Origin of the sequence: Nocardia sp. NPDC127579 (assembly GCF_042672005.1) — a bacterium.
GTDB lineage: Bacteria > Actinomycetota > Actinomycetes > Mycobacteriales > Mycobacteriaceae > Nocardia.
On record NZ_JBHXVZ010000004.1, the window covers coordinates 314,013 to 426,790 of the forward strand.

The 112,778-nt window shown below is 68.1% G+C and carries 108 protein-coding genes, 1 tRNA gene, 1 other RNA gene and 2 pseudogenes; 64 read left to right on the top strand and 48 right to left on the bottom strand.

Annotation, left to right across the window (positions count from 1 at the left end; genetic code table 11):
• Positions 1 to 101, top strand: a pseudogene (locus ACFVMC_RS16810) (hypothetical protein); the annotation flags it as partial.
• Between the two features lie 17 nt (positions 102 to 118).
• Here the strand turns inward: ACFVMC_RS16810 and ACFVMC_RS16815 are convergent.
• Positions 119 to 1,312, bottom strand: coding sequence for a serine hydrolase domain-containing protein (locus ACFVMC_RS16815; RefSeq protein WP_379211141.1), 1,194 nt, complete (start codon positions 1,310 to 1,312; stop codon positions 119 to 121).
• Between the two features lie 94 nt (positions 1,313 to 1,406).
• Here ACFVMC_RS16815 and ACFVMC_RS16820 point away from each other — a divergent pair, with 94 nt between their 5' ends.
• Complete coding sequence (locus tag ACFVMC_RS16820; protein ID WP_379211143.1) at positions 1,407 to 2,231, top strand: serine hydrolase domain-containing protein; 825 nt, start codon at positions 1,407 to 1,409, stop codon at positions 2,229 to 2,231.
• 154 nt (positions 2,232 to 2,385) lie between these two features.
• Positions 2,386 to 2,922 carry a DUF3145 domain-containing protein gene (locus ACFVMC_RS16825; protein WP_379211144.1) on the top strand — a complete coding sequence of 179 codons (537 nt, stop codon included), beginning with the start codon at positions 2,386 to 2,388 and terminating at the stop codon, positions 2,920 to 2,922.
• On the opposite strand, the gene ACFVMC_RS16830 is transcribed toward ACFVMC_RS16825, so the two are convergent.
• Complete coding sequence (locus ACFVMC_RS16830; protein ID WP_379211146.1) at positions 2,894 to 3,544, bottom strand: TetR family transcriptional regulator; 651 nt, start codon at positions 3,542 to 3,544, stop codon at positions 2,894 to 2,896. The two genes, ACFVMC_RS16825 and ACFVMC_RS16830, sit on opposite strands and share 29 nt — an antisense overlap.
• 111 nt (positions 3,545 to 3,655) lie before the next feature.
• On the opposite strand from ACFVMC_RS16830, the gene ACFVMC_RS16835 reads away from it, so the two are divergent.
• From ACFVMC_RS16835 to ACFVMC_RS16855, 5 genes are all read left to right on the top strand, one after another.
• Entirely contained in the window at positions 3,656 to 4,807 is a 1,152-nt protein-coding gene (locus ACFVMC_RS16835; RefSeq protein WP_379211148.1) for an acyl-CoA dehydrogenase family protein, read from the top strand.
• Positions 4,808 to 4,820: 13 nt separating this feature from the next.
• Positions 4,821 to 5,570, top strand: coding sequence for a 3-oxoacyl-ACP reductase FabG (gene fabG / locus ACFVMC_RS16840; protein ID WP_379211149.1), 750 nt, complete (start codon positions 4,821 to 4,823; stop codon positions 5,568 to 5,570).
• Positions 5,571 to 5,631: 61 nt separating this feature from the next.
• Positions 5,632 to 6,789, top strand: a complete 1,158-nt coding sequence (locus tag ACFVMC_RS16845; protein ID WP_379211151.1) for an acyl-CoA dehydrogenase family protein — start codon at positions 5,632 to 5,634, stop codon at positions 6,787 to 6,789.
• Complete coding sequence (gene pcaF, locus ACFVMC_RS16850) at positions 6,789 to 7,985, top strand: 3-oxoadipyl-CoA thiolase (protein WP_379211153.1); 1,197 nt, start codon at positions 6,789 to 6,791, stop codon at positions 7,983 to 7,985. Before ACFVMC_RS16845 ends, pcaF begins: the two co-directional genes overlap by 1 nt.
• Before the next feature lie 8 nt (positions 7,986 to 7,993).
• Positions 7,994 to 9,478 (top strand): long-chain fatty acid--CoA ligase, encoded by a 1,485-nt coding sequence (locus ACFVMC_RS16855; RefSeq protein ID WP_379211154.1) that lies wholly within the window; start codon positions 7,994 to 7,996, stop codon positions 9,476 to 9,478.
• A 16-nt stretch (positions 9,479 to 9,494) separates the two neighbouring features.
• Here ACFVMC_RS16855 and ACFVMC_RS16860 read toward each other — a convergent pair whose 3' ends face one another.
• The gene (locus tag ACFVMC_RS16860; RefSeq protein ID WP_379211156.1) at positions 9,495 to 10,727 is read right to left on the bottom strand and encodes a PucR family transcriptional regulator; all 1,233 of its coding nucleotides are present in this window, start codon (positions 10,725 to 10,727) and stop codon (positions 9,495 to 9,497) included.
• A 251-nt stretch (positions 10,728 to 10,978) separates the two neighbouring features.
• On the opposite strand from ACFVMC_RS16860, the gene ACFVMC_RS16865 reads away from it, so the two are divergent.
• The 10 genes from ACFVMC_RS16865 (at position 10,979) to ACFVMC_RS16910 (ending at position 20,857) form a co-directional block, all read left to right on the top strand.
• A complete protein-coding gene (locus ACFVMC_RS16865) occupies positions 10,979 to 11,737 on the top strand; it encodes an ABC transporter ATP-binding protein (protein ID WP_379211158.1) in 759 nt (252 codons plus the stop codon).
• Positions 11,734 to 12,456 (top strand): ABC transporter ATP-binding protein, encoded by a 723-nt coding sequence (locus tag ACFVMC_RS16870; protein WP_379211160.1) that lies wholly within the window; start codon positions 11,734 to 11,736, stop codon positions 12,454 to 12,456. Before ACFVMC_RS16865 ends, ACFVMC_RS16870 begins: the two co-directional genes overlap by 4 nt.
• A gap of 2 nt (positions 12,457 to 12,458) precedes the next feature.
• Positions 12,459 to 13,340: a branched-chain amino acid ABC transporter permease gene (locus tag ACFVMC_RS16875; RefSeq protein WP_379211162.1), complete on the top strand. Its 882-nt coding sequence runs from the start codon at positions 12,459 to 12,461 to the stop codon at positions 13,338 to 13,340.
• Positions 13,337 to 14,356, top strand: a complete 1,020-nt coding sequence (locus ACFVMC_RS16880; RefSeq protein WP_379211164.1) for a branched-chain amino acid ABC transporter permease — start codon at positions 13,337 to 13,339, stop codon at positions 14,354 to 14,356. The genes ACFVMC_RS16875 and ACFVMC_RS16880 overlap by 4 nt, the downstream gene beginning before the upstream one ends.
• A complete protein-coding gene (locus tag ACFVMC_RS16885; protein WP_379211166.1) occupies positions 14,349 to 15,599 on the top strand; it encodes an ABC transporter substrate-binding protein in 1,251 nt (416 codons plus the stop codon). Before ACFVMC_RS16880 ends, ACFVMC_RS16885 begins: the two co-directional genes overlap by 8 nt.
• Positions 15,600 to 15,748: 149 nt before the next feature.
• On the top strand, positions 15,749 to 16,855 hold the full coding sequence (locus tag ACFVMC_RS16890) for an ABC transporter ATP-binding protein (protein WP_379211167.1): 1,107 nt from the start codon (positions 15,749 to 15,751) through the stop codon (positions 16,853 to 16,855).
• The gene (locus tag ACFVMC_RS16895) at positions 16,852 to 18,219 is read left to right on the top strand and encodes an ABC transporter substrate-binding protein (protein ID WP_379211169.1); all 1,368 of its coding nucleotides are present in this window, start codon (positions 16,852 to 16,854) and stop codon (positions 18,217 to 18,219) included. Before ACFVMC_RS16890 ends, ACFVMC_RS16895 begins: the two co-directional genes overlap by 4 nt.
• Positions 18,216 to 19,127: a metallophosphoesterase family protein gene (locus tag ACFVMC_RS16900; RefSeq protein ID WP_379211170.1), complete on the top strand. Its 912-nt coding sequence runs from the start codon at positions 18,216 to 18,218 to the stop codon at positions 19,125 to 19,127. The genes ACFVMC_RS16895 and ACFVMC_RS16900 overlap by 4 nt, the downstream gene beginning before the upstream one ends.
• A complete protein-coding gene (locus tag ACFVMC_RS16905) occupies positions 19,111 to 20,055 on the top strand; it encodes a carbohydrate ABC transporter permease (RefSeq protein ID WP_379211172.1) in 945 nt (314 codons plus the stop codon). Before ACFVMC_RS16900 ends, ACFVMC_RS16905 begins: the two co-directional genes overlap by 17 nt.
• The gene (locus ACFVMC_RS16910; protein ID WP_379211174.1) at positions 20,045 to 20,857 is read left to right on the top strand and encodes a carbohydrate ABC transporter permease; all 813 of its coding nucleotides are present in this window, start codon (positions 20,045 to 20,047) and stop codon (positions 20,855 to 20,857) included. Before ACFVMC_RS16905 ends, ACFVMC_RS16910 begins: the two co-directional genes overlap by 11 nt.
• Here the strand turns inward: ACFVMC_RS16910 and ACFVMC_RS16915 are convergent.
• From ACFVMC_RS16915 to ACFVMC_RS16960, 10 genes are all read right to left on the bottom strand, one after another.
• Positions 20,810 to 21,742, bottom strand: a complete 933-nt coding sequence (locus ACFVMC_RS16915; protein WP_379211175.1) for a LysR substrate-binding domain-containing protein — start codon at positions 21,740 to 21,742, stop codon at positions 20,810 to 20,812. The two genes, ACFVMC_RS16910 and ACFVMC_RS16915, sit on opposite strands and share 48 nt — an antisense overlap.
• A gap of 114 nt (positions 21,743 to 21,856) precedes the next feature.
• Positions 21,857 to 23,299 (bottom strand): NADP-dependent phosphogluconate dehydrogenase, encoded by a 1,443-nt coding sequence (gene gndA, locus ACFVMC_RS16920; RefSeq protein ID WP_379211177.1) that lies wholly within the window; start codon positions 23,297 to 23,299, stop codon positions 21,857 to 21,859.
• 59 nt (positions 23,300 to 23,358) lie between these two features.
• On the bottom strand, positions 23,359 to 24,408 hold the full coding sequence (locus tag ACFVMC_RS16925) for a CBS domain-containing protein (RefSeq protein WP_379211179.1): 1,050 nt from the start codon (positions 24,406 to 24,408) through the stop codon (positions 23,359 to 23,361).
• Complete coding sequence (locus tag ACFVMC_RS16930; RefSeq protein ID WP_379211180.1) at positions 24,405 to 26,207, bottom strand: DUF262 domain-containing protein; 1,803 nt, start codon at positions 26,205 to 26,207, stop codon at positions 24,405 to 24,407. Before ACFVMC_RS16930 ends, ACFVMC_RS16925 begins: the two co-directional genes overlap by 4 nt.
• Before the next feature lie 81 nt (positions 26,208 to 26,288).
• A complete protein-coding gene (locus tag ACFVMC_RS16935; RefSeq protein WP_379211182.1) occupies positions 26,289 to 28,247 on the bottom strand; it encodes a UvrD-helicase domain-containing protein in 1,959 nt (652 codons plus the stop codon).
• 129 nt (positions 28,248 to 28,376) lie between these two features.
• Positions 28,377 to 29,858 (bottom strand): RNA-guided endonuclease TnpB family protein, encoded by a 1,482-nt coding sequence (locus tag ACFVMC_RS16940; RefSeq protein WP_379211184.1) that lies wholly within the window; start codon positions 29,856 to 29,858, stop codon positions 28,377 to 28,379.
• Positions 29,850 to 29,921: transfer RNA gene (locus ACFVMC_RS16945), tRNA-Val, on the bottom strand. Before ACFVMC_RS16945 ends, ACFVMC_RS16940 begins: the two co-directional genes overlap by 9 nt.
• Positions 29,922 to 29,953: 32 nt before the next feature.
• Positions 29,954 to 30,430, bottom strand: coding sequence for a peroxiredoxin (locus ACFVMC_RS16950; RefSeq protein ID WP_379211545.1), 477 nt, complete (start codon positions 30,428 to 30,430; stop codon positions 29,954 to 29,956).
• Between the two features lie 87 nt (positions 30,431 to 30,517).
• Positions 30,518 to 30,940, bottom strand: coding sequence for a DUF3052 domain-containing protein (locus ACFVMC_RS16955; RefSeq protein WP_379211185.1), 423 nt, complete (start codon positions 30,938 to 30,940; stop codon positions 30,518 to 30,520).
• 129 nt (positions 30,941 to 31,069) lie between these two features.
• Entirely contained in the window at positions 31,070 to 31,627 is a 558-nt protein-coding gene (locus tag ACFVMC_RS16960; RefSeq protein WP_379211187.1) for a hypothetical protein, read from the bottom strand.
• A 366-nt stretch (positions 31,628 to 31,993) separates the two neighbouring features.
• Here ACFVMC_RS16960 and aceE point away from each other — a divergent pair, with 366 nt between their 5' ends.
• The 10 genes from aceE to ACFVMC_RS17010 all read left to right on the top strand — a co-directional run bounded on the left by aceE (position 31,994) and on the right by ACFVMC_RS17010 (position 46,997).
• Complete coding sequence (gene aceE, locus ACFVMC_RS16965; protein WP_379211547.1) at positions 31,994 to 34,792, top strand: pyruvate dehydrogenase (acetyl-transferring), homodimeric type; 2,799 nt, start codon at positions 31,994 to 31,996, stop codon at positions 34,790 to 34,792.
• A 45-nt stretch (positions 34,793 to 34,837) separates the two neighbouring features.
• Entirely contained in the window at positions 34,838 to 36,139 is a 1,302-nt protein-coding gene (locus ACFVMC_RS16970; RefSeq protein ID WP_379211549.1) for a PucR family transcriptional regulator, read from the top strand.
• A gap of 128 nt (positions 36,140 to 36,267) precedes the next feature.
• Complete coding sequence (locus ACFVMC_RS16975; protein ID WP_379211189.1) at positions 36,268 to 37,182, top strand: ACP S-malonyltransferase; 915 nt, start codon at positions 36,268 to 36,270, stop codon at positions 37,180 to 37,182.
• Positions 37,183 to 37,299: 117 nt separating this feature from the next.
• Positions 37,300 to 37,599: a meromycolate extension acyl carrier protein AcpM gene (gene acpM / locus ACFVMC_RS16980; RefSeq protein ID WP_069166942.1), complete on the top strand. Its 300-nt coding sequence runs from the start codon at positions 37,300 to 37,302 to the stop codon at positions 37,597 to 37,599.
• 10 nt (positions 37,600 to 37,609) lie between these two features.
• Complete coding sequence (locus ACFVMC_RS16985; protein ID WP_379211191.1) at positions 37,610 to 38,860, top strand: KasA/KasB family beta-ketoacyl-ACP synthase; 1,251 nt, start codon at positions 37,610 to 37,612, stop codon at positions 38,858 to 38,860.
• 126 nt (positions 38,861 to 38,986) lie between these two features.
• Complete coding sequence (locus tag ACFVMC_RS16990; protein WP_379211193.1) at positions 38,987 to 40,420, top strand: acyl-CoA carboxylase subunit beta; 1,434 nt, start codon at positions 38,987 to 38,989, stop codon at positions 40,418 to 40,420.
• A gap of 215 nt (positions 40,421 to 40,635) precedes the next feature.
• A complete protein-coding gene (locus ACFVMC_RS16995) occupies positions 40,636 to 43,437 on the top strand; it encodes a hypothetical protein (protein ID WP_379211195.1) in 2,802 nt (933 codons plus the stop codon).
• A gap of 107 nt (positions 43,438 to 43,544) precedes the next feature.
• The gene (locus ACFVMC_RS17000) at positions 43,545 to 44,816 is read left to right on the top strand and encodes an LGFP repeat-containing protein (protein WP_379211197.1); all 1,272 of its coding nucleotides are present in this window, start codon (positions 43,545 to 43,547) and stop codon (positions 44,814 to 44,816) included.
• A gap of 32 nt (positions 44,817 to 44,848) precedes the next feature.
• Positions 44,849 to 45,109, top strand: a complete 261-nt coding sequence (locus ACFVMC_RS17005; RefSeq protein ID WP_379211199.1) for a hypothetical protein — start codon at positions 44,849 to 44,851, stop codon at positions 45,107 to 45,109.
• Positions 45,110 to 45,236: 127 nt separating this feature from the next.
• Complete coding sequence (locus tag ACFVMC_RS17010; RefSeq protein WP_379211201.1) at positions 45,237 to 46,997, top strand: Eco57I restriction-modification methylase domain-containing protein; 1,761 nt, start codon at positions 45,237 to 45,239, stop codon at positions 46,995 to 46,997.
• 34 nt (positions 46,998 to 47,031) lie between these two features.
• On the opposite strand, the gene ACFVMC_RS17015 is transcribed toward ACFVMC_RS17010, so the two are convergent.
• The 4 genes from ACFVMC_RS17015 to ACFVMC_RS17030 all read right to left on the bottom strand — a co-directional run bounded on the left by ACFVMC_RS17015 (position 47,032) and on the right by ACFVMC_RS17030 (position 49,583).
• Complete coding sequence (locus tag ACFVMC_RS17015; RefSeq protein ID WP_379211203.1) at positions 47,032 to 47,652, bottom strand: TetR/AcrR family transcriptional regulator; 621 nt, start codon at positions 47,650 to 47,652, stop codon at positions 47,032 to 47,034.
• Between the two features lie 88 nt (positions 47,653 to 47,740).
• A complete protein-coding gene (locus ACFVMC_RS17020; protein WP_379211205.1) occupies positions 47,741 to 47,923 on the bottom strand; it encodes a hypothetical protein in 183 nt (60 codons plus the stop codon).
• A gap of 158 nt (positions 47,924 to 48,081) precedes the next feature.
• On the bottom strand, positions 48,082 to 48,597 hold the full coding sequence (locus ACFVMC_RS17025) for a gamma carbonic anhydrase family protein (RefSeq protein WP_379211206.1): 516 nt from the start codon (positions 48,595 to 48,597) through the stop codon (positions 48,082 to 48,084).
• A gap of 26 nt (positions 48,598 to 48,623) precedes the next feature.
• Positions 48,624 to 49,583 carry a GlxA family transcriptional regulator gene (locus ACFVMC_RS17030; RefSeq protein WP_379211208.1) on the bottom strand — a complete coding sequence of 320 codons (960 nt, stop codon included), beginning with the start codon at positions 49,581 to 49,583 and terminating at the stop codon, positions 48,624 to 48,626.
• Between the two features lie 71 nt (positions 49,584 to 49,654).
• Here ACFVMC_RS17030 and ACFVMC_RS17035 point away from each other — a divergent pair, with 71 nt between their 5' ends.
• Both ACFVMC_RS17035 and ald read left to right on the top strand, forming a co-directional pair.
• A complete protein-coding gene (locus ACFVMC_RS17035; protein ID WP_379211210.1) occupies positions 49,655 to 50,422 on the top strand; it encodes an MBL fold metallo-hydrolase in 768 nt (255 codons plus the stop codon).
• A 58-nt stretch (positions 50,423 to 50,480) separates the two neighbouring features.
• A complete protein-coding gene (gene ald, locus ACFVMC_RS17040) occupies positions 50,481 to 51,593 on the top strand; it encodes an alanine dehydrogenase (protein WP_379211212.1) in 1,113 nt (370 codons plus the stop codon).
• 110 nt (positions 51,594 to 51,703) lie between these two features.
• On the opposite strand, the gene ACFVMC_RS17045 is transcribed toward ald, so the two are convergent.
• Positions 51,704 to 52,321 carry a TetR/AcrR family transcriptional regulator gene (locus ACFVMC_RS17045; protein WP_379211214.1) on the bottom strand — a complete coding sequence of 206 codons (618 nt, stop codon included), beginning with the start codon at positions 52,319 to 52,321 and terminating at the stop codon, positions 51,704 to 51,706.
• A gap of 76 nt (positions 52,322 to 52,397) precedes the next feature.
• Between ACFVMC_RS17045 and ACFVMC_RS17050 the strand changes: the two genes are divergently transcribed.
• Entirely contained in the window at positions 52,398 to 53,783 is a 1,386-nt protein-coding gene (locus tag ACFVMC_RS17050; RefSeq protein ID WP_379211215.1) for an MFS transporter, read from the top strand.
• Positions 53,784 to 53,918: 135 nt separating this feature from the next.
• Positions 53,919 to 54,827: an NAD-dependent epimerase/dehydratase family protein gene (locus ACFVMC_RS17055; protein ID WP_379211216.1), complete on the top strand. Its 909-nt coding sequence runs from the start codon at positions 53,919 to 53,921 to the stop codon at positions 54,825 to 54,827.
• Position 54,828: 1 nt separating this feature from the next.
• On the opposite strand, the gene ACFVMC_RS17060 is transcribed toward ACFVMC_RS17055, so the two are convergent.
• A complete protein-coding gene (locus ACFVMC_RS17060) occupies positions 54,829 to 55,431 on the bottom strand; it encodes a hypothetical protein (RefSeq protein WP_379211217.1) in 603 nt (200 codons plus the stop codon).
• A gap of 143 nt (positions 55,432 to 55,574) precedes the next feature.
• Positions 55,575 to 56,519 (bottom strand): RNA polymerase sigma factor SigJ, encoded by a 945-nt coding sequence (gene sigJ / locus ACFVMC_RS17065; RefSeq protein WP_379211218.1) that lies wholly within the window; start codon positions 56,517 to 56,519, stop codon positions 55,575 to 55,577.
• A gap of 335 nt (positions 56,520 to 56,854) precedes the next feature.
• Here sigJ and ACFVMC_RS17070 point away from each other — a divergent pair, with 335 nt between their 5' ends.
• Positions 56,855 to 57,772, top strand: a complete 918-nt coding sequence (locus tag ACFVMC_RS17070; protein ID WP_379211220.1) for a cobalamin biosynthesis protein — start codon at positions 56,855 to 56,857, stop codon at positions 57,770 to 57,772.
• A gap of 8 nt (positions 57,773 to 57,780) precedes the next feature.
• Here ACFVMC_RS17070 and ACFVMC_RS17075 read toward each other — a convergent pair whose 3' ends face one another.
• Together ACFVMC_RS17075 and ACFVMC_RS17080 are read right to left on the bottom strand one after the other, a co-directional pair.
• Complete coding sequence (locus tag ACFVMC_RS17075; protein ID WP_379211222.1) at positions 57,781 to 58,620, bottom strand: SURF1 family protein; 840 nt, start codon at positions 58,618 to 58,620, stop codon at positions 57,781 to 57,783.
• Entirely contained in the window at positions 58,620 to 59,108 is a 489-nt protein-coding gene (locus ACFVMC_RS17080) for a low molecular weight protein-tyrosine-phosphatase (RefSeq protein WP_379211224.1), read from the bottom strand. The genes ACFVMC_RS17075 and ACFVMC_RS17080 overlap by 1 nt, the downstream gene beginning before the upstream one ends.
• A gap of 153 nt (positions 59,109 to 59,261) precedes the next feature.
• Here ACFVMC_RS17080 and ACFVMC_RS17085 point away from each other — a divergent pair, with 153 nt between their 5' ends.
• The 6 genes and pseudogenes from ACFVMC_RS17085 (at position 59,262) to ACFVMC_RS17110 (ending at position 64,205) form a co-directional block, all read left to right on the top strand.
• A complete protein-coding gene (locus ACFVMC_RS17085) occupies positions 59,262 to 59,414 on the top strand; it encodes a hypothetical protein (RefSeq protein ID WP_379211225.1) in 153 nt (50 codons plus the stop codon).
• A 17-nt stretch (positions 59,415 to 59,431) separates the two neighbouring features.
• The gene (cobC, locus tag ACFVMC_RS17090; protein WP_379211227.1) at positions 59,432 to 60,457 is read left to right on the top strand and encodes an Rv2231c family pyridoxal phosphate-dependent protein CobC; all 1,026 of its coding nucleotides are present in this window, start codon (positions 59,432 to 59,434) and stop codon (positions 60,455 to 60,457) included.
• A 115-nt stretch (positions 60,458 to 60,572) separates the two neighbouring features.
• Entirely contained in the window at positions 60,573 to 61,694 is a 1,122-nt protein-coding gene (locus ACFVMC_RS17095) for a Nif3-like dinuclear metal center hexameric protein (RefSeq protein ID WP_379211228.1), read from the top strand.
• A 269-nt stretch (positions 61,695 to 61,963) separates the two neighbouring features.
• Positions 61,964 to 62,035: pseudogene (locus tag ACFVMC_RS17100) on the top strand (IS607 family transposase); the annotation flags it as partial.
• 13 nt (positions 62,036 to 62,048) lie between these two features.
• Positions 62,049 to 63,506, top strand: coding sequence for an IS607 family element RNA-guided endonuclease TnpB (gene tnpB / locus ACFVMC_RS17105; RefSeq protein WP_379211230.1), 1,458 nt, complete (start codon positions 62,049 to 62,051; stop codon positions 63,504 to 63,506).
• A gap of 54 nt (positions 63,507 to 63,560) precedes the next feature.
• Complete coding sequence (locus tag ACFVMC_RS17110; protein ID WP_379211231.1) at positions 63,561 to 64,205, top strand: hypothetical protein; 645 nt, start codon at positions 63,561 to 63,563, stop codon at positions 64,203 to 64,205.
• Position 64,206: 1 nt separating this feature from the next.
• Here ACFVMC_RS17110 and ACFVMC_RS17115 read toward each other — a convergent pair whose 3' ends face one another.
• From ACFVMC_RS17115 to ACFVMC_RS17130, 4 genes are read right to left on the bottom strand one after another with little or no spacing between them, the layout of a single operon-like run.
• Positions 64,207 to 64,959, bottom strand: coding sequence for an ESX secretion-associated protein EspG (locus tag ACFVMC_RS17115; protein ID WP_379211232.1), 753 nt, complete (start codon positions 64,957 to 64,959; stop codon positions 64,207 to 64,209).
• A 34-nt stretch (positions 64,960 to 64,993) separates the two neighbouring features.
• On the bottom strand, positions 64,994 to 66,370 hold the full coding sequence (locus ACFVMC_RS17120; RefSeq protein ID WP_379211234.1) for a hypothetical protein: 1,377 nt from the start codon (positions 66,368 to 66,370) through the stop codon (positions 64,994 to 64,996).
• Complete coding sequence (locus ACFVMC_RS17125) at positions 66,370 to 66,765, bottom strand: hypothetical protein (RefSeq protein ID WP_379211236.1); 396 nt, start codon at positions 66,763 to 66,765, stop codon at positions 66,370 to 66,372. Before ACFVMC_RS17125 ends, ACFVMC_RS17120 begins: the two co-directional genes overlap by 1 nt.
• Positions 66,766 to 66,795: 30 nt before the next feature.
• Positions 66,796 to 67,320: a DUF3558 domain-containing protein gene (locus ACFVMC_RS17130; RefSeq protein WP_379211238.1), complete on the bottom strand. Its 525-nt coding sequence runs from the start codon at positions 67,318 to 67,320 to the stop codon at positions 66,796 to 66,798.
• A gap of 244 nt (positions 67,321 to 67,564) precedes the next feature.
• On the opposite strand from ACFVMC_RS17130, the gene ACFVMC_RS17135 reads away from it, so the two are divergent.
• The 3 genes from ACFVMC_RS17135 to ACFVMC_RS17145 all read left to right on the top strand — a co-directional run bounded on the left by ACFVMC_RS17135 (position 67,565) and on the right by ACFVMC_RS17145 (position 70,320).
• Positions 67,565 to 68,302: a zinc ribbon domain-containing protein gene (locus ACFVMC_RS17135; protein ID WP_379211240.1), complete on the top strand. Its 738-nt coding sequence runs from the start codon at positions 67,565 to 67,567 to the stop codon at positions 68,300 to 68,302.
• A 13-nt stretch (positions 68,303 to 68,315) separates the two neighbouring features.
• The gene (locus ACFVMC_RS17140; protein WP_379211242.1) at positions 68,316 to 69,443 is read left to right on the top strand and encodes a bifunctional RNase H/acid phosphatase; all 1,128 of its coding nucleotides are present in this window, start codon (positions 68,316 to 68,318) and stop codon (positions 69,441 to 69,443) included.
• A gap of 169 nt (positions 69,444 to 69,612) precedes the next feature.
• Positions 69,613 to 70,320, top strand: a complete 708-nt coding sequence (locus ACFVMC_RS17145) for a hypothetical protein (protein ID WP_379211243.1) — start codon at positions 69,613 to 69,615, stop codon at positions 70,318 to 70,320.
• Here the strand turns inward: ACFVMC_RS17145 and ACFVMC_RS17150 are convergent.
• Together ACFVMC_RS17150 and ACFVMC_RS17155 are read right to left on the bottom strand one after the other, a co-directional pair.
• Positions 70,317 to 70,835 (bottom strand): TrmH family RNA methyltransferase, encoded by a 519-nt coding sequence (locus ACFVMC_RS17150; protein WP_379211245.1) that lies wholly within the window; start codon positions 70,833 to 70,835, stop codon positions 70,317 to 70,319. The two genes, ACFVMC_RS17145 and ACFVMC_RS17150, sit on opposite strands and share 4 nt — an antisense overlap.
• A gap of 129 nt (positions 70,836 to 70,964) precedes the next feature.
• Entirely contained in the window at positions 70,965 to 71,852 is an 888-nt protein-coding gene (locus ACFVMC_RS17155; protein WP_379211246.1) for an alpha/beta hydrolase, read from the bottom strand.
• An 84-nt stretch (positions 71,853 to 71,936) separates the two neighbouring features.
• Between ACFVMC_RS17155 and rnpB the strand changes: the two genes are divergently transcribed.
• An RNA gene (gene rnpB / locus ACFVMC_RS17160) (RNase P RNA component class A) lies at positions 71,937 to 72,341 on the top strand.
• Positions 72,342 to 72,640: 299 nt separating this feature from the next.
• Here rnpB and ACFVMC_RS17165 read toward each other — a convergent pair.
• A complete protein-coding gene (locus ACFVMC_RS17165; RefSeq protein WP_379211247.1) occupies positions 72,641 to 73,021 on the bottom strand; it encodes a hypothetical protein in 381 nt (126 codons plus the stop codon).
• Positions 73,022 to 73,451: 430 nt separating this feature from the next.
• On the opposite strand from ACFVMC_RS17165, the gene ACFVMC_RS17170 reads away from it, so the two are divergent.
• Together ACFVMC_RS17170 and ACFVMC_RS17175 are read left to right on the top strand one after the other, a co-directional pair.
• Complete coding sequence (locus tag ACFVMC_RS17170; RefSeq protein WP_379211249.1) at positions 73,452 to 73,784, top strand: hypothetical protein; 333 nt, start codon at positions 73,452 to 73,454, stop codon at positions 73,782 to 73,784.
• A 20-nt stretch (positions 73,785 to 73,804) separates the two neighbouring features.
• On the top strand, positions 73,805 to 75,274 hold the full coding sequence (locus tag ACFVMC_RS17175) for an RNB domain-containing ribonuclease (RefSeq protein ID WP_379211250.1): 1,470 nt from the start codon (positions 73,805 to 73,807) through the stop codon (positions 75,272 to 75,274).
• 42 nt (positions 75,275 to 75,316) lie between these two features.
• Here the strand turns inward: ACFVMC_RS17175 and ACFVMC_RS17180 are convergent, their stop codons facing one another.
• The 4 genes from ACFVMC_RS17180 to panB all read right to left on the bottom strand — a co-directional run bounded on the left by ACFVMC_RS17180 (position 75,317) and on the right by panB (position 78,723).
• Positions 75,317 to 76,363, bottom strand: coding sequence for a CHAD domain-containing protein (locus tag ACFVMC_RS17180; protein WP_379211252.1), 1,047 nt, complete (start codon positions 76,361 to 76,363; stop codon positions 75,317 to 75,319).
• A gap of 4 nt (positions 76,364 to 76,367) precedes the next feature.
• The gene (gene pip / locus ACFVMC_RS17185; protein ID WP_379211254.1) at positions 76,368 to 77,336 is read right to left on the bottom strand and encodes a prolyl aminopeptidase; all 969 of its coding nucleotides are present in this window, start codon (positions 77,334 to 77,336) and stop codon (positions 76,368 to 76,370) included.
• Positions 77,336 to 77,764, bottom strand: coding sequence for a hypothetical protein (locus tag ACFVMC_RS17190; protein ID WP_379211256.1), 429 nt, complete (start codon positions 77,762 to 77,764; stop codon positions 77,336 to 77,338). The genes pip and ACFVMC_RS17190 overlap by 1 nt, the downstream gene beginning before the upstream one ends.
• 104 nt (positions 77,765 to 77,868) lie before the next feature.
• Positions 77,869 to 78,723, bottom strand: a complete 855-nt coding sequence (panB, locus tag ACFVMC_RS17195) for a 3-methyl-2-oxobutanoate hydroxymethyltransferase (RefSeq protein ID WP_379211550.1) — start codon at positions 78,721 to 78,723, stop codon at positions 77,869 to 77,871.
• 466 nt (positions 78,724 to 79,189) lie between these two features.
• On the opposite strand from panB, the gene ACFVMC_RS17200 reads away from it, so the two are divergent.
• The 8 genes from ACFVMC_RS17200 to ACFVMC_RS17235 all read left to right on the top strand — a co-directional run bounded on the left by ACFVMC_RS17200 (position 79,190) and on the right by ACFVMC_RS17235 (position 88,879).
• Positions 79,190 to 79,615 (top strand): hypothetical protein, encoded by a 426-nt coding sequence (locus ACFVMC_RS17200; protein ID WP_379211257.1) that lies wholly within the window; start codon positions 79,190 to 79,192, stop codon positions 79,613 to 79,615.
• Between the two features lie 17 nt (positions 79,616 to 79,632).
• The gene (locus tag ACFVMC_RS17205; protein WP_379211259.1) at positions 79,633 to 79,908 is read left to right on the top strand and encodes a hypothetical protein; all 276 of its coding nucleotides are present in this window, start codon (positions 79,633 to 79,635) and stop codon (positions 79,906 to 79,908) included.
• Between the two features lie 107 nt (positions 79,909 to 80,015).
• Complete coding sequence (locus ACFVMC_RS17210; protein WP_379211261.1) at positions 80,016 to 81,545, top strand: alpha/beta hydrolase; 1,530 nt, start codon at positions 80,016 to 80,018, stop codon at positions 81,543 to 81,545.
• Between the two features lie 202 nt (positions 81,546 to 81,747).
• Positions 81,748 to 82,632, top strand: coding sequence for an alpha/beta hydrolase family esterase (locus ACFVMC_RS17215; protein WP_379211262.1), 885 nt, complete (start codon positions 81,748 to 81,750; stop codon positions 82,630 to 82,632).
• An 80-nt stretch (positions 82,633 to 82,712) separates the two neighbouring features.
• A complete protein-coding gene (gene glnA / locus ACFVMC_RS17220) occupies positions 82,713 to 84,053 on the top strand; it encodes a type I glutamate--ammonia ligase (protein WP_379211263.1) in 1,341 nt (446 codons plus the stop codon).
• Positions 84,054 to 84,137: 84 nt separating this feature from the next.
• Positions 84,138 to 87,203 carry a bifunctional [glutamine synthetase] adenylyltransferase/[glutamine synthetase]-adenylyl-L-tyrosine phosphorylase gene (locus ACFVMC_RS17225; protein ID WP_379211265.1) on the top strand — a complete coding sequence of 1,022 codons (3,066 nt, stop codon included), beginning with the start codon at positions 84,138 to 84,140 and terminating at the stop codon, positions 87,201 to 87,203.
• A 57-nt stretch (positions 87,204 to 87,260) separates the two neighbouring features.
• Positions 87,261 to 87,869, top strand: coding sequence for a uridine kinase (locus ACFVMC_RS17230; protein ID WP_379211267.1), 609 nt, complete (start codon positions 87,261 to 87,263; stop codon positions 87,867 to 87,869).
• A 68-nt stretch (positions 87,870 to 87,937) separates the two neighbouring features.
• A complete protein-coding gene (locus ACFVMC_RS17235; RefSeq protein ID WP_379211269.1) occupies positions 87,938 to 88,879 on the top strand; it encodes an endonuclease/exonuclease/phosphatase family protein in 942 nt (313 codons plus the stop codon).
• Positions 88,880 to 88,883: 4 nt separating this feature from the next.
• On the opposite strand, the gene ACFVMC_RS17240 is transcribed toward ACFVMC_RS17235, so the two are convergent.
• From ACFVMC_RS17240 to ACFVMC_RS17255, 4 genes are all read right to left on the bottom strand, one after another.
• Positions 88,884 to 89,273: a hypothetical protein gene (locus ACFVMC_RS17240; protein ID WP_379211270.1), complete on the bottom strand. Its 390-nt coding sequence runs from the start codon at positions 89,271 to 89,273 to the stop codon at positions 88,884 to 88,886.
• Positions 89,266 to 89,715, bottom strand: a complete 450-nt coding sequence (locus ACFVMC_RS17245; RefSeq protein WP_379211272.1) for a 6,7-dimethyl-8-ribityllumazine synthase — start codon at positions 89,713 to 89,715, stop codon at positions 89,266 to 89,268. Before ACFVMC_RS17245 ends, ACFVMC_RS17240 begins: the two co-directional genes overlap by 8 nt.
• 9 nt (positions 89,716 to 89,724) lie before the next feature.
• A complete protein-coding gene (locus ACFVMC_RS17250; RefSeq protein ID WP_379211274.1) occupies positions 89,725 to 90,564 on the bottom strand; it encodes an alpha/beta hydrolase in 840 nt (279 codons plus the stop codon).
• A gap of 76 nt (positions 90,565 to 90,640) precedes the next feature.
• The gene (locus ACFVMC_RS17255) at positions 90,641 to 91,012 is read right to left on the bottom strand and encodes a MerR family transcriptional regulator (RefSeq protein WP_379211276.1); all 372 of its coding nucleotides are present in this window, start codon (positions 91,010 to 91,012) and stop codon (positions 90,641 to 90,643) included.
• A 59-nt stretch (positions 91,013 to 91,071) separates the two neighbouring features.
• Here ACFVMC_RS17255 and ACFVMC_RS17260 point away from each other — a divergent pair, with 59 nt between their 5' ends.
• Positions 91,072 to 92,232 carry an MFS transporter gene (locus tag ACFVMC_RS17260; protein WP_379211278.1) on the top strand — a complete coding sequence of 387 codons (1,161 nt, stop codon included), beginning with the start codon at positions 91,072 to 91,074 and terminating at the stop codon, positions 92,230 to 92,232.
• Here the strand turns inward: ACFVMC_RS17260 and ACFVMC_RS17265 are convergent.
• Both ACFVMC_RS17265 and ACFVMC_RS17270 read right to left on the bottom strand, forming a co-directional pair.
• Positions 92,212 to 93,402, bottom strand: a complete 1,191-nt coding sequence (locus tag ACFVMC_RS17265) for a Cmx/CmrA family chloramphenicol efflux MFS transporter (protein ID WP_379211279.1) — start codon at positions 93,400 to 93,402, stop codon at positions 92,212 to 92,214. The genes ACFVMC_RS17260 and ACFVMC_RS17265 overlap by 21 nt on opposite strands.
• Positions 93,403 to 93,634: 232 nt before the next feature.
• Positions 93,635 to 95,062 carry a M20/M25/M40 family metallo-hydrolase gene (locus ACFVMC_RS17270; RefSeq protein WP_379211281.1) on the bottom strand — a complete coding sequence of 476 codons (1,428 nt, stop codon included), beginning with the start codon at positions 95,060 to 95,062 and terminating at the stop codon, positions 93,635 to 93,637.
• Between the two features lie 152 nt (positions 95,063 to 95,214).
• On the opposite strand from ACFVMC_RS17270, the gene ACFVMC_RS17275 reads away from it, so the two are divergent.
• On the top strand, positions 95,215 to 96,309 hold the full coding sequence (locus tag ACFVMC_RS17275) for a serine/threonine-protein kinase (RefSeq protein ID WP_379211283.1): 1,095 nt from the start codon (positions 95,215 to 95,217) through the stop codon (positions 96,307 to 96,309).
• 43 nt (positions 96,310 to 96,352) lie between these two features.
• On the opposite strand, the gene ACFVMC_RS17280 is transcribed toward ACFVMC_RS17275, so the two are convergent.
• Positions 96,353 to 97,231 carry a tyrosine-protein phosphatase gene (locus ACFVMC_RS17280; RefSeq protein WP_379211284.1) on the bottom strand — a complete coding sequence of 293 codons (879 nt, stop codon included), beginning with the start codon at positions 97,229 to 97,231 and terminating at the stop codon, positions 96,353 to 96,355.
• Positions 97,232 to 97,511: 280 nt separating this feature from the next.
• Positions 97,512 to 98,948: a type I glutamate--ammonia ligase gene (gene glnA, locus ACFVMC_RS17285; protein ID WP_379211286.1), complete on the bottom strand. Its 1,437-nt coding sequence runs from the start codon at positions 98,946 to 98,948 to the stop codon at positions 97,512 to 97,514.
• 253 nt (positions 98,949 to 99,201) lie between these two features.
• Between glnA (ACFVMC_RS17285) and ACFVMC_RS17290 the strand changes: the two genes are divergently transcribed.
• Entirely contained in the window at positions 99,202 to 99,726 is a 525-nt protein-coding gene (locus tag ACFVMC_RS17290; protein WP_379211287.1) for an RDD family protein, read from the top strand.
• A gap of 50 nt (positions 99,727 to 99,776) precedes the next feature.
• Here ACFVMC_RS17290 and ACFVMC_RS17295 read toward each other — a convergent pair whose 3' ends face one another.
• The 3 genes from ACFVMC_RS17295 to ACFVMC_RS17305 all read right to left on the bottom strand — a co-directional run bounded on the left by ACFVMC_RS17295 (position 99,777) and on the right by ACFVMC_RS17305 (position 103,788).
• Entirely contained in the window at positions 99,777 to 100,643 is an 867-nt protein-coding gene (locus ACFVMC_RS17295) for an alpha/beta fold hydrolase (RefSeq protein WP_379211289.1), read from the bottom strand.
• Between the two features lie 150 nt (positions 100,644 to 100,793).
• A complete protein-coding gene (locus tag ACFVMC_RS17300) occupies positions 100,794 to 101,537 on the bottom strand; it encodes a DUF4191 domain-containing protein (protein WP_379211290.1) in 744 nt (247 codons plus the stop codon).
• A gap of 43 nt (positions 101,538 to 101,580) precedes the next feature.
• Positions 101,581 to 103,788, bottom strand: a complete 2,208-nt coding sequence (locus ACFVMC_RS17305) for an elongation factor G-like protein EF-G2 (RefSeq protein WP_379211552.1) — start codon at positions 103,786 to 103,788, stop codon at positions 101,581 to 101,583.
• Positions 103,789 to 104,025: 237 nt separating this feature from the next.
• On the opposite strand from ACFVMC_RS17305, the gene ACFVMC_RS17310 reads away from it, so the two are divergent.
• The 8 genes from ACFVMC_RS17310 to ACFVMC_RS17345 all read left to right on the top strand — a co-directional run bounded on the left by ACFVMC_RS17310 (position 104,026) and on the right by ACFVMC_RS17345 (position 109,664).
• Positions 104,026 to 104,601 (top strand): YbaB/EbfC family nucleoid-associated protein, encoded by a 576-nt coding sequence (locus tag ACFVMC_RS17310; RefSeq protein ID WP_379211292.1) that lies wholly within the window; start codon positions 104,026 to 104,028, stop codon positions 104,599 to 104,601.
• Positions 104,602 to 104,604: 3 nt separating this feature from the next.
• A complete protein-coding gene (locus ACFVMC_RS17315) occupies positions 104,605 to 104,949 on the top strand; it encodes a type VII secretion target (RefSeq protein WP_379211293.1) in 345 nt (114 codons plus the stop codon).
• On the top strand, positions 104,946 to 105,857 hold the full coding sequence (locus ACFVMC_RS17320; protein ID WP_379211295.1) for a hypothetical protein: 912 nt from the start codon (positions 104,946 to 104,948) through the stop codon (positions 105,855 to 105,857). Before ACFVMC_RS17315 ends, ACFVMC_RS17320 begins: the two co-directional genes overlap by 4 nt.
• Before the next feature lie 102 nt (positions 105,858 to 105,959).
• Entirely contained in the window at positions 105,960 to 106,187 is a 228-nt protein-coding gene (locus ACFVMC_RS17325) for a hypothetical protein (RefSeq protein ID WP_379211297.1), read from the top strand.
• A 99-nt stretch (positions 106,188 to 106,286) separates the two neighbouring features.
• Positions 106,287 to 107,255 (top strand): GlxA family transcriptional regulator, encoded by a 969-nt coding sequence (locus tag ACFVMC_RS17330; RefSeq protein WP_379211299.1) that lies wholly within the window; start codon positions 106,287 to 106,289, stop codon positions 107,253 to 107,255.
• Positions 107,252 to 107,980 (top strand): DJ-1/PfpI family protein, encoded by a 729-nt coding sequence (locus ACFVMC_RS17335; protein WP_379211301.1) that lies wholly within the window; start codon positions 107,252 to 107,254, stop codon positions 107,978 to 107,980. Before ACFVMC_RS17330 ends, ACFVMC_RS17335 begins: the two co-directional genes overlap by 4 nt.
• A gap of 400 nt (positions 107,981 to 108,380) precedes the next feature.
• On the top strand, positions 108,381 to 108,746 hold the full coding sequence (locus ACFVMC_RS17340) for an Rv3235 family protein (protein ID WP_379211303.1): 366 nt from the start codon (positions 108,381 to 108,383) through the stop codon (positions 108,744 to 108,746).
• 543 nt (positions 108,747 to 109,289) lie between these two features.
• Positions 109,290 to 109,664 carry an iron chaperone gene (locus ACFVMC_RS17345; RefSeq protein WP_379211305.1) on the top strand — a complete coding sequence of 125 codons (375 nt, stop codon included), beginning with the start codon at positions 109,290 to 109,292 and terminating at the stop codon, positions 109,662 to 109,664.
• Here ACFVMC_RS17345 and ACFVMC_RS17350 read toward each other — a convergent pair.
• The 4 genes from ACFVMC_RS17350 to ACFVMC_RS17365 all read right to left on the bottom strand — a co-directional run bounded on the left by ACFVMC_RS17350 (position 109,661) and on the right by ACFVMC_RS17365 (position 112,520).
• The gene (locus tag ACFVMC_RS17350; RefSeq protein WP_379211307.1) at positions 109,661 to 109,993 is read right to left on the bottom strand and encodes a hypothetical protein; all 333 of its coding nucleotides are present in this window, start codon (positions 109,991 to 109,993) and stop codon (positions 109,661 to 109,663) included. The two genes, ACFVMC_RS17345 and ACFVMC_RS17350, sit on opposite strands and share 4 nt — an antisense overlap.
• 46 nt (positions 109,994 to 110,039) lie before the next feature.
• A complete protein-coding gene (gene lipA / locus ACFVMC_RS17355) occupies positions 110,040 to 111,056 on the bottom strand; it encodes a lipoyl synthase (RefSeq protein ID WP_379211308.1) in 1,017 nt (338 codons plus the stop codon).
• A gap of 10 nt (positions 111,057 to 111,066) precedes the next feature.
• A complete protein-coding gene (lipB, locus tag ACFVMC_RS17360) occupies positions 111,067 to 111,819 on the bottom strand; it encodes a lipoyl(octanoyl) transferase LipB (RefSeq protein WP_379211309.1) in 753 nt (250 codons plus the stop codon).
• 167 nt (positions 111,820 to 111,986) lie between these two features.
• A complete protein-coding gene (locus tag ACFVMC_RS17365; RefSeq protein WP_379211310.1) occupies positions 111,987 to 112,520 on the bottom strand; it encodes a GNAT family N-acetyltransferase in 534 nt (177 codons plus the stop codon).
• Between the last annotated feature and the right edge of the window lie 258 nt (positions 112,521 to 112,778).

The window sequence follows — 112,778 nt, forward strand, 5'->3', positions numbered from 1 at the left end:
CCAAGGAGGATGCCGGTGACGCCCGCCGCGCCGCCGATGTGCTCGGAATCCCGTTCTACGTCTGGGATTTCGCCGAACGCTTCAAGGAAGACGTTCGCGACCCGGCCCGCCCGCGTTCTCAGTGCTTGCAGCGCAGCAGCGCCTCGCGCAGATTGCGGCTGCGCACGTCGTCCAGCACGGCCATGCCGAGCCGGTTCATGGTGTACCCGAAGCCCAGCCCCGTCGCCGGGTCGGCGAAGCCGAAGGAGCCGCCGAGACCCGTTGTGCCGTAGGCGCGTTTGTCCGTGCCGAACCGGAAGGTGCCGCGCGACTTGCGGAATCCGAGGTGGTAGCGGCTCTTGGTGTGCAGCACCAGATCGTCGGCGGGCACGTCGTCGGCGGTGTCGGCGGACGAAAGGTATTCCAGGACAGCGTCTTCGATCGGCAGTGCGCCGGTTCCGGCGGCTGCCGCGCCGTAGACCCGGGCCAGCGAGCGGGCATTGCCGACACCGTTGGAAGCCGGGAGCTCGACCTCCAGGAATTCCCGGCGCGCGGCGCGCACCGGTGCGCCGCAGCGCGGATTGGTCAGGGCCGCGTAGGCGTGCCCGCGCTTGGCCGCGATCTCCGCGCCGATCCGCAGTGGCAGATCGCGCTCGTAGCGCAGGATGTCGAGGCCCTCGGTGGCGGCCAGCTGCGCGACGCGTTCGATCGGCTCGGCGGCGGGCAGCCCGATGAAGAAGTCCAGGCCGAGCGGTTTCGCGAAGTCCTCGGCGAAGATTCGGCCCAGGGTGCGGCGTTGCGGGTCGACCCGCCGGACCAACTCGCCCTGGTACAGCCCGAGGGTGATCGCGTGATAACCGTGCCGGGTGCCGGGTTTCCAGGCCGGCCGCTGCGCCGCGAGAATCTCCGCCAGCCCGTCCAGGTCGGCGATCTGGTCGAGCCGGACCACGCGGTCCAATCCGGACAGCCCGCCCTGGTGGTCGATCAGCTGACGCACGGTGATCGAGCCCTTGCCCTGTGCGGCGAACTGCGGCCAGTACTTCGACACCGGCGCTTCGTAGTCGAGCAGCCCGCGCGAGACGGCCGCCGCGACCACGAACGCCGCCATCCCCTTGGTGGAGGAGAACACCGGCACGATGGTGTCGCGCTCCCACGGCCGGGTGCGGCGGCGGTCGCGATGCCCAGCCCACAGATCGACCACCGGGCGATCGCCCGCGTAGACGGCGATGGCCGCGCCGATCTCGCCGTGCCGTTCGAAATTGCGGCGGAAAGCGTCGGCGACGGGGCCGAATCCGGCCGCCACCTCGCCGTGGATCGTGGGGAGCGCACTCATAGTTCGTCGATGGTACCGGCGGTACCGCGTGGCGGTGAGCCGGAATTCGGCCTTGGTGTGCTGCGGCCGGTCAGCGGTCTCGTACGCTCGCGGAGTGCGATCACTCGAGCAGATCAAGGACTGGCCGGTTCGACATGCGGGCGCGGGCGTCGTCACGCCCGCCGGCACGGTGACGGCGGGGGCCACCGACCGGGTGTTCCCGCTGGCCTCGGTGACCAAGCCGCTGGTGGCCTACGCGGTGCTGGTCGCCGTGGAGGAGGGGGCGATCGAGCTGGATCAGCCGGTCGACCTGCCCGCCGCGCCGCCCGGCGCGACCGTGCGTCATCTGCTCGCGCACACCTCGGGCATCGCGTTCGACACCACCGCCGTCCTGGCGCAGCCGGGTGCGAAACGGATCTACTCCAGCGCCGGATTCGATGTGCTCGCGGAATTCGTCACCGAACAGACCGGAATCGCGTTCGACGAATACCTGCGCGACGCGGTCTTCGAACCGCTGGGCATGCGGAATTCGACGCTCGCCGGTTCCGCCGGGCACGGCGCGCGCTCGACCGTGGACGATCTGCTGCTCTTCGCCGCCGAGTTGCTGAATCCGCGGTTGCTGTCCGCGCCGACGCACCGCGAGGCGAGCACCGTGCAATTCCCGGGTTGTGGTGGTGTCCTGCCCGGTTACGGCTCGCAGCGCCCCAATGACTGGGGACTGGGTTTCGAGATTCGCGACGCGAAATCCCCGCATTGGACCGGAAGCGCCAATTCGCCTCGGACGTATGGACATTTCGGCCAATCCGGCACATTCTTGTGGGTTGATCCGGAGATCGAGGTGGCGTGTGTAGCACTGGCCGATGAGAATTTCGGGGACTGGGCGCGGGCCGCGTGGCCGGTATTCAGCGACGGGGTGATCGAAGAAGTGACGCGGGGGTAGTCCACGCTGCACTGTCCAGTGCCGCCACGCGAGAATCGGCAACTTCGCCGCGAAGTAACACCCGTAACATCGGACACTCCAGTACACTCAGGCCACGCCAGCCGGAACGGGTCGTTGGGGAAGACGGTCCTCGTCGACGCTGGAGGTTTACGTGGTGCGTGCATCAAGTCCGTTCGCGGATGTGACGGCGGGTGTGGTCTGGGTCCACTCGTCGCCCGCCGCGTTGTGCCCGCACATCGAGTGGGCACTGACCTCGGCCCTCGGCAGTCCGGCGAAACTGCGCTGGACCGCGCAGCCGGCCGATGGGCAACTGCGGGCGACCTGCGAGTGGATCGGCCCCGCCGGCACGGCCGCGCGCATCGCGCAGTCGCTGCGAGCCTGGCCGGTGCTGCGTTTCGAGGTCACCGAGGAGCCGAGCGAGGGCGTGGACGGCGAGCGCTACAGTTTCGTGCCCAACCTCGGCCTGTGGCACGGATCCACCAGCGCCAACGGCGATGTGGCGCTGGGAGAGATGCGTTTGAGAGCCATGCTGCAAGCCGCCCGGGAGCTCGGCAAGTACAACAGCTACGACCTGGCCGCCGAAATCGATCGCGCCCTCGGTACCGCCTGGGATGACGACCTCGAGGTCTATCGCAGCGGTGAGGACGGCATCGGCGCCGAGATCACCTGGCTGCGTCGCGACGTGGGCTGAGTTCGGCGAATTTCGCCTCGAGGCCGTCCAGGAACGCCTCGAGCGCCAATTCGAAGCTGTCGGAGTCGATTTCCTCGGCCTTGTCGCGCAGCCGGTGGGCCTGATCCAGGTGCGGATAGCGGTCGCGGTAGACCTGGGTGTCGTCGACGAAGCCGCGTGAGAACGAGCCGACCGTGGAACCCAGCACCAGATAGCGGGTCGCGGCGCCGATCATGGTGGCCTGACGGGGTGGCCAGCCCGCCGCGACCAGTCCGCCGTGTACCGCGTTGGCCGCGCGCAATGCCTCGTCGCGCCGGCCGGGGCCGGAAATGGCCAGGTACGGTACGAAATTGGGGTGCCTGGCCAGGGCGGCGCGGAACGAGCGAGCCCAGGAAACCAATGCGGCGCGCCAGTTCTCGCGCTCGAACGCGGAGGCGTCGACATGGCTCATGACGCTGTGCGCGATGTCGTCGAGCAGGTCGTCCTTGGTGGGGTAGTGGCCGTAGAGCGATGCGGCCTGCACGCCGAGTTCGGCGGCCAGCTTGCGCATGGACAGCTCGGCCAGGCCGTCGCGGTCGATCAGCGTCAGCGCGGTGTCGCGGATGCGCTCGCGGCTGAGCAGCGGTACCCGGGGTCGTGCCATGTCCTCGCCTCCTCGACAGCTCGTCGAACTTACCATCGGGCCTTGCCTGACTAACGCCGTTAGGATAACGTCCCGGCGGTAAACCTAACGCTGTTTGGTTCAGGACTGAGAATGCAACTCGATTTGAGCGACACCCATCGTGACCTGCGCGAGCTGGCACGCGCCTGGGTGGACAAGGAAGTCGTCCCGCACGCCACGGCCTGGGACCGGGCCGAGGCGGTCGACCCCGCCATCGTCGGTAAGCTCGGGGAACTGGGGTTCCTCGGCCTCGGGATTCCCGAGGAGTACGGCGGCACCGACGGCGACGCGCTCGCCTACTGCCTGCTGCTCGAGGAACTCGGCCGCGGCGACAGCGCGGTGCGCGGCATCGTCTCGGTATCGCTGGGCCTGGTGGCCAAGAGCATCGCGGGCTACGGCACCGAGGCGCAGCGGCGGCGGTGGCTGCCCGAGCTGTGCGCGGGCCGTGCGCTGGGCTGTTTCGCGCTGACCGAACCGGGCACCGGCTCCGATGCCGCGAGCCTGCGCACCAGAGCCGAACGCGTGGACGGTGACTGGGTGCTGTCGGGTTCGAAGATATTCATCACCAATGGAACTCACGCCGATGTCGCCCTCGTGTTCGCCCGCACGGGCGGGCCGGGGCCGAAAGGCATTACCGCGTTCCTGGTTCCGACGGACGCGCCCGGGTTCACCCGGACCGAGATCAAGGGCAAGCTCGGCCTGCGCGGCCAGGCCACCGCCGAACTGCGGTTCGATCAGGTTCGGGTGCCCGACACCGCGCGCCTCGGCGAATCGGGCGCGGGCTTCCGGATCGCCATGTCCGCCTTGGACAAAGGGCGCATGGGCGTCGCCGCGGGCTGCGTCGGCCTCGCCCGGGCCTGTCTGGAGGCAGCCGTGCGCTACGCGGGGGAGCGCGAGCAGTTCGGCAAGCCGATCGCGCACTACCAACTGGTCCAGCAGATGCTCGCCGATATCGCCGTGGAGACCGACGCGGCTCGCCTGCTGACCTGGCGGGTGGCCGACCTCGTCGACCGCGGGCAGCCGTTCGGCACCGAGGCCTCCATGGCCAAGCTCTACGCCAGCGAGACCGCGGTGCGCGCCGCGAACAACGCGATCCAGGTGTTCGGCGGTTACGGCTACATCGATGAGTACCCGGTCTCGAAATACCTGCGCGACGCCCGCGTGCTCACCCTCTACGAGGGCACCAGCCAGATCCAGCAGCTACTCATCGGGCGCGCCCTGACCGGGGTGAACGCCATTGTCTGACCGGGAGAACCAGATGAAGCAGGTAGCGGTCGTGACCGGGGCGGCCCGCGGGATCGGCGCCGCCTCCGCGGCCCGGCTGGCCGCGGAGGGCGCCGCGGTAGCGATCCTCGACCTGGACGAAACCGCTTGCGCGGCAACGGCCGCCGAAATCGCCGAGGCCGGCGGCAAGGCGATCGGCGTCGGCTGCGATGTCACCGACGAGCGGCAGGTGCTCGACGCGTTCACTCGGATCGCCGCCGAACTCGGGGCACCGGCGATCCTGGTCAACAACGCGGGGGTTCTGCGCGACAACCTGCTGTTCAAGATGTCCGCCGAGGACTGGGACACGGTCATGGGCGTGCATCTACGCGGAACGTTCCTGTGCTGCAAGGCCGCCCAGAAGTACATGGTGGAGCAGCGCTACGGGCGCATCGTCAATACCTCCAGTGTGTCCGCCCTCGGCAATCGCGGGCAGGCGAACTACGCCGCGGCCAAGGCGGGCATCCAGGGCCTCACCCGCACCCTCGCCATGGAACTCGGCCCGTTCGGCATCACGGTCAATGCGGTCGCCCCCGGGTTCGTCGCCACCGAGATGACCGCGCGGACCGCCGAACGCATGGGCGTCACCGCGGCCGAACTACAGGCCAAGACGGCCGCGATCACCCCGCTGCGCCGGGTCGGCCGGCCCGCCGACATCGCCGGGGTAGTCGCCTTCCTCGCCGGTCCGGACAGCGCGTTCGTTACCGGGCAGACCTTGTACGTCGACGGCGGACGCCGTCTCTGAACCCCGATCGGAGGTCCGAGGCGCGCCGTCGCCGCGGCATCCGGCGGAAAGTGAAACAATCATGCGCAGAACAGTTTTCGATACCGACCACGAGGCGTTCCGGGAGACCGTGCGAGCCTTCATCGAGGCGGAGGTCGGGCCCGTCTACGACAAGTGGTACGAGTCCGGCATCGTGCCGCGCGACTTCTACTACAAGCTGGGCGAACTCGGCATCTTCGGCATCGAGGTGCCCACCGAGTACGGCGGCGCGGGCGTCGAGTCGTTCAAATTCCAGGCGGTCCTGACCGAGGAACTCGCCCGGGCCGCCGTGTCCTTCGGTGGATCGAGTGTGCATGTGGCGCTGTGTCTTCCGTACCTGCTCGCCTATGCGACCACCGAGCAGAAGCAGCGCTGGCTGCCCGGATTCGTCAGCGGCGCGACCATGTTCGCGATCGCCATGACCGAACCCGGCACCGGTTCGGACCTGGCCGGAATGCGGACCACCGCGGTGCGTTCCGCGGACGGCGGCCACTACGTGCTCAACGGCGCCAAGACCTTCATCACCGGCGGGGTGCACGCCGACCGGGTCATCGTGTGCGCGCGCACCGCGCCACCGCGCGCGGACGACCGCCGCCACGGCATCTCGCTGTTCGTCGTGGATACGACCTCGCCGGGGTATCAGGTGGGTCGCAAACTGGACAAGCTCGGCCTGAAGGTGTCCGACACCGCCGAACTGTCCTTCACCGATGTCGTTGTGCCCGTGTCGGATCGGCTCGGCGACGAGCACGAGGGCTTCAACTACCTCGGTCAGAACCTGCCGCAGGAACGGCTCAGCATCGCGGTCGGCGGCTATGCGCAGGCCAAGGCGGCGGTGCGATTCGCCCAGCAGTACACCTCGCAGCGAACGGTGTTCGGGCAGGCTGTCGCCGGCTTCCAGAACACGAAGTTCGAACTCGCGGCCTGCCAGGCCGAAGTCGATGCCGCCGAGGCGGTGGTCGACCGGGCGCTGGAGGCGCACGATCGCGGGGAACTCACCGCTGCCAACGCCGCCTCGGCCAAGCTGTTCTGCACCGAGACCGCATCCCGGGTGATCGACCGCTGTCTGCAACTGCACGGCGGCTACGGCTACATCACCGAGTACCCGGTGGCCCGGCTCTACGCCGACAGCCGGGTCAACCGGATCTACGGCGGCACCAGCGAAGTCATGAAGCTGATCATCGCCAAGAACATGGGGCTGTAGTGGGCGCGGCCTATCTCGTCGACGGCGTGCGCACACCGTTCGGGCGCTACGGCGGTGCGCTGGCTCCGGTGCGGCCGGACGATCTGGCGGCGCATGTCCTCGCCGAACTCGTCGCGCGGCACCGCGACGTCGACTGGGCCGCGCTCGACGACGTGGTGCTCGGGTGCGCGAACCAGGCCGGTGAGGACAACCGCAATATCGCGCGAATGGCCGCCCTGCTGGCCGGGCTACCGGTGGACGTGCCGGGTGTGACAGTGAACCGGCTGTGCGGTTCCGGGCTGGACGCGATCGCCTCCGCCGCTCGGGCGGTACGCGCCGGTGACGCGGACCTGATCCTCGCCGGTGGGGTGGAGAGCATGAGCCGCGCGCCGTTCGTGCTGCCGAAAGCCGGTGCGGCGTGGTCGCGTTCGGCCGAGATATACGACACCACGCTCGGCTGGCGGTTCGTGAACCCGCGACTGCGCGACCGCTACGGTGTGGACACGATGCCGGAGACGGCCCAGCACGTGGCGGCGGAGTTCGGCATCGGGCGCATCCAACAGGACGGCTTCGCGTTGCGCTCGCAGCAGCGGACGGCCGCCGCTCAGGAGCACGGCCGGTTCGACCGCGAGATCGTAGCTGTACCGGTCCCGCAGCGGCGCGGCGACCCGATTCCGGTTGCGGTGGACGAACATCCGCGCTCGACCACTCTGGACGCGCTGGCCGCACTGCCCGCGGTGGTGCCCGGCGACTGTGTCACCGCGGGCAATTCCTCCGGCATCAACGACGGCGCGGCCGCCGTGCTGATTGCCTCGGAGCGCGCGGTGTCGCGCTACGGTCTGACACCGCTGGCGCGGGTGCGCGCGGGTGTCTCGGTCGGTGTCGCGCCCCGCGTGATGGGCATCGGGCCCGCACCCGCTACCGAAAAGCTCTTGGCCCGAACCGGTTCGGCGCTGGGCGAAATCGACGTGCTGGAAGTCAACGAGGCCTTCGCCGCCCAATCCCTGGCCGTGCTGCGTCTGCTCGGCCTGCCCGGCGACGCCGAGCACGTCAACCCGAACGGCGGTGCGATCGCCCTCGGCCACCCGCTCGGCGCGAGCGGTGCGCGCCTGGCACTTACCGCCGCACACGAACTCGCCGACCGTGACGCCCGCCGGGCGGTGGTCACCATGTGTGTCGGCGTCGGCCAGGGCATCGCCGTCCTGCTCGAACGATAGGAGTCCTCATGAACGCCACCCTCTCGCTGGCCGGTATTCTCGCTGAACAGGCTTGGCGCAGACCGGATCACATCGCCCTGGTCGAGGGCGATCAGCGGATCGGCTTCGCCGAGCTGTGGCGGCAGGCCCGATCCCAGGCTGCGGCGCTGATCGACCTCGGTGTCCGGCCGGGGGAACGGGTGGCGCTGCTGTGCCCCAATACCGCCGAGTTCCCGCGCGCCTACTACGCGATTCTCGCGGCGGGCGCGGTGGTGGTGCCGGTGCATCTGCTGCTCACCGCGCCCGAAGCGGAATACGTCCTGCGCGATACCGGGGCCCGGCTACTGCTGTGTCACGAGCGGTTCGCCGAGGTGGGCCGTGCGGCCGCCGCGGGCGCGGGCATCGACTGCCTGGACCCGAACGACCTGGCCACCGAGCCGATTCCGACGTTCGTGAGCCGGAGCCCGCTGGATCCGGCGGTCGTGTTCTACACCAGCGGCACCACCGGCAGCCCGAAGGGCGCCGAGCTCAGTCACCTGAATCTGGTCATGAGCGCGACGGTGAACGCCTTCGACGCCAACGAGGTCGGCCCGTCGGATATCGCGCTCGGCGCGCTGCCGCTCTTCCACGTCTTCGGGCAGACGGTGTCGATGAACTCGACCTGGCGGGCCGGGGCGCGACTGGTGCTGCAACCGAGATTCGATGCGGCAGAGGCGATCCGGCTCATGGTCGCCGAAGGCGTGAACACCTTCCACGGCGTGCCCACCATGTACCTAGGGCTGATCGAGGCAGCGGGGCGGGCGGCGGAGCTGCCGGTACTGCGGCTCTGCGTCTCCGGCGCGGCCTCGCTGCCGCAACCGGTGCTCGAACGGTTCGAGCGGCTGTTCGGCGCGTCGATCCTGGAGGGTTACGGCCTGTCGGAGACCTCACCGACCGCGACGGTGAACCAGCCGCGACTGGGCACGAAACCCGGCACCGTGGGCCACCCGGTGTGGGGTGTCGAGGCCGAGATCGCGGATCCCTTCGTGCGGGACCGAATCACCTTGCTGCCCACCGGGGAATCCGGTGAGGTGGTCGTGCGCGGGCACAATCTGTTCAACGGATACCTGGATCGCCCGGACGATACCGCGGCGGTCGTCGTCGACGGCTGGTTCCGCACCGGCGATCTCGGCGTCAAGGACGCCGAGGGCTTCCTCACCCTCGTGGACCGGATCAAGGACGTGATCATCCGCGGCGGCTTCAACGTGTATCCGAGCGAGGTCGAATCGGTGCTGCTTGCGCACCCCGGGATCGCCCGGGTCGCGGTGATCGGGGTTCCGGACGACACCTACGGCGAGGAGATCTGCGCGGTCGTCGTGCCGTCCGGGCCGGTGAGCGCCGCCGAGGTGATCGACTACGGCCGGGCGCATCTGGCCAGGCACAAATACCCGCGCCGGGTCGAATTCCGGACCGAATTGCCGCTCGGGCCGAGTCACAAGGTGCTCAAACGCGAACTGCGCCGCCAGCTGTCCTGAGCGCCGGCGGGGCGCGTCAGTCGTGGCGGGCCTCGTGTAGTTCGATGGCCACCAGCAGGTCGGTCAGGTCACTCAGGTGGCGGAGGTTGCGGCCGGTTAGCTCCTGGATGCGACGGACGCGGTACTTGGCCGTGTTGTGGTGCACGCGCAGTGCTTCGGCGGCTTCGCGGAGATTCATGTCGGCGGCGGCGAAGGCGCGGATCGTGGCGGTCAGCACGCCGCCGCGGGCGCGATCCTCGGCGAGCGCCGCGCGCACGCGGGGATCGATCAGACCGTGTGCGATGTCGTCCGCGCGCAGCATGAGGTAGCGGAACGGGGTCAGCCGGCTCAGGGCCTGGACGCCGCCGGTGTCGGGCGCCAACTCGAGTGCGGCGCGGGCCTGCTGGTAGGCGGCGGGCAGTTGGGCGAGATCGGTGACCACGGTGCTCGCCCCGAACGCGACCGCCAGGCCCTCCGCGCGCAGCGAACGCTCGGTCGCGTCGAGCCGGTCGCAGAACTCCGCGCCGGTAGCGCGCCCCAGCGCGGGGATCGCGACGATCTCCGTACCCCGTACCGCCGCGAGCGTGCGCAGCCCGTTGACCGTGGTGCGGGCGAGGGCGGCGGCCACCACACGCCGCGCGTCGGCCTCCTGCGCGCCGCTGCCGTGCAGCACCATCCCGGTCACCACCACGGTGCTCGCGGCCGCCTCGATGCCGTGTGCCGCCGCGAGCGAGAGCAGCGGGCCGCGCGCGGGCGCGACACCGTCGAGCAGGCCGTCGATCAGCTCGCGGCCGTCCTCGGCCGAAAGATACTGCTGGAACTCCAGATACGCGGTCGCCGCCTGGGTGCTGATCAGATCGCAGTACCGGCTCAGCGGGACCACCATCGACAGCGCCGCCTCGCGGCCCGCCTCCGAATCGCCCGCCTGGGTGATCAGGAGCTTCCAGATCGCCTGCTGTCCGAGGCGGAAGGCATTGATGTAGTCGACCAGGGTGAGCCCGGCATGGGCGCGGCGGGCGGCCGCGCGGCGCGCGTAGGCGATGTCCTCGGCGGTCACCCGGCGCTGATCGAGCAGCGCGCCGAGGCCGGTGCGGCACAGCCGGGTCAGCTGGTCGTGCACGTCGGCCCGGAACGCGGCGTCGCGGGCGGCGTAGCCGGGGATCTGGGTCATGATTGCGGTGGTCCCGGCCTCGGCCATCAGGTGCGCGCGATCGAAGACCCGGCTGACGATCCGGGTGCGTTCGGCCAGCATCGTGGACGAACCGGGCAATTGTGATCCGCCTGACATATCGGGCGATTAATCCACGTCCGGTGGTCGGTGTCAACGTGAGGATGCTCCGCGATAGCTGACGCCGGACTGTCCGCATCGGACAAAGCCGCGGCCCGAAGTTGGTCCTCCGCGTCCGATGTGCGCCTCCACCAGCGGTTTTAGTCTTTCCAAGACCATCAGACCGCGTCGCAACGCCGCCGGTTTCACAGCTCGCCCGCAGTCCACTCCCTGAGACGCGGGCTGGAGGACACATGCTCGACATTTCCCGGTTGACGCTGCGTTTCGGCGGCATCACCGCACTCACCGACGTCGGATTCCAGGTCGCGCCAGGGGAACTGGTGGGCCTGATCGGCCCGAACGGGGCGGGCAAGACCAGCCTGTTCAACTGCCTCACCAGGCGCTACACCCCCGAGGACGGCACGATCACCTTCCGCGGCGCCGATCTGCTGACCGCCCGCCCGCACACGCTGGCCGAACTCGGCATCGGACGCACCTTCCAGAATCTGGGCCTGTTCCCGCGTATGTCGGTGCGGGACAACGTGCTCGTCGGCGCCCACCATCGCGGCCGCACCGGTTTCGGCGCCGCCGGTCTGCATCTGCCGCGGGTGCGGTCGGAGGAGCGGACCCTGCGCGCCGAGGCCGACGCGCTGCTGGCCCGGCTCGATCTCGCCGACGTCGCCGACCGGCCCGCCAGCGGCCTGCCGTTCGGCACCCTGAAACGGATCGAACTGGCCCGGGCGCTGGCCGTGCGTCCGCGCCTGCTGCTGCTCGATGAACCGGTGAACGGCCTCAGCCACGGTGAGGTCGGCGAATTCGCCGCGTTGGTGCGCGCGTTGCGTGCCGAGCTGGATCTCACGGTCATCGTCGTCGAACACCACATGGGTTTCGTCATGGGGCTGTGCGACCGCGTCGTCTGCCTGGACTTCGGGCGCGTCATCGCCGCGGGCACACCGCAGCAGGTACGCGAGCACCCGGAGGTCATCGCCGCCTACCTGGGCACCGCGGCATGAGCGGGCCGTTTCTCGATCTCACCGATCTGCACGCCGGATACGGTGCGGCGCGGGTACTTCAGGGCGTGAGCCTGGCGGTCCGGCGCGGAGACGTATGCGCCATCCTCGGCCCCAACGGGGCGGGTAAGACCACGCTGCTGCGCGCACTGAGCGGCATGGTGCGCACCACCGGCGCGATCCGGCTCGACGGCGCCGATATCGCGGGCCGCAGCCCCGAGGCCATCGCACGCCGAGGCGTCGCCCACGTGCCCGAAGGGCGCGGGACCTTCGGCCCGCTGACCGTCGAGGAGAACCTGCGCCTCGGCGCGTTCACCCGGCGGGACCGGCGGGCCGTGAACGCCGACCTCGAGCGGGTCTACGGCTTCTTCCCCGCCCTGCGGGACAAGCGCCGGGAACCGGCGGGCGGGCTGTCCGGCGGCCAGCAGCAGATGCTGGCGATCGGCCGTGCCCTCATGCTGCGCCCGCGCCTGCTGCTGCTGGACGAGCCGTCGCTCGGACTCTCGCCCCTGGTCACCCAGGAGCTCTTCCGGCTCATCGCCACCATCAACGAACAGGAGCGGATCACCGTGCTCGTCGTCGAACAGAACGCGCACCTGGCACTGGAGATATCCAGTCATGCCCACGTGCTGGAAACCGGGCGGATCGTGGTGTCGGGCACGGCCGCCGAAGTCCGCCGCGACGAGCAGGTCGTGCGGTCCTATCTCGGATACCGGGTGTGATCGTGAGCGGATTCCTGCAGCAACTCGTCGAAGGACTCAGTGCCGGAGCCATTTACGCGGGTCTCGCGCTGGCCCTGGTGCTGATCTACCGGTTCACCGGGATCGTGAACTTCGCCCAGGGCGAGCTCGCCATGTTCTCGGCATTCCTGGCCTGGCAGTGCGTCGAGAGCGGCCTGCCGTTCTGGCTGGCGCTGCCGGTCACGCTGGCGGTGTCCTTCGCCGGCGGCATGCTGATCGAACGCGTGGTGATCCGGCCGGTGGAGGGCGGGGCCGAACTGACGCTGGTGATCGTCACGGTCGGCCTGTTCTTCTTCGTCAACGCGGCGGCCGGATGGATCTGGTCGTATCAGGTCAAGGCGTTCCCGAACCCGTTCCCGGACGGCGCGTTACGCGCCGGCGGCGTGAGCGCGGGCTACGGCAGCCTCGGTGTGATCGCCGTCGTCGCGGTCGTCATGGGCCTGCTGTATCTGATGTTCCGCTACACCCGGATCGGACTGGCCATGCGCGCGGTGGCGTGTAATCCGGCCTCGGCCCGGCTGGTCGGGATCCGGGTCGGCGCGGTGCTCGCGCTGGGCTGGGGCCTGGCCGCGCTGGTCGGCGCGGTGTCGGGGGTGCTGTCCGCGCCCCTGCTGTTCCTGGAGCCGAACATGATGGGCGGCGTCCTGATCTACGCCTTCGCCGCGGCCACCCTCGGCGGATTCGACAGTCCCGGCGGCGCTCTCGCCGGCGGTCTGATCGTCGGAGTCGCGGAGACCCTGGCCGGCGCCTACGTCGATTTCATCGGCACCGAGCTGAAAATCGGTGTGCCACTGGCAATCATCCTCGGTGTGCTGCTGCTGCGGCCACAGGGTCTCTTCGGCACGGCGGCGGTGGAACGGGTATGAGCATCGGAGAACTCGCTGTGGCACAGTCGAAATCGCTATTCGGCCGGATCCTGGCACATCGCCGCGCGCTCGCGCTCATGATCTTGGCGGCGGCGGCCTGCTACGCGCCCATGCAGCTGTCACCATTCCACACCTTCCAGCTCAGCATGGCCATGGTCTACGCCATCGCCCTGCTCGGACTGAATCTTCTGGTGGGACAGGCCGGTCAGATCTCGCTCGGGCACGGCGCCTTCCTGGCGATCGGGGCCTACACCGCGGCGGTGCTGCTCGACCGCTGGGAGATGCCACACCTGCTGACCCTGCCGGCGGCGGCGGCCGTGTGCTTCGCCCTCGGGCTGGCGCTCGGCGTGCCCGCGCTCCGCCTGCGCGGGCTGTACCTGGCGCTGGTCACCCTGGCCATTGCGATCTTCCTGGTGCCGTTGCTGAAACGGTTCGAATCGGTCACCGGCGGTTCGATGGGCCTGACCCTCGACAAGCCGGTGCCGCCGCTGTGGACCGGGCTCGCCGAAGACCAGTGGCTGTACTACCTGTGTCTCGCTGTCGCCGGGCTCTGCCTGCTGGTGGTGGCGGGCCTGCGGCGTTCCCGAGTCGGCCGGGCGCTCAACTCGATCCGGGACAACGAGACTGCCGCCGAGATCATGGGCGTGCGCCCGGCCCACTACAAGACCCTCGCCTTCGCCTGGAGCGCCATGCTGGCCGGCGTCGCGGGCTGTGTCTACACCTGGGTGATCGCCTACGTCTCACCGGATTCCTTCGCGGTGGGCCTGTCGATCACACTGCTCGCCGGGCTGGTGGTCGGCGGCCTCGGATCGGCGTGGGGACCGCTGCTCGGCGGTCTGTTCGTGCTGTTCGTGCCGAGCGTCGCCCAGGACCTGAATCAAGCCGCGCCGGGCGCGGTGTTCGGGCTGCTCATCATCGCGGTCATGTACCTCGCGCCCGCCGGGCTCGCCGGGCTCGGCGCCCGCGGCGCGCAGTGGATCGACATCCTGGTTCGGAAGGGGAAAAGCAATGCGTAACAAGGCGATTCGCATCGTCGGCGCCACGGCGGCGGTCCTGCTGGCCGTCACCGCGTGCGGTGGCCGGGGCGATACCGGCGGTTCGGTCGGCAGCGGCGAATGCCGGGGTCAGCAGACCACGGGGATCACCGACACCTCCCTCACCCTGGGTGGCGTCTACCCGCTGTCCGGTGCGGCGTCGGCCTACGGCGAGATGCCCAAGGGCGTCAAGGCCTACTTCGACTTCGTCAATGCCGAGCAGCATGGCATCGGCGGCCGCACCGTGGAGTACCTGGTGCGCGACGACGCCTACCAGCCACCCAAGACCGTCGAGGAGACCCGCCGCCTGGTCGAGCAGGACCGGGTGTTCGCGCTCTTCCAGACCCTGGGCACGCCCACTTCGTCGGCGGTGTGGGACTACACGAACCAGCGCAAGGTGCCGCAGGTGTTCGTCGCGGGCGGGGCCACCAAATGGGGTGCGGACACCGAACATCCGTGGACCATCGGCTGGCAGCCGAGCTACCAGGCCGAGGGCCGCGCCTTCGCAGAGTACGTGAAACAGCAGCGGCCCACCGCAACTGTCGCGGTGCTCTATCAGAACGACGACTTCGGCAAGGATCTGCTCGGCAGCTTCGAGCAGGCGCTCGCCGGCAGCGGCGTCCGCGTCGTGGCCGAACAGAGTTACGAGGTCACCGACCCGACCGTCGACCCGCAGCTGCGCAATCTGGCCAACTCGAAAGCCGATGTACTGCTGAGCATCTCGACGCCCAAATTCGCCTCCCAGGCGCTGGCCGGGGATGCGCGGAACCCGGAGTGGAATCCGCTGCACATCCTGTCCATGGTGTCGAACTCGCGCACGGTGCTGAAGCCGGTCGGCTTCGAGAACGTGCAGGGCGTGGTGAGCGCTGCCTACAGCAAGGATCCGGCCGATCCGCAGTGGGAGAACGATGCCGCCATGCGGTTCTACAAGGAGAAGCTGGCGAAATACGCGCCTGGTGCGGACCCGACCAACCAGTACACCGCCGTCGGCTGGGCCGCCGCCCAGAGCTTCCACAAGGCCATGGACGCGGCGAAATGTCCCACCCGGGAAGGGCTCCGGGACGCGGTGCGGTCACTGTCCGGAATCGAGATCGATCTGCTGCTGCCCGGTGTGACGCTGAAAACCGGTCCGGGCGACGCGTTCCCGATGGAGGCGCTGCGCATCCAGCGCTTCGACGGCCAGCACTGGACCATGGCCGGTGACCTGATCGAGACCGGCAAGTAGTTCCGCTCCCGACCCGCCGCGGCGCCGATCCGGTGCCGCGGCGGTGTCGTCTTATCGGGCGATCGGAATCGCCTATCGCCCCCGCATCCACGGAGCGCAAGGGCCCAGACTTCGGTGTGTACCAGCCGTTCCCGACCCGAGGAGCCCCGGTGGCCCGGCTACACATCGACGCGGTCTCGAAGACCTACGGCACCGAGTTCGCGGTGCGTGAGGTGAGTCTCGATATCGCCGACGGGGAATTCCTGGTGCTGCTCGGGCCGAGCGGGTGCGGCAAATCCACGCTGTTGCGCATGATCGCGGGCCTGGAGCAGCCGAGCGCAGGACGGATCCGGCTGGACGGCACCGACATCACCGACAGTGCACCGCAGAGCCGGAACCTGGCCATGGTGTTCCAGAGCTACGCGCTGTACCCGCATCTGACGGTGGCCGAGAACATCGGCTTCCCGCTGCGGGCCCGGCGGCAGCCGCGCGCCCGCATCGCCGCACGCGTCACCGAGGTGGCGCGCACCCTGGAACTCTCGGCACTGCTGGGCCGGCGGCCCGCGGCGCTGTCGGGCGGGCAGCGGCAGCGAGTCGCGCTGGCGCGGGCCATGGTTCGCGATCCCGGCGCGTTCCTGATGGACGAGCCGCTGTCGAACCTCGACGCCAAACTGCGCAGCGCCACCCGCGCCGAACTCGTCGCACTGCACCGCCGCCTGGGCGCCACCTTCCTGTACGTGACCCACGATCAGGTGGAGGCCATGACCATGGCCACCCGGATCGCGCTGCTGGACGCGGGGCGGGTGCAACAGGTCGGCACCCCCGAGGAGCTCTACGACCGGCCCCGCACCGCGTTCGTCGCGGGCTTTCTCGGCGCGCCGCCGATGAACCTGTTCCCCGCGGTCGTGTCCTCGCGCGACGGCGGGTTGCGGGTGCTGTCCGAGGGCGTCGACCTCGCCCTGGACATCACCGCGGATTCCGGCGAGGACACCGCCGTCCTCGCCGGAATCCGCCCGGAGCACCTGCGGCCGGATCGTACAGCCGGCGCGGTGCGCGGGCTGGTGCGCATGGTGGAGAACCTCGGCAGCGAGGAACTGGTGCACCTGGACTGCGGTTCGAACACACTGTGCGCCCGGCTGCCCCGGCCCGCGGGCCTGCGCGTCGGCGACACCGCCGCGTTCGGGGTCGACCCCGACCACCTACATCTCTTCCACCCCGAATCCGGCCTGCGCCTGACCTGGCGCGAGCAGAGCACACCCCTGAGGAGAATCTCGTGACACGCACAGCGCCCCTGCTGGGCCTGGTGCTCGCCACCGTCGTAGCGGTCAGCGGCTGCGGATTGAGCGGCAGCACGGCCACCGATACCGGGTCCACCGGACAGGTTCCCGAACTGCAACCCGGACAGCGGGTTTCGATCGTCTTCGAGTCCTACAACTACGGCCTGGCAGGTGCCTGGACCGACACCTTCAACGCGCTGATCGCCGACTTCGGCGCGAAGTTCCCGAATATCCAGGTCACCGCGCAGAAGCCGCAGGGCAACAGCCCCAACCCGGCCACCGACACCATCTCCAGCATTCAGAACCAGTTGGTCGCGGGCGCGCCGCCGGATGTCGCCCAATTGGGTTTCAGCGATCTGGATTTCACGATCGGGCAGTTACGCGCGAAACCGCTGGACAGCCTGTTCGGCGCGTCGGAGGTACAGCGGACCTTCGACGGCCGCCTGCCCTATCACGAGCGCGCCGCAACCCTCGACGACCGGGACGGCCACACCTACGGTGTTCCGTTCGTCTTCTCCACGCCCGTCCTGTATTTCAACGCCGACCTGTTCACTGCGGCCGGGCTCGACCCGAACCGCCCGCCCGCCACCTGGCAGCAGGTCGCCGAAGCCGCCCAGGCCATCACGGCCAAGACCGGCAAGGGCGGGGTCTACATCGACTGCCTGACCAAGACCGCCAAGGACTGGTGCTTCCAATCGCTGGTGCGTTCCAACGGCGGACGGGTGATCTCCGAGGATCGGCGCACACTCACCTATGCGGACGCACCCGCGGTCGAAGTCGTGCGCATGGCACAGGATCTCGTCACCAGCGGCGGCATGCCGAAGCTCGCGCAGAAGCAAGGCTACGAATCGTTCGTCCGCGGCGAGATCGGCATGATCCTCGAAACCAGCGCGGTGCAGGGCACTTTCGTCGCCGGAGCCAAGGACAAGTGGGATCTGCGCTCGACCGTCATGCCGCGGTTCGGCGACAAGCCCGCCGTACCCACCAATTCCGGTGCGGGCCTGCACATTCTGTCCGCAGATCCGGCCGAGCAGCGCGCCGCTTGGGAACTGATCAAGTTCCTGACCAGCGCGGAGGCGTATGAGCGGATCGCGAAGAACATCGGATACCTGCCATTGCGCACCGGGCTGCTGGCCCCCTCCGAATCGCTCGGCGCCTGGGCGGCTGCGAATCCGTTGCTGGGCCCCAACGTCGCGCAATTGGACGGCATGGAGCCGTGGGTCGCCATGCCCGGCAACAACTATCTCCAGATCCGCGACGGCATGATGGACGCGGTCGAAGCCGCGGTGTTCCAGGGCCGCGATCCGCAGGCGACTCTGGCCGACGCCCGCGCCGAAGGCGCGAAACTCCTTCCGGTCCGATGAGCTACGCCGACATGCGGGATCTGCGGGTCGTCCAGCTCACCGACACCCACGTCCGCGTCGCCGGTGAGCTGCTCTACGACACCGTGGACACCCACGCGAATCTCACTCACATCCTGGACCGCCTGCGCGGCAGCGGCCCGATCGACGCCCTGGTGCTTTCCGGCGACCTCACCGACAACGGCTCCGCGGCGGGATACCGGCGACTGAAGACCGCGGTGGAACCGGTGGCCGCCGAACTCGGCGCGGCGGTGCTGTACGTGATGGGCAATCACGACGAGCGGATCGCGTTCGGCGTCGAATTACTCGGGTACGCACCGGGATCGGTGTCGGCGGAGCAACCGCACGATCAGGTCGTCGAGGTCGAAGGGCTGCGCATCATCGCGCTGGACAGCACCGCGCCCGGCCGGCACGTGGGTCTGCTCGACGACGCGCAACTGGTCTGGCTGCGTGAACAACTACGGCGACCCGCGCCGCGCGGCACGCTGCTGGTGCTGCACCATCCGCCGCTGCCCTCCGCACTGGCGGCCGCCGAACTGCTCAACCTGGATCAGCCGGTCCGCTTGGCCGCCGCGGTGGCGAACACCGACGTGCGCCTGATCCTCTGCGGACACAACCACATGACGGCCGCCGGCCTGCTGGGCGGTGTCCCGGTATGGGTCGGCCCGGCCGCCGCCTACCGCTTCGACGCCATGCCGCTGACGGGCCGAATGCGCGCCGTGCAGGGCTTCGGTTACAGCCGCATCGATGTACTCGGCCTGGACGTCGTGGTGAGCGCGGTGGAAGCCACACCCGCGCCGCTGATCTACGAGCGATCCGAGGCGGACATGCTCGCTCACCTCCAGGCGATCGACACGGTGGATCCCAGCCGAGCGCACGCCGGGAGGATGGGTGATGTTCGTCGTCGATGAGAACGTCGCGGTGGCAATGGTTCCCGAGGCGCCGCCACCGCGGCGGCCGTGGGCGCGCAGGGTGATGCGCGGCGGTGTGCCGTATCTGTATCTCGCGCCGGCTCTGATCCTGCTGGTGGTGTGGACCTATCAGCCGCTGGTTCAGGCGTTCCAGTTGTCCACCTATTCGTGGAACCTGCTGCCCAGTTCGCCGATGACCCCGGTCGGAGCGGCGAATTATGAACGGCTGCTGGAGCTTCCGGCGTTCCGCGGGTCGCTGGTGCGGACCGGTGTGCTCATCGCGGGTCTGCTCCCGTTCACGGTGTTGCTGCCGGTGCTGGTCGCGCTGGCCAGTCGTCGAGTTTCCGGTCGCGCCCGAACCGTCTATCACGCCGTGGTTTTCGCACCGTTCCTGGTCGCGCCGGTCGCGGCGGCGGCGGTGTGGCGCTGGTTGCTGCACCCCGGCACCGGGTTCGTCGGTCGAGTGCTCGGATCTCAGCGCAACTGGGTGTTCGAGTCAGGAAGCGCGCACGGGGTGATCATCGGGATCTCCGGCTGGCAGCTGCTGGGGTTCGCGGTGCTGGTGGTGTGGGCCGGATTGGCGGGGATCAGTGCCGATTACGACGAGGCGGCCCGCGTCGATGGGGCGAGTCCGCGGCAGATCCGGCGCTGGATCACCCTGCCGCTGCTCCGCCCGACGCTGATGTTCCTGGTACTGACCACCGTATTGCTCACGCCCACACTGACGTTCCCGCTGATCGATGCGATGACGCAGGGCGGCCCGGCCCAGGCCACCACGAATATCTACTACCTGCTCTGGGACTACGCCTTCCACAGTTTCGACGCCGGAATCAGCGCCGCTGCGGGCGTACTGCTGTTCCTGGGCTTCGCGGTGATCGCCGGAATCCTGGTCTGGATCTCGGAAAAGGTGTCCTTCCATGACGATTGACCGGCTTCGGACGGCTGCGAGTCACCTGCTGCTCACGATCACGGCGTTGGTGTGCGCATTCCCGATCTACTGGCTGTTCGCCACCTCGCTGCGCCGCCCCGAGGACGTCACCTCGCTGGCGCCGATCCCGTGGCCGCTGTCGGTCGAGAACTACGCCGACGCCGCGCACAAGGTCGACATCGCCGGACTGATCGCGAATACCTTTGTCGTGGCGGTGCTCTCGGGGAGCGGGCAGTTGCTGATCGCGCTGCTGGCGTCCTACGCCTTCGCGATGTACACCTTTCCGTTGCAACGGCTGCTGTACCTGGCGTTCATCGGCACCTGGCTGGTTCCGTTCCAGGTGACCATGCTGCCCAACTACATCGTGCTCACCCGGCTCGGGCTCATCGATTCTCTGCTCGGCGTGGTCGTTCCGACTCTGTGCTCGGCGCTGGGCGTGCTGCTGCTGCGCCAGCATATGGCGGCGTTCCCCAAGGAACTGATCGCCGCAGCCAGGATCGACGGACGCTCCTCCTGGTCGATCCTGTGGACCGTGGTGGTGCCGAATCTGCGGCCCGCCCTCGCCGCGCTCGGCATCCTGCTCTTCATCAACGCCTGGAACGAATACTTCTGGCCCGCAGTGGTTTTGCGCCGCTCCAACAGCGTGCTCCAGCTGGGGCTGCGCAGCTTCATGGGCACCGAGGGCGACCAGTGGGGTCCGCTGATGGCAGTGGCGAGCCTGGCCTGTCTGCCGGTGCTGGTGCTCTACCTACTGCTACAGCGTCAGATCGTGAACGCCTTCGTCCGTTCGGGGCTGAAATGATTCCAGGCAGTCCAGGAACAGCGTGGTCGCCGGATTCGTGGTTTCGGCCCGCCACACCGCGTACAAGTCCAGTGTCGGAACCGGATTCGAGAGCTTGACCGCGACCGGGCCGTCACCGTGCCCGCCCAGACCCATCGACACCGCCCGCGTCACTGACGCGAACCCGACCAGCGGGCGTACCGACACCATATGCGCGGTCGCGCCCGGGTCGTCTGCGTGCCGGGACACCGTCAGCGAGATCCGATTGTGCGCCGCTGCCCGGAAGATCGAGTCGTACATGGCCGGGCACTGTTCCCGTGCGAACAGCACGCACTCCTGATCCCGCAGCTCCGCGAACGGCACACTCGCCCGTTCGGCCCAGCGGTGCCGCCGCCCCACCACCGCCACCAGCGGCATCCGCTCGAGCAGCCGCCGATAGCGGAACTCCGACGTGCTGGGATGCCCGTAGACCAGGGCGATATCGAGCGCGCCCTCGGCCAGCGCCGTCAACTGCGGTCCGGTGCGCTTCTCCCACAGCGATACCGCGATATCGGGATGCCGGACGGTCATCCGCGCCAGCGCTTCCGGCAGCACATGCCGGCTGGCGGGCAGGTTGTAGCCGACGTCGAGGGTGCCCGTGCGTCCCGCCGCCGTGGCCTTCGCGGCGAGCGCGGCCCGCTCCAGCTGCGCGACGATCTGACGGGCCTGAAGTTCGAACTCCCGGCCCGCCGCCGTCAACCGCACCTCGTGCGAATTACGTTCCACCAGCAGCACATCCAGCGCCGACTCCAGCTTGCGCAGTTGCGCGCTCAGACTCGGCTGGGTGATGTGCAGGCGCTGCGCGGCGCGGCCGAAATGCAGTTCCTCGGCGATCGCCAGGAACGAAACGAGATGCCGGAATTCCATGCCGCCTCCTACCGGGTACCCGTGAGGGTAGCCACGACAGATAACACCGGGTGAATCGGCGACACACGGCGGCCGGCGCGACGGTGGCGGGTCGGCCCGCCACCGTCGGCTCGGTCAGGCCCGGACTTCGGAGCGGTCACCGCTCCACAGCGTGTGGAACTTACCCTCCGCGTCGATCCGCTCGTAGGTGTGCGCGCCGAAGAAGTCACGCTGGCCCTGGGTCAGCGCGGCGGGCAGGCGCTCCGCGCGCAACGCGTCGTAATAGGACAGCGACGACGCGAACGCGGGCACCGGAATACCCAGCAGCGTCGCCGTGGACACCACGCGCCGCCAGCTGTCGATCGCGGTCTCGATCGCCTCGCGGAAGTACGGCGCCAGGATCAGGCTCGGCAGCTCCGGATTCGCCGCGTACGCCTCCTTGATGCGGTTGAGGAACCGGGCCCGGATGATGCAGCCGCCACGCCAGATCGTCGCCAGATCGCCCGGCTTCAGATCCCAGTCGTACTCGGCGCTGCCCGCCGCGATCTGATCGAAACCCTGTGCGTAGGCGACGATCTTGGAGGCGTAGAGCGCCTGGCGGATGTCCTCGGTGAACTGGCCGACATCGGTGGGCTTGGCGGCCAGGGTACCCGAGGCCAGTCCGGCCGCGGCCTTGCGCTGCGCCCGCGAACCCGACAGGGCGCGCGCGAACACGGCCTCGGCGATGCCGGTCACCGGCACACCGAGATCGAGCGCCGACTTCACCGTCCAGCGGCCCGTGCCCTTCTGCTCGGCCGCGTCCACGATCACATCGACCAGCGGCTTGCCGGTCTTCGCGTCGACCTGGTTGAGCACCTCGGCGGTGATCTCGATCAGATAGGACTCCAGCTCACCGGCGTTCCAGTCGGTGAACACGTCCGCGATCTGCTTGGCGTCGAAGCCGAGCGCGTCCCGGAACAGGTTGTAGGCCTCGCCGATCAGCTGCATGTCGGCGTACTCGATGCCGTTGTGCACCATCTTCACGAAGTGACCCGAACCGTCCGGTCCGATGTGGGTGCAGCACGGGACGCCGTCGACCTTGGCGGCCACCGATTCCAGCAGCGGGCCCAGCGACTCGTAGGACTCCTTCGGGCCACCCGGCATGATCGCGGGCCCGTTCAGCGCGCCCTCCTCGCCGCCGGAGATCCCCGCGCCGACGAAGTTCAGTCCACGCGCGGCCATCGCCGCCTCGCGGCGGATGGTGTCGGTGTAGAGCGCGTTACCGCCGTCGATGATGATGTCGCCCGGCTCCATCGCCGCCGCCAGCTCCTCGATCACCGCGTCGGTGGCCTCGCCCGCCTTCACCATGATCAGCACGCGGCGCGGCTTCTCCAGCGCTCCCACGAACTCCTCGATGCTCTCCGTCCGCACGAAATCCCCGTCACCCCCGTGCTCGGCCAGCAACGCATCCGTCTTCCCGACACTGCGATTGTGCAGCGCCACGGTGTACCCGTTCCGCGCGAAATTCCGCGCGATATTGCTGCCCATCACCGCCAGCCCGGTAACACCGATCTGCGCGCGCGCCTGCGAGGTCCCCATGAAGTGCCTCTCTCCTTCAGGTGTCATGGCGTGGCCGTGCGAACCGCGCCCACCCTTTTCTACCCGGTCGCGCCCGCACCCTGGACATCGGGCACGTGATGGTTCGGGATGCTGTGGATCAGGTCGGCGAAGCGGTTCAACTGCTCCAACCGTGCCGGCTCGAGCGTGCGGTCGAAATGCATGACCTCGTTGCGGACATGTCCGGTGTGTCGCAGGTCGTCCAGGAAGTCCGCCTGCGGAACACCGTGCCAGTTCAGTGCTTTCCAATTCACCTCGGGTGTCAGCAGTTTGACGTACCCGCCGAACATCAGGTGATCGATGCGGTCCGAGGGTTTTCCCTTGTACTTGGCCCCGGCCTTCGCGATCTGCGTTCCCGAGAACACCGGTCGCAACCGATCCCGCAACCCGCGCTCGATGGTCCCGATCAGAAAGAACGGCCGGCTGATCTGTTCGAATCGCGCCGCTACGTCGGAAGCTGTCACGATTCCGGTCAGTTGTCCGTACTCGTCACGGACGATGCAGAATCCGTGTTCCTGGATCCACGGCATCACCGACTCCAATGTCGTCCCGACTTCGGTGACCGGACTGTTGGGATCCGTCGCGCAGAGCAAATCGTGTTTCGAGCCGGTGGCGTACATACGGCCGATGGATCCCCAGCTGACGATGCCGTGCAATCTGTACAGCTCGTCGATCACCGGGATCTGTGAGTACTTGTATTTCATCATCGTCAGAACCACGGATTGCAGGCTGTCGCCGGGTTTGGCGGACACGAGCCCGCTGCGCGCAGATTCGAACGCGCTGAGCCGCATCCGGTCCATCGGCAGCGTCGAGGGCTGTTCCTCGGCGGGAACGGGTTTACCGGGACCGCTGGCCGCCGCGACCGCGGTGTCGGCTGGGGCCGCCACGACGAATCGCAGCGGGACCTCCGATGCCGCGTCGTGATAGACCGGCTCGGTGCTCAACCCGGCCGCCGCGAGCGCCGTGTCGATTCGTGAGATGTCGGCCGGTCGACGCACCCGGACGCCGAACATCTCGAGCAGCTGCCCAACCGTCAGCTCGGTGTCCTGCAATGCCGTGATTTCCGCCGCGGAAGGGGTTTTCGCGGTCACGCGCCCGCCTCGTCGTCACCGCGGACAACTCGCTTGCCCAGCACCGATTCGATCAACGTCAGCAGGCGCGCGGAGCGATCCGCATAGAACCCGGCCCAGTCGTCGGAATGCAGGGTTTTCGGTTCGATCAGATGGGTGGCGACCACATCGTCGAACCAGGCGTTCGGAGAACCCGCGGTGGCGGCCAGCACCGGGAGCGAGTCCGACGGCGCGTTGGCCGTGAGCAACGCGGCGCGATAGGACATCGGGGTCTTGTTGACGATCGAGTTCATCCGGACATCTGCCCGACCGGGCTGGGCAAACCATGACTTGGGGAAGATCGGACGAATATCGACGTTCCCGCCGATGACTGTTTCCCGCCCGATCGTGCCTTCGGTATGGAACCAATCCACCGCGCCCTGGCGCATGAGCAGGGCATGAATTCCCTTGTACGCCGCACTGTTGCGTGTTCGCAGGGTGTCCAGGCGCTGTTCTCGGAAGGTGGCCTCGGTGAGCGTATCCGGCATCGCGGCGCCCGGCTGCTGTACCCAGGCGAGTACCTGCTCGACATCCCGGGAAAATCTGGTTTCCGTCGCACCGCCGTACATTTCGCCGAGCACGCCGGACCAGTACCAGTCCACGATGCGCTGTTCGGTGTGCTCGGTCCAGGCGTCGGCCGACAAGAGCAGCGCGCGGATGGCTGCCAGCGGAACCAGCTGTGACCGGTACGGCACATCCTCGGCCGTGAAGATACATTGACGCGCAAGGAAAGTCCCCACCCAGGCGAACGCCTCCTGCAGCTTCGGCGCCAATTCGACATAGGCTGTCAAGGGCAGGTTCAACAGATCGCGGCGTTTGCACGCGACCGCGGCCGAGCGCCCGGCCTGCTTGCTCGCATAGGTGTGCACCAGTGCGATCGACTGGAGGAAATCATTACTGGTCAGGCCAGGGCCGCCGGGGCTACCGAGAACCGGATGTTCTTGGCAGAGTGTCGAACTCGTCTCCGCCCAGCTGCGCGCCAGATCGAAATCCGCGCCGGTGGCCGCACGGAAATCGCGATCGCCCGCATAGGTCGCGGTGAGCAGTTCGAATACGGTGAGTACGACGCCGCCGGTATTGACGCGTTCGAAGACCGAGCACACCGCTTCCTTGACGGTCGCCGCGGGCAGATTGATGGTGGGCACCAGAAACTGATCCACCGACTTCAGGATGCTCTCTTCGAAGTCGTGCCACAGATCCCAGTTGTCGGTGGCGATCAGATAACGCTTGCGCCACTCCGCGCGGCCGACTGTGTCGAAGACCAGATTCAGCGGGAAGTAGCCGCTCGCGCGTTCGGCATCGCCGGTCTGGAGGTCGAGCCGAAGGCGTTTGACCGAACGATCGAACAGTTGCCGGTTCTCCGGCACGGATATGATCGCGTCCTCGCGATCGGCGCCGTCCGCGACAGCATTGGCGATGTCGATGTAGTACCAGAGACGTTGGGGCCGCCCGCGGCTGTCGGTGGTGTCGACCGGGCGAGTCCGGCGATAGAGCGCTTGATAGAGCGAGGTCATTCGCTGCTGACCGTCGAGCAGTAGATAGTCCGGAACGCCGGCGTTGTCGGTGTCGACGCCGGCGATCGCCCGGGGCTGGAACTGGGGATGCCCGCCGGTTTCCAGCTTCATCACCACGCCCAGCGGGTAATTCTGGGTCACCGTCGCGATCAGTCCCTTGATCCGCTCATCGTCCCACTTCCATTCGCGTTGGAAGTTGGGCAGTTGGATGCGGCCTGTCCCGACATCCTCGAGCAGTGTCCCGAGGAACGGATTGTCCAGTTTCACCCGGACCCCTTTCTAATACGATGTCATCCAGCCGTGCGGCCGACCCCGCCGCATGCCATTGTGCGCGGAATGCGCCCGCCCTCAGTCGGTTACGTAGGCAACCCAGAGAAAATCCCGGGCGCGGCTCAATGCCACCAGTGTCTGCCTGGCGATCAGTTCGGCCTGGTCCCGCACACCGCCACTGAGCGTGTGCAACGGCACCGGCTTCTCGGTGATGTGGAAGACACCGAGGAAGTCCATGCCCTTCGCGCGATGCACCGTCCCCACCTTGACCGCGGTGTGCTGCGTGCCGTCGTACCTTTCGAGCGCGAGGGTCTCGAGTCCGGCTTCGGTCAGCACCCGCTGGTAGTGTGCCGCGTCTCGGCGCGTACTCACTATGACGGCGACATTGGCGGACGCCAATCCCGAATCCTGAACCGCGCGGACCAATTCCACGTCGATATCCGCGCGGCGCACATGAAGCTCCACGGTGCTGCCGCCCTTGAGGACTCCGGGACTGTCGCGCAGCACGACACCGGGCCCCCCATCGAGATCGTCGACGGTGTTGCCGGCCTCGACGTTCTGCGAGAAGCGCAACACCTCTTTTCGATTGCGGTAGTTGGTCTTCAAGGTGCGACTGCGCGCACCGGGAAGCGGAATTCCAGCGTCCGACAGCCGCCAGCCACCCGGATAGACCTGCTGCTGGCCATCGCCGACGAGCAGAAGTTGCGCGTCGCCGCCGCCGCCGAGGATGGCGTGCACGAGGGCCAGCTCCATGAGGGTGAAATCCTGGACTTCGTCGACAACGACCATCGCATAGTCCTCGGTCTCGTCCAGCGGCCTGGCACGGACCTCGTCCAGTGCCTTGCGCACGACATCGGTGAAGTCGTCGAGTCCACGCTCGGCCAACCGCCGCCGGTAGGGCAGATAGAACTTCTGCCAGACCTCCTCGCGGCGTGCGGCTTCCAACCGGATTCCCTCGCGGCCGGTCCGCCGCACGGACCTGTAGTCCTCGAACCGGACGATTCCGCGACCCTGGATGACCCGGTTGACCTCATCGGTCCAATACTGGTGGTCGGTGTCGCTGATCCGGCCGAGCAGGTGGCGGCCCTGCATCCAGGCCCGCGCGAACGCGTCCCGCTGTGCGTCGTCGTCGGCGAGTGTGAACGGCACCGCGCGGCGTCGCAGAAACCGGGTCGTCCAGGCATGCAGGCCGACGAATTCGGCGCGATCGTGTGCGTGTGGTGCCAGGTGCGCGAATCCTGATTCGTGGTATGCGGGAAGCGTTTTGACAAAGCTGGTGAACAGCAGCCGCCCCGGATTGTGCTTGGCGAATCGTGCCATTCGATGGAGGGCGACGACGGACTTGCCGGTGCCGGCCGGACCGCTGACCCGGGCCGGGCCGTTGAACCGGGCATGCACCAGGTCCAGCTGTTCGGGATCGAGGAAGGTCATCCACTCCTGGAACGGGCGGGTCAGCATCTCGGCGCGCGCGCCTTCGTGCAGGTCCGCCTTCTCGAAAAGGCTGTCGGTGCTCGATGTTTCGGTGCGCGGAGCCTCATCGGTGGAAATCCAGGTATAGAGGCCGAGGCGGACGGAGGCGCGGGCGGCGATCTCGTGCGGGCGGTGCCGTGGCAGCTTGGTTTCCCCGCTGAGCAGGGCGTCGCGTATGGAGGAACCGTCGACGGCGAGGAACGGATCATGCGCGGCGGTATCGACCGCGCGGTCCATCGCCAGCATTACTTCCAGCATGTGCGGCACGAACTGATCCCGGCCCGACAGCAGGCCGGCGAAGGTTTCCTCGGCGTGCACGCGCAGACGGCGTAGTCGCTGGCGGTCCGGGACCTCGTCGATGAAACTCAGCGCGAACACGCCGGTGCGGCCGATCACGAATGCTGGTATCCGGTCAGGCGGGACCGCACGGTTCGCGACCAGAACCTGCCAGCCGTTCTCCATCAGCGGCGCAGCCAGCAGCCTGCGTTGTGACTTCGTCAGATGCGGTAGAGCATCCAGCTCTTGCTCAACCCAGCGCCGCCGCCGCTCCCGACCGATGTCCGCCACTGCATTCCCCCTAGCAACCGTGTTACGCCTCCATGATTGCCGAAGTGGTTGCGCTGCACAACAATCCGAGTAACTCTACCCGGTGACCGTTTGCGCAACGGATTGCGGAAAACCGGACGAATGCGTCGTCTACAACGAACCGACTCCGGGCTGCCCTTCACACGAACCATGCCGGACTGAGCGCGCAGAGGGGATCGAACCGTTGCTCATGAGCAGCCGGGTATCGCCACCCGGCATTGACCCCAGGGGTCTTCCCGTGGCGATACCCGCTGCCGATACGAGATCGGACTTACTCAGGTTTCCATCGGGCTCGTTTTCCGTCGCGGCGCAACTCGCCGAGGACGTGGTGCAGCCAGGAACTGCCAGACTCGCCAGATTTCGGGCGGCGTTGAGATCGCGGTCCAGCACCAGTGGGCAACGATCGCATCGGAAGATGCGTTCGGACGGACGCAGTTTGGCTTTCACCGCGCCGCAGGAGTTACACGTTTTGGAACTGGGATAGAACCGGTCCGCGACAATAAGCCGGGTGCCCCGCCAGGCGCACTTGTAGTCGAGTTGGCGTCGCAGTTCGCCCCACGCGACTCCCGCGATCTGCCGGGACAGCCGGCGATTGCGAGCAAGTCCGGCGACATGCAGGTCTTCGATCACAATGGTGTCGGCAACGGCTACGAGCGCCGAGGTGAGCTTGTGCAACATATCGGCGCGCTGATTGGCGATGTGTGCGTGAATCCGCGAAATTTCGGCTCTGGTAGCCGTCCACCGTTCGGATGGCGTCGCCCGGGTGCGCTTGTCAGGCCCGCGACGACGTGCTGCGCGACGCTGCAGACGCCGAAGTACTGCCAGATGGGTGACTCCGAGATCGACACCGATAACTGGAAGACTCCGGCCGCTCACGAGGGTGCGAGTAGGCGCGACTTCCACCGAGAAGGATACGAACCATCGTCCCCGTCGTCGACTGACAGTCGCCGAGCGGATCCGAGCTGTGCCGCGACCGATATGGCGCGCCAGCTTCCGGGTCGACTCCAGGGTTCGAACAGTGCCGATGCGGGGTAGCCGCACGTGTCTGCGATCTGTGTCGGTAAGGCCGAACGCGCCGGTCGTGAATCGGCACGACTGCCGTCCGTGCTTCGACCTGAACTGAGGAAACTTGCAGCGGCGGCTGTGGACCGGCGTAGTTCTCGCCTCAGCCCACCGCCGAAGTCCGGCTGCCAGATTGGCCAGCCCGCTGGCGTAGGCCTCCTTGGAGTTCTCGGGCCACCACGCGGCGACGGTGGGTTTGGCTCGATTCCACGCTTTGCGCAACGCGTACGCCGACCAGTTCAGGCTCGGGGCGAGGTCGGCATCGCGAATCCCGTAGGTGCGTTCGGCTTCCCGCTGTGCGAGATTCGCTTTCACCCGGGCAAGACCCCAATTGAAGGCGAACCGCTGGGCTCCGCAATGCGATTGGAGCGCGTCTTCCTGTACAGGGGTGGGATCGAGCGCGAAGACATATGCCCTGAGGACGCGGCATTGAGGATCTGGAGTGGTGTTTCCTGCTGGAGCCTGCACCGCATCCCCCCGGAACGAACCGCAAATGATAGGGAAAGCCTGATCGTCGAACTGTGGGCGCACGCGGGATCGAACCGCGGACCGCTGGTGTGTAAAACCAGTGCTCTACCGCTGAGCTATACGCCCCTACCGCTGATCGAGTAGATCGACGGCACGGGTTATGAATCTAGCGCGGCGAGCGCTTTCTCCCAAGCCGCCTGGTCACGGGGCTCTCCGGGGCCGTTCATTTCGGAGAAGCGGATGTGGCCGGTCTTGTCGACGACGAAGGTGCCGCGGTTGGCGAAGCCGGTTTTCTGGTTGAAGACGCCGTAGGACTGGGCGACGGCGCCGTGCGGCCAGAAATCGGAGAGCAGGGGGAAGACGTAGCCCTGTTCGGCGGCCCAGATCTTGTGGGTGGGCGGCGGGCCGACGGAGATCGCGAGGATCTCGGCGTCGTCGTTCTGGAACTTGGGCAGCTCGTCGCGCACCTTGCACAGCTCACCCTGGCAGATGCCGGTGAAGGCGAGCGGATAGAACACGATGAGCACGTTCTTCGCGCCGCGATACGACGACAGCGTGACTTCCTGGTTGTTCTGATCCTTCAATGTGAAATCCGGTGCGAGCGCACCGATCTCCAAGGGTCCGTCCAGGGCCATCCGCGCGTCCTCCATCGTGTCGGGTTCGCCGGGCGACAAGCGCATCGCCCGGCGAAACCATAGCGAATGGGTGGGCGTTGCCTGTACTCAGCGCTGCTTGGACGGCGCCTTGGGCTGTACGAGGCGACTTCCGGTCCAGCCGCCCAGGGCGATCGCAGAGGTCTGCGTCAACCCCGCCGTGGGCGCGGATTCGGCGATCTCGCTCGGATCGACATGGCCAGGTTTGCCGGTCTTGGGGGTGAGGACCCAGATGACGCCGTCGTCGGCCAGCGGGCTGATGATCTCCATCAACTCGTCGGCCAGATCGCCGTCTCCTTCGCGCCACCAGAGCAAAACGGCGTCGACCACCTCGTCGGTGTCATCATCCACCATTTCACTGCCACTGGCTTCCTCGACATCGGCCCGCAGGTCGTCGTCGGTGTCCTCGTCCCAGCCCAGTTCCTGGACAACCATGCCGTGAGTAATGCCAAGCTTCTGAGCGTAGTTCTGCGCGTCCGCCGCGGCGACCACGGTGGTGTCCTCCTCAAATCCCGAGACAATAGGTAGTTGCAAGCGAACATGGTTATCGGCCCGAGCGCAAGCCGATCGGCCGAATTTCCGTCGAATGTCGCGGGTGCATCTCGGGTTTTCGGTCGGTTTTCAGCGTTTGGGGCACGCTTCGCGCACCGCGGTGCGCGCGTCGTTGACCTGCTTGCTTGCCTCGTTGAGGCCGCCGACGGGGGCCGTATAGGACATTTTCCGGGTCTCCTCGGCCAGCAGCCGGGCCGCCGAGACGTATGCCGAAAATTTACCGGCAAGATCATCGGGGAGTGCGCCGGCGGCGCCGTTGATGCCGGCCTCTACCTTGTTCGCGGCGTCCTCCAGGGTCTGCGCCGCCCCGTCCCGCTTGGCGGCATAGTCGGGGGCGTTCGAGTCGTGCGCGTCGACGAAATCGTTGTAGGCCTTGACACCGACCCCGGTGGTGGTCGGAAACTGTGCGCAGTTCTCGTCGATCGCCTGGGTCTGCGCGGCGGCCTTGCGCGAGGACGTCGCCGCCGCCGAGGAGGCCGCCGCCTCGGTCTTGTACGCCTCCACGTCGGCGATGTTCGGATTGGCCACTCCGTCAACCCGATTCGCGCAACCCGCGACGGTCAGACCGGCAGCGACCGCGGCGGCCGCGCACACGAGTCCGAATCGGCGTGGATCCAGCAGCTTCATCACTCTCCCCGCGTCTCAATGGTGTCTGGGTGCTATCGCTCAGCTCGAGTCGGGGCCGGAAAAACTACCGGGTAACCCGCTGCGGAGGAAACCGTACTGGATTTCCTGCTGACATGATGACCTGGGACGCGCCTTCGGCCAGGATGGAAGGTGCGCCCGACCTTACGTAGACGGGTGGTTCGCACACCATAGCGGCCCGCCCGGGGATACAGACGCCAACCAGCTTGTCCACCCCCTGTACGAGGAGCAGATTTGACCGACCTGATCCACTCTTCCGCCGCAGCGAAATCCGCTGCGCCGAATTCCGAACCGGCAGCCGCCGAGCCCGCCCCACAGGCGTCGCATCAGGCCGCGGCCCGGGTTCGGGTGATCCGCGAAGGGGTGGCGTCCTACCTACCGGACATCGACCCGGAGGAGACCAGCGAATGGCTCGAGTCGTTCGATGAGATGCTCGACCGGGAGGGCCCGGGACGCGCGCGCTACCTGATGCTTCGCATGTTGGAACGGGCCGGTGAACGCCGTGTCGCCATCCCGTCACTGACGTCCACCGACTACGTCAACACCATTCCCACCGAGAACGAGCCGTGGTTCCCCGGCGACGAGGAGGTGGAGCGGCGCTTCCGCGCCTGGATCCGCTGGAATGCCGCGATCATGGTGCATCGCGCCCAGCGCCCGGGTATCGGTGTGGGCGGCCACATCTCGACCTACGCGTCGTCGGCGGCGCTGTACGAGGTCGGTTTCAACCACTTCTTCCGCGGCAAGGATCATTCCGGCGGCGGTGACTCGATCTACATCCAGGGTCACGCGTCGCCGGGCATCTATGCCCGCGCCTTCCTGGAGGGGCGGCTGTCCACCGACCGGATGGACGGCTTCCGCCAGGAATACAGCCACGGCGGCCCGGGCCACGGCCTGCCGTCGTACCCGCATCCGCGGCTGCTGAACGATTTCTGGGAGTTCCCCACGGTGTCCATGGGTTTGGGCCCGATGAACGCCATCTACCAGGCGCGGTTCAACCACTACCTGCACGACCGGGGTATCAAGGACACCTCCGATCAGCATGTGTGGGCGTTCCTCGGCGATGGCGAGATGGACGAGCCCGAGTCGCGTGGCCTGATCCAGGTGGCCGCCAACGAGGGCCTGGACAACCTGACCTTTGTGATCAACTGCAACCTGCAACGCCTGGACGGCCCGGTGCGCGGCAACGGCAAGATCATCCAGGAGCTGGAGTCGTTCTTCCGGGGCGCGGGCTGGAATGTCATCAAGGTGATCTGGGGCCGCGAGTGGGACGCGCTGCTGGGCGCGGACCGCGACGGCGCGCTGGTGAATCTGATGAACACCACGCCCGACGGCGATTTCCAGACCTACAAGGCCAATGACGGCGCCTACGTGCGCGATCACTTCTTCGGCCGGGATCCGCGCACCAAGGCCCTGGTGCAGGATCTGTCCGACGAGGGCATCTGGAATCTGAAGCGCGGCGGTCACGACTACCGCAAGGTGTATGCGGCGTACGCGGCGGCGATGGCGCACAAGGGTCAGCCGACGGTGATCCTGGCCAAGACCATCAAGGGCTACACCCTCGGCAAGCACTTCGAGGGCCGCAACGCCACGCACCAGATGAAGAAGCTGACGTTGCAGGACCTCAAGGATTTCCGCGATCTGCAGCGCATCCCGATCTCGGATGCCGAGCTGGAGAAGGATCCGTATCTGCCCCCGTACTACCACCCTGGTATGGAGGCCCGCGAGATCCAGTACATGCTGGATCGGCGGCGCGCGCTGGGCGGGTTCCTGCCCGAGCGGCGTTCGTCGGCAAAGCCGCTGCAACTGCCCGGCGACGAGGCGTACAAGTCGGTGCGCAAGGGTTCGGGCAAGCAGAACGTCGCCACCACCATGGCGCTGGTCCGTTTGATGAAGGAACTGCTGCGGGACAAGGAGATCGGCAAGCGCATCGTGCCGATCATCCCCGACGAGGCCCGTACCTTCGGTATGGACTCGTGGTTCCCTTCGTTGAAGATCTACAACCGCAACGGGCAGTTGTACACATCGGTCGACGCGGAATTGATGCTTGCCTACAAAGAGAGCACCGTCGGGCAGATCTTGCACGAGGGCATCAACGAGGCCGGTTCGACCGCGTCGTTCACCGCGGCGGGCACCTCCTACGCCACCCACGGCGAGCCGATGATCCCGCTGTACATCTTCTACTCGATGTTCGGGTTCCAGCGCACCGGCGACGGCCTGTGGGCCGCGACCGATCAGCTCGCGCGCGGTTTCGTGCTCGGAGCTACCGCCGGGCGAACCACGCTGACCGGTGAGGGTTTGCAGCACAACGACGGCCACTCGCTGCTGCTGGCCTCCACCAATCCCGCTGTGGTCACCTACGATCCGGCCTTCTCGTTCGAGCTGGCCCACATCGTGCGTGACGGTCTGCGCCGGATGTACGGCGGCGGGCAGCCGCCGGCCCTGCCGTACGCGGTGCCCGGTACCGAACCGCGGGAGCGCCCGGCCACCGATACCTTCGGCGGCGAGGATGTCTTCTACTACATCACCCTCTACAACGAGCCGTACCAGCAGCCGGCCGAGCCCGAGGGCCTGGACATCGACGGTCTGCTCAAGGGCCTCTATCTCTACAAGCGCGGAGGCGAGGGCGAGGTGCGCGCCCAGATCCTGGTCTCGGGCGTCACGGTGCCCGACGGCCTGCGCGCGCAGGAGCTGCTGGCCACCGAGTGGGGTGTGCAGGCCGATGTCTGGTCGGTGACCTCGTGGGGTGAGCTGCGCAAGGAGGCGCTGGCCAAGGAGATCGCCCAGCTGCGTGACCCGAGCGCCGATATCCCGCAGCCGTACGTGACCGAGGCGCTCTCGCGTGTCTCGGGCCCGTACATCGCGGCCACGGACTGGATGCGGGCGGTGCCCGATCAGGTCCGCAAGTGGGTGCCGGGTGATTTCACCACGCTCGGTACCGACGGTTTCGGTTTCTCCGATACCCGTCCGGCCGCACGGCGCGTGTTCAACGTCGACGCCCAGTCGATCGCGATTGCGGCGCTGGACGGGTTGGCGCGTACCGGAAAGCTGGATCCGGCCAAGGTGGTCGAGGCGGCCGCGAAGTACCGCATCGATGACGTGGACGCCGCGCCGAAACCGGCGGCCGATTCCGCCGAGGATCTGGCATAGCGGACTATTAGGAACGTGGACCGTAAACCGCCGCGGCCGCGGAGGATCTCCGAGGGCTCATCCGAGCACGAGGTGTATCTGCCCACGGGCGCGCTCTCCCCGAACCGGCAAACCCGCGACCCGCTCCCGGACACGCTGCTCAAACGTGTGAAGCAGTTCTCCGGGCGCCTCTCCACCGAGGCGGTCGGGTCGATGCAGGATCGGTTACCGTTCTTCGCCGATCTGGACGCCGCCCAGCGGGCGGGTGTGCAGATGCTGGTGCAGACCGCGGTGGTGAACTTCCTGGAGTGGCTGCAGGATCCGGATAGCGATATCCGGTTCACGCTCGATGCCTTCCAGGTGATTCCGCAGGACCTGGCGCGGCGGCTGACGCTGCGCCAGACCGTGGACATGGTCCGGGTGGCCATGGAGTTCTTCGAACAGTGGCTGCCCGCGCTGGCGCGCAATGATCGCCAGTTGCAGGCGTTGACCGAGGCGGTGCTGCGATACGGGCGTGAGCTCGGTTTCGCGGCCGCTTCGGTGTACGCCAGCGCCGCGGAGTCGCGCGGCGCGTGGGATACCCGCCTGGAGGCGCTGGTCGTGGACGCCGTGGTGCGCGGCGATACGGGCCCGGACATGCTGTCGAGGGCCGCGACCTTGAACTGGGATGCCACCGCGCCGGCGACGGTGCTGGTGGGTACGCCGCCGGAGGACCAGGGGGTGGGCATGGTGGGTTCGGTGCACACCATCGCCGCCCGGCACAGCCGCTCCGCGCTCGCGGTGGTGCAGGGCGCCCGGCTGGTGATGGTGGTCAGCGGTCAGCTCGGCGAGAACGGCTATGCCACACCGTTTCTGGCGGACCTGCTGGGTGAGGTGTTCTCCGACGGCCCGGTGGTGATCGGGCCGACCATGCGCACGCTGGGCGCCGCGCACGCGTCGGCGGTGGAGGCGCTGGCCGGAATGGAGGCCGTGGTCGGCTGGCGCGGGGCGCCGCGGCCGGTGCACGCGGCCGAATTGTTGCCCGAACGAGCCTTGTTGGGCGATCGGGCTGCGGTGGAGGCGTTGAACGAGTATCTTGTGCTCCCGTTGGCCGCGGCAGGATCGTCGCTCGCGGACACGCTCGATGCCTATCTGGATTGCGGTGGCGCGGTCGAGACGTGTGCCCGTCAGCTGTACGTCCATCCAAATACCGTTCGCTACCGACTCAAACGGATCGCCGAGATCACGGGCCGCGATCCGATGAATCCGCGGGATGCCTATGTGCTCCGGGTCGCGGCAACAGTGGGTCGTTTGACACGAACTCGTAACGAACCGTCAACATCAGCCCCAGACGCCTCGCATGCACCCGTGGGCCACGAGGGCCTGTAACGCAATCGGCGAATCGGTCGATCGGGACAACCCACTAGGGCTTTTGTGGAACCCCTACAAAACCCTTCTCAAACCTTCATTCGCGTCGACATCAGTAGAGACCCATCCCACAGTGTTTTCTTAGAGGCGTGATCGCGATGTTCGCCCCTGGACAGGGGTCCCAGACACCCGGCATGCTCGCGCCCTGGCTCGACCTCCCTGGCGCGAACGATCGGCTCGCCCTCTGGTCTTTGGCCTCCGGCCTGGACCTGGTCCGTCTCGGCACCACCGCGACGGCCGAGGAGATCACCGACACTGCCGTGACCCAGCCGCTCGTGGTAGCCGCCGCGCTGCTTGCGTTCTCGCATATCGACGCGGACCTGATTCCGGCCGACACCATCGTGGCCGGGCATTCGGTCGGTGAGCTCGCCGCCGCGGCGGTCGCCGGAGTCCTCTCCGCCGACGACGCCGTCGCGCTGGCCGCCCTCCGCGGTGCGGAGATGGCCAAGGCGTGCGCGCTGGAGCCGACCGGAATGTCCGCGGTACTCGGTGGCGACGAGGCCACCGTGCTGCAGCGGCTCGCCGAACTCGATCTGATTCCGGCCAACCGCAACGCGGCCGGGCAGATCGTGGCCGCGGGCAAGCTCGAGGCCCTGGCCGAACTGGCCGCCAACCCGCCGGAGAAGGCGCGCGTGCGCGCCCTTCCGGTCGCGGGCGCTTTCCACACCGAGTACATGGCTCCGGCCCAGGACGCGGTGGCGGAAGCGATCGCGCGGATCACCCCGAGCGAGCCGGTCCGGACCCTGCTGTCGAACTTCGACGGCAAGCCGGTCGCCTCCGGCCGCGACGCGGTCGACAAGCTCGCCGCCCAGGTCACCCGGCCCGTCCGGTGGGACCTGTGCACCGGAACCGTCCGCGCCGCGGGCGTTTCCGCGGTGTGGGAGCTGCCGCCGGCCGGCACGCTGGTCGGTATCGCCAAGCGCGAGCTGAAGGGCACGCCCACACTGGCCCTCAAGACCCCCGAAGACCTCCCCGCGTTGGCGGGGTTCACCACCGCCGGTTAGCTTTCCTCCCGCGACTGCATATCGCGCGGTTGTGACCGAGTCGGTGATAACCATCGCCGCACTCGAAACGAAACACTCCACAAGCCCTACAAAAGGAAACAAGAAGGGAGCCACCAAGTGGCCGCTCTGACCCAGGAACAAATCGTCGAGGAACTCGGCAAGATCATCGAAGAGGTTACGGGTATCGAACCCTCCGAGGTGACCATCGAGAAGTCCTTCGTCGATGACCTGGACATCGACTCGCTGTCCATGGTCGAGATCGCCGTGCAGACCGAGGACAAGTACGGCGTCAAGATCCCGGACGAGGATCTGGCCAGCCTGAAGACCGTGGGTGACGCTGTCGCCTACATCCAGAAGCTCGAGGCGGAGAACAGCGAAGCCGCCGCGGAGCTCAAGGCCAAGTTCGACGCCGAGTAGGGCCGACACAGTGACCACTCCTTCCACCTTGAACGGGAATTTCCCCAACGTCGTCGTCACTAGCCTGGCGGCGACCACGTCGATCGCGGGCGACGTCGATGCGACGTGGAAGGGACTCCTCAACGGCGAGAGCGGTATCGACGTTCTCGAGGATTCCTTCGTCGAGGAATACGGCCTTCCGGTCCGCATCGGCGGCCACCTGAAGGTCAACCCGGACACCCTGCTCGAGCGGGTCGAGATCCGTCGCATGGCGTATGTCGAGCGGCTCGCGATGGTGCTGGGCCGCGAGGTCTGGCGCAACGCGGGCAGCCCGGAGGTCGATCCGGAGCGGCTGGGTGTGGCTATCGGTACCGGGCTCGGTGGCGGCGACGCCCTGATCGACTCGGTCGACAAGCTGAAGACCGGTGGCTATCGCAAGATTTCGCCGCTGGCCGTTCAGATGGTCATGCCGAACGGCCCGTCGGCCGTGGTCGGTCTCGAACTGAAGGCCCGGGCAGGAGTGGTCACTCCGGTCTCGGCATGCTCGTCCGGCTCCGAGGCCATCGCCAACGCGTGGCGGATGATCGCCATGGGCGACGCGGACATGGTCGTCACCGGCGGCGTCGAGGGCTACATCGACTCGATTCCGATCGCGGCGTTCAGCATGATGCGCGCCATGAGTACCCGCAACGAGGACCCGAAGGGCGCCTCGCGTCCGTTCGATCGGGATCGCGACGGGTTCGTTTTCGGCGAGGCCGGTGCGCTCATGGTCATCGAGACCGAGGAGCACGCCAAGGCTCGTGGCGCCACCATCCACGCGCGTCTGCTCGGTGCGGGCATCACCTCCGACGGTTACCACCTGGTCGCCCCGGACCCCTCGGGTGATGGTGCGGCGCGGGCGATGACCCGGGCTATGCAGACCGCCGGTCTGACCAAGCAGGACATCACGCACGTCAACGCGCACGCGACCGCGACGCCGATCGGCGATACCGCGGAGGCGAACGCGATCAACAAGGCCGTGGGCAACCACGCGTCGGTCTACGCGCCGAAGTCGGCGCTGGGCCACTCGATCGGCGCTGTCGGCGCCCTCGAGTCCGTGCTCACCGTGCTCAGCATCCGGGACGGTATCGTGCCGCCGACGCTGAACCTGGAGAACCAGGATCCGGAGATCGATCTCGATGTGGTGCACGGGGAAGCCCGGCGCCAGGAGATCGAGTACGCGATCAACAACTCCTTCGGCTTCGGTGGGCACAACGTGGCGCTCACCTTCGGCCGCGCCTAGTCGCATACGACTGCGTTTCAACGATCCCCGGTCGGGTTCGGGCAGTTCTGCCCGAGTCAGGCCGGGGATCGCCATTTAGCGGCCGCGGTAGCGGCGCACTTCATTGATCATCGAGGAGAAAACGCGATGACTTCCATGGCTCCCGCGTTTCAACCGGATACCGAGACCGACCCGCGCGATCCGCTGGTGCGGCTGCAACGGTTCTTCGACCCCGGCACGGTGTTGCCGCTGCACCCGCGCGACCGCTCCGGCGTGCTGGCCGCGATCGGCGAGGTCGACGGTGTGCGCACCGTGGCCTACTGCTCGGACGCGACCGTGATGGGTGGCGCGATGGGCGTGGACGGCTGCAAGCACATCGTCGACGCGATCGACACGGCTCTCGATTCCGCGGTGCCCGTGGTGGGAATCTGGCATTCCGGTGGCGCGCGGCTGGCCGAGGGGGTCGAGGCCCTGCATGCGGTCGGCCTGGTCTTCGAGGCCATGGTGCGCGCGTCCGGCCGGATTCCGCAGCTGTCGGTGGTGCTCGGTTTCGCGGCCGGTGGCGCCGCCTACGGTCCGGCGCTGACCGACCTGGTGATCATGGCGCCGCAGGGCCGGGTCTTCGTGACCGGTCCCGATGTGGTCCGCTCGGTCACCGGCGAGAACGTGGACATGGAGACCCTCGGCGGTCCGGTGACCCATGGGAAGAAGTCCGGCGTCTGCCATATCGTCGCCGACAGCGAATCGGATGCGCTGCATCGTGCGCGCCGGCTGGTGTCGATGTTCGCCGAGCAGGGGGAATTCGATCTGGCCGCGGCGGCGCACGGTGATGTGGATTTGAAAGCGCTGCTGCCGGAATCGGCGAAGCGGGCCTACGATGTGAAGCCGCTCATTCACGAATTGCTCGACAATGTCGATGGGGAAAGCACTTTCGAGGAGATCCAGGCCGGGTATGCCCGGTCGATGGTGGTCGGTCTGGGGCGTCTGGGCGGTCGCACGGTCGGTGTGCTGGCCAACAACCCGCTGCGCCTGGGTGGTTGCCTTAATTCCGAAAGTGCCGAGAAAGCGGCACGTTTCGTGCGCCTGTGCGATGCGTTCGGTATTCCGCTGGTGGTGGTGACCGACGTTCCGGGTTATCTGCCGGGCGTGGGGCAGGAGTGGGAGGGCGTGGTGCGTCGCGGCGCGAAACTGTTGCACGCCTTCGCCGAAGCGCGGGTTCCGCGCGTTACCCTGGTCACCCGGAAGATCTACGGCGGTGCCTATATCGCGATGAACGCGCGTGCGCTCGGCGCCACCGCGGTGTACGCGTGGCCGGGCTCGGAGGTCGCGGTCATGGGCGCGAAAGCCGCGGTCGGTATTCTGCACAAGAAGGCGCTGGCCGCGGCGCCGGAGGCGGAACGTGAAGCGCTGCACCAGCGTTTGACCGCCGAGCACGAGCAGATCGCGGGCGGTGTCGACCGCGCGGTCGCGATCGGCGTGGTGGACGAGGTCATCGATCCGGCCCGGACCCGCAGCACGATCGCCGCCGCGCTGGCGGCCGCGCCCGCACGGGCGAGCCACCACAAAAACATTCCGCTGTAACGCGACAAAAAGGACTGGGCCCCGGGATATTTCCCGGGGCCTTTTTCTTTGTGAATTGCCGCACGGCGAATTCGACACCGGTTGGTGTATGCCCTGCTTTCCGGAAACCGCCTGCTGGCGGCGGGTTTCATGCATCCTTTGTGCCTCGGATGCTTGAAACACAACGCGGGTATGCCGAAAGGTAGCCAAAACGTTTCCTGGACAAACTCGGCACCGTGTTTGAATGGCCGAGTGTGGAACCGGATTCAGAAATAAATGGCCGGGACAAACTGATCAATGGAGGCATCATGGCCGACAATGAACGCCGCAAACCGCCTGCTGAGCCGGTACACGTGGTCGATAAGGCGGTGGATCGCCCCTACACCGTGGAACGGCTCGTCGAACGTCCGGTCGAGAAGGTGGTCGACAAGCCGGTCACGATGGAGCGGGTGATCGAGCGGTTGGTCGTCGACACCGTCGATCGGGTCGTGGACAAGCCGGCCCAGGTCAGCCGTCTGGTGGAGCGCCCCGTGGTCACCGTCACCGACGAGGTGCGCGACAAACCGGTCAAGATCAGCCGAGTGGTCGAGCGGCCCCGCGTCACCGTGACCGATCAGGTGGTGGACAAGCCGGTCACCGTAACCCGCCGTGTGGAGAAGCCCGTGGTGACGGTCACCGATCAGGTCATCGACAAACCGGTAAAGGTCACGCGCACAACCGAACAGCCCCGCGTCACCGTCACCGATCAGGTGATCGACAAGCCGGTCGAGCTGACCCGCACCACCGAGAAGCCGGTGGTGACGGTGACCGATCAGGTGGTGGACAAGCCCATTCGGGCCACCCGCCGGATCGAGAAGCCGGTGGTGACGGTCACCGATCAAGTCGTGGACAAGCCGATGACGGTGGGCCGCCGGATCGAGAAGCCGGTCGTCACCGTGACCGATCAGGTGGTGGACAAGCCGGTCGCGGTCTCGCGCCGGATCGAGAAGCCGGTGGTGACGGTCACCGACCATGTCGTGGACAAGCCGATGACGGTGGGCCGCCGGATCGAGAAGCCGGTCGTCACCGTGACCGATCAGGTGGTGGACAAGCCGGTCACCATCACCCGCGGCATCGAGAAGCCGATCGTGTCCATGACCGACAAGGTCACCGACAAGCCCGTGCGCCTGGAGCGCACTATCGAGCAGCCGATCGTCAATATCGTCGACAAGGTCACCAACAAGCCGGTCGACGTGCAGCGATTGGTCGAGAAGCTGGTCGTCAACGTGGTCGACAACGTGCAGAGCCGGCCGGTCGAGGTGCAGCGACTGGTGGAGAAGCTGCTGGTCGACATCAAGGACAAGGTGGTCACCAAGCCGGTCACCGTCGAGCGCCGGGTCGAGAAGCCCGTGATCAATGTGGTCGACAAGGTGGTCGAGATCCCCGTGCAGAAGTTCGTCGAGCGGGTGGTCGAGAAGCCGGTGGAGAAGATCATCGAACGGGTGGTGGAGAAGCCGGTCGAGAAGGTGGTCGAGAAGATCATCGAGGTGCCGGTCGAACGCATCGTCTACAAGACGGTGGAGAAGCCGGTGACCCGCACTGTCGAGCTCATGGTGGAGAAGCCGGTGATCAAACGGGTCGAGGTGCCGCGCGAGGTGGTGGTCGAGAACATCGTGCAGCGCCCGGTCGAGAAGGTGGTCGACCGGATGATCGAGAGCGTGATCGAGAAGCCCAATATCGTCGAGAAGACGGTGGAGCGCCCGGTGGACAAGGTGGTGGAGCGGGTCGTGGAGAAGCCGCACATCATCGAGAAGACCGTCGATCGCCCGGTGGACAAGGTGGTGGAGCGGGTTGTCGAGAAGCCCAACATCATCGAGAAGGTGATCGATCGGCCGGTCGAGCGCATGGTGCAGAAGGTCGTCGAGAAGCTCAATGTGGTCGAGAAGGTCGTCGATCGTCCGGTGGACCGGGTGGTCGAGAAGGTGGTCGAGCGGCCCAACATCATCGAGCGCACCATCGACAAGGTGGTCGACCGCATAGTCGAGCGCGTGGTGGAGACCCCGAACGTCATCGAGAAGACCGTCGACCGTCCGGTGGACAAGGTGGTCGAGCGGGTGGTGGAGAAGCCCAACATCATCGAGAAGACCATCGACCGTCCGGTGGACAAGGTGGTGGAGCGGGTGGTGGAGAAGCCCAACATCATCGAGAAGACCATCGACCGGCCCGTGGACAAGGTGGTCGAGAAGGTCGTCGAGACACCCAACATCATCGAGAAGACGGTCGATCGCACGGTCGATCAGGTGGTGGAGAAGGTGGTCACCAACCCGAACGTGGTCGAGAAGGTGGTGAACAAGCAGGTCGATCAGGTGGTGGAGAAGGTCGTCACCAACCCCAACGTCATCGAGAAGAAGGTGGACCGGACCGTCGACCAGGTGGTGGAAAAGGTGGTGGAGCAGCCCAACATCATCGAGAAGACCATCGACCGGCCCGTCGACAAGATCGTCGAACGGATGGTGGAGAAGCCGAACATCATCGACAAGGTGATCGACCGCCCGGTGGACAAGATCGTCGAAAAGGTGGTCGAACGCCCCAAGATCGTCGAACGGGCGGTCGAGCAGCCGGTCGAGAAGGTGCTCGAGAAGACCGTCCAGGTCCCGCGACTGGTCGAGAAGGTCGTGGAGAAGCCGGTCGACGTGCTGGCCGAGCGGATCGTCGAGCGCCCGGTCGAGCAGATCGTCGAGGTCGTCGTCGAGAAGCCGGTGCTGGTGCACCGATACGTGGACAAGCCGGTCGAGCGGGTCATGGAGCACGGGCAGGAGACCGTTACCACGGTGGTGCACGAGGACAAGGGCGCCGCGCGTGAGGTGCGGGCGGTGGTCCGTGAAGGTGAGCCGCGCGAGGTCGAGTTCATCGAGCGGCGTACCGGCAAGCATCCCATCGGCGGCATTCTCGGCAAGGCGTCCGATGTCTTGCCGAGCGAGGAACTCGTCCGGGACCCGCGCTCGGCCGAGCAGACCGACCGGGACGACGCGGATCGGGATCATCGTCAGCACCACTGACGATCGCGCGGGCGGTGGTGATCCGGAACGGATCGAGGGAAGGCCGCCGCCCGCGAACTCGACCGACCAGAAGGCAAATCCCCAACCCTGGCAAAGGAGCTTCGGTGATGTCGGATTCGATGCGGTTCTCAACTCTGGCAATGGATTTCGGTGATCGAAAATCCTGGCGCGCCCGTGGGCTCGCACTCGGCGCCGCGGCACTGCTCGGCTCCGGTGCGCTCCTGGGCGCGGCCCCGTTCGCACACGCGCAGGACGTGTCTTCGGAGGCCAGTCAGGCGATCGATGCCCGCTACACCGATTTCGGTGGCGCCGGGTCGTTCTGCGGCCAGCCCACCGGGGCGGCGACCACGGTAGCGGGCGGCGCCATGCGCGGCTACCAGGGCTGCAACATCTACTACTCGGCCGACACCGGCGCGAAGGTGATGTACGGCGACATCCTCGCGAAATACCAGGCGGTAGGCGGCCCGGAGGGTTCGCTGGGCTTCCCGACCAATGACGAGAGCGGCACCGGCGACGGCCTCGGCCGTTTCAATAATTTCGCCGCCGAAGGCGGGGCGGCGATCTACTGGGGCCCCGACAGCGGCGCGCACGTGGTCGAGGGCAAGGTGCTCGACGCCTGGCGGACCAGCGGCGGTGTGGCCGGGCCGTTCGGTTACCCGACCGCTGACGTGACCGATACCAACGGCGTGATGACCGGCATGTTCGCCGGCCCCGGCGGCACCGAGATCCAGTGGTCCGAGGCCGACGGCACGGTCACCGTTCCGCCGGAACTGGCCGCGACGCTGCCCGGATTCAAGGCGCCGGCCGCCCCCGGCATGGAGGCGCCCGCCCTGCCGCAGGTGCCGAACCCGGATGTGGCCGCGCCGACGGTGAACACCGACACCTCCTCCGGCGGAATCAACCGGTGGTGGGCGGTGCCGATCGGTTTGGCGATCACCGCCGCCGCGGGCGCGCTGCTCGGCCTGATGGGCCGCCGCCCGGCCACCACGGCCCGGGTCGATCGCCCGATGCCGGTCCGGCCCGCGACTCCGGCTGCCCGGCCCGCCGCGCCGCGGGCGCCGGAACAGCCGCGATACAACACATCTCCGCCGCGCCCGGCGCCGAACGCACCGCGTCCGGAGTACAAGGCGCCCCGGGTGGACGTGCCGAAGAGTCAGCCGTGGTCCGCGGCCCGGCCCGCCTACGAGGCGCCGAAGCCACCCACCGGACCGCGCATGGTGGAGCGCGAGCACGACACGCCGATGACCGCCGGCCGGCACGCGTTCACCGGCGACAAGCGAGCGGCCGACACCGAGATGACCGTCACCTACGAGAACAACGCCGTCGGTGCCAACCAGCGCAGCTGGGAGGACAAGAGCGATACCGAGCACAACCGCTAGACCTCACGATCCCCGAGTAGAAGGGCAGTGCGATGGAATGGATTCTGGGACTCCTGGCTGGTTTGGTCGGCGGCAATCTGGCCGGCGCGAAGAGCAACCTGGGCATGGCGGGCAACAGCGCGCTCGGTGCGGTGGGCGGTGGTATCACCGGCGCCATCATCCAGGCGGCCACCAGTAGCGGCCTGGACTTCGGCCAGGTGCTCGGGCAGATCGCGGGCGGTGGTGTGGTCGGCGCGATAGTGACCGCGATCGGCGCCATGATCACACGTGGTCGCGGCACGCACACGCATTGATCGCTGTCGAGAACATCGGCGCGCCCGTGGTGGGCGCGCCGATGCACGTTCGGAGGTGGTTTCGGATGTCAACGCAGACACCACAATCCGAGGCGCGCCCAGGGCGCACTGGGGCACAATCCCTGCCATGAGCGCGGCGCGGGAGCGCAAACGGCACGGGCGGCACTACACGCCGCCCGTGCTGGCGCGCTTTCTTGCGACGCGGCTGCTCGCGCATGTGCCGCCCGGCGAGGTGCTGCGGGTTCTCGATCCGGCCTGCGGTGACGGGGAATTGCTGCTGGCCCTGCGCCGGGAAGCAGCTGTGCGACTGCCCGACGTGCGTCTCGAACTGACCGGGTACGACCTGGACGGGACCGCCATCGAGCTGGCCCGCTCCCGGGCGGGCGACGAGATCGACTGGCACAGAGGCGATTTCCTTGCTGTAGCGACACGACTACCGGCGGCCGCGTTCGACGCGATCATCACCAATCCGCCCTACGTCCGCACCCAGCAGCTCGGCGGTGCCACCGCCCAGCTGCTGAGCCGTCGTTACGGATTGACCGGCCGCATAGATCTCACGCATCCGTTCGTCGCCGTCGCACCTCGGCTGCTGGCTTCCGGCGGTGTCCTCGGCCTACTGTGTGCCAACCGCTTTCTCACCACTCGTGCGGGCTCGAACATCCGCGCCATCCTGCGACGCGACCTGGCGCCGGTCGAACTATACGACCTGGGCGACACCAAACTATTCGATGCCGCTGTGCTGCCCGCCGTCACCATCGCCCGCCGCGCCGCCGCACCGGTCAGCTGTCACTTCGCCTCGGCCTACCAGGTCGAGCGGCCCGGAACCACCTGCGATCTCGACCTTTTCGCCGCCCTGATCCAGGATTCGCCCTGCTTGATCGAACACGGCGGCCGCACCTTCGCCGTGGAGATCGGTACCTTGTCGACCGGCGCCGGTGGTGCTGAACCCGAGGTGGCGGAGCCCGCACGCACCCGGTCGGGAATGGCGGTCGACTTCGCCGGGACGGATCTCGATTCGGGCGGTGGTGGGGGCGAATCCGGTGCTGTTGCCGGTGATTCGGGGCGGGGGTGGCGGATGTCGCGGCCGGGGGTGGATGCGTGGCTGGCGGGGGTGCAGGAGGGGACGTGGAAGACGTTCGGGGAGGTGGGGCGGATTCGGGTGGGGATCAAGACGACGGCGGATCGGGTGTTCATCTCCGATCGGTGGGGGCAGGTGGAGCCGTGCCCGGAGGCGGAGCTGCTGTTCGAGCTGATCACCCATCATGATCTGGCGCCGTGGCGGATCGTGCGGGAGCGTGATACCCGGGTGCTGTACCCCTACGACATCACCCAGGCGCGGCGGGTGCCGGTCGACCTACGCGAATTCCCACGCGCCGCAGGCTATTTGCAGCGGCATCGGGAGGCGCTGGCAGGACGGAAGTACGTGATCGAGGGCGGGCGGGAGTGGTTCGAGATCTGGGTGCCGCAGCGTCCGCACCTGTGGCAGGTGCCGAAGTTGGTGTTCCCGGACATCAGCGTGCGGCCGCGTTTCGCCCTCGATCGCGCCGGGGCGGTTGTGAACGGGGACTGCTACTGGATCTCGCTGGCCGACATCGGTGCCGAGCGGCTCGCGTATCTGCTGATGGGAGTGGCGAATTCGGCGCTCGGGTTGCGTTTCTACGACGCCGTCTGCGGCAATCGCCTCTATTCCGGTCGGCGGCGCTGGATCACCCAGTACGTCTCCCGGCTACCGGTGCCTGATCCCGATTCGCGCGCTGCCGCCGAAATCATCGCCCTGGTGGGTGAATTCGTCGACGGCCGAGCGCTCGACCCGGACGCGCAGCGAACGCTCGACGAGCGCGTCGCCCGAGCGTTCCCGTCCGCCGGGGATTCGGGGCGCGGGTGCTGACCGATCGGCTCCCGCCACCAGCAGGCCGGACGGCTCAGACAGTGAGACGGACACCGACCATCGGAAGCAGTGTGCGGCGGGCGAATTCGCGTCCGGCGGCAGGATCGGCGAGCGGGATCAGGCCGTCCGGGGTCAAGGCGAGCGAGTGGGCAAGCCGGGCCATCACCTCGGCGACCAGGTCGGCGTCGAAATCCCCGTCGGCGGGGCGCAATTCGCGCAGTTTGCCGGCCAGATAGGTGCGGCCGACGGCGAGGATGGGCCCGGCCTCTGTGGTGAGGCGGGGCAGGATCAGGTCGGGTTCGGTGCCCAGCAGCCGGCGCAGCAGCGCGTTACCGGCGATGGCGCCGATGAACGCGACGAAGATCTCGACCAGTTGGTCGTCGGGCCCGCCCGCGATGCCCTGTACCCGCTTGTCGATCTCGGCGACGAACCGCTGTGCCTCGCGCACGCTGACCGCCTCGACCAGATCGTTCTTGGATTCGAACCGGCGGTAGAGGGTGGCGGGACTGATGCCGGCGCGGCGCGCGACCTCGCCCATGCTGGTGCGTTTGATCCCGAAGTCCAGGAAGGCCGACAGCGCGCTTTCCAGTAGTTTCTCACCGTCGGCGACGGGTTTGTCCAGGATGCGCTGCAGGATGGACGGAACGTTGGGCATGGGGCTCCAGTCGGTTGGCCGGATGGTGCGCCGCAGCGACGGTGCTGGTGCGGATGTTCATTATTTCACCCGCACCGCCCGCTGTGCCCTAACCGCGTGGTAGATCGAACGCGGCCATCTCCTGTTCGATCGCATTGGCCGCGAAATCTATACCGCTGGAACGTAATTCGTGCACCCTCCGGTGCAGCGCCTCGATCCCCCCGGGCTGTGCCGCGATATCGGCAACCGAGATGCGTCCTTTTGTCCGGTGCATCAGTTCCCCGTGCGCCACCGTGATACCTCCTGCTGCTACACGCCTGCCTCGGACGTGTCCCCGGGCGACGGTTCAACGTCTCGGCCAAAGCCCCCGGGACGCCGGGCACGCAGGCAAAATGTTATCAGCGGTTCTTGCTGGACGCTTGATCAGTGTGGTCTGTATCACAGCAATCTTCACACGCTCTTCGCATCCCGGTGCGCGGCCGTGTTGTGCAGGTATACCGCGCAGTTGAGCCGGATCCGCTCCAGCTCGGGCTCGGTCAGCTCGCGGCGCACCTTGCCCGGCACGCCCGCCACCAGCGAGCCCGGCGGAATCTGCGCACCCTCCGGGATCAGGGCATTGGCCGCGATCAGACTGCCCGCCCCGATCGCCGCGCCGTTGAGCACGGTTGCGCCCATGCCGACGAGCACATCGTCGCCGACGGTGCAGCCGTGCAGAATCGCGTTGTGCCCCACTGAAACTCCCGCGCCGACGGTGAGCGGCATGCCCGGGTCGGCGTGCAGGACGCAGCCGTCCTGGATGTTGGTCCTGGCTCCGACGCTGATGTCCTCCAGATCGCCGCGCAGCACGGCGCTGTACCAAATGCTCACCTCGGCGGCCAGGCGCACCCGCCCGATCACGGTCGCGTTCGGCGCCAGCCACGCGGTCGGGTCAATCTCCGGCGCCACTCCGCCGATCTCGATCATCATTCGGGCAACCTAACTCACCCGCGAGCTCAGGCCACCGCGGCCCGGCGGAACAGCGCCCGGTGCGCGGCCGGGCTGGTGCCGAGAATGCGGTGGAAATGATGGCGCAGGCTCACCGCGGTGCCGAACCCGGTCTCGGCGGCGATCCGGTCCATGGTGTCGTCGGTGGTTTCCAGCAGCAGCCGGGCCCGGTCGGCGCGCTGCGACAGCAGCCACTGCTGTGGGCTGGTGCCGGTGCGGTCGCGGAAGCGGCGGGTGAAGGTGCGCCGCGACATCAGGGCCACCCCGGCCCAGCGATCCAGATCGATCGGATCGCCGAGATGCGTTCGGGCCCAGACCATCGCGTGCTCCACCGGATCGTCGTCGGCGGCGTCGGGCACGGCGACCGGGATGTACTGGGCCTGTGAACCGCTGCGGTGCGGCGCGGTGACCAGTGCGCGGGCCAGATCGGTGGCGGCCCGGCTGCCGAGGTCGTGCCGCACCAGATGCAGACAGCAGTCCAGGGCGGCGGCGACACCCGCCGAGGTGATGATGTCGCCGAGATCGGACCACAGCGCGTCGGCACGCACGCGGATCGCCGGGTAGGCACGGGCCAACTCGTCGGCGGAGTGCCAGTGCGTGGTGATCTCGCGCCCGTCGGCCAGACCACTGGCGGCTATCGCCCACGCGCCGAGGCACAGGCCCACGATCCGGGCGCCGCGAGCGTGCGCGCCGCACAAGGCCGTACGCAACTCGGGGGAGATGCCCGCGCCGCGGATCCAGCTCGGGATGACGATCGTATCGGCGGTCTCGAAGGCGGACAGGCCATGGCCGACGTGGATATCGAAACCCGCGGGCGTGCCGAGGGTGCCGGGCTGCTCGGCGCAGACCCGCACGTCGTAGGCGCGGCCCGGAGCGCGGCCCGCACCGACCCGCCCGAACACCAGCGACGGCACGGAGAGATGGAATGGACTGATGCCCTCGAAGGCGAGAACGGCCACGCTATGCATGGCCCGATATTAGCGAAACGCGGCTCACGGGCCACTGTTCGCCGATCCCGCGGCGGCGCAAGATCATTCCCATGACCGAGACGATCGCACGCACCAGCCTCCAGGCCCTGCACATCGGCGGCCCCACCCTGCGCTTCCGGTACGGCGGGCTGACCTGGCTCACCGACCCCACCTTCGACGCGCCGGGCGAATACCCGGGCCCGATCACCCTGCACAAGCTCACCGGGCCCGCGGTCGCCGCCGACCAGGTCGGCGCGGTCGACATCGTGCTGCTCTCGCACGACCAGCACGCGGACAACCTGGACACCTCCGGCCGAGAATTCCTCGCCTCGGTCGACACCGTGCTGTCCACACCCGACGCGGCGGCCCGCATCGAGGGCGTGCGTGGCATGGCGAACTGGGAGACCGCGACCTTCGGCCCGGTCACCGTGACGGCCGTGCCCGCGCTGCACGGACCCGAGGGTGCCGAAGCGCTGGCGGGTGTGGTGACCGGATTCGTCCTCCAGGCGCCGGGGGAGCCCACGGTGTATGTCTCCGGCGACAACGCCTCGGTCGACCTGGTCGCCGAGATCGCCGCGCGGATCGGCCGGATCGATATCGCGGTGCTGTTCGTCGGCGCGGCCAATCCGGGCCGGTTCGGCGATACCGATGTCACCCTGAACGCGCGCACCGCCGTGCAGGCGGCCCAGCACCTGGATGACGCGGTGATCGTGCCGGTGCACGCCGAAGGCTGGGGGCATTTCAGCGAAACCCTGGAATACCTGGCGCGCACCTTCGAATACGCCGGGCGCAGCGCCCAATTGCGGATTCCGCCGCTGGGCCGCGAAATCGCGGTCTGATCGAAATTCCCCTGCGCGCCGTCCTCGCGACAGGCCGCGGCTGGGCCACGATGGCGATATGCGGATCGCGGTTCCACGGGAGGTCAAGGAGCAGGAATTCCGGGTGGCGCTGACCCCGGCGGGTGTCGCCGAATTGGCGCGCGGCGGGCACGAGATACAGATCGAAACCGGGGCTGGAATCGGCTCCGGTTTCGCTGACGCCGAGTATGTGCGCGCCGGGGCGCGCATCGCACCCGATGCCGACGCCGTGTGGGCGGCGGAGCTGGTATTGAAGGTGAAAGAACCACTGCCGCAGGAGTATTCCCGGCTCCGGCCCGGGCAGACGCTCTTCACCTTCCTGCATTTGGCGGCCTCGCGGGACTGTACCGAGGCGATCCTCGGTTCGGGCGTCTCCGCGATCGCCTACGAGACGGTGCGCCTGCCGAACGGTTCACTGCCGCTGCTGGCGCCGATGAGCGAGGTCGCGGGCAAGCTGGGCGCGCAGGTCGGGGCCTACCACCTGATGGCGCCGCTCGGCGGGGCCGGTGTCCTGCTCGGCGGGGTTCCCGGGGTGCGCTCGGCGCAGGTGGTGGTGCTCGGCGGCGGCATGGCGGGAACCAGTGCGGCGACGGTGGCCGCAGGAATGGGCGCCCGGGTCACCGTTCTCGATACCGATCTCGCGCGACTGCGGGCGCTGGATGCGCAATTCCACGGGCGGATCGGCACGGTCGCCTCGAATGCCGCCGAAATCGAACGGGCGGTGCAGGCCGCGGACCTGGTGATCGGCTCGGTGCTGGTGCCGGGCGCGCGGGCGCCGAAATTGGTGTCCCGGGAATTGGTCGCGACTATGCGCCCGAACTCGGTGCTGGTGGATATCGCCATCGATCAGGGCGGGTGCTTCGAGGGTTCACATCCGACCACGCACGCGAATCCCACCTTCCGGGTGGCCGATTCGCTGTATTACTGCGTAGCGAATATGCCGGGCGCGGTGCCTCACACCTCGACAGTCGCACTGACCAACGCGACCCTGCCCTATGTCCGTACCCTCGCCGACCTCGGCCTCCGAGCCGCCGTCGCCGCCAAACCCGAACTGGTGCCGGGGTTGACCGCGACCGAGGGCACGTTGTTGTCCGCGGAAGTCGCCGCTGCCCACGGGCTGACCGCGGCGCGATGGTCCGACTCGGCTGGCTGAGCACTCGATGCGCTGCGCCGCCGGGTCCGGCCACGGTGAGCGCACTCGGCGCCTCCGGTGTCGATGGTCGCAGGATGGCCGAGTGGGTGCCCTGGGCTGCGTCGGGTCCGTCAGGGCAGGAGTTGGCGGATCAGGGCGTCGGCGGCCCACGCGGTCCAGTCGGCGGTGGTCCAGCCGCGTTCGTGGACCAGCAGGTGGTAGGTCTCGGGGGCGAGGACGGCGAGGCTGATATCGGCGGCGCGCTCGGCCGGTAGTCCATTGCGGAGTGCGGTCTTCTCGGTCAGGGCCGTGGCCAGGCGGAGTTGCACCGCGCGGCGCTGGGTCAGGTTGGTCTGCCAGAGCTCGGCGAGTTCCGGGTCGGTGGCCGCGGCCGACCGGATCACCTCCAGCAACGGGCTGACCCGGCCGAAAATCGTTGCGGCGGCGTCGACCTGGAGCCGGATCTGGTCGGCGGGTGCGGCCGCGAGCGCCGCGTCGAACCAGGGGCGGTCCATGGTGGCGACCGGTTCGGTGTCGCCGGCGATCTCGGTGTCGAGCAGCTCGGACAGGATGGCGCGCTTGGTCGCGAAGGTGAAGTAGAGGGTCTGCACGGCCATGCCCGCAGCCTCGGCGATGGCCTTCATCGTGGTCGCCGTGTAACCGCGCTCGGCGAACAGGGTTCGAGCCGCCGCCAGCATCTTGGCTCGATTGGCTGTCGTCTTCGCCGCGCGTGCGCCTTGTCCGGTCATACCGCTCACAGTACTTGACTAGAGCTGTGCTCTAGTGGAACTCTCGCTAGAGTAACGCTCTAGTGAAAGAGGAACCATGGACGCAAGCAGCGAATTCGGGGCGCGGGATCGGCTGATCCTGCTCCTGATCACCGTGATCGAACTGGTGGTCTTCCTGGACACGACCGTCCTGAACGTGGCGCTCCCGAGCATCGGAGCCCACCTCGGCCTCGGCGAATCGGGCCTGGGCTGGGTGACCAACGCCTACCTGCTGGCCTTCGGCGGGTTCATGCTGCTCGCCGGGCGCGCCGCCGACGTACTCGGGCCGCGGCGGATGTTCACCGTCGGGCTGGTGGTGTTCACGGTCGCGTCCGCGCTGGCCGGATTCGCCGGGAGCGCCGCACTGCTCATCGCCGCGCGGGCGATCCAGGGCATCGGTGCGGCCGTACTGATTCCGGCGCAACTCGCCCTGCTCACCGCGGCGTTCACCACGCCGGGAGCCCGCAATCGCGCCTTCGGGGTGTGGAGTGCGATGGGCGCCGCCGGGGCGGCGCTGGGCACGGCGATCGGCGGGCCGCTCACCGATCTGTTCGGGTGGTCGTCGATCTTCCTGATCAATCTGCCGGTCGGGGTGCTGGCACTGGCGTTCGTCCGGTTGCTGCCGCCCGACGGCACCCGGACCGCCGGTGCGCTCGACGTGCCCGGCGCGATCACCGGCACGACGGCGCTGCTGGTCCTCGGATATGCCATCGGTGCGCTCGGCGAGGCGTCGATTCGGCCGGCGGCCGCGGCGCTGCTGGTCCTCGGCCTGGTCCTGCTCGGCGGCTTCGTGTTCTGGGAGGCGCGCAGCCCGCATCCGCTGATGCCGTTGCGGCTGTACCGGATTCGGCAGGTGAGCGGGTCGGCCGTGGTGAACGCGCTGGTCGGCGCGGCGCATGTGCCGACCTTCGCGCTGCTCGCGCTGTATCTGCAGAACACCCAGCACTACACCGCGACCGAATCCGGGCTGGCGGTGCTGCCGGTGGCGGTGGTGAACATCGTCATCTCCCGCACGCTGATTCCGATGCTGCTGGCGCGCTCGGGCGCGTGGCGGGTGCTGGCGGCGGGACTCACGCTGCAAGCGCTGGCCATGGGCTGGTTCGCGCGGCTGCCGGAACACGCGACCTACCTGATCGATGTGCTGCCCGGCGCGATCCTGCTCGGCATCGGACTGCCCGCGGCCTTCGTCGGGGTGACCGCACCGGCAGTCACCTCGGTGGAACAGGCCGACGCCGGCATCGCGGCGGGCATCGTGAACACGGCCCAGCGGGTCGGCTCCGGGCTCGGCGTCACCGCTCTGCTCTTGCTCGCCGACCTGGTCGGCGCGGACTACCGAACCGGCCTGAGCGTCGCTTTCGCGGTAGCCGCCGGACTGGCCGGGCTGGGTGCGGGACTGACGGTCGCACTGTTGCGGACCTCTCCGGCCCGGGTCGCGGTGGCCTGATGCGGATAATGGCCGGTTACCAGGATCGCGCCGAATCGGTCACCGTGGCCGAGTTGTCAGCGCTGCGTGTAGAACTCGCGGGGCAGGCTGGTGCGTGCGAGTACTGTCGAGCCTGAGCGGGGAAGGTGTGGCGTGATGCGGGTACTGGTATTGGGCGGATACGGTGCGGTCGGCCGGCCGCTGGTCGAGCGGTTGCGTGCCGCGGGGGACAGCGTGGTGGCGGCCGGGCGGGATCCGGTGCGGGCCGATCGCGTGGTCGATCTGCGGGATCTGGATTCCTATCGGGGCGCGCTGGAGCAGGTCGACGTCGTTGTCAATGCGTCGGGGGCCGAGGATCCGCGGCTGGCCGCGCTGGCCGGTGCGGCGGGCGCCGCGTTCATCGATGTCACGGCCAGCACGGAATACATTGCACGACTGTGTAATACGGAGCAGTCAGGACCGGTGGTCGTGGATGCCGGTCTGGCGCCGGGATTGACCAGTCTGCTGGCGGTCGCGGTGGCAGGCGCAGGTCCGATCGATCTGGCGGTGCTGCTCGGCGCGGGCGAACAGCACGGCGCGGCGGCCGTCGCCTGGACCTACGGGCTGCTGGGGCATCGGTTCCGCGCCGACGACGGGATGGTGCGCAATTACAGTGGCCCCGCGGTGTTCGAGCTACCCGGATACGGGCGGCGTCGAATGTATCGGGCCGATTTCTCCGACCAGCACACACTCACCCGCGAACTCGGGGTACCGGTGCGCACCTACTTCGCGGTCGACTCCCGCCTGGCCACCGCGGGCCTGGCCGCGCTGACCTGGGTGCCGGGAGCCGCGAGAATGCCCCGCGGACTGCACTTTCCGGGCTCGGACGGTTGGCTGGTGCTGGCACGCCCGCACACGGGCCCGGCGCGCTGGGCGCGCGGGCACAACCAGTCGCGGGCCACGGCGCTGGTGGCCGCCGCGGCGGTCCGGCGAGCCACCCGGCTCGAAGCAGGCGTGCACCCGCTGCATCGTGTGCTGGCGCTGGCGGACTTCGCCTCGGAGCCGGAGTTCGAGCTCGGGCCGTGAATCAGGCGTGGGTTTCGGCGAACACGTAGCGCGGACGCTGCAGCAGCGACAGCGCGTCGTCGGGGACCAGCTCGCGCGGCAGGACATAGCCGTTCACGCCGACCGCGTGCAGGTACACCACGTCGTCGGTGGCGATGACCTTCTTGATATCGCTGTGCTCGTGCGTGAGCGGCTGGGTGACCAGGTTCAGCCGCATCGCCTCGGGGGTGAAGCTTGCCGCCATATGGGCCCCGGAATAGCTGTAGGCCTTGATGTTCGGGCTCGGGCGCACCATGCGGACGACGGTCAGCACACCGAATGCCAGCAGTTCGACGGCCAGCACGGCACAGCAGGTCGCCACCAGGTCGGCGGGGTCGGCGTCGGAGGCGCCGTCGAGCAGCTGGATGGTGCCGTGGGTCAGCAGGAAGACCGGCAGCACCAGCAGGATGCCCCAGCGCAGCGGCAGACGCCAGGCCAGCAGTGCGGCGGCCCGGCTGAGCCGAACGGCGGTCGTGCTGTCGCAGACGAAGGCGGCCTCGATCGGCGCCCCGGTATCGGATTGCGACGCAGGTCGATACGGCCGCTCCGGTGCATCGGGTCGACGCACCGGCTGCTGCTGAGGCATGAAACCCCCATCGTTGGTAGATGATTCGCCGCGATGGTAGACAACGCACCGCTACCTGTCGAATCACCGCGATCGTCGGCCCGTCCCGCCGGGGCCTCGCCGATGGTAACCCGAATTCGATGGGGGGCAGGGGGTTTCGAGATCTAGTCGTTGTGCCAGAAGTGGGTCGGGCCGTCGTCGGCGGGCAGGTCGCGCAGCTTGTCGGGGTTGCGGACCACGTCGATGGCCACGATCTGGCCCGCGTCCACGGTGAACGAGAAGACCCCGACATGGGTGCCGTCGAAGACGAGCAGCCCGAGACTGCCGTTGACCAGCACCGGGCGGCTCCAGGCGCCCTGCGCCGACGGCGAGCTGTACCAGCCGAGCAGCAGTTTCGCGACCAGTTCCGCACCGTGCACCGGTTTGCGGATGGCGGGCACCTTGCCGCCGCCGTCGGCGGTGAGGCTGACCTTCGAATCCAGCACGCCGAGCAGGGTGCTCAGGTCGCCCGAACGCCAGGCCAGCGCGAACGCCGACACCACCTTCTCCTGTTCGTCGGGGGAGGCGGGGAAACGCGGGGTGCCGTTCTCCACGTGCTTGCGCGCGCGTGAGGCCAGCTGGCGCACCGCCGCGGGGGTGCGTCCCACGACCTCGGCGACCTCCGGGCCGCTCATACCGAAGACGTCCTGGAGCACGAACGCGGTGCGCTCGGCGGGGGACAGCGATTCCAGCACCACCAGCAGCGCGGTGGTGACCCGTTCGTCCTGCGAGACACGGTCGGCGGGGTCGTCCCAGGTGGTGACCTCCGGTTCGGGGAGCCATTCGCCCACGTACTGCTCGCGGCGCGCGCGAGCCGAGCCGAGCTGGTCCAGGGCGAGGCGGCCGGTGACGGTGGTCAGCCAGGCGCGCAGGTTGTCGATCTCGGCGGTCTTGCCCGCCTCGTGCTGTCGATGCAGCCGCAGCCACGCATCCTGGACCACGTCATCGGCGTCGGCCAGGCTGCCGAGCGTGCTGTAGGCCAGTCGCCGCAGGTAGGGGCGATGCTCCTCGAACTGCCGCGCCAGCTGGGCGGTGTCGATCGGTCCGGGAGTCGATGCCTCGGTGCTCACTGGTTCCTCGCCGTTCGGTCGAATGGTCGGATGCGGTCATCGAGATGACGAAGCCTGGCCCCAGAGTGTGACATCCGCCGATCGAGCGGCCGCGATCACCTCGATCTCGACCAACCGGTCGGTCTTCAAGAGCTGCACCAGGTGTGTCAACGGATTGCATCAGTCGCCTGCATTCCCGGCAGGGGGGCGGTGAGCCACCGGCGCGACCGACGGCACAGCGCAATTCGCGACTGCACCTGTGCGAGTGCGTGTGCGGCGTGACCGGTGTCGCTGTGCGGTGGCGAAGGGAGGTGTGCGGTTGTGGGCCGCGGTGAGGTGCTCGTTACCCTCGGCGGGTGCGTACGGGAACTGAGGCCGCGGTCGGGCTGGTGGTCGGGTTCGGGCTGGATCGGGTGCTGGGTGATCCGCGGCGGTGGCATCCGGTGGCCGGGTTCGGCTCGGCGGCTAGCGCGTTGGAGTCGGTGACCTACGCGGATCGCAAGGGGCGCGGCGTGCTGCACGAGGTGGTCGCGGTCGGAGCCGTGGTCGGGTTGGGGTGCGCGCTGCGGCGCGGTGGAGTCGCGACCACCGCGCTGGCGACGTGGACCGTGCTGGGTGGGCGCAGTCTGGCCCGGACCGGGCACGCGCTGGCCGACCGGCTCGAATCCGGTGACCTCGAGGGCGCGCGCGAACTGCTGCCGAGCCTGTGCGGCCGCGACCCGTCGGTGCTGGACGCGGACGGGTTGGCCCGGGCCGCACTGGAGTCCATCGCCGAGAACACCTCCGACGCCTCCGTCGCCCCGCTGGTCTGGGGCGCGATCGCCGGTGTGCCCGGCCTGCTGGGCTACCGCGCCGTCAACACCCTCGACGCCATGATCGGCTACCGCAACGACCGCTATCGCAATTTCGGCTGGGCCGCCGCCCGCACCGACGACCTCGCCAATCTGCTCCCGGCCCGCCTCGCGGGCCTGCTCACCGCCGCCCTGGCCCCCACGGTCGGCGGCCGCCCCGCCACCGCGCTGCGCGCCTGGCGTCGCGACGCCGCGAAACACCCCAGCCCCAATGCGGGGGTGGCCGAATCCACCATGGCCGGCGCGCTCGGCGTCCAACTCGGCGGTCGCACCCAATACCGCTACGGCACCGAACTGCGCCCCACCCTCGGCTCCGGCCCGGCTCCGCGCGTCCCCGACCTCCGCCGCGCCATCAGGCTCTCCGAATCCATCCAGCTGGCAGCCACTCTCACCGCCGCGGCCTTCGCCCTGCTCCGCCGCTGAACGGCGGGTCAGCGACCGTAGCGATCGGCGATGCGGGCTTCGGGGGCTGTCGGGGAGTCCGGGGTGGATTCCGGTGTGACGGCCGATGACGCACGTTCCTTGCGGCGTTCACGCAGTTCGGCGTAGACGAAGTAGCCCAGGCCCAGCGGAGCCATGATGCCGAATGCGAGCCACTGCAGGCCGTAGGAGAGGTAGGGGCCCGCGTCGAGCTGGGGCAGGGGAGTGGGGGTGAAGGCTCCCGGCTGGCCGGTGGAGAGTTGCAGGTAGCCGCCGCGTTCACCGGTCGGGATCGAGGTGATGGGCTGGCCGAGGACCATGGATTCCTGGGTGGTGTCGATCGAATACACCTGGCGGAAACCACTTTCGGTGAGCGGATCCTTGCCGGGCGTCACGCCCTCGGACATGCGCACCCGCCCCTCCAGCCGCTGCGGGCCGGTCGGCGCGGCGGGAATCGGCGGCGGCGTGGACGAGCCGTCGAGACCGGCGATCATGCCCCGATCGACCAGCAGGATGTAGCCGTCGGTGAGTTTGAACGTGGCGAGCACGGCATAGGCGGGCGCACCGTCGAGATGCCGCAGCCGCACCAGCACGGTCGAATCGTGGACGAAACTGCCTTCGGCGGTGACCCGCCGCCATTCGGTGTGTTCGCCTTCCTGCTTCAGCAAGGTGGTGACATCGACCGGGTCGGCCCGCACGGAATCGGCGATCAGCTGGTTGCGATGCTCGGTGGCGGTGTTCTTCCCGAGCTGCCACGGCGCGAGCACGGTGAAACACAGGTAGGCGAAGGCCACCACGATCACGGCCAGGATGGCCCAGCTGGGCCGCAGCAGGAAGGTGAGTTTGCGCATCAGCGGGCGCCGCCGGGCAGTTCGTCGCGCACCCAGTCGAGCAGGCCCGCGACGGCCGCTTCGATCTGATCGCGAACCAGCTCGAAATCGGCGATGTCGCCGTAGTACGGGTCGGGCACGTCGGGGCCGTCGGCATCGGGATCGAAACCGCGCAGCAGGGCGCGGCGCTCGGACGGGACACCGAGCTGGGCGAGTGCCCGCTCGTGCGTGCTGTCCAGCGCGACCAGCAGATCGGCCGACAGATGATCGGGGCCGAGTACGGCGGCCGCGTGCCCGACGGGATAGCCGTGCCGGCGCAGCGTGGCAGTGGTGCGCGGGTCGGCCTCGTCGCCGACGTGCCAGGACCCGGTGCCCGCGCTGCTCACCCGCACGCGGTCGTCGAGCCCGGCCTGGCGCAGATGATGCGCGAACATCTTCTCGGCCATCGGCGAACGACAGATGTTGCCGGTACAGACGAACGAAATATGCAGCTCACCCACGACAGCCATTCTGGCCGCAGGCGGTTCGGGACCGCCACATCGGGTGCCCGATCTGTTGTCGCCGCCACGCCACGCCGCGGCGATCGTTGCAATAGTGACGACGGTTACTCAGGCTAGGCACCCATGTCCCCCGTCTGCCCAGCCTGCCTCTGGCCCTCCCCGATGACGGTGTCCACGCACCGTTCGGTTCGCTACCTGCGCTGCGTGTGCGGTGAATGGCTGGTCGCGCATGGGAACAGAGTGACGGTGCTGCCCGGCCGCGGCCCCGCACCCACCGCCGAGCACCTGGATTTGATTCCACTGCCCGAGGAGTGACCCAGTACCGTGTGCTGGTGCCCGAGGACACTGTCGATCACGCGAAGCTCCGTCACCACGGTGACGTGGACGCGGTCCCGGGCCTGCTCGATTTCGCGGTGAACGTGCAGGGCAGCGCCCCGCCGCCGTGGCTGCGGGAGCGGTTGGCGGCGCGGCTGGACACGCTGGGCCGCTATCCGGTTGCCGCCGAGGAAGCCGCGGCCCGGGCCGCGGTGGCGGCCCGGCACGGCCGGGATCCGAGCGAGGTGCTGCTGCTGGCGGGTGCCGCGGAGGGTTTCGCGATGCTGCCGAAGCTGGCACCCCGGCTGGCGGCGGTGGTGCATCCGTCGTTCACCGAACCGGAGCTGGCGCTGCGCGACGCGCGGGTCCCGGTGCACCGGGTGCTGCTGGAGCCGCCGTATCGGCTGGAGTCGGCGGTCGTGCCGCAGGACGCGGATCTCGTCGTCCTGGGCAATCCCACCAATCCGACCTCGGTACTGCATCCGGCTGCCGCGCTGCACGCGCTGCGCCGCCCGGGCCGGATCCTGGTGGTGGACGAGGCTTTCGCGGACGCGATCGCGGGTGAGCCGGAATCGCTGGCCCAGCTGCGTGATTCCGACGTGCTGGTGCTGCGCAGCCTGACCAAGACCTGGGCGCTGGCCGGATTGCGCTGCGGTTATTTCCTGGGCGCGCCGGAGCTGCTGGACCGGCTGGCGCACGGCCGCGCGCACTGGCCACTGGGCTCGCTGCAATTGGAAGCGATCGCCGCCACCGCCGCCCCGGATGCGGTTGCGGAGGCCGGGCGACGCGCGGAAGTCATTGCTGCCGAGCGTGTTTCGATGATCGAGCGGCTGACTGCGGCCGGTCTGGAAGTCCACACCCCGGCCCACGGCCCGTTCCTGCTGGTCCGCGCCACCGACGGTGAACTACTCAGAAAGCACCTCGCGAGCGCGGGAATCGCGGTCCGCCGCGCCGACACCTTCCCCGGCCTGGGCCCGGATCACCTCCGGGTGGCAGTGCGGTCCGCCGCCGATGTGGATCGCCTGATCGCGGCAATCCCGTGAGTGCGGGGCGCCCGGTTCCGCCGGGCCGTGGTGCCCTTGTGGACCTGGCATTGCGGCGCGGTGACTTCGTGAGCGTGATGTGGTGGGGTACAACCGAACCGAGGAGAGGTAGACGGTGACGACGCTCGCGGAGCTCATCGAGGTGCTGGAGGCGGCGTATCCGCCGAAGCTGGCGGAGTCGTGGGATTCGGTCGGGTTGGTGTGCGGTGATCCCGCCGACGAGGTGACCCGGGTGCTGTTCGCCGTCGACGCCACCGCGGGCGTGGTCGAGGAGGCGATCGACTGGCGGGCCCAGGCGCTGGTGGTGCATCATCCGCTGCTGCTGCGCGGAGTCGATTCGGTGGCGGCGAGTACGCCGAAAGGCGCACTGGTGCACCGCCTCATCCGCTCGGGGTGCGCGCTGTTCTCCGCGCACACCAACGCCGACTCCGCCGATCCCGGCGTCTCGGACGCGCTCGCGGCCGCGCTCGGTTTGACCGTGACCCGCCCGCTCGATCCGAAACCGACAGCGGCCGTGGACAGCTGGGTCATCCAGATTCCGCGCACGGACACCGATCAGGTGCTGGCCGCGCTGTTCGCCGCCGGTGCCGGAGGTCAGGGCGCCTATCACGAATGCGCGTCGCGGACGGCCAGTCTCGGCCAGTTCCGGCCGCTGCCGGGGGCGAATCCGGCGATCGGCTCGATCGGCGAACTCGAGCGGGTGGACGAGGATCGGGTCGAGGTGATCGCCCCGCCCGCCGCCCGCGCCGCCGTGCTGGCCGCGCTGCACGCCGCGCACCCCTACGAAGAACCCGCGTATCACCTCACCGAGCGCGCGGCGCTGCCCTCCGGCCTGGGCATCGGCCGGGTCGGCACGTTGCCGGAGCCGGAAACGTTGCGCGAGTTCACCGCTCGCGTGGCCGCCGCGCTGCCGCAGACGGTGTGGGGTGTGCGCGCGGCCGGCGACCCGGACCGGATGATCCAGACGGTGGCCGTCTGCGGCGGCGCGGGCGACTCCTACCTGGGCAAGGTGTCGGCGCTGGGCGTGGACGCCTACGTCACCTCCGACCTGCGCCATCATCCCGCCGACGAACATCTGCGCGCAGGCGGACCCGCCCTGATCGACGCCGCGCACTGGGCGACCGAATTCCCGTGGTGCGGGCAGGCTTCCGAGATCGTCCGGAAGGCACTGCCGGGCTTGGAAACCCGGGTCAGCACCTTGCGCACCGACCCGTGGACGGTCGGTTCGGCCGACTGAACCGAGTTGCCCCGATCGGCGAATCACGCGCCCGATCGGGGTTATTGAGCTGCGTGGCAGTTTCTGAGTAAACGTGGTCGTATATGTGTTCTACTGAGGGCATGGCCGAGTGGGCGCGGGGGAACAGTGTGCATCCGCAGTCTGCGTATCGGTGGTTCCGGGAGGGCCCGCTGACTGCTCGCCGGTTGGATTCGTGCACGATCTGGGTGGACGCTGCTGCGGACGACATCGGCCGGACGGCGGTCTATACGCGGGTGCCTTCCCACCGTATGTGTGCCCGGCTCTATGGTCGGTGGGGAGCGAGGAACAGGGCGATGCGCGCGATCACCGCAGCCAAGTAGGAAGTCGCCGCCAATGCGCCGGTATGAGACTCCCGAAGGCTGGACTGCGCAGGCATATCGCTTTGCGCTCGACCCCACCCCCGCCCAGGAACGCGCGTTCCGATCACATGCGGGCGGCGCACGGAAAGCCCACAACACGATGCTCGCGTTGGTGAAGGCGGTGCTGGATCAGCGTACGGCTGAACGCACTTACGGTGTCGCGGAATCCGAGCTGACACCGACGCTGAACTGGAGCTTGGCCGGGCTGCGCAAGGAATGGAACCGCCGCAAGACCGTGGCTGCGCCGTGGTGGGGCGAGAACTCGAAAGAGGCGTACAACACCGGCCTCGACGCGCTCGCGCGCGGCCTCGATTCGTGGAGCATGTCCCGGAAGGGCATGCGGGCCGGTCGGCCGGTCGGGTTTCCGCGTTTCAAGTCGGCGCGGGCGCGGCGGTCGGTCCGGTTCACCACCGGCGTGATCCGCGTCGAACCGGACCGTCACCATGTGAGGTTGCCGCGCGTCGGGCGGATCAAGACGCACGAATCGACCCGGAAACTGCGTCGTCGCGTTGAAGCCGGTACGGCGCGGGTGCTTTCGGCTACCCTCGCCCAGGACTCGGCAGGCCGCTGGCATGTGGCATTCCAGACGATCGTTCGTCGCGGCACCGAAGCGCGGTGCCGCGCCGAGGACGCTGCGCCGGTGGTGGGTGTTGATGTCGGTGTGAAGGCTGATTCGCTGCTGGTGGTCGCAACCCCGGACGGCCGTGAACTCGGACGCGTGCCGGCCCCGAAACCCCTGACCGCCACCCAAGCGCGATTACGCGCGTTACAGCGGTGCGCGGCGCGTCAGACCGGCCCCTACGACCACACCACCAAAACTCGCCGTCAGCCGTCGCGGCGGTGGGCCAAAACCCAGCGCCGGATCGGGCGTACCCATGCCCGCGCCGCGGCGGTGCGGCGCGACGTGCTGCATAAGGCCACCACCGATCTCGCGATGCGGCACCAGGTCATCGCGGTGGAGACGTTGAACGTCGCCGGGATGCGGCGGGCGGGCGGTGCTCGTAAGCGGGGCCTGAACCGGGCGTTGGCTGATGCGGCACTAGCCGAGATTCGGCGGATGCTCGGCTACAAGACCCGCTGGTACGGCTCCACCCTGGTGGAAGCCGACCAGTATTTTCCATCATCGAAGATGTGCTCGGGCTGCGGTAGGCGAAAGCCAAACCTGACGCTGGCCGACCGTGGGTATTCATGCGACGACTGCGGATTGGTGATCGATCGTGATCTCAACGCCGCGATCAACCTTGCCCGCCTCGGCGGGACCGGTACCGGGAGTGGCCCGGCCGCCAGCGTTTCGGCTGGAGATGGACGTGGAGCTGGGCGGGAGGCCGCGACCGCGGAAGTGGTCAACGCAGCAGGCTGTGAAGCGTCAACCCGGCATAACCCTACGGTTGGTCAGGCCGGGACCGCCGCACCGAAAGGCGCGGTGGCCTGATGGAACCGAGCAATGCTCACATTCGCTCACCAAAGGCAACGGTATAACGGCGCTATGAACAACTTCTCGGTGGATTTCGGGATCGTGCAGATCGCGATGATCCTGCTCATCCTCGTGGGTCTGGCTCTGCTGGTGTCGGCGGTGGTGCGAATGCGCCGCGTCGGCGGCCTGCGGGTGCTGCTCGGGCGCGGGTCGGCGGGCCTGGTCCTGCTGCTGGTCGCGGTCGTGCTGCTGTGGTTCGCCACCCTCATGCAGACCTACCTCGGTTTGACCGGGGAGATCAAGGCCGCGCACGTGGTGGTGAAAGAGGTGGCGGGGCAAGATCATCGGCTCGATGTCGACCTCACCATCTTCGGCCAGGACGGCGAACCCGATCGGCGCGAGACCTACCGGATCGAGGGCGACCAGTGGGTCATGCAGGCCAATATCGTCGAACTGCATCCGTGGGTCAACGCGCTCGGCTTCCACTCCGGATACAAGCTCAGCCGCCTGTTCGGCCAGCGCACCGACGGCGAACCCACCACCGAGCGCCATATCTTCCTCAACGGTAGCGACCAGGACTTCTTCCAGGACATGCGCGAAGGCGACTGGTGGACCAAGCCTTTCGTGCGCTCCGCCTACGGCAACGCCACCATCGCCACCCCCGGCGAATGGGATATCTACATCTCCCACGACGCCATCAAGCCGCGCAAACCCTGACCTACCAGAAGCTGGTCTGCGCGCGCTGGCAGGTCTCGATGCGGTACTGCATGTGCCGCAGGAGTTCGTCGGTGCTGCCCGGAGTCACGCTCAGATCATTGTCGTTGTGGTTGACCAGCAGGTAGCGGCCGTCGTCGGGATAGTCCAGCCAGTGGAAGGCGTGACCGTCCCGGGTGGGCCGAGCGTCGTAGGCGATGCTCGGGTACACGGTGATCTCGCCGAGACTGGTGCGGGGGCGCTGGAAGAAGCGGTTCGGCTGCTGGCCGGAGGACAGCCGCGCATACTCGCCGCCGTTCAGGTCCGAGCGCCGCGCGCCGAACGGCGGATGCGAACCCGCTTGGCAGCGCGGCAGTTTCGCGATAATCTCCGAGGTGAGCAGCCGCGCGTCACCCGTGGTCAGGACAACGTCACGGCCGTGCCGCGGGTCCGGTCCCGGCAATTGGGTGGCGAGTACGGCCTCGTGATCGACGATCCCGGCGTGCAGCCGGATCACCTGTGCGAGGTGCGGTCCGTGGAAACCGTGGATCTCGATGCGCACCCGAGGCTCCAGCAGCACCTCCAGCGCCCGATACAGACGCTCGTCGAAGAGGTTCTGGACGCGTTGGGCGGCGAGCCTGCGCTCGTACTCCCAATCGTCGTGCGACTCCATTCGCGGCGGCTGAAAGCTCAGCGGGTAGGGCCAGCGGTCCCGGCCGAGGGCCTCCAACAACAGCTTGAACGCGAATCCGTCCAGCTGCCAGCGTAATTCATTCATCTGTGGTTCTCGTACCTGTTCGAAGTGATCCGATTCAGCCGCCGATGACCCCGCCGGGCGGCAGCACGCGCGGCTGCACGCCGAGCAGTTCGGACTCCCGATCCTGGATCAGGTAGTCCGGGATCTGGTGTTCGTCGTCGTCCTCGCCCCGGCCACCGCGATTGCCCATACCGCCCATGCCCGGCATGCCCGCCATGCCGTTGCGGCCCGTGCCGGAGCCGCGGCTGCTGGCGGTGCCGGTGCCGGTGGGGTTGCCGGTGCCCGGGTTCGCGGACACCGTCCTCGGTGTGCCCGGCGTGGCGGTGGTCGGGAGACCGGAGCCGGGGGTGGTGCCGCGCGGCCTGCCCGAACCCGGGGTGCCGGTGGTCGGAATCGTCGAGGTGGGGACATTGGCCGACGGCACGTTGGTCGTCGCCGGGGTGGTCGGGACGCCGACGCTGGGTACGCCGTAGGCGGGCGTACCGGTCGACTGCGGGATGGTCGAAGGCGACGGGGTGTCGGTAGTGGCCGGAACTGTTGCGGGCGAGGGCGTTTCAATGCTCGCCGGAACAGTGGAAGGCGACGGGGTGACCCCCGTCGGCGATGGCGAGGGCGTGCCGCCGTTCGAGGAGGGTGACGGGGTCTTGGCGCTGGGCGAGGGTGTGTTAGCCGAGACCGGGTTGGTCGGTTCGGGCAACTTCGGCGTCTGCCCGTCCACCTGGACCGCGCCCGGCTGATACATCGACGTCATGACGTTCTGCGCGGAGGCCTCGGCCTCGTTGGCGCGGTGCTTTTCCAGCTTGAGCAGGCCATTGCCGGGAATATGGCCCACGATCTCGCCGAGCGTGGAGACTTCGGTCGGCTTCTCGACCGACAGCTGGGCCTGCGCTAGGTAACCCTGAATGAGATCGATGCCGTTGGCGACCTCCTGGAAAGCGGTACCGAGAGTTTTGAAGCCTTCGCCGTAGGTTCGAGTAGCCGTCATCGCGGCATTGGCGGTCTTACCCTTCCAATACGTCTCGATATCGGCTTCGACGCCCTTGTTGAACGCGTCGGCGGCCGTATCGACCGAGGCGACGAGCCGGCGCCAGCCGTCGGCGCCGGCATTGATGTCACCCTCTACGACACCCGACTTGCCGTCGTGGGCGTTGAGACCGTTCCAGATATCCAGGTGCGACCAGCTGTCGAAGGCTTCCTTCTTGTCGCCGACCAGGACCTGCGCGGCGGTTTCGCCGTAACTGCTCTTCAGCCGGGCCGACTCGTCGCTGATGATCTTGCGATCTTCGGACCATTTGCTGTCGGCGTCGTCGATCTGCTTGCCGCGCGCGCCCGCGGCGTCATGGGATTGCTGGTTGCCGGAAATTCCGGCCCACGCCGTGCCCGCCACCGCGGCAATGCCCGCGCCGGCCGCGATGATTCCTGGAAGCGGCATTACTTCACCTGCTCGGTCTGGTTCTTCAGCGGGTTGGCCGCATCGGTGTCGGCCTGTTCGAGTTTGCCGATCGCCGCCCTGTAGGTATCGCGCATCAGGGTCACGACTTCGATGTGCTGTTCCAGGCGTTTGACAGCGTTGTCATTGGCGTCGGTGCCACCGCCGGTTGCCTTGTGCTGGAACTTTTCCTGCAAGGCGATTGCGGAGGGGAGGGTGCCGTAGCCCGATAGGTGGCCTAGGCTGCTGACTTTGCTTTTCATGTCAGCGAGTTCTTCGAGCAGGGTCTGGCAGCGGTTGGCGAGCGCCGAGCCGATCTCGGTGTCCATCTTGAATTCACCGGAGACGGCATTCTGTTTCAGCGTCTGCCAGGTCTTCAAATCATTCTCTGTTGTCATGTGCTTTCCCCCATTCGTCAGATGGGACTACTACTTCGGTAGGTGCGGTTCGAGATCCGCCGCCCACTCGACCGCCAGCTCACACAAGTCGGGTTTGGTGCCGACAGAGGTGACTCCCCAGCTGATGTTCACCTCGAACATGCCTTGTTCAGCGGGCATGGCCGCATAGCAACTCTCGTCGGTGTCGGTCTTGTCCTGAAGCACCAGGCCCTGCCGCGGGCCGATGTTCGCGTCACGCAGGACGTTCACCTTCGTATTCGCGCGACTTTCCGCCAGCGTGTGAGCGCTGGAGAAGATCGTGACCCGGATGGTTCGCTTGCCCGACGCGTCGGTGCCGGTCGGCCGCCAAGCGCATACCCGCCAGCTGGATACCCCTGTGGGTGGATCGGTCACGACATCCTTGGAGCTGGGATCCAGCCCCACACCGCGCAAGGTGGCATCACTGAGCTCGGAGCACACGTTGAAGATCGGATTCGCCGCCAGGTCCCGCGTCGTCGGCTGAGCCGATTTCTCCGCGGGCTTCGACGGCCCGCACCCGGCTACCAGCCCCGCCACAGCCGCTCCCACGATTACGGTCCGTAGGACACAGGTACGCATGTCTCTCCTGGTGTGAGCGTGGATTCTTCCCCCGCGACAACTATAAGACGCACCGGCTCGGGGCGCGGTTCCAGTTCGTCGGGAATTCACCGGTGGGCGCTGGCCGTCGGGGAGAGTGGGGCGGGGTACCGTTGACCCTTGGTGTCCGCCCCGGCGGTGTGGCGCCGCCCACCCGTCCATAGCGTTCAGGAGTTTCGCCGCGTTGAATGTCGAACCACCGGTCCAGGCCAAGCTGCTGCAGCTCGCCGCTGTCGACACCGAGCTGACACGGATCGCGCATCGCCGCACCGTGCTGCCCGAGCAGCAGGAGGTGACGCGGCTGGAGGCGGAGCGCAACAAGCACAAGGACGCCGCGGTGGCGGTGGAGATCCAGATCGATGATCTGGATCGCGATATCCGTAAGCTGGAGGGCGAGATCGATGCCGTCCGCAAGCGCGAGGAACGCGACCGGGGCATGTTGACGGCGGGAAGTGTTGGCGCCAAGCAGCTTTCGGAGATCCAGCACGAGCTGGGCAGCCTGGAGCGGCGGCGTTCGGTGCTGGAGGACGAACTGCTCGAGGTGATGGAGCGCCGCGAGGCGTCCACCTCCGATCACGATCACGCCGGCGCCCGGCTCAGCAAGACCGAACAGGATCTCGCCGACGCGCAGCGGCTGCGCGATGAGGCGCTGGCGGATCTGGATGTGGCGCAGGGGCGTTGCGATCAGGACCGGGCGCGGCTGGTCGAGCAGTTCCCGGCCGAGTTGCTCGGCGTCTACGACAAGCAGCGGGAGCGCAACGGGGTGGGCGCGGCGCTGTTGCAGGCCCGCAAGTGCGGGGCCTGCCGGATCGAATTGGATCGCGGCGAGATCGCCCGGATCGCCAAGGCGGCTCCCGAGGCGGTCGTGCGCTGCCCGGAGTGCGGCGCGATCATGGTGCGCACCAAGGAATCCGGCCTGTAACCGAGGAGGTCGGGTGAGTAACGCGCATGTGGTGGTCGAGGCCGACGGCGGGTCGCGGGGCAATCCGGGCCCGGCCGGATACGGCGCGGTGGTCTTCGACGCCGACCATGTGACGGTCCTGGCCGAACGCCGCGAGAGTGTCGGCGTGGCGACCAACAATGTGGCGGAATACCGCGGTCTGATCGCGGGTCTGGAGGCGGCCGCGGAGCTGGGCGCGCGCACGGTCGCGGTGCGCATGGACTCCAAACTGGTGGTCGAGCAGATGTCGGGTCGCTGGAAGGTCAAGCACGCGGCGATGATCCCGCTGGCCGACCGGGCCCGCCGCCTGGTGGCCGGATTCGACCGGGTCAGCTTCGAGTGGATTCCGCGCAAGGAGAACTCCTACGCCGACCGCCTGGCCAATGAGGCGATGGACGACGCGCCACTCGTCGACGAAGTGCGCACCGCCCGCGCGGCCGGACCCGCTGGCGTCGTGAATCCTCCTGCGGCACAACCGAGCACGGGCCCCGCCTGGACCGGCGCGGTCGGCCGACCGACCCGTCTGCTGCTGTTGCGGCACGGTCAGACCGAGCTTTCGGTGCAGCGTCGCTATTCGGGGCGCGGCAATCCGCCGCTCACCGCGCACGGCCGCGACCAGGCCGCGCACGCCGCGAAAATGCTTGCGGCCAAAGGCGATATCGCCGCCATCGTCTGCTCGCCGCTGGGCCGTGCCCGCGAGACCGCCGAGGCGGCGGGCGCGGCGCTGAACCTGCCGGTCCATGTCCTGGACGGACTGATCGAAACCGATTTCGGTGACTGGGAAGGGTTGACCTTTCTCGAAGCGGCACAGCAGGATCCGGAGCTGCATGCGCGCTGGCTCACCGACACCTCGGTGATCCCGCCGGGCGGTGAGAGTTTCGACGCGGTGCGGGAACGCATCGAGGACGTGCGCCGCGATCTGGTCGCGCTGTACCCGGGCGCGAACGTTCTGGTGGTCAGCCACGTCACCCCGATCAAGACCTTGCTGCAACTCGCGCTCGGTGTCGGCCCGTCCCTGCTGTTCCGGCTGCATCTGGATCTGGCTTCGCTGTCGGTCGCCGAGTTCTATCCCGACGGCGGCTCCTCGGTCCGGCTCGTGAACGACACCTCCTACCTCGCCTGATGTCTCGGTAACATCGCCGCCGCCGCGACCGATCGACCCGGCGGAGCGGCACTGTGAGATTGCCCGGCCGATCCGCGCGTGCCGGGGGTGGTACTCCATGATGTGTGGGGTGTGGCCGCCGCTCCGGGTTCCCGGGCGCCGGCCGGTGTTTCGAGAGAAAGAGCTATACGTGAAGTTCAGAGGCGTGGCGGCCATCGCTGCCGTCATCGCGGGTGTGGGCGCTGCCCTGGTCGGCGGCACCGCGCAGGCCGAGCCGGGGAGTGTGGTGCTCGGCGGTAGTTCGGGGCTGGTGTTCGAGAACGATCACGCGTGCTCGCTGGCTGCCATCGGCTACGACAACGCGGGCCGGTTGGTCGGCTTGACCGCAGGGCACTGCGCGCCGACGGGTTCGCTGGTGGGTTCGGAGACCCAGCTGCACGCGGGCGCGATCGGGGTGGTCGCCTACTCCGACGACGGCGAGGGCCTGGATTTCGGTGTGCTGGTGTTCGACAAGCAGCGGGTGACCCCGGTGCGCACGGTCGGCGCGACCACCATCGCCGGAATCGGCGCCCGCCCGGGGCCGGGCGCGACGGTGTGCTCCAACGGCCGCACGAGCGGCCCGGGCTGCGGCCTGGTGTGGGGCGACCTCGACCCGATCACCACGTTGAACCAGGCGTGCTCGCAGCCGGGCGATTCCGGTGGCCCGGTGACCGTGGGTGACCGCTTGGTCGGCATGAACCTGGGCCGCTTGACCGGCTACGCGGGGATCGGCTTCGATATCCCGTGTGCCACCGCCGCCAACCCGATCCACTCGCCGGCGTACTTCGCGCCGATCGACGAGATCCTGGCCGCCATCGACGAAATGGGCGGTGCGGGCGCCGGTTTCCGCCCGGTCTAGATCAGTCCGGCGAGTTTGTAGAGCACGAGGGAACCGGCCACCGCCACATTGAGGCTGTGGCCGGTTCCGACCATCGGGATCTCCACGGTGAGATCGAGATGTTCCAGCCCCTCGGGCGGAATGCCGTCGGCTTCGTGTCCGAGCACCATGACCGTGCGCCGGTGCGCGGTGGGCAGGTCGGCGAGCCGGATCGATTCGTCGGTCAGTTCGACCCCGACGATCGCCGATCCGCCGTCGCGCTGGCGTTGCAACCAGCGGTCCACACGTCCGTCGACCCAGTGCACGCAGTGTCGTTTGCGGAGCGTGTTGCCCTGGGCGAGGGCCTCGGGCACCCACGGTTTGCGCGGTACCACCAGGCAGGCGCCGACCGCGTCGCAGGTGCGCATGAGGGTGCCCAGATTGACGCCGTGCTTGGGCCACAGCGGTGCGGCCAGCAGATGGTTCCAGCAACCGTGTGCGCGCTGCCGGCGTTGCCGGCGCAGTTCGGGGCGGGTGCGCACCCGCGCGGCGGTCATCGGGGAACGGGAAGACCCTTCCCGAGGGGGAGTGCTGAATTCATATCGGCGATGCTTCGCGGCGCATCGGAGCCATCGACAGAGGTACTGCGAATCTCGTTCAACGATACCGCACACCGTCGACGGTGCTCAGGGGCGCAATACCGACACCAGGAATTCGGTCTGGTCGTAGACCGCCTGCTCGAAGACATCGTCGAAGTACACGTCGAAGTGGCCCACCGGATACCGTTTCACTACAGCGTGTTTCGTGCGCTCGGCGGCCTTGAGCGTCGGCTTCACCGGTGCGATCGAATCATTCTCGGCGACCGCGTAGAACACCGGTACCTTCAACCCCTTGGTACGCCGGCCAGGTGAGTCGAACAGCGCCGAGAACGCGAACCGCGCAGCGACTTTCGGTTCGTAGGTCTGGCTCTCCTCGGCGAGTCTGCCGTAGCCCTCCGGAACGTCGGAGGCCGACATCAGCGCCGCGGATCGCTTGCGCCCGGCCAGCTTCACGCCGATCGGCTTGCGCCGCACCGGCGCCAGCAGCAGGTCGGTGGTGGCCAGGGTGGCGACTCTGACCAGGCTGATCGGCCCCTTGGCCAACCCCGACGCCAGCCCGCTGGTGAACGGCACCTGGGCCACCACGGCCGCCAGGTAGTCGTCCTCGGGAGCCACCGATAGCACGTGACCGCCGCCGAAGGACGTGCCCCACAATGCGATTCGGGTCTTGTCGATACCGCGCAGGGTGCGCGCGTAGGCGATCGCGCTACGCCAGTCGTCACGCTGCTTGGCGATATTGATCACCTGGCGGGGCGTGCCCGCGCTGGCGCCGAAATGCCGATAGTCGAAGACCAGCACCGCCATTCCGGCCGCGGCGAATCGCCGCGCGTACCGATCCAGACCCATGTCCCGAGTGCCCCCCAGACCATGCCCCATCACCACCAGCGGGCGAGGCTTGGGGACGCCTGCGGGAGGATACAGCCAACCGGCGCAATGCTCGTTACCCGACGGGAAACTGACCTCGAGACGTTCCATGGCCCATTACCGTACTGTGCGCCGCTTATCGGTACACGCCGTGGTTGGTGCACCGCTACACACCGGTTACGCTGAACGAGCGGACGAGTTGGCCGGGCGACCGCGGCGCAGGGAACGGGCACGGTAGTGCCGCCGCCCCGCGCCGAGGAAAGTCCGGACTCCACAGAGCAGGGCGGTTGCTAACGGCAACCCGGGGCGACCCGCGGGACAGTGCCACAGAAAACAGACCGCCGGGGAGTTCCCCGGTAAGGGTGAAACGGTGCGGTAAGAGCGCACCAGCGCCCCGGGTGACCGGGGCGGCTCGGTAAACCCCGCCCGGAGCAAGGTCGAAGGTCGCACCACACGGTGCGGTTGCGCAGGCGTTCGAGGGCTGCTCGCCCGAGCCTGCGGGTGGGCCGCTCGAGGCACCCGGCAACGGTGTGTCCAGATGGATGGTCGTCACCCGGTGCGAGCCGGGGACAGGATCCGGCTTACAGGCCAACTCGTTCGCCTTCGACATGCGAAACGCCGGTGCTGTGCGGAGCAGCACCGGCGCTTCGGACCTCGGTTCAGACGGCCAGCGCGGCCAGGAAGCTGAACAGCGAAGCCACGATCTTGGCGCCGGTCTCGCCTTCCGAACTACCGGACAACAGGCTGCTCATCGGAACTCCTTCGAGTTGTGGCGGCCGGTGGCGCGCCAGTGGACGGAGCTCGCCCCGGAGAGTCCGGCGCGCCTGACAAATGCTAATCAGCGGTACGCGGTTTCCCGGTAGCGCAATCAGCCCCTGTCGGAGCGCATGCTGGGTGGGCTAACCGCACACATTCTTGGCCATCTGGTAGACCAGCTGAGCCTCCTGTTCGGAGATCTGTGCCGACCCGTTCCCGGCCAGCTGCACGATATCGGCGAGAATCGCGTCCTCGGCCTTCGCGGCCTTGACGTTTCCGCATGTCCTGGTGAGGATTTCGCCGATCTGCGCGTCGGCGCGGCCCGCCGCGAGCTGCGGGAACGCGGATTTGAAACTGATGACGAAGGCGCCGGCGCGGGCACTGTCGACGATCGCCGAGGCCGAGGCCGCGGCGGCGCTGGAGGCCGCGGCGGGCGTCGCCGGCTTGTCTTCGCCGCCGCACCCGGCGAGCAACAGGGCGGCGAGGGTGGTGCTGGCCGCGAGGACGGCGGTAGTTCTGGTCACGCTGCGCGATGCTAGCGGCATCGCGCGAAAGCCGCCTCCCGTCCCACTGCCCGGAAGGCGACCGCCGCGTCGACGGAAACCCTGAGGTCAGGTCGGGTTGATCATGAAGACCGAGGCCCAGTACGCGGCCTGTTCCGGACCGAGCACCGGCATCAGGTAGTCGAAGAGGATCGTTGACATGACTGTGTTTCTCCCAATTGTCGACGTACAGGGACACTGTGCGAATCCGCCGACGAGCGTCGCGCGGATCGCCGGGGAACCCTAACAGCCGGGGGCGGTTTGTCCGGTCCGGCACGGCGTTTCGTCGTCAACTGGCCTTAGGAGTGATCGACGTCATAGAGTGGTCGCCGTTGGCAAAAGAACTCGGCGGCGGGGCGGTCCGGCGAGATTCTCTCTCCTTTCCGAGTGCAGGAAGCAGGTCTCAATACATATGCGGGTAGTTCGTTCCTTGGTCGCCGGCGCGTTGATCGCCGGGGCCGCATCCGTTTTCGCCGTGCTGGGCGCCGGTTCCGCGAACGCGGTCGCGGTGACTCCGCTGCCGGGCGGGGTGCAGGTCGACCTCACACCTGGTGACACCCGGTGGGTCAGCCAGTCCAATATCGGTTTGGCTATCGCCGGCCTGCCGCATCCGTCGGCGGCATCGTTCGGTCAGGCGCTCGACGCCGCGGCCGAGGTGTCGGCGGCCGTGCCGAACGGCCGGGTGACCTTCACCGTGTTCGGCCCGCTCAATGAGCTCAACGGCACGATGCTGGCGTTGCAGTAGTAGCGAGCGGCTCTCACACTGTGGAACTGCACCAGCGGATCGTCTCGGCTCCGGTAGATTTCGGGGCCATTCGATCCGAATTCGGTTTGGCCTCGGCGTATCCCGCCGAGGCCAGCGCGGAAGCCCGCGACGCGTCCGACGCGTTCGCGGGCTTTCGCGTCGATCGCACCGATCTGGAACTGGTGACGATCGATCCGCCCGGCGCGATGGATCTCGATCAGGCGGTCCGGCTGGAACGCACCGCGACCGGTTTCACCGTGCACTACGCGATCGCCGACGTCGCCGCGGTGATCACACCCGACGGCGCGCTGGCACGCGAATCGGGTTCCCGGGGGCAAACTTTCTATCTTCCCGACGGCACCGTGCCGCTGCATCCGCCGGAGCTGTCCGAGGGGTCGGCCAGCCTGCTGCCGGAGCAGACCAGGCCTGCCGCGCTGTGGACCATCCACTGCGACACCGCGGGTGAACCGGTGACGTACACGGTCGAGCGGGCGCTGGTCCGTTCCCGCGCGCGACTGGATTACGCGGGCGTGCAAGCCGATGCGGACGCCGGACGCCTGCATCCCTCGATCGCGGCGCTGCCGGAATTCGGACAGCTGCGGATCGCGGCCGGACTAGCGCGCGGTGCGATCGGCCTGCGCCTGCCGTCGCAGAGCATCGTTCGAGACGAGGGCGTCGACGGGCACTGGCAGCTCGTCCTCGAACCGCGCACCGCGGCCGACGACTGGAACGAACAGATCTCGCTGCTCACCGGCATGGTCGCGGCCCGAATCATGCTGCGTGGGAACGCATCCGGCGAAGTGCTCGCGCTGCTGCGCACCATGCCGCCACCGGCCGAGGCCGCCATCGCCGCCATGCGCCGCACGGCCGCCGCGCTCGGCGTCGCCTGGCCCGCGGACCAGTTGGTAGGCCGCATGCTCGCCGACCTGGACCCGAATACCCCAGCCGCCCTGGTCCTGATGTCGGAAGCCACCGGGCTCCTTCGCGGCGCGGGCTACACCATTCTCGACGGCGACCCGGACGACGGCGCCGACGAGGCGCAGCGCGGCGAACCGGTGCTCGAGCACAGCGCGATCGGCGCGCCGTACGCGCACGTCACCGCGCCGCTGCGCCGCCTCGGCGACCGCTTCGCCACCGAGATCTGCCTGGCGCTCTGCGCGGAAACCGAAGTGCCGCAGTGGGTCCGAGACGGCTTGACCGACGTGGTAGCCGCCCTGCGCCGCTCCGACACGCTCGCCGGGAAGGTCGAGCGCGCCTGCGTCGACCTCACCGAAGCCACGCTGCTGTCCGAACGGCTGGGCGCGCCCTTCCAGGCGGTGGTGATCCGCGAATCCAACGGCAACCGCCCCGCCGAGATCTTCCTCCCCGACCCGCCCGTCCTGGGCCCCTGCACCGGCAGCCCACCCGAGGGCACCACCATCACCGCCACCCTCACCTCCGCCGACCCCACCACCCGCAAGATCGCCTTCACCTACACAAGTGGGACCTGACTGCGGCCCCTACTCGCGATTCGCCGCAGTCAAGTCCCGCTTTCAGCTGCGCAGCAGGGTGACCTGGCCGGTGAGCGCTTCGGCGGCGGCGGGGTAGCGGGTTAGTTCGTGGTGGGCGGACTGGGCTTCGGCGGTGGCCAGGATTGTGTAGAGGGCCGGGTTCTCGCCTGCGGCTTCGGCTTCGGTGGCGCGGGTTTGGATGGCGGCGTGGGATTCGATGGCGTCGCGGTGGTCGCCGAGGACGGTTTGCAGGTGCTTTGCCCGGCGGCCGAGGTCGATGGCGTCCGGGCCGAGGATTTCCGCCGCCGCCTCGCAGGAGTAGCGGAGTCGCTTGGCGCTCTTACGAATATCGTGGAGCAGCTCGATGCGGTCGTCCTCGGCGGCGCTGGGTTCGGCGCGGATGAACGCTTCCACCCGTTCGTGATCGCGTTGCAGGACGACGCGGAAGAACTCGCCGGCGGGGACGGCCGCGCGCGAGGGGCGCAGCGGTGCGTCGGTCTTCCAGTCGGACAGGGTATCTCGCAGCGTGCGGTATCGATCGCTGTCCAGGGCGGCGAGAATCCGAGCGTGCGCGCCGTCGTAGCGTGCGCGCTCGGCGGTCACCAGGCGCGTGGTGGCCCGCTCGAGATCCGCGGGCGAGGCGAGCGGCGCGCTGACGTGATGCGCCCCCACGGCAGCCACGGGCGCGGCCGGGCCGGAGTCGCTTGACGAGCCGGGGTGCCCGCGGTCCGGGACATCATCGGCGGAGTCCGCCGGTTTCCCTGTGGCCGTATCGATTTCGGCCACTGCGGTCAGCTGGTCCCGGTGCGCGGCCAGCAGCTTGTCGAATCGTTCCGCCCGTACCTCGGCGTCCCGCGCCACCCCCAGCAACTCCGCCAGCCACTTCAGTTCCGCCGTGACCGCGTCGGCGCGGTCACGGCGGAGCAGCATGCGATAGGAGCGCAGCACACTGCGCAGACGGCGAGTGGCCACCCGCATCTGGTGTACCGAGTCGTCGGCGTCGGCGCGAACCTCGGGTTCGGCGGTCAGCAGCCGGTCGACATCGTCGGCCAGGGCCTCGAGGAATGCCGTACCGGCGCTGACCTCCATGCGATCACTTCACTTTCGCGAATCCGTCTGTCGCCTCGATCAATCGGTCGACGATGCCGGGTTCGCTGGAGGCGTGCCCGGCGTCGTCGACGATGTGCAGCACCGAACCGGGCCAGGCGCGGTGCAGATCCCAGGCGCTGACCGGCGGGCAGACGACATCGTGACGGCCCTGCACGATCACCACGGGAATATGGGCGATTCTATCGAGATCACGCAGCAACTGGCCCTCCTCGAGGAAACCGCCGTGCCGGAAGTAGTGGTTCTCGATGCGCGCGAAGGCGAGCGCGAACCGCGGTTCACCGGATTCGGCGACCCGCTGCGGGTTCGGCAGCAGGGTGCTGGTCGCGCCCTCCCAGGTGGTCCAGGCGATGGCGGCGGCGGTGGCGATCTCCGGATCTGGGGAGTGCAGCAGCCGATGGTAGACCTCGACCAGGTCGCTGTCGCGCTCCGCTGGGGGCACGGGAGCGAGAAACCGCTCCCATAGATCGGGGTACAGATTGCCCGCGGCCCCGTTGTAATACCAGTCGATTTCCTTGCGCCGCAACAGGAAGATGCCGCGCAGCACCAGCTCGGTGACCCGTTCCGGATGCTGCTGGGCGTAGGCGAGCGCGAGGGTCGACCCCCAGGAGCCGCCGAACACCTGCCATCGCTCGATACCCAGATGCGTTCGCAGCGTTTCGATATCGGCGATCAGATGCGGTGTGGTGTTGGTTTCCAGGCTCGCGCCGTCGGCGATATGCGGAGTGCTGCGGCCGCATCCGCGCTGATCGAGCAGCACGATCCGGTAGGCCGCCGGGTCGAAGAAGCGCCGGTACGCCGGTTCGGTGCCGCCGCCGGGCCCGCCGTGCAGGAACACCACCGGCTTCCCGTGGGGATTGCCGCTGACCTCCCAGTACATGGCTTGACCGGCGCCGACGTCGAGCATGCCGCTGTCGAACGGCTCGATCTCGGGATAGAAGCCGCGACGCGTCATCAGAACGCGATCCCCGCGGCGAGATTCGGCAGTTCCAGCGCGTCGACGGCCTGCTGCCGGACATCGGGGCACGCCTTGGTGGTGACCGTGTCCACGATCGACTTGTCCTGCAGGATATGGCCGTTGATGCCGCCCTGCTGCAATCCCCACTGATGAACCAGCGCGTTCAACCCGATCTTGCCGAGGGTCGGGCCCTGCACCCGCCAGTTCGAGAGCTCCGGCTGGATCAGGTCGCACAGCTGTTTGGCGCCCGCGTCGGAGATCTCCAGCTTGGTCGGTGCGGCGGCGCTCGTGGACCCTCGCGCGGAGGACGTGGTCGTCTCGGCCGGGCTCGGATCCCCCGAAGTCGTGCACGCCGCCAGCGCCGCGGCGACGCACAATCCCGCCACCGCCGTGATGCTGCGTGAACCCCAACGCCTCTGCGCCATCCCAAACCTCATAACTCGTGTCGGCAATATCGACAACGAGTCTGCCACCTGAGCACGAAAGTGGGACATGACCGCGCGGCGGCCATGTCCCACTCGCGGGCAACTCAGAAGCTGTGCTCGGGCCCCGGGAAGGTGCCGCGGCGAACTTCCTCGGCGTAGTCGGCGGCCGCGGTGCGCAGATCGTGGCCGATGGTCGCGAACTGCTTGACGAACTTGGCGGTCTTACCGCTGGTGTAGCCGGCCATGTCCTGCCAGACCAGTACCTGGGCGTCGCAATCCGCGCCGGCGCCGATGCCGACGGTCGGAATGGTCAGCTTGCGGGTGACCTGCCCGGCCAGTTCGGCCGGGACCATCTCCATCACCACGGCGAACGCGCCCGCCTCCTGCACGGCCATCGCGTCGTGGATGAGCTGCTCGGCGGCGTCGCCGCGGCCCTGCACGCGGAAGCCGCCGAGGGTGTTGACGCTCTGCGGAGTGAAACCGACGTGTGCCATGACCGGGATACCGGCCGCGGTGATCAGCGCGATCTGCTCGGCGACGCGCTCACCACCCTCGAGCTTGACCGCGTGCGCCTGGCCTTCCTTCATGAACCGGGTCGCGGTGGCCAGCGCCTGCTGGGGCGAGGATTCGTAGGTGCCGAACGGCAGGTCGGCCACCACCAGGGCGTTGGGCGCGCCGCGGACCACGCCGCGGACCAGCGGGATCAGTTCGTCGACGGTGATCGGCACGGTCGTGTCGTAGCCGTACACCACGTTGGCGGCGGAATCGCCGACCAGCAGCACGGGAATACCGGCCTCCTCGAAGAGCCGGGCCGAGGAGTAGTCGTAGGCGGTGAGCATGGCCCACTTCTCGCCGTCGGCCTTGTACTGCTGCAGGTGGGTGACGCGAGTCTTGCGCCGTTTGACCGGTGCGGCGGGCGCCGCGCCGTAGGCAGGGGTTTCCGAATCGGATACGGACATCATCGTCCCTTCGTAGGGTGTCGCCTCGAGGCTCGTTCGAGTCCCCGGGTTTCTGACATGGCCAGTCTGCCACCGGCGGCTCGCCCCCGGAAAGGCCCCCGTTCGTGCGATCCACCACAGACGACCGGGATTGCGTGATACGCATCACATACCGACTGGTATCGACCAATTCGATGTGCTCCGACCTGCGGCGATGTCGGCAATCGAATCTTTTTCCGGGCAGTTCGAAATTCTTCCGGAAGTGAATGGAATCGGCATGCGAGGAGCGACGTCGAATCGGTTGAACGAAAAAGTTCAGCAGGAAGGGAGGGAGTGGACGATGATCCTGTCGCCATTCATCGGAGGCCGGGGTGCGGTTGTGAATCGATGACATGCGTCCGGTCTCCGATAGTTCGCGAGCCTCGGGACGGGAATGCCGATACGGCTCGGCAGCAAAACCAATGAGCAAGATGTTCGAAGTTAGTAATTGGAGTTCGATATGAATATTCGTAGAATCGCCGGAGCTTCCGCCGTCGCCCTGGCGTCGTGGGGCGTGGGAACCGGTCTGATGGCGCCGTCCGCGGTTGCCGCGGCGCCGACCGCGGCGGCCGATACCTCGTGTGCTCAGCCGGCCGAATCTGTTTCCTATGCAGCGGAGTTCGCCGCGGCCAGCGCGATGGTCGGGCTGTCGGCGGCGCCGATCGCGGGACCCTCCGGCCCGCCGGCCCTGCAGACCGCGCCGTGGCAGTTGAAGTGCGCGAAGGCCGTCACAGGATATGCCTTGTACCAAGCTCAGGGTATGCTCGTCTGCTTGCCGCCCGGCGCCGCTCATCCCCTTGCGGGCGCGGTGTGCAACCTGGCAAAATTGGCCGGAGGGCACGCGATCGACTTCAATAAGCTGTGCGACGACTAGATATACGGGGAATGGTCATGAATTCGAGAGAACGACAGCCGGTGGGCTTCTGGGAGTTCATCGTCCGTCGGCGCAGTTTCAAGGAAATACGCACCGTTGCGTTCTGGGCCGAGTATTCGGCGATGGCGGTGGTGCTGGGTATCGCATTCACGGGAATCGTGTACCTGCTGTCCTCCGCTGATCCGGCGATCCGCTTCGTTTTCGCGTCTATCGTGGCCGTCACGCTCGGTCTCCTGGCGCAGTACGGCGTCCATCGCGCCATGCCTCGAGGCACGGTCGATTCGGAGGGCTAGGGTCGGGGATCGGTCGCGGCCCGGGGAACGGATCACCGGTTTCCCGGGCCGTATCGGCTCGTTGCCCGCTGGATGCCGGGCGCGTGGTCCCTGGCAGGATCGTGCGCATGGGCTTGCGACAGGGCGTGCTGGGCATGGTGCTGCTGGCACTGTTCGTGAACGGGTGCGCCGCGGGGGAGGATGTGGCCGCGCCGATGCCGGCGACGCCGGAGGCGCTGGCGAAGTTCTATACGCAGCAGGTGCGCTGGGGTGCGTGCGCCGAGATCGCCGCCGAGGCGTTGCCGCCGATCGCGGAGTGCGCGAAGGTCACTGTGCCGGTGGACTATTCGAAACCGGACGGGGCGACCGCGCAGCTGGCGCTGTCGCGGATCCGGGCCTCGGGCGACCGGATCGGATCGCTGGTGATGAATCCGGGCGGCCCCGGGGTCTCGGGGTTGTCGATCGTCCGGCTGGGCGGCGCCACGGCACTGGCCGAGCGCTTCGACCGGATCGGATTCGATCCGCGCGGCGTCGGTTCCTCGACGCCGTCGATCACCTGCCTCACCGCACAGGAGACCGACGCCGAACGCGCCGAACCGCCGGAGGACAACACGCCTGCGGGGATCGAGATGCAGGAAGCCGAGATTCGTGACTACGTCGGCAAGTGTGTCGAACGCACCGGCGCCGATTATCTCGCCCACGTCGGTACCCGCGAGGTCGTTCAGGATATGGACGTCATCCGGGCGGTGCTCGGTGATCCCGCGCTCAGCTACCTCGGCTACTCCTACGGCACCAGGCTCGGCTCGGCCTACGCCGAGCGGTATCCGGACCGGGTGCGCGCCCTGGTGCTGGACGGCGCGATCGACTCCTCGCTCGATCCGACGGTCGAGTCGCTGCGGCAGGCGGCCGGATTCCAGAAGGCGTTCGACGGCTTCGGCGCGGACTGTGCGCGACAGCCGGACTGCCCGCTCGGCGACGACCCCGCCCGAACTGTCGAGCGGTTCCGTGCACTGGTGGATCCGCTGCGGGACAAGCCGGTTCACACCGCCGACCCGCGTGGGCTGTCCTACAACGACGCCATAACCGGCGTCCAGCAGGCGCTCTACTCCAATTCCCAGTGGGGTGCGCTGCGCGCGGGCCTGGCGGAGTTGCCCCAGGGGCGCGGCGACACCCTGCTGAAACTGGCCGACCTGTACGAAAGCCGTGGCGAGGACGGCGCCTACACGAATACGCAGGACGCGTTCAACGCGATCCGCTGCGTCGACGATCCACGGATCACCGATCCCGCGCTCGCCGCCCGGCTGGACATCGACTATCGCAGGGCCGCACCGTTTCTCGACGACGGCGCCGGCACCGGGGCGGCTGCCCGGGAAGTGTGCGCGTTCTGGCCGGTGCCCAACAGTTCGCAGCCGCACCGGATTTCGGTGGCCGGGCTGCCCAAGGTGGTGGTGGTCTCGACCACCGAGGATCCCGCGACCCCGTATCAGGCCGGTGTCGATCTGGCGCAGCAGCTGGGTGCGTCGCTGATCACGTATCGGGACGCGCGGCATACCTCGGCGCTGGTCGCGGGGGATGAGTGCCTGGACAACGCGGTGGTCGCCTACCTGACCGATCTCACCGAGCCGTCGGCCGGTCTCACCTGCGGCCAGCTCGGCTGAACCAGCGCATAGCCGATTATGCTTCCGCATGCCAGTGCGGGCTTGGATCGCGGTGTGAATTCACAAGCCGGTCGGCGCGGCGGCATCGGTGCCGACCGTGGTGAATTGTTCCTTCGCCTAACCATTTCGGAATCGGCGGCGGCGGCCGACGCGGCCTGCGTAGCGTGCGAACCGCAATTCTGTTCGCGCGCAAGGAGTTCCCGTGTCATCAGTACTCACAACCCGAATGGTCGCGCTGTTCGGCGCGGCGTGCGCTGCCTTGTCGCTGGTCGTGACCGCCGGTCCGGCCGGAGCCGACGCGGAGTTCTTCGAGGATCCGAACGACATGGCCGCCGCCTGCTCGACGACACCCGTCGCCGACGACCGGGTCCCGCTCGACGGCCGCTACTACCGCCTGCACGTCCCGGCCGGGATCTCCGCGGCCGGCGCGCCGCTGCTGGTCGCCATTCACGGCGGACACTCCGCGCCCGAGCGGCACGCCTCGGAGACCGACTGGAATGCCTTCGCCGACCAGAAGAAGGTCATCGTGGTCTATCCGCGCGGCAGCAAGGAGGGGGAGACCCAGGACAACGGGCAACCCGGCTGGGGCTGGAACGCCGACACTGTCGATGTCGACCACATCATGAAGGTGGTGGCGAATGTGCGCGCGAAGTACTGCGTGAACCCCAAGCGCATCCACCTGTCCGGGCACTCCAACGGCGGTCAGATGGCTTCGCGCGCGGGCTGTGTCCAGGCGGGCTTCTTCGCCTCGGGCGCGGTCTACGCCCCGGCGCCGCCGCCCACCGGCTGCGATCCGTCCCGCGCGATCTCCTGGGGCGTGTTCGCCTCGGCGAACGACACCACCGTGCTCGAACCGCTGGCCTACTCCCACGTCATGTACTGGAGCTGGGAGAATCGCCCGTGCCAGAACGAGCAGCCCGACGGCGGCACCGATGTCAAGGATTCCAAGCGCTGGGCGTGCGCGGACGGCACCCAGGTGCTGTGGCGGGTCTACAACGGCGGCAGTCACCACTGGCCGGAGGGCACTCGACGCGCCGAGATGCAGAACCGCATGTGGCAGCTGTTCCAGGCCTACCCGCGGCCGTGACGGTCGCGATGCGCAGTCCGTTCGCAATCTTCAGCCGCCACGTAACACAGATTTAACGCCAGGTGCATACTCTCGCGGACATGGATCGCCAGAAGGAATTCGTGCTGCGGACGCTCGAAGAGCGGGATATCCGATTCGTGCGGCTCTGGTTCACCGATGTCTTGGGTTATCTGAAGTCCGTCGCGATCGCGCCCGCCGAGCTGGAGGGCGCGTTCGAGGAGGGCATCGGATTCGATGGATCGGCCATCGAGGGCTTCGCCCGCGTGTCCGAGGCCGACATGGTGGCCCGGCCCGATCCGTCGACCTTCCAGGTCCTGCCCTGGGCGACCTCCAAGGGACATCAGCATTCGGCGCGCATGTTCTGCGACATCACCATGCCGGATGGCTCCCCGTCCTGGGCCGACCCGCGCCACGTGCTGCGCCGTCAGCTCAACAAGGCCGGTGATGTCGGGTTCAGCTGCTACGTGCATCCCGAGATCGAGTTCTTCCTGCTGAAGGACAGCCCGCAGGACGGCTCGAAGCCGGTCCCGGCCGACACCGGCGGCTTCTTCGATCAGGCCGTGCACGATTCGGCGCCGAACTTCCGCCGCCACGCCATCGACGCGCTCGAGTCCATGGGCATCTCGGTGGAGTTCAGCCACCATGAGGGCGCGCCGGGGCAGCAGGAGATCGACCTGCGCTACGCGGACGCGCTGTCCATGGCCGACAACGTCATGACCTTCCGCTACCTGATCAAGGAGGTGGCGATCGACGAGGGCGTGCGCGCCACCTTCATGCCGAAGCCGTTCGCGGAGTACCCGGGTTCGGCCATGCACACCCATATGAGCCTGTTCGAGGGCGAGGCCAACGCCTTCGCCGATCCCGACGATCCGGACAACCTGTCCGGCACGGCGCGCGCCTTCATCGCGGGCATCCTGGAGCACGCGCCGGAGATCTCGGCGGTCACCAATCAGTGGGTGAACTCCTACAAGCGCCTGATCCACGGCGGCGAGGCGCCGACGGCCGGTTCGTGGGGCCGGTCCAACCGGTCCGCGCTGGTGCGAGTGCCGATGTACACGCCGAACAAGGCTTCTTCGCGCCGAGTCGAGATCCGCAGTCCCGACTCCGCGTGCAACCCGTACCTGACCTTCGCCGTGCTGCTGGCGGCCGGTCTGCGCGGCATCGAGAAGGGCTACACGCTGCCGCCCGAGGCCGAGGACGACGTGTGGTCGCTGACCTCGGCGGAGCGCCGCGCCATGGGCTTCCGGGAACTGCCCGGCACCCTGGACGAGGCGTTGCAGGCGATGGAACGTTCCGAACTGGTCGCCGAGACCCTCGGCGAGCACGTCTTCGACTTCTTCCTGCGCAATAAGCGGCGGGAATGGGCCGATTACCGCAGCCAGGTCACCCCGTGGGAACTGAAGGAATACCTGGGCCTGTAAGCCCCGCTGTCCGATTCGTACCGTTTGCGTGTCGTTCCGCGCCCCGTGCTGGAAAGCGGTGGTCGGACAACTAAGTTGGGAGCTATGGTTCGGCCCCCAACACAGCGCTCCGCGGTTCCAGGCGTCGGTCGGCTCGGGTTGCTCGAGCCGAACGCCGCCGAGTCGTTACGTGAGCTGGCGTGGGACAACGTCGAGAGCATTCCGGTGCTCTGGGCGCTGTCCAGAGCACCGGATGCCGACCTGGCGCTGAGCACACTGGTCCGGCTGCGCGAGGCGCTGGATGCGGACTGGGCCGAACTGGATTCGGCGCTGCGCTCCGATACCGCGTTGCGCGGCAGGCTGTTCGCGCTGATCGGGTCGTCGAGCGCCTTCGCCGATCACCTGGTGGCCGCGCCCGCCGGATGGACGGTGTTGCGGCGCAAGGGGTTACCGGAACCCGATGAGTTGATCGCGGACTTGCTCGACGCCGTGCAGGCGATACCGGAGCAGGGGCCGAACGCCAGATCGACAGCGTCGCGCAGCGACTCGATGGGTGGTGGTGGTCGGGCGACGGGCGAGCTGCTCTACCGGGCGGGCATCGCCGGGCCGGAGGCCATCGCGCTGCTGCGGCGGCGTTACCGCGATCAACTGATGCTGCTCGCTGCCCTGGACCTCGCGGCCACCGTGGAGAACGAGCCGGTGCTGCCGTACCAGGTGGTCGGCAGCCATCTCACGGCGCTGGCCGACGCCGCGCTGACGGCGGCGCTGGCGGTGGCGGTGGCGCGGGTCTGCAAGGACGGGCCGGTTCCGGTGCGCCTGGCCGTCATCGCCATGGGCAAGAGCGGTGCCTGCGAACTCAATTACGTCAGCGACGTGGACGTGGTGTTCGTCGCCGAACCCGCCGATGCCACCGCCACCCGCCTCGCGGCGGAGCTGATGAGCGTCGGCAGCCAGGCCTTCTTCGAGGTGGATGCCGCGCTGCGCCCGGAAGGCAAAGCGGGAGCGCTGGTTCGGACACTCGATTCGCATCTGGCCTACTACAAGCGCTGGGCGCGCACCTGGGAATTCCAGGCGCTGTTGAAGAACCGCCCGATGACCGGCGATCTGGAACTGGGCCGTGCCTACCGCGACGCGGTGATGCCGATGGTCTGGACCGCTTCGGAGCGGGCGGATTTCGTCACCGATGTGCAGGCCATGCGCCGCCGCGTGGAGGATCTGGTGCCCGCCGACATGCGTGAGCGGGAACTCAAACTCGGCCACGGCAGCCTGCGCGATGTCGAATTCGCGGTCCAGCTCCTGCAATTGGTGCACGGCCGGGTCGACGACACGCTGCACGTACAGGGCACGGTCGAGGCACTGACGGCGCTGGCTGCCGGTGGCTACGTGGGGCGTGACGACGCCGCGAACCTGAACGCGTCCTACGAGTTCCTGCGCCTGCTCGAGCATCGGCTGCAATTGCAGCGCTTGAAGCGCACCCACACGCTGCCCGCCGCCGACGACGAGGAGGGGATGCGCTGGCTGGCCCGTGCCGCGCATATCCGCCCCGACGGCAGACAGGACGCGGTCGGGGTGCTGGGTTCGGAGATCCGCCGCAATGCCATGCGGGTCAGACGATTACACGCCAAGCTGTTCTACCGGCCGCTGCTGGACGCGGTGGCGCGAATGGATTCCGACGCACTGCGATTGAGCCCCGACGCGGCGATCCGCCAGCTCAAGGCGCTCGGCTACACCTCACCCGAACACGCGCTCGGTCATCTGAAAGCGCTCACCGGCGGGGTATCGCGCAAGGGCCGCATCCAGGCGCTGCTGCTGCCGACCCTGCTCGAATGGCTCGGGGAGACACCGAATCCCGATGCCGGCCTGCTCGCCTACCGGCGGGTCTCGGAGGGCCTGGACGACCAGATCTGGTTCCTGCGCGAGCTGCGCGACGAAGGGGCGATCGCGCAGCGGCTCATGATCGTCCTCGGCTCCTCGGAGTACCTGCCCGACCTACTGATCAACGCGCCCGACACCATCCGCATGTACGCCGACGGGCCCAGCGGCCCGCTGCTGCTCAGCCAGCAGCCCGAGGATGTCGCGCGCGGCATCCTGACCGCCGCCGCCCGCTACGACGAGCCGAAACGCGCTGTCGCGGCGGCCCGTTCGCTGCGCAGACACGAACTGGCCCGCGTCGCCTCGGCCGATCTGCTGGGCATGCTCGACGTGCCGCAGGTGTGCCGGGCACTGTCGGCGGTGTGGGTGGCGACGCTGGAAGCCGCACTGGCCGCGGTCATCCGAGCCAGCGAAGCCGAGATGGGACAGCGCGCGCCCGCCGCGCTGGCGGTGATCGGAATGGGCCGGCTCGGCGGCATGGAACTCGGTTACGGCTCGGACGCCGACGTGCTGTTCGTCTGTGATCCACGGCCCGGCGTGGACGAGACCAGAGCGGTGAAATGGTCGATCTCGGTGGCGGAGAAGGTACAGCGGCTGCTGGGCGCGCCGAGTACCGACCCGCCGCTGCTGGTCGACGCGGGCCTGCGCCCGGAGGGGCGCAACGGTGCGCTGGTGCGCACGCTGGCCGCCTACGCCGCCTATTACGCGCAGTGGGCCCAGCCCTGGGAGACGCAGGCGCTGCTGCGCGCCCACCAGGTCGCCGGTGACGCGGAACTCGGCGTGCGTTTCCTGCACATCATCGACAAGACCCGCTATCCGGCCGGCGGGGTCTCCCCGGAGGCGGTGCGCGAGATCCGCCGGATCAAGGCCCGCGTGGACTCCGAGCGGTTGCCGCGCGGCGCGAATCCCGCGACCCACACCAAACTCGGCCGCGGCGGGCTCGCCGATATCGAATGGACCGTGCAGCTGCTGCAACTGCGGCACGCGCACGAGATCCCGGCCCTGCACAACACCTCCACGCTGGAGAGCCTCGATGTCATCGAGGAGGCCAAGCTGCTCGAGCCCGCCGATGTGGAGTTGCTGCGCGAAGCCTGGCTCATCGCCACCAAGGCGCGCAACGCGCTGGTGCTGGTGCGCGGCAAACCCACCGATCAGCTCCCGGGCCCCGGCCAGTTGCTCTCTGCCGTCGCCCGGGTCGCGGGGTGGCCCAACGACGACGGCAGCGAATTCCTCGACCACTACATGCGCATCACCCGCCGCGCGAAAGCGGTGGTGGAGCGGGTGTTCGGCGGCGACTGACCGATTCGGCCGCGTCGCGAACCGGTCCGCCGCGGGCGCGCACCTAGAGTTGCCGGTATGGACCCCCTACTACCCCGGGACAATGTCGACCTGAGCGAGCTCGCGCGCAGGTTGCGGGCGCTGCCGCCGTCGTGCGGGCCGGTGCGGCTGGTCGGGGTGGACGGGCACGCGGGGTCGGGCAAGAGCACCTTCGCCGCACGGCTGGCCGAAGCACTCGGCGCCGCGCCGGTGCTGCACCTGGACGATCTGGCGACCCACAGCGAGTTCTTCCAGTGGACCGACCGGCTGCGGGAGCAGGTGCTGCGGCCGTTTCGCCTGGGGCACACGGCCTTCTATCGCGCCTACGACTGGCAGCACTGCGAATTCGGTGGTGAGCGGGTGCTGCTGGCCGAACCGGTGGTGCTGGTGGAGGGCGTCGGGGCGGGCCGGCGGGGGTTGCGCCAGCAGTTGGCGCACCTGCTGTGGATGGAGTGCGACGCCGAGACCGCGTGGGCTCGTGGGCGGCGTCGCGACGGTGCCGGGCTGGGCGAGTTCTGGGACGAGTGGACGGCCGAGGAAGCGGCCCACTTCGCCGACGACCCCTCCCGGGCCTACGCGGATCTGCTCGTCCTGCAACAACCTTCGGGCTACTCGGTGCGGCCCGGACCGCGCACGACCGCCTCCTGAACCCGATCTGCACCGAATCCGCACAGGGGGTTCGCGTCGGCTCCACCTCGTGCCAATAGGGTGCAGGCATGCGTAAATGGTTGGACCGGGCATTGCTCGGGTCGGGGTGGGTGGCCGTACTCGCGGGACTGGCCGGGATCGTCTTACATCTCGGGAATTGGCGGTGGGAGCTCTTCGCGCTGGCCGCGTCCGGGGCGTCGTTCCTGATGCTCGGCGCGGTCGTGGGTCTGGTGCTGGTGCTGATCGCGCGCGGATGGCGTAGTGCCGGGGTGGCGGGTCTGGTGGTGGCGGCGGCGCTGTGGACCCAGCTGCCGATCTTCGTGCCGAACGGACATGCCGCCACCGGCCCGAAAGTGACCGTGATGCAGTCGAATATCCTGTTCGGCGGTGCGGATGTGGACACAGTGGTACGTACGGTCCGCGCCGAACGGGTCGATCTGTTGACGGTGGACGAGCTGACCCAGGAGGCGGTCGATCGATTCGCGGCGGCGGGCCTGGCCGCCGAATTGCCGTACCAGTTCCTGATTCCCGGCCTCGGTGGCGGCGGCACCGGTATCTACAGCCGGTACCCACTGCGGGACACCGAGCGGTTCGAGGGCTTTCGGATGGCCAATCTCGGTGCCACCATGCAACATCCGGAGCGCGGGGATATCGCGGTCTTCGCACTGCATCCCATGCCGCCGAACCTCGACTTCGCGGCGTGGAGCTGGGAGATGCCGCGGATTCGCGAAATCCTGGACGCGCGAACCGGTCCCGCGATCGTCGGCGCCGATTTCAACGCCACCCGCGATCACGCGGCCTTCCGCGCGCTGGTGGCCGGGCGATTCGATTCGGCCGCCGATCAGGTCGGCGCGGGGCCCGTGCTCACCTGGCCGGACAGCCGGCGCTGGGGGCCGGTGCTGGGGATCGACCATATCCTCGTCGCCGACGGGACCGCGGAAGAGCTTCGGTCGCTGACGATTCCAGGATCGGACCACCGTGCATTGCTGGCCCGGCTGCGCATGACGTAGCCGGCTATCCGCGGGGCAGACTGCGAAGCAGGTGGACGACCGCGAGCACGAGCATCACCCCCGTGCCGCCGCCGACCAGCAGGAACAACAGCCCCACCGCCCACAGGCCGGTGGAATCGGCCGAGGCCTGAAGCGCCCACGGCACCGCGAACCCGGTGACGGCGGCGCCCGCCACCGCCGGAATCGCCGCCGGGTGGCGCAGATACAGGAACACCGCGACGCTCGCGAGGACAACGCAGGCACCGCAACCGATCACCTGCGCCGGACGGTACGGGCCCTGCGCGACACCGTCGACGTAGTAGTACTCGTTGTCCCAGCCGAGCCACGCCGCCCACATTCCGGCGCTGAACAAAGCCAGCACCGGCAGGGCGGCGAGGCGGCGGGGATCAGTCAACGGGCAGGCCGCGCAACGAGTTCAGGGTGGTGGCCAGGGCTCGGGCCGCCTCCGCGCCCTTGGTCACGAAATGCTCGGTGAAGTAATTCACGTGCTCGCTGTGCTCGTGGAAATGGTGCGGGGTGAGCACCACCGAGAACACCGGCACGTCGGTGTCGAGCTGGACTCGCATCAGCCCGTCGATCACCGCCGAGGCGACGAAATCGTGCCGGTAGATGCCGCCGTCCACAACCAGGGCCGCGGCTACCACCGCGCTGTAGCGGCCCGTGTGCGCGAGCCGCTTGGCGTGCAGCGGGATCTCGAAGGCGCCCGGAACCTCGAACACGTCGATGGCGGTCGGGTCGAGGCCCAGACCGGCGTATTCGGTGGTGAACCCGTCGAGGGCCCGGCCGACGATATTGCTGTGCCACATGGCGCGGATGAAGGCGACGCGGTTGCTCATGTCCGGAGTCTACTGCTCGGTAACATGCGCTCGCAGCCACTCGACCACGTCGGCGAGTACCTTGTCCTGCTCGGGTTCGTTGAACACCTCGTGGTACAGGCCCTCGTAGCGTCGCACGATCAGATCGCCGGTGCCCGCACCGCGTTCGATCAGATCCGAACTCGACGGCGCGGCCAAGGCGTCGGCGGTACCGTGCAGCACCAGTGTCGGAACGGTCAGCCGGTCCAGGCGGCCCTTGACGGTTTCGCCTGCCAGCAGGATCTCGGTGGCCGTGCGGGCGGGCAGCTTGCCGCGGTAGACCAGCGGGTCGGCGTCGTAGGCGGCCCGCACCGCCGGATCGCGGCTGATCATCGACGAATCCAGCGCCAGCACACCGAGATTCGGGGTCAGCCGGCTCAGCACCGGGGCGAACAGCTTCTGGATCGGATTCCCGACCGGGATGTCCAGCGGCGGCGCCGACACCACGATGCCGTTCACCTCCAGCGGCGCGCGGGTAGCCAGGAACAGGACGATCAGGCTGCCCATGGAATGCCCGAGTAGAAACCGCGGCACCCCCGGCTGCTCCCGGCTCGCGAGTTCCAACATGCCCGCCACATTGTCCGCAGCCCCGGCCATCGACCCGATATTGGCCTTGCCGCCCTCGGACTTGCCGTGCCCCACATGATCGAGCGCGTACACCGCGAACCCGGCCTCCGCCAGCCGCGCCCCCACATGCGCGTACCGGCCCGAATGCTCGGCCACCCCGTGCACCAGCACCACCACCGCTCGTGCCGCGCCGTCCGGCAGCCAGGCCCGCCACGCGATCCGACTACCGACGCCCTCGAACGCACCCTCTTCGACCCGAGCCACAACCACTCCTCACAGACATCGCTGCCATCAAGGTAGCGGCTGCGCTCGGTTTCGAGGTGCCGAACAGCGACCGCGGCTACCTCGGCGCGGCGGTGTTCGGTCGTTGTGCCAGGTCCGGCTCGTCGAGCAGGAGATCGAGCATCGATCGGGCGGCATCGATCCGGGCGATGTCGTCGGTCATGCGGCGTCGTTCGCGCAGCAGCCGTTGCCGGCAGTCGGCCGGCAGCCGGCTCGCCCCGGACATACAGGACAGGATCTCGCCGATGAGTCCCATACCCAGCCCGGCCGCCAGCAGGGTTCGAATGTGCGCGACGGTCGCGATGTCGGTGTGGTCGAAGATCCGATACCCGCTCGTGGTGCGTCGCGGCGTCAGGACGCCCTTCTCCTCGTAGTACCGCAGGGCGCGCACGCTCACGCCGGCCCGGGCGGCCAACTCACCGATTCGCATCGCTGCCTCCACGCCTCGGACTTGACTCTCACGTTGACGTCAGACTTTAGCGTGCAGCCATGTTTCGTCTCGCATCGCTGATGTTCTGTGTATTCACCATCACCACCGGTGAATTCGTGGTGGCCGGACTGCTGCCACGGGTCGCCGCCGATCTCGAAGTCACCGTCGGCACAGCCGGCTTGCTGATCACCGCCTATGCCCTCGGCATGATCGTCGGCGGCCCGGTACTCACCGCGCTGACCGCCGCGTCGGAACGCAAGCGGCTGATGCAGATGCTCCTCGTGGTCGCGGTCCTCGGCAACGCTGTCTCCGCGCTCGCGCCCGAGTTCGCGCCGTTGCTGATCGCGCGGGTGCTCACTGCCTCGGTGACCTCGACCTTCTTCGCCCAGGCGATCGTGGTGGCAGTCGGCTCCGCGCCGCCGGGCCGGGCGGGCGGCACCGTGGCTCGGCTGGTGTTCGGAATGAATCTGGCGATGATCCTCGGCGCGCCGCTCGGCACCCTGATCGGCGGGCAGTGGGGCTGGCGGGCCACCTTCTGGGCGATCGCGCTCGCCGGCCTGGTCGGCTTGGCCCTGGTGTCGGTTCTCGTCGAGGTCCCGCCGGCACAGAGCCGGACCTCGGCGGTGACGGAGTTGGCCGTATTGCGGCGTGGGCCGGTGCTGCTGGCGTTGACCGTTACCGCGGTCGGCAACCTCGGCGTGCTGATGGTGTTCAGCTATCTCGCTCCGCTCGCCGGCCTGGCCGGGCATGCGCTCGACCGGTTGCCGCTGCTCCTGCTCGGATACGGCGTGGGGGCGGCCATCGGCAACCTCGCAGGCGGCATCCTCTATGACCGGAATCCCGTTCTGTGCCAACCCGTTCTGCTCGGACTGCTCGCGGCCGCCCTGGTCGCCACCTGGTTCGTGGCCCGCATGCCGGTGCCGAGTGCTGTCGCCGTGGTCGTGATCGGAGCGCTCGCCTTCGCGGTCATCCCCGGCATGCAGGCCCGCGTACTGCGCACCGCTGCCGCGGCGCCCACCCTGGCCATGGCGGTCAACGCCTCCGGCTACCAGGTGGCCGCCGCCGGAGCGGGCTTGCTCGGCGGCCTGATCACCGATTCCGCCGGGCCGCGACACCTCTATCTCGTGGCGGCGGGATTCACACTGTGCGGCCTGTCGCTGACCCTGATCGGTACGCGCGCCAATCGCCTGCCGCGATCTTCAGCGCGCGTCGACGTGTAGCGGTTCGCCCGAAACCGGCGCGCGGCGGCCGGTGAGAACGACACCCACGGCGGCGGCTGTGCAGACTGCGCCGCACCACAGTGCCGCGCTGGGATGGTCGGTCCGGTCCACCATGAGACCGGCGGCGGCCGGGCCGAGCACGGCACCGAGATTGAAGGCGGTGGTCGCCAGCGCCCCGGCGATGCGTGGTGCCGAGGTGGCCGCGGTCTGCACGATCGTGGCGATCAGCGTCGACCCGATACCGAACGCGACCGCGCCGGCCAAAACCGCCATGATGAGCACCCCGGCCAAGGTGTCCGCCAGCAGCGCGGCCGCCAGCCAGACGCCGACGAGCACGACCGTTCCGGCAGCGAGGATTCGCTCGCGGTGGCGGTCGCTGTAGCGGCCGGTCAGCGTCACGCCGGCGAACGAGCCGATGCCGAACAGGGCCAACGCGATCGGAACCCAGCGGCGATCACCGCCGGACACGCCGGCTGTGATCGTCCCGAGGTAGGTGAACGCGGCGAACGTCGCCGCATTGACCAGCACACCGGCCGCGACAGCGGTCCGGACCGACGGCAGCCGCAGCACCGACCATTCGACGCGGATCGGAATACCCTGCCGATCGACCGGAGTGGCGTCGAGAACAGCCCGGCCGACCAGTATCCACACCGGCACCAGCATCGCAGCGCCGAGAGCGGCGACAGCCCAGAACGCCGAACGCCAGCCCCAGAACTGGCCCAGCAGCGTGCCCGCGGGCACACCGGCGATACAGGCCACCGTCACTCCGGACACCACCACCGAGGTCGCGCGTCCGACCAGTGCCGGGCCGACCAGTCGAGGCAGCATGGCCAGCGCGACGGCCAGGAACCCGGCGTTCGCGACCGCCGCGACGACGCGCGTCACGAGCAGCACCGTGAAGTCGGTCGCCACCGCGCCCACGAGGTGCGCGGCGCAGAACAACCCCAGGAACACCGTCACCGAATTCCGGACCGGCAGGCGGCTCGCCCCCGCCGCCAGCACCGGCGCGCCGAGCACCATGCCGACCGCGAACAACGAGGTCAGCAGTCCGGCAGCGCCGAGCGAGACGCCGGCGTCGGCGGCGATCGATGCCAGCAATCCCGACACCATGAACTCGGATGTGCCCTGGGCGAATACCGCCACAGCCAGCACGAAAACCACAAAGGGCATGAAGAGACAACTCCCCGGATGTGGGGCGCCGTGGTGAATGTCCCGGCGCCCGATGACAAGAATTCGACATCGTCCGGCGTCGCGAGATACCCGAATGGCACCGATCGCACGGCGACCGGTGCGGCCACACTCGCAACGCCGCCTGGCACACCGGCCAGGCGGCTACCGTTCGGATGCCTCCGGAGAATTCACGCCCACACCCTAGCAATCGGCCGAATCCGAGCCAACGGATTTATCGGTCGGCGAGTTCGGTCAGCAGGCGGCGGTTGAACTCGATCAGGCGGGCGTAGTTGAGGCGGGAGATGCGCTCGTCGGTGCCGTGGATGGATTCGATATCGGCCTGGGTCAGCAGGATCGGGGCGAAGTTGCAGCGGGTGACAGCGAGGTCGTGGTAATGGCGGGAGTCCGTCGCGCCCGGCACGATGCCGGTGGTGACGGCGATACCGGGGACGATGGCTCGGGCGATGCCCGCGACGAGGTCGAAGGCGGGGCCGACCCGGGGGTCGGGGGTCGGATCGGAAGCCGCGCCGACCACCTCGAAATGAATGCCGCTGTCGCGCACCACTTTCCGGCAGTGCTCGAGCACCCGATCGATCGAATCTCCGGGCAGGATACGGAAATTGACCAGTGCCTCGGCGCGCTGCGGCAGCACATTCGCCTTCACCCCGCCGCGGATAACGGTGGGCGCGGTGGTGGTGCGCACCAGCGCCTCGGTCGTGGGGCCGGTGGCCATGATGCGCGTAATCAGCGGCGCAGCGACACCGTTGCCCGCCAACCGGAGCAGACTGCGGCGCGGTTCGGCCATGGTGTGCCGCAGGCGGTCGAGCATGTCGGCGATCACGGGGATCAGCCGCATCGGCATAGGATTGTCCTGGAGGCGGGCCACCGCGCGAGCCAGCCGGCCGACCGCGGTCTGCCGACCGGGCATCGACGAATGCCCGCCCACATCCTGAACCGAAAGCCGAACGGTCGCATACCCTTTCTCGCCGACCATGATCGTGGCCACCGGAACGTCGACCCCATCGGCGATACCCCGCGTGATCACACCGCCCTCGTCCAGCAGCAGATCGGCTCGCACGCCCCGCTCGCGCAGCCGGCGCGCCATCAACAGCGCGCCGCCGTCCCCGAACACCTCCTCGTCGTGCCCGAACGCCAGGTAGATGGTGTGCCGCGGGCGTAGGCCCGCCGCCAACGCGCCCTCGACGGCTTCGAGGATCGCGAGCACGCGACTCTTGTCGTCGATCGCGCCACGCCCCCAGATGAACTCGCTGTCGACCACGCCCGCAAACGGCGGATGGGTCCAGCGCTCGGCGTCATCCACCGGCACCACATCCTGATGTGCCAGCAGGATCGCGGCTGTCCGCTCGGGCTCGGTTCCCGCCCAGCGGTACAGCCGGCTGCGCCCGAAGGTCTCCAGTTCGAGCTCGGCGTGCGTGCGCGGAAACGAATCGGCCAAATGTGCCGCGAGCTCGGCGAATTCGGCGTCGGACGAGTCGGGGCCAGTGCCGTCGCGGCACGTGCCCGCCACGGCGCCGGGTGTGGCGGTGTGGCGGTCGCACGACTCGATCGACCCCGATTCGCCGGCCACCGTGACACACCTGATCGCGGCGGCGAGCCGCTCGGCGACCACGTCATCGACCGGGGCGACCAGGTCCGTCATCGCGCCTCTTCTCCGTGCAGCATCGCAAACATCTCTGCATTCTCCAGTACGGGGCGGCCGATCGGCCGTTCGCCGTCCCGCCGCCACAGCTACCGAACCGCCGCGCTCGCCGCCGCGGATAGCTATCATTCAGCAGACGATCGGGAGGTCTGATGCTGGACCGAGGAGCAGTCTTCGCTGGCTACCGGATCGAAACCACGCTCGGGCGCGGCGGCACCGGCGCCGTCTACCTCGCCCGGCATCCCGCCATGCCCGGCCCGGTCGCGCTGAAACTGCTCGACCCGGCGGTCTCGGCCGACCCCGAGATCCGCGCCCGCTTCCGGGAAGAGACGGAAATTGTTGCGCGCCTTCACCATCCGGGAATAGTCGAGGTGTACGACAGCGGCGTCGACGACGGCTGCCTGTGGCTGGCGATGCAGTATGTCGACGGTCGCGACGCCACCGTCATCTCACCGCGCAGCCTGCCCGCGAACCGGGTGATCGCCCTCATCGACGCCACCGCCGCCGCGCTCGATTACGCCCACCGCGCCGGAGTGCTGCACCGGGATGTGAAGCCCGCAAACATTCTGCTGGCCCGGCCCACCCGGTCGCGCCGGGAAACGGCCCTGCTCACCGATTTCGGCGTCGGCCGCCTGCCCCAGGACGCCGACGGGCCCGGCACCATTCTTGCCACTCTCGCCTATGCCGCGCCCGAACAACTCCGCGGCCAGCCCCTCGACCCGCGCGCGGACCAGTACTCCCTGGCCTGCACGCTGTTCCGCATGCTCACCGGCGTCCTCCCGCACGCCGCCACCAACCCGTCCGCCATGATCAAAGGTCACCTGCGCGACCTGCCGCTCCCGATCACCGGCCTCCGTCCCGACCTGCCCGCCGCTCTCGACACCGTCCTCGCCCGCGCCCTCGCCAAACACCCCGCCCACCGCTACCCGAGTTGCTCCGACTTCCTGCTCGCCATCCACGAAACCTTCACCACCGCTGCCCGCCCGGAACCACGCGCCGCACCCTGCCCGCCTCCACCACCCTCCGCCTGCGCCGACCCACCCGGAACCGGATGCTCGGAGACGCTGTCTGCCTACGAACCGCCGGGCAGCGGGAGATTCGTGGCGGAAGCGCCGAGTGTTGTTCAAGCCGTGGAGGTCTCGCAGCCCGGCCACCGGCGCAGTATGGTGCCGGACCGGGCGCGGCTCGGCTACCTCGCCATCGCGACGGCGGCCGTGCTCATCGTCGTGATCGGCCTGCTCAACTGAATCGGCCCCTCCGGTGCGCGGAGGGGCCGATACGGTGCGGGGATCAGCTGACGAGGTTGCGGCGTAGCTTCAGAATGGTGCCCGGGTCGAGGCCGAGGCCCTGGGTGAGGAACTTGCCGAAATCGCCATACTTGCTTTCCATTTCGCGAACCGCGGCGTCGAGGTAGGCGTCGCGGACCTCCTGGAGCGGGATGAGCAGATCGGGATTCTCCATCAGGCCCGCCTGCTTCACCTGTTCGCGCAGGGCGGCGTCGGCGGCGGCCCGGTACTGGTTGGACAGCAGATAGTCGCGCCGGGCGGTGCCTTCCGGGACGCCGACCGCGCGCAGCGTCAGATAGGTGAGCCAGCCGGTGCGGTCCTTGCCCGCGGTGCAGTGGTAAAGCGTCGGCCGGTCGGTGTCGGCGAGGTCGCGCACGGTCTGCCCGAAGGCGGCGCGGGAGGCATCGCTGAGGAAACTCTTGTACACCCCGGCCATGATCTGCTCGGCTTTGCCGCCGCCGAGCATCTGCTCCTGTTTCACCGGATCGCGCAACTGGATGACCTGGAGCAGCGTGGTGAACAGCCCGGTGTCATCGATCGGCCGCGCCACCAGCGGTACGCCGCTGGGCAGTTTGTCCGGCCCGCTGAACTGGATTTCGGCCTGCGTCCGCAGATCGATGGCCTGCTTCAGGTTGTACCCGCCCAGCACCTGGATATCGGAGGCCGTCAGCTTTTCCAGCGAGTCCGCTCGAAGCACCTTCTTGGACTTGACCGTAGCGCCGTCATAGGTTCGATATCCGCCGATATCACGAACATTGACCGCGCCTTGCAGCTCGAGCTTCGCCAGCGCCGACACCTCCTCGTCGGCGGTGGCGACCGGCGCGGAGAACAGGGCCAACGCCGTGAGCGGCGCGGCGAGCAGCGAAATCAGTGAGATCTTCATGGCGGGGGACAGTAGGAGCTCACCAGCCCGCCTGCCAGGGCTTCCCGGCAGATCGCCGCTGGAGCCCCACTGACCGAAACCGACCGGCCAGTGGCCGGAATCTGCTTGCCGCTCAACGGGACTCGACGATTCACAGGTGTGTCCGGTGACGGGACCGATCTACACCCTAACCGAAATATGCCTTCTCGGTAGAGATTACGGCAACTCTGAAACGCCCGAAGGCCCACCCGCACACAGCGGATGGGCCTTCGGGGAACGAACGGCGAAGCAGCCCTTCGACTTACACGTCGAAGTACAGCTCGAACTCGTAGGGGTGCGGGCGCAGGTTGACCGGAGCGATCTCCTGGTTGCGCTTGATGTCGATCCAGGTCTCGATCAGGTCCTCGGTGAACACGCCACCCTCGGTGAGGTAGTCGTGGTCCTGCTCGAGCTTGTCGATCACCGACGCCAGCGAGGTGGGGGCCTGCGGGATGTTCTTGGCCTCCTCCGGCGGGAGCTCGTAGAGGTCCTTGTCGACCGGAGCCAGCGGCTCGATCTTCTTCTTGATGCCGTCGATGCCGGCCATCATCATGGCGGCGAAGGCCAGGTACGGGTTACCCGAGGAGTCCGGCGCGCGGAACTCGATGCGCTTGGCCTTCGGGTTGGAGCCCGTGATCGGGATACGCACGGCCGCCGAGCGGTTGCGCTGCGAGTACACCAGGTTGATGGGGGCCTCGTAGCCCGGCACCAGACGGTGGTAGGAGTTGATCGTCGGGTTGGTGAACGCCAGCAGCGACGGGGCGTGGTGCAGGACGCCGCCGATGTAGTGACGCGCCAGATCCGACAGGCCCGCGTAGCCGGACTCGTCGTGGAACAGCGGCTTGCCGTCCTTCCACAGCGACATGTGGGCGTGCATGCCCGAGCCGTTGTCGCCGAAGAGCGGCTTCGGCATGAAGGTGACGGTCTTGCCTTCCTGCCACGCGGTGTTCTTCACGATGTACTTGAACAGCTGCAGGTCGTCAGCGGCGCCCAGCAGCGTGTTGAAGCGGTAGTTGATCTCGGCCTGACCGGCGGTGCCGACCTCGTGGTGGCCGCGCTCGAGCTCGAAGCCCGCGTTCTGCAGGTTGGTCGAGATCTTGTCGCGCAGGTCGACGTAGTGGTCGTACGGGGCGACGGGGAAGTAGCCACCCTTGTTGCGAACCTTGTAGCCGCGGTTGGGGGTGCCGTCCGGGTTGAACTCCGCGCCGGTGTTCCAGGAGCCCGAGACCGATTCGATCTCGTAGAAGGCGCCGTTCATGGCCGAGTCGTAGCGGATCGAGTCGAAGATGTAGAACTCCGCCTCAGCGCCGATGTAACAGGTGTCGGCGATACCGGTGGAACGCAGGTACTCCTCCGCCTTGCGCGCGATGTTGCGCGGATCGCGGGAGTAGGCCTCGCGGGTGAACGGATCGTGCACGAAGAAGTTCAGGTTCAGCGTCTTGGCGGCGCGGAACGGGTCGATACGCGCGGTGCTGAAGTCGGGGAGCAGCAGCATGTCCGACTCGTCGATGGACTGGAAGCCACGGACGGAGGAACCGTCGAACGCGAGCCCTTCCTCGGCGAGATCGGCGGTGAACGCCTTGGCCGGGATGGAGAAGTGCTGCTGCACACCGGGAAGATCGGTGAAGCGAACGTCGACGTATTCGACTTCCTCTTCCTTGATGTGCTTGATGACCTCGTCGGCCGTGCTGAACGTCACTTGTTCTCCTTACGGATCGGTTCCCAGCCTGTGTCGATTGCATGGGTTCGTCGCGACCAGACGCTATGGATGCGAAGTTTCCCGGCAGTCAAGACTGTGTTTCGCCAGTGTTACACGTGCGGCTGAACGGGTGAGGATCACCACCCGGGCTCGACCAGCAGGACCAATCCTGCCATCCTGCCTGCTCGGGCCGGTGCAGCAGGGCCGGACCACCGCGGGCAGCCACCGGGCCGGGTCGGCTTATTGTGGGTGCATGGCACGCATGACCGGCTCCTGGCTGTCCGGACCCACCGACGGTGACGGAGTGACTCCGGATTATCCGGGCGAACATCTGGGTCTGCCGCGCGACGGTGTGGGATCGCTGGTCGGTATGGGGCGGCGGATCGCGGCGGTTTTCGTGGACTGGGTGCTGTCGATCGGTATCGCCGCGATCCTGATCCGGCCGAACGGCGCCGAACTCGTCTCGGAGATCAACGTTCCGGCCGGAAAGACGCCGCCGTCGGAATTCGAGGCCGTGATCAACGCCTTGAGCATGCCCACCTGGGCCGTGTGGTTCGTGATCGGCGTGCTGGCGGTGACGCTGTTCGGCTTCACACCCGGTCAGTACTTCTTGAAGATCCGGGTGATCCGGGTCGATGCTCCGGCGGCGGTCGGCTTCCTGCGCGCGCTCGGCCGCCAGGTGCTGCTGGTCTTCGTGGTGCCCGCGTTGTTCACCGACGCCGACGGGCGCGGGATGCACGATCGGGCGACCGGGACGGGGTTGACGCGGGCCAGGTGAGTGACGTTTCGTGCACGAACCCGGTCGGTTCGTGCACGAAACGCCAGGACTCAGTGCAGGACGCGCCCCAGGAACTCGCGAATCAGCTCCGCGATCTCCGCTCCGTGCGTCTCCAACGCGAAATGTCCCGCGTCCAGTAGATGCAACTCGGCATCCGGCAGATCGCGCAGGTATGCCCGCGCGCCCTCGGCGCCGAAGATCTCGTCGTGCTTGCCCCAGGTGATCAGCACCGGCGGCCGATGCTCGGCGAAGTACTTCTGGAACGCCGGGTATCCGTCGAGGTTGAACTGGTAGTCCCAGAACAGCTGGAGTTGGATCTCCTTGTTGCCGGGCCGGTCCAGGTACGCCTGATCCAGCGTCCAGGTGTCGGGACTGATCAGGCCGAGCCGATCCTCGGGCACACCGTGCTGGTACTGCCACCGGGTCGCGTCGAGTTCGAGCAGCTTGCGCACCTCCGCCTCGTTCGCCGCGCGGTCCTTGGCGTGCGCGAACAGCACGTCCCAGAACGGGGTGAAGCCCTCCAGGTAGGCATTGCCGCTCTGGGTGATGATCGCCGTGACCCGCTCCGGGTTGCGGCCGGCGATGCGCAGGCCGATGGGTGCGCCGTAGTCCTGAATGTAGAGGGCGAACTCGCCGATGCCGAGGGTGTCGAGTAGCTCGCTGGTGATCTCGGTGAGTTTGTCGAAGCTGTAGTCGAATTCGGTGACCGGCGGCATCGCGGACCGGCCGAAGCCGAGGTGGTCCGGCGCGATCAGGTGGTAGCGGTCGCCGAGGTCGCGCAGCAGATTTCGGAACATCGCCGAGCTGCTCGGAAATCCGTGCAGCAGCACGATGGTCGGGTTCGTCGGGTCGCCCGCCTCGCGGTAGAAGATGGTGTGGCCCTGGATCTGGACGGTGTGGTGCTGCACGGCGGTCATGGTCTCTCCTCGTCGGACGATACCGGCATCTAACCGGTCATGACTTCTTTAAAGGTTATTGCCGCGCGAAATGTTCCCGGTTGCCGAAACTTTCGTGAAAAAGCACGAAGGCCCACGTCCGGGGGACGTGGGCCTTCGTGGATCAGAGGATCAGCGGCGGCGAATCGTGCGCTGCACGCCACGCATCTTCGCGCCGGCGGGCATCGGCCCCTTCGGCATCGCCGGACCGGTGCGCGCACTCAGCGCGGCCAGCCGGCCCTCGATATTGTCCATCCGCTTGGTGTCGATATTGCGCGGCAGCTTGGTCAGCCAGCGCTGCAGATCCTTCAGCGCGACCTGGCCCTCGTCGTTGCCGATCACGACGTCGTAGATCGGGGTGTCGCCGATCAGCCGGGCGGTGCGCTTCTTCTCCTGCGCGATCAGGCTCTTCAACCGCTGCGGACTGCCCTCACCGACGAGGATCACGCCCGGCAGCCCGATGACCCGGTGCACCGCGTCGAGTTGAGTGGTGGCGGCGACGCCCTGCTTGACCCGCCACTTGCCCTGCAGGTTGTCCAGCACCCAGGCGCCCGCGCCCGCCTGCCCCTCCGCCTTCGCGAACACGTTCTTCTGCACGCGCCGTCCGAAGATGATGAACGCGGCCAGCACGCCGAGCAGGATGCCCAGCGGCAGCAGGAACCATTGCAGGCCGGTGAACAGGCCGATCACCAAGGCGAGGACCGTGAGGCCGAGCACAGCGCCGATCATCAGCGGCAGCAGCAGCTTGTCTTCCTTGCGCTGCATCTGGAACGCCTGCCACAACTGCTGGCGGCGCTCTTTCGAGGCCTGCTTGCGGGCCGCTTTCGCCGCAGCCTTCGCTTCCTTCGACGGCGTGCCGCCCTTACCTGGTGCCATGGCACTCAGGATAGTGGCTGGTCTATCGGGACTGGGCAGTGGATCAAATCCGTGTCTCGGCCCCGCCCCGGTCCCGGACGGCGGCCGCGAGCTGGGCCGGCAGGTGCTCGTGGCGGACATAGACGCGACTGAAGTCGCCCGTGCCGTGCGAGAGCGACCGCAGGTCGATGGCGTAGCGGCTGAGCTCGAGTTCCGGAACCTCGGCGTGTATCCGGGTGCGGCCGGTGCCGTGCGGTTCGGTGCCGAGCACGCGGCCGCGGCGACCCGAGAGATCGCCGAGCACCGGGCCGACGTACTCGTCGGCGACCACCACCCAGACATCGGCGATCGGCTCGAGCAGCGCGATCCCCGCGCTCGCGGCGGCCTCCCGCAGGGCCAGGGCGCCGGCCGTCTGGAAAGCGGCGTCGGAGGAGTCGACCGAATGCGCCTTGCCGTCGAAGAGCGTCACCCGGATATCGACCAGCGGATATCCGGCCGCCACGCCCTTGGCGGCCTGCGCGCGCACGCCCTTGTCGACCGAGGGGATGAACTGTCGCGGCACCACGCCGCCCACCACCCGGTCGACGAACTCGATCCCGGACCCGGCGGGCAGCGGCTCCACCTCGATCTCGCACACCGCGTACTGACCGTGGCCGCCGGACTGTTTGACGTGGCGTCCGCGCGCACTCGTCTTGCCCGCGAAGGTTTCCCGGAGCGCGACCCGATGGTCGGTCACATCGACCTGCACGCCGAATCGGGTGCGCAGCCGTTCCAGCGCGACATCGCGGTGGGCTTCACCCAGGCACCACAGCACCAGCTGATGGGTGTCGGTGTTGTGCTCGACCCGCACGGCCGGATCCTCCGCGGCCAAGCGGTTCAGCCCCTGCGAGAGCTTGTCCTCGTCGGCCTTGCTGTGCGCGCGAATCGCGATGGGCAGCAGAGGATCCGGCATCGGCCACGGATCGATCAGCAGGGGAGCGTCCGTGTCGGAGAGGGTATCGCCGGTCTCGGCGTGACCGAGTTTGGTGACATAGGCGATGTCGCCGGCGATCACCTGGCCCTGCGGGCGCTGCTGTTTACCGAACGGCGCGGTCACGCCGCCCACCCGCTCGTCGGCGTCGTGGTCCGGGCGGCCGCGCCCGGCCAGGCCGTGACCGCACACGTGCACCGTGTCGTCGGCGCGCAGGGTGCCGGAGAACACCCGGACCAGCGAGACCCGGCCGACATACGGATCCGAGGCCGTCCGGATGACCTCCGCGGCCAGCGCCGCATCCGGATCGCACGGCAGCACACGAGCTTTCGTGCCCGACGGCAGCGGCGCCGCCGAGACGATGTGCTCGGTCGGGGTCGGGAAGCCGCCGGTGATCAGGTCCAGCAGTTCCACCGTGCCGAGCCCCTGCCGCGCGCCCTCGGGTGCGGGCGCGCCGAACAGCACGGGATGGAAACTGCCGCGCGCCACCGCGCGTTCCAAATCGACGACCAGGGTGGACATGTCGATGTGCTCGCCGCCGAGATAGCGTTCCATCAGCGACTCGTCCTCGCTCTCGGCGATGACGCCCTCGATCAGCCGGTTACGCGCTTCCTCCAGCAATTCCCGCTGCTGGGTCGACGGTTCAGCGACCACCCGTTCGCCGGAGCCGTAGTCCACCACCGCGTTCGGCAGCAGATCGATCAAGCCGCGCACCGGGCGGTGCCCGTCCGGGTTCTTCGGTCCGTACACCGGAAGATGCAGCGGCAGAATCGATTCCGAGGACCCGCCACCGAGCACCCGCTGGCAGGTATCCACCATCTCCTCGAAATCCCCACGCGCCGTGTCCAAATGCGTGATCACGATCGCCCGCGGCATCCCTACCGCGGCGCATTCCTCCCACAGCGCGCGCGTCGTGCCGCTCACCCCCTCCGGCCCCTCGGCCGCCGACACAACAAAAAGGGCGGCATCCGCCGCCCTGAGTCCCGCTCGGAGTTCACCGACGAAATCCACATATCCCGGCGTGTCCACCAGGTTGACCTTCATCCCCGCCCACAGCATCGGCACCACCGACAACTGCACGGACCGGTGCTGGCGATGCTCGATCTCGTCGTAATCCGACAGCGACGTCCCGTCCTCCACCCGGCCCGCCCGATTCACCGCCCCCGCGGTCAACGCCATCGCCTCCACCAGCGTCGTCTTCCCCGACCCGCTGTGCCCGGCCAGCACCACGTTCCGTATCCGATCCGGCCGATCCACACTCGGTACTCTGCCGTTGCCCCCAGCACTCGCCTTGTCCGCCATGGTCTTGATTCCTTGCGTCGAGTCGTGCTCCAAGCCTTCCATTGTGGCGTAGGTCACGTCCAGGGGTTGGGGGAAACGCCCGGCGGACGGTGGCCGGAATTCGATGGAACCGGATCGGACCGATTCGCGTCCAAACAGAAGAAGTCCCGAAAACCTCGCAATCATGATTTGCGCGGCGGGGGTTTCGTTGACAGGGTCGTCTCGAACTTGACCGGAGCTACGAGGTGGGAGGTGTCGATGGCCGAGATGGATCTGGGTCGCGCCGCAGAGGGATTCGCGCAGATGGCAGCTGATCTGGAGCGTCAAGCCGCTCGGTTCGAAGAGTTGCAGGGCCGGATGAGCACGCTGACCGCGACCGCCACCGGGCCCGGCGGGCGAGTCAGCGTGACCGTGGACAGCAACGGTGTACCGGTCGCGATCGATATCTCCCAGAGTGCGCGGGGCATGGACCCCAGGGCGCTTTCCGCGGAGATCATGGCGTGCATGCGGAGCGCGCAGGCGAAATTGCGCGGCGACGTGGCCGCGGTGGTGCAGGGGACGGTCGGCGAACACCCGGCCGGTGCGGCGATCGTCGACAGCTTCACGCAGCGATTCCCGGATACGGAACCCACGCCGCCGGAGCCGGCCCCGCCCGTGCCGCAGCAGCCGACCTACACGCCGCCGCCGCAAGCGCCGCCCGCCCCGCAGCCAGGTCCCGCGACCGAGCAATCGCCGACGCCGCGCACCCGCAAACCCGATCGCGATCAGATCGTCACTCCGGACGAGCCGGACGATGACGACGACTACTTCAACAAGAAGTCCTGGCTGGTGTGACCCATGGGAAATCCTGAGGCTTTGTCCGTCGACCCCGCCGAGGTGACCGCGCACGCGAAGAATGTCCAGACTCTGATGGAGAGCCTGACACTGTCGCTCGAGGCGGCTACCTATCTCGGTAACTGCGACGACGGGTTCGGCGCGATCCCGCGCCCCTTCGTCAAGATGATCTTCGAGGAAAAGCAGACCAACACCATCTCGGCCATCAGCAAACTGTCCGAGGCGGTATCCGCGCTCCCGGGCAAACTGAAGACCGTCGCGGAAACCTTCAACGAGAAGGACGCCGACTTCAGTAAGGCGCTGACGGCGTTGCAGGAGCAGATCGCGGAAAGTGGGGGAACGAAGTGACCGCGATCGGCAATTGGCTCAACGAGAACTCTCCGGGGTTCAACGATGTCGAGAAGCCCGAGAACAACCGGCTGCTCGAAGGCGCGAAGAACACCGACTATCGGGAGGAGTACTTCCAGGAGACGCTGTTCGGTTACTCGAACATCGGGCTGAACAAAGACGAGGAAACCGGTGTACCCGGTGTCCTCGACGGCACCATCGCCGGAGATGCGTGGGAAGTGTTCGGCAATCTCTCCTCGGCGAGCATCCTGACCTCCGCCACCGGCACCATCTCCGTCGTGGTGACCGCGGTGGACGCGTTCTACGACCCCTTCGGATTCGTCGGCGACCAGATCGCCGGCTGGATGCTCTCCCATTTCGAGCCGTTCCGAAAGACCTTGGACGCGATGGCGGGCAACGGCGACATGGTCGACGGATACGCCACCATCTGGTCGAATATCGGCGAAGAGCTCACCAAAATGGCCGAGAGCTGGAAAACCGGGCTCACCAACGACATCTCCACCTGGACCGGCAAAGCGGGGGACGCCTACAAGGCGACGGCAACCGAATTGATCGACAAGATCGCGGCAGCGGGCGGTGTCTCGGCGAGCCTCGGCAAAGCGATGACCCTGTGCGGGGAACTCGTCACCGCGTTCCGCGAGGCCGTTGAAACCATCGTGGGCAGTTTGCTCGGTGCGCTGATCGGATACACCATCGAACTCGCGGTCACTCTCGGCGCCGCCACACCACACGTCGTCTCGGCCGTGCTGGCGCGACTCGCCCGCGACGCCGTGAAGATCTCGATGCTCCTCACCAAGATGGCGCAAGCCTTCACCGACACGCAGATGCTCACCGCGGCCCTCGACGCGATCATCGCCGCGATCACGAATTACGTTTCGGGGGAAGAGGAGCAGGCGCAGCCCGCCTAGGAATGCCGTCGGGGTGCGCGAACCGCACCCCAGGGTGTCTGGCAGCGGCCCCGGTTCGGCGACACCATCGAAGGCGATCCCTTCGACCAGTCAGGAACCCCGATGTCCGCCGCTGCCCGCCTCCTCGTCGGAACCTTCACCGCCGCAACCATCCTCACCCTCACCCTCCCGGTCGCGACCGCCGCCCCGTCCGACACCTGCACCACCCTGAACCGCGCCCTGCATCGCGCCGAACGCGACCTGAGCGCCGCCGACACCGTCGCCGAACGCTCTGTGCTCGAGACCCGAATCCGCGACCTCGAGAGTCGACTGCGCGATAACAACTGCTGATTCGTCGCCGGTATCGACTCGATCGCGGCCCAGGTCTGTGGCTGGATTTGCGGTAGTTGTGTCGTTGACGCCATGGGCGTCCTCCAGGAGGGTTGGGGGATGCGGACGGTGCTGGTTGTGGTGTTCGACGGGTTTCAGTTGCTGGATCTGGCCGGGCCCGCGGACGCGTTCAGTTCGGCGGCATTGTTGGGGGCGCGGCCGGGGTATCGGGTGGAGATCGCGTCGTTGGAGCCGGGGACGGTGCGATCGGCGTCGGGGGTGGAGGTGGTGGCTCGACATGCGCTGGGGAGCTGGGACGAGCCGGTGCACACGCTGCTGGTGGCCGGAGGGCTGACGGCCTGGACCGCGTGTGGGGACGACGGGCTTGTGGCGGGGATACGGCGGGGCGCAGGGTGTGCGGAGCGGGTCGGCTCGATTTGTTCGGGGGCGTTTCTGTTGGCGCAGGCTGGGTTGCTGGATGGGCGGCGGGCCACCACGCACTGGGCCGGTGGGGAACTGCTCACGAGCCGGTTTCCCACGGTGACAACAGAACCCGATCGGATCTACGTGCGAGACGGGCCGGTGTGGACCTCGGCGGGAGTAACCGCGGGTATCGACCTGGCGCTGGCGATGGTGGCCGAAGACCACGGCGCGGAACTGGCCCGGGAAGTGGCGCGGTGGCTGGTGGTGTATCTGCATCGACCGGGCGGGCAGAGCCAGTTCAGCACGCCGATCGCGGCGCATCCGCCGCAGCGGAATTCGCTTCGGACGCTCCAGGTCTGGATGGAGGAGAACCTGGCGGCGGACCTGTCGCTGGCCGGGTTGGCGGAACAGGCGGGAATGAGCACCCGGCATCTGTCCCGGGTCTTCGCGGCCGAGATCGGCACCACACCGGCGCGTTACGTCGAGCGGGTGCGGATCGGTGCGGCCCGCCGGCTGCTGGAGAACACGGACCAGCCGATGGATCGGGTGGCGGCGACTGTCGGACTCGGCAGTTCGGACACGCTCTACCGGATCTTCCACCGGCACCTGGGGATACCGCCGGGCGAATACCGCGCCCGGTTCGCTGAAAGAAAGAGTGCGACATGACATTTCAGATAGCCATCGTGCTGTATCCAGGGCTGACCGTGCTGGACGCGATCGGGCCCTACGAGGTACTTCGCGGCATACCGGACAGCGAAATCCGGTTCGTCTCCAACGAAGCCGGGCCGATCGTGGCCGACAGCGGCGTGCTGGTGCTCGGGGCGACCCACACTTTCGCCGAGACGCCGACGCCGGATCTGGTGCTGGTGCCCGGATCCGAGGCGGCGACCACCACGGCCATGGCGAACAAAGACCTGATCGAGTGGCTGCGGCAGGTGCACAAGACGACCCGATGGACGACCTCGGTGTGCAGTGGTGCGCTGGTGCTGGCGGCGGCGGATATCCTGCGCGGGCATCCGGCCACCACGCACTGGTCCGCGCAGTCGGCGCTGGCACCGTTCGGTGCGGAATCGCGCCCGCACGACCGAATCGTGCGCAGCGGCAAAATCGTCACCGCCGCAGGGGTTTCCGCCGGTATCGATCTGGGGCTCTGGCTGGTGGGGGAGATCGCCGGAACCGAAGCGGCGGAAATGGTGCAGCTGGGCATCGAATACGATCCGCAACCGCCGTTCGACAGCGGACATCCGGACAAGGCGTCGCCGGAAGTGCTGCGTAAGACGCGGCGAGAAATGACGAAACGTGCTGCCACACCGCGAATTCCGATCGATGTCGCCACCACGCTGTGGCGCCTCACCCTGAACCGGGTGCGAGATCGTATGGGCGCGCGCTGAACAGATTCGGTGCCTGCCCGGATCGGGTCGATCTACGCTGCTGCACGTACACACCGAGGTGGGCCGGAGTTCGATCGGTTATGACTGCTGCGGGGTTCGAATCCGGTCGGCGGCACGGGCTTCCCTGCGCCGGTATCGGGAGCGGGTCGACCCGGCTACGAAGCTCCTCGTGGTCGGCACGACCGCCTCGAACTTCACGATCGCGGATCGTGTCCATGCGGGAATGCTGGACGTGGCCGGTTTCGATATCGATGGAACCGATCGGTGATTCGGTGCGTCAGAGCAGGTACAGAAAGCGGTTGTCCGTTCCGCAGCAGCTGCGGCCGAAGACAGGGGCTTTGCCATGCTCGAGTCCGACGTTTCGAATCACCCATCAGCACAACGCCTGCAATGCTCGCCGGTGCCGAACCGGGGCAAGCGGGTCATGCCGCGCCCGGCCGTCGAACTGTCCGGCAAGCTACAGGCGGTCGCGTGGCAGTCGCTGCGAGTCGCCCTGGAAATCGTCGACCACCGCCGCCCCCTGCGGCATCTACCCGCGAATGACGCAGTGCTGCACCGAGTCCGCACCATCGTCACCGAGGGGTCGGCGCCCCATCGCACGTTGGGTACCGCGGTGCTGTTGCGTGTCGGTGTGGTGCTGATCGATCCCAGCGCGGCCGAATTGTGCGCTCGCTACCAGCGCGGTCACCGGGTATTCGCGCTGGCAGCTCGGATGGAGTGCAGCCGTTCGAATCCGTGGCAGTTGACTGCGTTCCGGCTGTTCTGACGCCGCGGGCTCGACCAGCGGCTGACGGGCGTTGCGACACATATCGCCGCTGATACCTGGCTCCGGACGGCTCGGTCCACGGGTCGTCCGGGGTGGGTGCGCAACAGCGCCAGGCTCATCCACGCGATGCGGCGAGCGCAGGATCTCGGCGCCAGCACTCTGCGCGTCCGCACACCGAAGTCGTCCACTGGGCTGTCGTTCGCGACAGGTTCACACCGATCCGCCGCCCATTGTGCCTGGCGGCCTCGACGGGAAGACAAAATGGGGACGCGACTCCGCGGGGACGCACATCACGAATCCGGACGACCTCTCGACGTGCATTCTGCCCGCATCGTTCGGCGAGCCGGAGGTCGGCATCCAGTAGGTCGCAGTCTCGAGCCGCGTGGTAGATGTCGTAAACGTATCCGGCCTGGCACCACAACGGCGTGGTCACGGGGATCATGGGCAGAATCAGCATGCCGTCGAAGGGGTGGACGACGCGAGGGGGCGTAGTCATTGCGTGCCGCGACGGTGAGTCCGTGCGGTCGGCATACGATCGGCGGCGTGGTGCAGAGCAACGCGGCGACTGTCGACGAGTATCTGGCTGACCTGCCAGAGGGGCGGCGGGAGGTGGTGACGCGGCTGGTGGGGCTGTGCCGGGCCGGGCTGGCCGGGTTCGACGAGGTGATGCGGTACGGGATGCCGGGGTATGAGCGGGGTGGGACGGTGGAGTTCGGGTTCGCGGCTCAGAAGCTGTACATCTCGGTGTATGTGTTGCGCAGCGATGTGCGGGTGGCGTTCGCGGAGAAGCTGGCGGGGTTCGATATGGGGAAGGGGTGCTTGCGGTTTCGGAAGCCCAGCGACATCGACTTCGCGTTGGTGGGGGAGTTGATTCGGGCGACGGCGGCGGCGCCGGGGGAGGTGTGCGGGCCGGTTTAGGAGGTTTTGATCAGGACCGCTTTGATCGCGAGCTCGGCTACCGGGCGGGGGCCCTCGAAGATGGTCCAGCGGGCGCCGGGGTAGAGGTGGGGGGCGGCGAGAGTGGGGGCGTGGAAGGCGATTTGGACGAGTTCGCCTTCGTCGGAGTGCTGGCCGGAGCGCTCGATCTGGATGCCGAGCAGGAGATCGCCCAGGCGGATACCCGTGCCGACGCCGGGCAGGGCGGACGGATGGTAGAGGCCACCGGTGACGGGGCCGAAACGGTGTTCGGCGGGCAGCCAGTGGATGCGGCCGGTGGCTATCGGGTGCTCGATGCGGGTTCTGTACATGGTGTGACCAGGAACCCGCACCCCGAAGGGTGCGGGTTGTCCAGGGCTAGCTGCCGAATCGGGCCAGCACGGCGCTGGCTTCCTGCGAAGCGGTGCCTTCGGCGGCCAAATGTGCCATGGCCGAAGGGATTTCGCGGCCATGATGGGCCATCGCCTGGGCGTAGAGCCGGCCCGCGCGGTAGGACGAGCGAACCAGCGGCCCCGCCATCACACCCGCGAAGCCGATCTCCTCGGCCGTCTTCGAATGCTCCACGAACTCCTCGGGCTTCACCCAGCGATCGACCGGATGATGCCGGGGCGACGGGCGCAGGTACTGGGTGATGGTAAGGATGTCGCAGCCGGCCTCGTGCAGGTCGCGCATGGCCTGGGTGACCTCTTCCGGAGTCTCGCCCATGCCCAGGATCAGGTTGGACTTGGTGACCAGGCCCGCCTCGCGCGCCGCCGTCAGCACCGCCAGCGAACGCTCGTAGCGGAAGGCCGGGCGGATCCGCTTGAAGATGCGCGGCACCGTCTCCAGGTTGTGCGCGAGCACCTCCGGGCGTGCGGAGAAGACCTCTGCCAGCTGATCGGGGTCGGCATTGAAATCGGGGATCAGCAACTCGACGCCGGTGGCCGGATTCAGCGCCTTGATGGCGCGGACGGTTTCGGCGTAGAGCCAGGCGCCGCCATCGTCCAGATCGTCGCGGGCGACGCCGGTGATGGTGGAGTAGCGCAGGCCCATGGCCTGGACGCTCTCGGCGACGCGGCGCGGCTCGTCCCGATCGAGTGCGGCGGGTTTGCCGGTATCGATCTGGCAGAAATCGCAGCGGCGGGTGCACTGCTCGCCGCCGATCAGGAAGGTGGCTTCCCGATCCTCCCAGCATTCGAAGATATTGGGACAACCGGCTTCTTCGCAGACGGTGTGCAGGCCTTCGCGTTTGACCAGGCCCTTGAGTTCGGAATACTCGGGGCCCATGGTGGCGCGGGTACGAATCCACTTGGGCTTGCGCTCGATCGGGGTCTCCGAATTGCGCGCTTCGATCCGCAGCAGTTTGCGTCCTGCCGGGGCTTGAGCTGAGGTCACGTGATCGACCTTACGCCTGGGCCGAAACGGCGGAACGGGCTGTGTCGGCGCCTGTGGCATTTCCGACACGGGGAATATCGTGCTCGGTAACTGGCAACTCGCCGTCCAGGGCTCGCACGATCGCGGCGGCCACCAGCGGCTTGACCTCCTCGACCGTGACATCGCGGCCGAGCTCACGCGACAGCGTGGTGACGCCGGCGTCGCGGATCCCGCACGGGATGATCGCCCCGAAGCCGTCCATGGCGGTGCAATTGAGCGAAATGCCGTGCAGCGCAACACCGCGCTGCACCCGCACGCCGATGGCGGCGATCTTGCGTTCGGCGAACACCTCGGTGGCGGGCAGCCACACACCGGAGCGGCCTTCGACCCGGCCGCAGGTGATGCCGAAACCGGCGACGACGCAGATCAGCGCCTCCTCGAGGCGGCGCACATAGTGCACGACATCCACCGGCTCGGCCAGCCGCACGATCGGGTAGCCGACGAGCTGCCCGGGACCGTGCCAGGTGATCTTGCCGCCCCGATCGACCTGCACCACGGGACTGCCGTCGATGGGCATGTCCTCGGGCTCGGTGCGCCGCCCGGCGGTGTACACCGACGGATGCTCGAGCAGGAGCAGGTGATCCGAACCGTTGCCGTCGGCGCGTTCCGCGGCGATAGCGCGTTGCCGGTCCCAGGCACTGTGGTAGTCGATGAGCCCGAGATCCTCGACCACGATCGGGGTCGAATCGAATCTGGCGGACCGAATGGTGCGCGTGTCGTTCACCGCTCCGACGCTACGCCCAGCGCACGCGGTAGCAACAGGGGGTCCGGCCGGGCCGGCGCCCCGAAGTTGCGGGATTAGCGGTGCCTTAACCGAGTCAGCACAGGTTGCTCGTCCACATCACCTAGGCGATCGCCCACGTGGTGTGCGCGCAGGGCATGTGCGGTGCCTCAGCTCGGGTCCAGCGGGAGGGTGAGCTGCATGAGCGTGAGATCCATCCAGCGGCCGAATTTGTGCCCGACCTCGGGCAGTTGGCCGACGGTGACGAAGCCGAAGCGCTCGTGCAGGGCGATGGAGCCGGTGTTGGAGGACTCGATGGCGGCGATCATCGCGTGTACGCGGCCGGAGTCCTGGGCGCCCGCGATCAGCGCGGTGAGCAGGGCCGTGGCCAGGCCGCGCCGATGGAACCGCTCGGCGATATAGACCGAGTTCTCCACCGAATAGCGGTACCCGGACTTCGGCCGCCACTGCCCGTAGCTGGCATACCCGGCGAGTTCGCCGTCGACCTCGGCGACCAGGATCGGCATGCCCGCCGCGGTGCGATCCCGGAACCACGCCTGCCGATCGTCCAACCCGACCAGATCGGTATCCCAAATGGCCGTGGACGCCGCGATATTCGCGTTGTGGATGTCCAGGATCGCCATCAGGTCGGCTTCCCGCGCGTCACGGATGACGGTCGCGGGACGTAGCTCGGTGTCGGTCATCGGTCGCCTTCGAGGTACTGGTCGGTGGGAGCTGTCACCCCGATTGTCGCTGATCGACGCGCCGTCGGCCGCGCCCGGTTCGCAAGATCACAGGTGTGCCTGCCGAGGCCATGCGATCACCGGGCCGGCCTGCCTTCGAACAGGGATCGGCAGGTAGTGGTCGCGCGGATTTCGGCCGACCGGCGGCGACTGGTGGCTGCCACGAGCGCCGCGCTGACGGTGGGTGGTGGTGGAGGTGGTGGCCGGCTGATTGCAGTG

What these genes read in the sequence shown, in the direction of transcription:
- ACFVMC_RS17230 (WP_379211267.1), top strand. Translation starts at nt 87,261, where the DNA reads ATGGACCCCCTACTACCCCGGGACAATGTCGACCTGAGCGAGCTCGCG.
- ACFVMC_RS17150 (WP_379211245.1), bottom strand. Translation starts at nt 70,835, where the DNA reads ATGACCGCCGCGCGGGTGCGCACCCGCCCCGAACTGCGCCGGCAACGC.
- ACFVMC_RS16835 (WP_379211148.1), top strand. Translation starts at nt 3,656, where the DNA reads ATGCAACTCGATTTGAGCGACACCCATCGTGACCTGCGCGAGCTGGCA.
- ACFVMC_RS17210 (WP_379211261.1), top strand. Translation starts at nt 80,016, where the DNA reads ATGGGCTTGCGACAGGGCGTGCTGGGCATGGTGCTGCTGGCACTGTTC.
- ACFVMC_RS17255 (WP_379211276.1), bottom strand. Translation starts at nt 91,012, where the DNA reads ATGCGAATCGGTGAGTTGGCCGCCCGGGCCGGCGTGAGCGTGCGCGCC.
- ACFVMC_RS17325 (WP_379211297.1), top strand. Translation starts at nt 105,960, where the DNA reads ATGTCCGCCGCTGCCCGCCTCCTCGTCGGAACCTTCACCGCCGCAACC.
- ACFVMC_RS17000 (WP_379211197.1), top strand. Translation starts at nt 43,545, where the DNA reads ATGTCGGATTCGATGCGGTTCTCAACTCTGGCAATGGATTTCGGTGAT.
- ACFVMC_RS17365 (WP_379211310.1), bottom strand. Translation starts at nt 112,520, where the DNA reads ATGACCGACACCGAGCTACGTCCCGCGACCGTCATCCGTGACGCGCGG.
- ACFVMC_RS16830 (WP_379211146.1), bottom strand. Translation starts at nt 3,544, where the DNA reads ATGGCACGACCCCGGGTACCGCTGCTCAGCCGCGAGCGCATCCGCGAC.
- ACFVMC_RS17125 (WP_379211236.1), bottom strand. Translation starts at nt 66,765, where the DNA reads ATGACAACAGAGAATGATTTGAAGACCTGGCAGACGCTGAAACAGAAT.
- ACFVMC_RS17315 (WP_379211293.1), top strand. Translation starts at nt 104,605, where the DNA reads ATGGGAAATCCTGAGGCTTTGTCCGTCGACCCCGCCGAGGTGACCGCG.
- tnpB (WP_379211230.1), top strand. Translation starts at nt 62,049, where the DNA reads ATGCGCCGGTATGAGACTCCCGAAGGCTGGACTGCGCAGGCATATCGC.
- ACFVMC_RS16950 (WP_379211545.1), bottom strand. Translation starts at nt 30,430, where the DNA reads ATGGCCCTGGACGGACCCTTGGAGATCGGTGCGCTCGCACCGGATTTC.
- ACFVMC_RS16815 (WP_379211141.1), bottom strand. Translation starts at nt 1,312, where the DNA reads ATGAGTGCGCTCCCCACGATCCACGGCGAGGTGGCGGCCGGATTCGGC.
- ACFVMC_RS17025 (WP_379211206.1), bottom strand. Translation starts at nt 48,597, where the DNA reads ATGATGATCGAGATCGGCGGAGTGGCGCCGGAGATTGACCCGACCGCG.
- panB (WP_379211550.1), bottom strand. Translation starts at nt 78,723, where the DNA reads ATGTCCGTATCCGATTCGGAAACCCCTGCCTACGGCGCGGCGCCCGCC.
- ACFVMC_RS17085 (WP_379211225.1), top strand. Translation starts at nt 59,262, where the DNA reads ATGACGGTGTCCACGCACCGTTCGGTTCGCTACCTGCGCTGCGTGTGC.
- ACFVMC_RS17170 (WP_379211249.1), top strand. Translation starts at nt 73,452, where the DNA reads ATGCGGGTAGTTCGTTCCTTGGTCGCCGGCGCGTTGATCGCCGGGGCC.
- ACFVMC_RS17300 (WP_379211290.1), bottom strand. Translation starts at nt 101,537, where the DNA reads ATGGCACCAGGTAAGGGCGGCACGCCGTCGAAGGAAGCGAAGGCTGCG.
- ACFVMC_RS16865 (WP_379211158.1), top strand. Translation starts at nt 10,979, where the DNA reads ATGCTCGACATTTCCCGGTTGACGCTGCGTTTCGGCGGCATCACCGCA.
- ACFVMC_RS16855 (WP_379211154.1), top strand. Translation starts at nt 7,994, where the DNA reads ATGAACGCCACCCTCTCGCTGGCCGGTATTCTCGCTGAACAGGCTTGG.
- ACFVMC_RS17225 (WP_379211265.1), top strand. Translation starts at nt 84,138, where the DNA reads ATGGTTCGGCCCCCAACACAGCGCTCCGCGGTTCCAGGCGTCGGTCGG.
- ACFVMC_RS17265 (WP_379211279.1), bottom strand. Translation starts at nt 93,402, where the DNA reads ATGCCCTTTGTGGTTTTCGTGCTGGCTGTGGCGGTATTCGCCCAGGGC.
- ACFVMC_RS17110 (WP_379211231.1), top strand. Translation starts at nt 63,561, where the DNA reads ATGAACAACTTCTCGGTGGATTTCGGGATCGTGCAGATCGCGATGATC.
- ACFVMC_RS17190 (WP_379211256.1), bottom strand. Translation starts at nt 77,764, where the DNA reads ATGGCGCAGAGGCGTTGGGGTTCACGCAGCATCACGGCGGTGGCGGGA.
- ACFVMC_RS17060 (WP_379211217.1), bottom strand. Translation starts at nt 55,431, where the DNA reads ATGCCTCAGCAGCAGCCGGTGCGTCGACCCGATGCACCGGAGCGGCCG.
- ACFVMC_RS17295 (WP_379211289.1), bottom strand. Translation starts at nt 100,643, where the DNA reads ATGACCGCCGTGCAGCACCACACCGTCCAGATCCAGGGCCACACCATC.
- ACFVMC_RS17270 (WP_379211281.1), bottom strand. Translation starts at nt 95,062, where the DNA reads ATGACGGACCTGGTCGCCCCGGTCGATGACGTGGTCGCCGAGCGGCTC.
- pip (WP_379211254.1), bottom strand. Translation starts at nt 77,336, where the DNA reads ATGACGCGTCGCGGCTTCTATCCCGAGATCGAGCCGTTCGACAGCGGC.
- ACFVMC_RS16900 (WP_379211170.1), top strand. Translation starts at nt 18,216, where the DNA reads ATGAGCTACGCCGACATGCGGGATCTGCGGGTCGTCCAGCTCACCGAC.
- ACFVMC_RS16990 (WP_379211193.1), top strand. Translation starts at nt 38,987, where the DNA reads ATGACTTCCATGGCTCCCGCGTTTCAACCGGATACCGAGACCGACCCG.
- ACFVMC_RS17350 (WP_379211307.1), bottom strand. Translation starts at nt 109,993, where the DNA reads ATGTACAGAACCCGCATCGAGCACCCGATAGCCACCGGCCGCATCCAC.
- glnA (WP_379211263.1), top strand. Translation starts at nt 82,713, where the DNA reads ATGGATCGCCAGAAGGAATTCGTGCTGCGGACGCTCGAAGAGCGGGAT.
- ACFVMC_RS17280 (WP_379211284.1), bottom strand. Translation starts at nt 97,231, where the DNA reads ATGAAGATCTCACTGATTTCGCTGCTCGCCGCGCCGCTCACGGCGTTG.
- ACFVMC_RS17330 (WP_379211299.1), top strand. Translation starts at nt 106,287, where the DNA reads ATGCGGACGGTGCTGGTTGTGGTGTTCGACGGGTTTCAGTTGCTGGAT.
- ACFVMC_RS16960 (WP_379211187.1), bottom strand. Translation starts at nt 31,627, where the DNA reads ATGAAGCTGCTGGATCCACGCCGATTCGGACTCGTGTGCGCGGCCGCC.
- ACFVMC_RS17045 (WP_379211214.1), bottom strand. Translation starts at nt 52,321, where the DNA reads ATGACCGGACAAGGCGCACGCGCGGCGAAGACGACAGCCAATCGAGCC.
- ACFVMC_RS17015 (WP_379211203.1), bottom strand. Translation starts at nt 47,652, where the DNA reads ATGCCCAACGTTCCGTCCATCCTGCAGCGCATCCTGGACAAACCCGTC.
- ACFVMC_RS17055 (WP_379211216.1), top strand. Translation starts at nt 53,919, where the DNA reads ATGCGGGTACTGGTATTGGGCGGATACGGTGCGGTCGGCCGGCCGCTG.
- ACFVMC_RS17205 (WP_379211259.1), top strand. Translation starts at nt 79,633, where the DNA reads ATGAATTCGAGAGAACGACAGCCGGTGGGCTTCTGGGAGTTCATCGTC.
- ACFVMC_RS16915 (WP_379211175.1), bottom strand. Translation starts at nt 21,742, where the DNA reads ATGGAATTCCGGCATCTCGTTTCGTTCCTGGCGATCGCCGAGGAACTG.
- ACFVMC_RS17305 (WP_379211552.1), bottom strand. Translation starts at nt 103,788, where the DNA reads ATGGCGGACAAGGCGAGTGCTGGGGGCAACGGCAGAGTACCGAGTGTG.
- ACFVMC_RS16870 (WP_379211160.1), top strand. Translation starts at nt 11,734, where the DNA reads ATGAGCGGGCCGTTTCTCGATCTCACCGATCTGCACGCCGGATACGGT.
- ald (WP_379211212.1), top strand. Translation starts at nt 50,481, where the DNA reads ATGCGGATCGCGGTTCCACGGGAGGTCAAGGAGCAGGAATTCCGGGTG.
- ACFVMC_RS17035 (WP_379211210.1), top strand. Translation starts at nt 49,655, where the DNA reads ATGACCGAGACGATCGCACGCACCAGCCTCCAGGCCCTGCACATCGGC.
- ACFVMC_RS17050 (WP_379211215.1), top strand. Translation starts at nt 52,398, where the DNA reads ATGGACGCAAGCAGCGAATTCGGGGCGCGGGATCGGCTGATCCTGCTC.
- ACFVMC_RS17075 (WP_379211222.1), bottom strand. Translation starts at nt 58,620, where the DNA reads ATGCGCAAACTCACCTTCCTGCTGCGGCCCAGCTGGGCCATCCTGGCC.
- ACFVMC_RS16905 (WP_379211172.1), top strand. Translation starts at nt 19,111, where the DNA reads ATGTTCGTCGTCGATGAGAACGTCGCGGTGGCAATGGTTCCCGAGGCG.
- fabG (WP_379211149.1), top strand. Translation starts at nt 4,821, where the DNA reads ATGAAGCAGGTAGCGGTCGTGACCGGGGCGGCCCGCGGGATCGGCGCC.
- ACFVMC_RS17010 (WP_379211201.1), top strand. Translation starts at nt 45,237, where the DNA reads ATGAGCGCGGCGCGGGAGCGCAAACGGCACGGGCGGCACTACACGCCG.
- ACFVMC_RS16910 (WP_379211174.1), top strand. Translation starts at nt 20,045, where the DNA reads ATGACGATTGACCGGCTTCGGACGGCTGCGAGTCACCTGCTGCTCACG.
- ACFVMC_RS17080 (WP_379211224.1), bottom strand. Translation starts at nt 59,108, where the DNA reads ATGGCTGTCGTGGGTGAGCTGCATATTTCGTTCGTCTGTACCGGCAAC.
- ACFVMC_RS17290 (WP_379211287.1), top strand. Translation starts at nt 99,202, where the DNA reads ATGGCACGCATGACCGGCTCCTGGCTGTCCGGACCCACCGACGGTGAC.
- ACFVMC_RS17005 (WP_379211199.1), top strand. Translation starts at nt 44,849, where the DNA reads ATGGAATGGATTCTGGGACTCCTGGCTGGTTTGGTCGGCGGCAATCTG.
- ACFVMC_RS17180 (WP_379211252.1), bottom strand. Translation starts at nt 76,363, where the DNA reads ATGGAGGTCAGCGCCGGTACGGCATTCCTCGAGGCCCTGGCCGACGAT.
- ACFVMC_RS17260 (WP_379211278.1), top strand. Translation starts at nt 91,072, where the DNA reads ATGTTTCGTCTCGCATCGCTGATGTTCTGTGTATTCACCATCACCACC.
- ACFVMC_RS17335 (WP_379211301.1), top strand. Translation starts at nt 107,252, where the DNA reads ATGACATTTCAGATAGCCATCGTGCTGTATCCAGGGCTGACCGTGCTG.
- ACFVMC_RS17030 (WP_379211208.1), bottom strand. Translation starts at nt 49,583, where the DNA reads ATGCATAGCGTGGCCGTTCTCGCCTTCGAGGGCATCAGTCCATTCCAT.
- ACFVMC_RS16885 (WP_379211166.1), top strand. Translation starts at nt 14,349, where the DNA reads ATGCGTAACAAGGCGATTCGCATCGTCGGCGCCACGGCGGCGGTCCTG.
- ACFVMC_RS17115 (WP_379211232.1), bottom strand. Translation starts at nt 64,959, where the DNA reads ATGAATGAATTACGCTGGCAGCTGGACGGATTCGCGTTCAAGCTGTTG.
- ACFVMC_RS17155 (WP_379211246.1), bottom strand. Translation starts at nt 71,852, where the DNA reads ATGGAACGTCTCGAGGTCAGTTTCCCGTCGGGTAACGAGCATTGCGCC.
- ACFVMC_RS17235 (WP_379211269.1), top strand. Translation starts at nt 87,938, where the DNA reads ATGCGTAAATGGTTGGACCGGGCATTGCTCGGGTCGGGGTGGGTGGCC.
- ACFVMC_RS16845 (WP_379211151.1), top strand. Translation starts at nt 5,632, where the DNA reads ATGCGCAGAACAGTTTTCGATACCGACCACGAGGCGTTCCGGGAGACC.
- ACFVMC_RS17275 (WP_379211283.1), top strand. Translation starts at nt 95,215, where the DNA reads ATGCTGGACCGAGGAGCAGTCTTCGCTGGCTACCGGATCGAAACCACG.
- ACFVMC_RS16880 (WP_379211164.1), top strand. Translation starts at nt 13,337, where the DNA reads ATGAGCATCGGAGAACTCGCTGTGGCACAGTCGAAATCGCTATTCGGC.
- gndA (WP_379211177.1), bottom strand. Translation starts at nt 23,299, where the DNA reads ATGGGGACCTCGCAGGCGCGCGCGCAGATCGGTGTTACCGGGCTGGCG.
- ACFVMC_RS17310 (WP_379211292.1), top strand. Translation starts at nt 104,026, where the DNA reads ATGGCCGAGATGGATCTGGGTCGCGCCGCAGAGGGATTCGCGCAGATG.
- ACFVMC_RS17245 (WP_379211272.1), bottom strand. Translation starts at nt 89,715, where the DNA reads ATGAGCAACCGCGTCGCCTTCATCCGCGCCATGTGGCACAGCAATATC.
- ACFVMC_RS17120 (WP_379211234.1), bottom strand. Translation starts at nt 66,370, where the DNA reads ATGCCGCTTCCAGGAATCATCGCGGCCGGCGCGGGCATTGCCGCGGTG.